The following is a 115,343-nucleotide window of genomic DNA, read 5'->3' on the forward strand; positions in this document are numbered from 1 at the left end:
GAGAAGAGAGGCAAACCAGCCCCAGGCCCGGCGGCACCGAAGCAGCCGGGCAGAGGGCGGCGCGGCAGCGGGCTGCTCCTCCTTGATTCGCTGCTCTCCGCCTGTAGCTAGCAGTGTCGGCGAGCCAGCAAATGCGCGGGAGGAGTGGGCCCGTGCCGCGCCGTCGCAGCCTCTTATCCTTTAACTGCGGAAGATCTTCACGCGCCGATTCGGCTCCTTGCCCCGACTACGCGAGAACAAGTTATAGCGGCTGGCGAGCTGATGCTGCAGCCGACGCACATAGGCATTGGCCGGGGCCAGCTCGGCGGCAGTTAGCCCATGATTCAGGAGGCGATGAATAGCGTCCTCTGCTTCCAGCAGAGCGCGCCGGGTCTCATCATCCTGAGCCAGGCCAGCTAACGAGCCAGCGGAGCCAGAGCCTCCCTCGTCGTCGTCCTCCTCCTCGGGGAGAGCGAAGATGCGCGCCAGAGCATGCTGCATCTGCGCTACTGTATTATTCTTCAGAATAATAATTGTCTTCTGATCATCAGCGACCTGCTGCAAGCGCTCGGGCTGGCGGCGATAGTAATTCTTAAGCGTGATAACGGCATTAGCTTCATTTTCATTCTTGGTGATGATCACCGGCACCCCGAGCTGGCGGGCGGCCTGTTCCAGGCGATCGCGATTGACCCCGAAGGGATAGATACGGATCGGCCTGGGGGGAGAGAGAGTCAGGGCCTGCTGAGTCTCTTCATCGGCAGTGAGAGCCTCCTCTGAGGCCAGAGCTGGAGCGGTATTGCTCAGGGTGACCAGGCTAGAGGGCGAGCGGCGCAGATTGGCAGCGAGGCCGCTGGGCGCGAGTGCAGGCAGTGGTGACTGTCCATTGCGGCGCAAAGGATCAGCCGTGGCGACGTCGCGCCAGGTCACCTGGCCGAGTCGGCGCAGATTGTTCCAACCGCCCGCCGGGCGTTCGAAAGGGAGATAGCCCCCCTGGCGTCCGGAGAGCGAGCCAGAGCCGCTGCCCCAGGCTGGCAGCTCCATGCCCCCGATCGTCACGCGGCGCGCCGAGACCTGTCCTGTCTCCTCATCGCGTGTCCGCACCTCAGCAATTACCGGCTGGCCGCGCAAGAGATTGTCCACCGTCTCCGCCACATCGCGGTGGACGATCAGCTCCTGCCAGCTCTGCTGCTCCACCACCACATCGAAGGTAGGGGGGGCCTTACGCTCCAGGATGCTCTTCTGCGTATGGCGTCGGCGAGCCTCCTCATCGCCGAGCGTCACTGTCTGGATACCGCCTACCAGGTCGGAGAGCGTGGGGTTAACCAGCAAGTTACTCAACGAGTTGCCGTGCGCCGTTGCAATCAGCTGGACGCCACGTTCTGCGATCGTTCGCGCCGCCTGCGCCTCCAGCTCTGTCCCGATCTCGTCGATCACGATCACCTGGGGCATATGGTTCTCCACAGCCTCGATCATGACTGCATGCTGCATCGAGGTATGAGCCACCTGCATCCGTCGCGCGCGCCCGATGCCGGGATGAGGGATATCGCCATCGCCGGCGATCTCGTTCGAGGTATCGACCACCACCACCCGCTTATTGGCCTCATCGGCCAGCACGCGCGCGATCTCGCGCAGCAGCGTCGTCTTGCCTACGCCCGGGCGACCAAGGATGAGAATCGACTGGCCCTGCTCGACGATGTCACGGATCAGGGCAATGCTGCCCAGCACCGCGCGGCCAATGCGGCAGGTCAGGCCGACCACGCGCCCCTTCCGATTGCGCAAGGCGCTAATGCGGTGGAGCGTGCGCTCGATGCCGGCGCGGTTGTCATCGCCGAACTCGCCGATATGTTCAACGACGTATTCAAGATCGGCATAGGTGATGGGCTGGTCGCTCAGGATCACCTCTCCATCCGGGAAGCGGGCCTCGGGCAGACGCCCCAGGTCCATTACGATCTCTAGCAGCTCACCGCGGTTCTCCAGGCGGTCGACCGCTTCGTGGATGCTGGGAGGAAGAGCCTCCAGCAGAGCCTCCAGATCGTCAGTGATCGCATTGTGCATAGACAGTTTAATCACCTCATAGTCTGGCGTGAGTTGGCCGTACCCAGGCCCTTCACGCCATAGATTACTCGTTGTTCTAATGCAGGAACGACGCGCTGTCTCACAGCCAGATAGGCCATGTGGCGCACAAGCAAGACCCTGGTGGTTTTGGGCGCGAAGCCGCTGGCGCGCAGAGCATTGATGACGGCGCCCTCATACTCGCGCACCTGACAATAGATTGGGCGCCTGTCGCTCTCCAGCAGGCGCTGACAGGCGAAGCGAACGAGCGGCTCAGCCAGATCAGCATACTCTGGATGAACAATCAGCGAGAGCTGATGCGGCCTGGTCCCGCGCCCCCGGCGCAACTGAAGCCAGGCGCCCAGGCGCACCCCCATATCACAGACGTAGGTCTCGCACTTGCGTCCAAGGGGCAGGAGTCCTGAACGCTGCGAGCCGACGAGCAGGCGGGCATACTCCTCGCTATTCTCCAGCAACTCGGCCATCTGCACGCGCTGGGGAGTGACGGCGCGATAGAGCTGGTGCAGGCCCCAGACATGATGACGGCTCCAGCGCTGCAATGAAGCTAGCTCCTGCAGGTGCTCAGCTGAAGTCGAGCTGAGTACCTGCCCAGGGGAGGGCGGCCTGGTTTTGGGCGCGGCGCTGACCTCCGCTTCGCCGGGTCCAGCGGCTTCGTTCTCATCTTCCCACCCCAAGACATAGGTGAATTCGCGCGTATAGCGCTGGAAGCCGCTGCGAGCGAACAGCTCCAATTCCGGCTGTGCCTCTTCGACTCTGGCGAAGAGGCGCAGCACGCCGTGGGAGGCGGCCATCTCCAGGACATAGTCAAGCAAGGCCGTGAGGACATCCTCGCCGGAGAAGGCGCTTTGGAGCATTGAGGCCAGATAGGTCAGCTCCCACATCGTTCCCGATGGGCGCTCGCGTACCTGGGCGAATCCTAAGATGCGCCAGCGATCTTCACACAGCCAGGTACGTGCAACCGGATCGAGAGGAAAGATATTGCGCAGGAGAGGAGGCCATGAAGCACGGTGCTCCACCGGTTCCAGCCAGCACACGAAGTTCGCCAGTGCGCGCTGTCGCAAGCGAGCGCGCTGATCTAATGCGTAGATGATTCCCGGTAGGTCAACGTAGGGTACCGGTCGTATCATCAGTGCTCCTGCGCCAAGCAGAGGCAGATCTCTCTACTTCGTCCACGCTCAGTGGCGCGTGCCAGGCTCGGCGCGCCCGCCTCTTCGCTTCCTGTGCTCCCGCCCCGCCGTTGAGCAACCCTGCGTCTCTCTCGTTGTTGTTATTGTCGTCGTTGTCGTCGTCTGGCAAGGAACGGGTAACGGGGCCTACCGCCTGGTCGCGTCGCCACGCCTCTACTTTCGAACGCTCTGTACTAGGCGGAGAAAGTAATGATGGAATCGCGGATCTCTGGAAACCTCCGGGTGAAAAGCGGTACCCAGCCGGTTGCCTTCGCGGACAGCGACGATGGTTCCATCATCGAGCGTTGCCAGCACCTCTACACCCGGGTCTACCTCCATAATGGCTGGCCCGCGGATGAAGAAGGCGTGAAATGGTGCTTCACCCAGCACGGGTATCGACAGATCAGTTTCAAAACTTTCCCGCTGACTACCGAACGCATTGCGACGGACAGCGATGTTCATCACAGCCAGCAGCGGCTGGCCTTCCAGAGCATTGTCCGTCTTTTTGGCCAGCAGAATCAAGCCGGCACAGGTTCCCCAGACGGGGAGTCCCTGCTCAATCAAGGTTTTCAGCGGCCTATCGAGGCCATACTCAACCATCAGCTTGCCGATAGTGGTGCTCTCCCCACCGGGTATTATTATACCATCTAAATCGGCCAGATGCTCAGGGAGTTTTACGGCGCGTGCAGCCACACCCAGCTTGGAAAGGGCCTTCAGATGCGCCTCGAAATCCCCCTGGAGAGCCAACACACCGATCAGCGGTCGTTCCTGTCCATTGTGGATCATCGTCTACTCGCGCGGTGCCCGGTTCCCACCTTCTTCCGTTGCACCGCCCCCTCCTTCCTTGGTTGTGCTGCCCAGACTCTCTGTTGAGAGAAAACGCCCACGACCGTCGCTTTTCATCCCGCATGGAAAAAGGCGCTCCGCCGACTCGCCTCGCCTCGCTCTGGGAACGAGGCACTGAGCCGGCGGAGCGGATGGGGGACTGCGCTCCCGCAGCCTGGCGGCTCCTCTTTTCTCTGGCCATTCCTTTGCCTTGCGCTCAGCTGGCGAGCCAGTCCAGGCACAGGTCGCTCTCCCCTCAATAGCTACCAGCCACGGCGGGCCATCAGCTCCTGTTCAGGCAGCGTATCGAGGTTCAGGCCCACCATTGGCTCGCCCAGATCGCGCGAGACCTCGGCCAGGATCTGGGGATTATCGAAATGGGTGGTCGCGCGCACAATGGCCCGGGCCCGCTTGAGGGGATCGCCGGACTTGAAGATACCGGAGCCGACAAAGATGCCCTCGGCCCCCAGACGCATCATGAGCGCCGCATCCGCCGGCGTGGCAATGCCGCCCGCCGAGAAGTTGACCACAGGCAGCTTGCCCGTGCGGGCTACCTGACAAACCAGCTCATAAGGGGCTCCCAGGCGCTTGGCCTCGGTCATTAGCTCTTCCTCGGGAAGCATCTGCAGGCGCCGGATGCCATCCTGAATGGCACGCATATGACGCACCGCCTCCACGACATTGCCAGTGCCAGCCTCGCCTTTGGTACGGATCATGGCCGCCCCCTCGCCGATGCGCCGCAGAGCCTCACCCAGGTCGCGCGCCCCACAGACAAAGGGCACCGAGAACAAATGTTTATTGACATGGAACTGCTCGTCGGCAGGCGTGAGCACTTCCGATTCATCAATGCAGTCAACGCCAATGGCCTGCAGGATCTCTGCCTCGACGAAGTGGCCGATGCGGCACTTGGCCATGACGGGAATGGTTACTGCTTCTTTGATGCGAATGATGAGTTCGGGATCGGTCATGCGCGCGACGCCGCCTTGAGCGCGAATATCAGCGGGTACCCGCTCCAGAGCCATGACCGCCACAGCCCCGGCTTCCTCAGCGATCTTGGCTTGCTCTGGATTGACAACGTCGCAGATGACACCGCCCTTGAGCATCTCGGGGAAGCTGCGCTTCACATCAACCGTTCCGACCGTTCTCTGCTGCATAGCTGATCATCTCCTGCGGTCTTGCCTGAACATCTGGCCATTATTGTAGCACATTGGCGGTTGGCCCACACCAGCCAATCTAGAGAAAGGAGATCAGCCAGAGGAAAGGAAGGGGGCTGGCAGAGCGCACGAGGGCCACCAACGTCTACACGAGCAGAGAGTAAAGGAGCCCCTACCTTGGGCTGCTCTTGGGGAAGCTTCCTCTCTGGCCAGAGGCCAAGGGGTCAGTCGAGGAGCTGAGGGCCAGAGACCAAGGCCGCTCTCCTTCCCGGCTGCTCAGGAGAGCAGATCAAGGCTAATTTTGAGCGCCATGTCGACGCGGGCGAGTTCCTCCCTGGTAATGCTCCCACGCTTGCGGATCAAGCGTGACTTCTCGATGGTCATGATCTGCTCACACTTCACATCGGTGAAGTCGGTCAATCCGTTTTCAGGCGTGGGCGCAATGCGCACATGCAGGGGCAGCTCACGCTCCGTACGGCTCATCGAGGCAACAATCGTCAAAGGATAAGTGGGGGAGGCGTTACCTCGATCATTTTGAATGACTAAGGCAGGGCGGATACCCTGTTGCTCCGCGCCGCGCCCGGGAGACCAATTGACATCCCAGATCTCGCCGCGCCTGGGACTGGGCATTTCACGTATTCGGTTGGTAGAATCCTCGCTATGGCTGGGGCTGGGCGATGCTTGCCTGGCCTCATTACTCATGCAACGATACCTTCACGCCCGGCCTCAAAATAAAATCGGGCTTCTTCGAGAGTTTCAGGGAGAGATCCTAGATAAGCATACGCTTCGTCGAGGGAGTGAGTCAAGGAGGAAAGAGCCTGTTCGCGTTTCTGGAGGATCGCCTGACGCAGTTGCTGGTAGTTATCCCGGCGCATGAGTTCCATAATTGTCTCCACAACATCCCCGAGGGAAGAGTCCAGTTCCATCGCCAGCGCCTTCAACTCCTGGTGCTGGTTCAACGGAATTTGAATTGATTTGCGGACGAGGTGATCATGACGATAGAAGTCGGGATGCACAACTGCCATGAATCTGCCTCCTGCTGATTACGTGAGCCGTCTCTATCAATACCATTGTAATGAGTCCTCTCTCACTTGTCAATCAATGTGCAGCGCTCTTAAGAGTTTTTTAAGATCGCTACCATTAAACAGGATAAGACAATGAGAAACACTTTGCCAAAACGCAAGACGCTTCCGTTCTTTTACTGAAACTCTTCTATCGCCTTTCTCGTGGGAGGGATAGGTGAAAAACCTACGGTGGCGGCCAAAGCTGCTGAGCTTGAGCGGACTATCGGCGCCGGGTCCACTCAAGCCACCCTTGCTGGCACCTGCCTTGCACTCCTGCTGTGTGGTAACTATAATGAAAATTGAATCCCACCCAGAAGGATGCAAGCCATGCCGCAAGTGGTTCACGAACGCACCGATCAGGAGAAACGGCCCCTCAAGGCGCTAGTGATCGACGATGAGCAGTCGATTATCGAGTTCATTAAGCTGGGTCTCCACTACGAGGGCTTCGAGGTGGTATCGGCCCCCGACGGCGAGCAGGGAGTGACGGCGGCACAGCGTTGTGATCCCGATATTGTTATTCTGGACCTGATGCTGCCGGATATGGATGGTCTGGAGGTTTGCCGTCGCTTGCGCGAGAATCCAGTGACAAGCGATGTGCCCATCTTGATGCTGACGGCCAGAGACGATGTGCGCGATCGGGTGCAGGGTCTCGATAGTGGCGCCGACGACTATTTGACGAAGCCCTTCAGCTTCGAGGAGCTGGTCGCACGCATACGCGCGATCCTCCGCCGCCTGCGCCGTAGCGGACACGGCCAGCACGCTGGCTCTCCCGACTCTGCGCATATTCTGCAGTTCGAGGACCTCTGGATGAATACGGCTACGCGCGAGGTTCGCCGCGGCAATCGCTCTATCGAGCTGACAGCCACCGAGTATAATCTGTTACATCTGTTTATGACTCATCCACGCCAGGTGCTGGATCGGCAGACGATCCTCAATCGTGTCTGGGGATACGATTTCCTGGGGGAGACCAATATCATCGAGGTGTATGTGCGCTATCTGCGCGAGAAGATTGAAGATACCCCTAGCTCCCCCCGCCTGATTCAGACAGTGCGCGGGGTCGGCTATATTCTGAAAGGCCAGGGATAGCTGCTATGCCAGCCGAGCGAGGGACAGTAAGGATACGCACGGAAGGAGCTCCCGATGGGCCCACAGATCACAAGAAGATGACGAAGGAGCCATTAGCGGAAGGAAAGACGGCTCGGGAGGGGCAGACCAGCGAGCAGACCGCTGGTCAGGCTGAGGTGCGCGCTCTGGCCGCCCTCCAGCGGCCTTCCCTGACCAGCGGCCCGCTGTTGGCTGCTTCTGTGCGCCTGCCGCTAGATCGTTTGGGTCTACGCCTGGCTCTCTTGCAGCTCGCGATTCTGGCCCTGGGCCTGGCGTTGATGGCTCTGCTGCTGTTCTTGCTTGCTCACGTGAGGTCGCTGAATACGCCGCTCGCCTTCGTGTGCGGCTATGGGCTGCTGGTGTTGCTGCTTGGAGGTTTGAGCACGCTGGCAACGGCCCTGCTGTTGCGCCCTTTGCAGGAGCTGGCTCAGGTCGCTCAGGCTCTGGCCCGGGGGGACTTCAGCCAGCGCGCGGTGCTGCCCTCTTCCTCTGCGCCTCCTGCCTCCGATGAGCTGACTCGTCTGGGCCAGAGCCTCAATGCGCTCGCTGGCCAGGTGGAGCTGGCCACGGCCCATCAACGCGAGAGCGAGGCCCGCGTCCAGCGTCTCCTCAGTAGCGCCTCTCACGAGCTGCGCACCCCTTTGACATCGATCCGTGGCCTCTCAGAGGTGCTGCTGCGCGGCCCGCTGGAGAATCCTGAGCTGCTTCAGCGCGTTCTGCGCTTGATTAAGAATGAGTCCGAGCGCATGACTCGCCTGATCAACGATATGCTGACGCTGGTTCGCCTTGAGGAGGGTCGTCCTCTCCAGCTGCGTACGGTGGATCTGGTGGAGCTGGCCGTTGAGAGCGTTGAGCAGGCTCGCCTCTTCGCCGGTGAGCAGGGACCCCGTATTCAGTTAGAGCTGGCTACTCAGGAGCGGCTGGTTGTCCACGGCGATATGGATCGTCTGAAGCAGGCGCTGGCGGCCTTGCTGGACAATGCTGTGAAGTATGGACGGTCTTCCCCCCAGGGCCAGGTGATCGTTCGTCTGGATCGCCACGCCGACGTTGGTGAGGTCCAGGTGATTGACAATGGGCCAGGCATTGCTCCCGAAGATCTGCCTTATATTTTTGAGCGTTTTTATCGCGGTCGCCATATTCCGCCAAGCCGCGCGGACGGGAGCGCGATCCCGGGGGCTGGCCTGGGGCTGGCCATTGCGCGGGCGATCGCCCGCGCCCATCAGGGCGAGCTGAACGTGCACAGCGAGCAGGATAAAGGGTCGGTCTTCACGCTGACTTTGCCTTGCCTGTCCGGCTCCCCAACCCGACCACTGCCGTCGGCGAATGGAACGGAGCTGTAGCAAGCCTCCTTTCAGCCTCAGTGTGATGCTGGCCCCTGTTCCTCGGGCTTCGCTTCGCTTTGCTCTGCTCTGCTCCCTGCCCTGCTTCTGTCTCCTCGCTTACCTCCAACTCCTCTCTCGCTGCCCACGAGCCGCCGGTCGATTTCCGGTCCCCTGCTCTCCTGGCGAAGCTGTCGGTCGCAAGAGCATTGACCGCGCCTTACGTACATGGTACACTGCCTTCGATCGCTGCAATGCTGCTTATGAAGACGGGCTGCTGCTCAGGGAGTGCAGAGAAGCATGCGGACAGGCAATCGATGAGCGAAAAGAGGCGTTCTTTCTCCTGTAGAGCTGATCGATCTGAGCGGCCATGTGAGCTGAGCATGCGCGGTGGAGGGCTACCGCTATGTGGATGTCCACCCTGGATCTTGATCCCAAACGGGCGATTGTGACTTCGCTGCTAGGGCGCTTCTGGCGGGGAGCGTATTTTTCGTCGTTTGCTCCTCTGCAGGTCCGGAATCTGCCTCGCCGTCCCTTGCCTGCTCCCAACTGGGTACGCGTGCGCAACCGACTGGCGGGGATCTGCGGCAGCGATCTGGCCCTGATTGCCGCCGATGTTGATCCGCGGGTGGCGGCGGCTTTGGCCGGCCAGCAGCTGTATCCGGGCCATGAGGTGGTGGGTGAGGTGATCGAGGTGGGCGATGCGGTTCAAACCTTGCAAGTAGGCGATACGGTAGTGCTGCAGTATGCCCCTCATTGCCTGACTTCGGGCGCACAGCCTCCCTGCCGGGCCTGCGCCGCCGGGGACTATAACCTGTGTGAGCGCGCCTATCAGCCCGGACCCGCTCAGATTGGCTCGGGCTGGAGCGAGGAGATGCTGGTCCATGAACGCCAACTTTTCCCTCTCCCTGAGTCGCCCGAGAAACCAGGAGAACCCTGGCTGAGCGACGAGCAGGCTGTGATGCTGGAGCCAACGGCGGTGGCCTTGCATGCGGTGTTGCGCTGCCCGCCGCAGCCCGAGGAGCGGGTGCTCATTATTGGAGCAGGCACGATCGGTCTGTTGACGCTGCAGGTGGTGCGGGCCCTGGCCCCCCAGGCAGTAGTAGGCGTGATGGCCCGCCACGCCTTCCAGGTGGAGCGAGCCACTCGTTTGGGCGCGAGCCATATTCTCTATCCCCAGGATCGCTATCGGGAGGTGGCACGCATCACGGGCGCCGAGCTGGTCAGCGGCCCCCTCGGTCAGCCGATCTTGCTGGGCGGCTACGATGTGATCTACGATACGGTGGGCCGCAGTGAGACCATTCAAGATGCCCTGCGCTGGACACGCGCCGGCGGCACCGTGGTCCTGGTTGGTCGTAGCCTTCACCGCTTGCACCTGGACTTGACCCCGGTGTGGTCACGCGAGGTGAATCTGCTCGGCTCGCTGACACATGGCCAGGAGTATTGGCCACCAGAGCAGCCAGGTCGCCGCTCAACTTTTGCTGTCGCCTGCGAGTTCATCGCTCAGGGCTTGCTGGCTCCCGAGCAGTTGATCACCCATCGTTTCGCTTTGACCGACTACCGCCACGCTCTGAGTACAGCCATGCGGCGCTCCCAGACACGCGCCATTAAGGTGATCTTTGACTATGCGCTACAACCGGCTCTGGTGGTGCCCAATGTGCGCGCTTCCCGCATGCGCCGACGCCAGGCCGCTCCTGCACCGCTGCACCTGCCTCGCGCTACCGCGACGACAGGCTCGCTGCCCCAGCAAGAGAGCGACCACGAGACCGAGGCCTTCGGGCCATCCCCAGCCTCACACCGTCCCCCTTCCTCATCCCATGATGTAACAAATTCTCCTTCCCGCGCGTTAGAACTAGAGAGAGAGGAGCAGGAACCAGCTCCAGGCCCTTTTTCAGAACGCGCTGATGATGCTCGATTTTAAACATTTGTTGATAACGCTTTTATAATAGATACGCAGCATGGTTTCTATTGGGAGTCTTTATGTCTTTGTTCTCGAAAAAGTCCGTCAAAAGTTCTGCCTTTTTAGCAGACGCGCCAGCCGCGCTGCCCAGGAAGAGCGAGGTGCCAGGGAAGGCACGCCCTCAACGCCAACGACGTCGCAGTCGTCTACGGCTCTTTCTCGGCATCATCATGCTTGTGCTGGCCATTATCACAGCTGGCGGCGCGCTTTTTGCCTACTTTAACGCGGCCTATCTCTTCCCTGGATCGCTCTCTTCCTCTGCGGTGGCCGACCCTCTCGCCAGCGATCCCTCTGGTCCATTCATTGCTTCTCCCTATAGCCCGGCTCAGATCAACGCCTTACGCCACCTGAGTGACCGGATGTCCTACAAGCAGCTCGCGAGCCTCTATGTGGCGCGGATGTCGCTGGATGAGAAGCTAGGTCAACTGATCATGGTGGAGTACGCCGACGATTACTACTCCGCTGACCTGGACAATATGATCACTAACTTGCATGCTGGGGGCGTCATTCTCTACGAGTTTCAAATGCAGAGCTTTGCGCAGACCAAGCATGATATTGCCCTGATGCAACAGCATGCCAAAATTCCTCTGCTGATCTCCACCGACGAAGAGGGTGGCCCCTACGTCCATCGCCTCTCGCACATCTATGGTTCGCGTCCCTCGGCCTGGGATATCTACCAGTCGGGGAGCGTGGCCTATGCTGCCCAGCAGGGCCATAAGATGGCTCACGATCTGCTGGCGCTTGGTATCAATGTCGACCTGGCCCCGGACGTGGATGTGATGCTGGTCCCAGGCTATGACACGGTGACACGTACCTTCGGTACTACCGCCCAGGATGTGATTAAGTACGCCGGTCCTTTTATGGCCGCTATGCAGCAAGACGGCCTGATTGCCTGCATCAAACACTATCCCGGCGGCCTGGGCAATACTACGGAGGATGCCCATAAGACCTTGCCCTCCGATAACCGCAGCGTCAGCCAGATCTACTCGACCGAGCTGGCCCCTTATAAGTATTTTGCTAACGCCTCTAATCCCTACATGCGTCCGGGGATGATCATGTCCACCGACGTGCTGATGCCCGCGATCGACCCGAAGTGGCCCGGCGAGCTGTCGTATCGCTTTATGACTCAGATTCTGCGCCAGGAGTTCGGCTACGACGGCGTGGTGATTACCGATGCTCTCTATATGGAGGGCATCGCCCAGCAATGGGACATGCCTCAAGCCGCAGTGCTGGCCCTCAATGCCGGTAATGATATGCTCCTTGGCCCCACCGGTAGCGCCCAAACGCTGGCCATGATTAACGGCCTCAAGGCGGCGCTTCAGGATGGACGGCTCTCGATCCTGCGGGTCAATGAGGCAGTCACCCGCATCCTGGCCTTGAAGATGCAGTATCATCTGATGCCCGCGGTTCCTCCTTCGGTCTAGGAGCTGCCCGGCTGAGGTGTTCCATGCTTCGCTCTGGCTTACTCGCTCGCACAGCACTACGACGAGTTGCTGTTAACTCTTATCGCTGATTGTATACACTAAAATAAGAAAAAAAATGCCAAACTAATGCGGGAGTCTCCTGACAATGTTTACAGACAGTCCACCCCCGATTGTGGCCTCTGACCCACAAGAGCGCCAAGAAGCCGGAGCCAGAGCTGCCTCTCCTCTTCGACCGCAGCCTCGTCGCCGTCGGCGCCCGTTCTCTACCCTGCGCCTTCTGCTGGCGAGCGGCGGAGCGCTGCTTCTGCTGGTCACGGCTCTCTTGGGCAGGGGAGACGCGCCGTGGCAGCCGCGGCAGGTTAGCCAGCTTCAGGAGACGCTGCTGGCTGGCCCTTTCATTAGCAATCCGTTGACTCCCGCGCAGATCGAGGCCCTGCGCCACCGTGAGGCCTCCATGAACGAGCAGGCCCTGGCCCGCCTCTACCTGAGCCATATGACGCTCGACCAGAAACTGGGCCAGCTCTTCATGGTCCAGTATTACGGGACAACCTACTCGGCGGACCTGGAGACGATGATTCACGATCTCTATGCCGGTGGCGTGATTATGTATGCCGCGCAGATGCGTACCTTCCAGCAGACGCGCGCCGATATCCAGCGTATGCAGGCCCTGGCCTGGATGCCGCTCTTCATTTCAGCGGACGAGGAGGGCGGCTTTGTCGAGCGGATCAACAATATCTACGGCCATCGGCCCGGCGCCCTGGAAGTCTACCAGACGGGCAAGGTCAGCAACGCGGCGGCACTCGGTCACGGCATTGCCCATGATTTAAAGGCTCTGGGGCTGAATACCGACCTGGCCCCCGATGTCGATGTGCCCGTTGTCAGCGGTCCTGATCAGTATCTGCGCACGTGGGGCTACACGCCACAGTCGGTAATCGACTACGGTGGGGCTTACCTGCGCGCCGTCCAGGGAGATGGAGTCATTGCCTGCCTCAAGCATTTCCCGGGCCTGGGCGCTGCTCAAACCGATGCCCACACCGATCTACCGGTGATCAAGCGTAGCCGCGAGCAGATCTACAGCACTGAGCTGGTTCCCTTCAAACACTTCATCCAGTCATCTCAGCCGCTGGACCATCCAGGTATGATCATGACAACCGACCTGCTGATGCCGGCTCTTGATCCTGTCTGGCCAGCGGAGCTGTCGCCGACGATTGTGACAGGTATTCTGCGCCATGAGTTGGGTTACGATGGCGTGGTGATCACCGACGCACTCTACATGGAAGGCATCGCCAAGAAATGGAGCCTGCCGCAAGCTGTCGTCCTGGCCCTGGCAGCAGGCAACGATATGATCCTGGGTGTGCGCAGCTCCTATGATCTGCGCAGCGCGGTGGCAGCCATTAAGGGGGCTTTGGCCAGCGGACAGCTTTCCCAGAGTACCATCGACGCCTCCGTCACACGCATCATTGCCTTGAAGATTCACTACCATCTCTGGCCCGTTCCTCGCTTCGTTTAGAGCCAGGAGAGGGGAGCAGACCAGCAGGTTCAAGGAGATCTTGTAGCGAGCGGATCGGTAGATGAGGGCGGCAGCCAGAACTTCCGCGTTCCAGGCCCGTGCCTGGCGCCCCCCTCTGGTCCTAGGAACCGGCCCCGCGCGTTGTCGGCCTTGGGGGACTATGCTATACTGGACTGGCACTAGCCGATTGTGTCAGGATACTCAGCTCAGCAAAGAACAGGTCTAGCACGTTTCTCCTGCCCGCCACGCCCTATCTCCCCAGAGCGTGAGCGCGCTCAGCAGCAGGTGTGGCGCGCACCAGTTTATCCCAGGAGTGAGAAGACGATGGCTGAAGAGACTGCCCAGCTCCAGAACCCTTTTCTCGTCGGCGAGCGCGTCTATTTGCGTCCGCTGGAACCCAGCCAGGACAATCACTTCTATGCAACCTGGCTCAACGATGAGGAGATTCGCCGCTATTTTTCGATCTATCCGACCAGCGACGCTCGGGCTAAGGAGCGCCTGGAGCAGCTGTATCGGGACGGCAAACATATTATCTTCGGAGTAGCACTTAAAAGCAACAATCGCCTGATTGGTCTCGTTGGTCTAAAGGATATTAATTATATTAACCAGACAGCAGAATTCTATATTATCATTGGCGATCGCGCAGTCTGGGGCCAGGGCTATGGTACCGAGGCGACTAAACTGATGATCCGCTATGGCTTTATGGAATTGAATCTGAACCGTATTCAGACGCAGGACATGGAGGAGAATATCGGCGGCTGGCGGGCAGATGAGAAGGCCGGCTTTAAATATGAGGGGACTCTGCGTCAGGCGATCCTACGCTTCGGCAAATATCATGATATTCGTGTCTATAGCCTGCTCAGAAGCGAATACTTTGAACGTCAGCAGCAGGAGAACCAGTGAAGCTGAAGTTCGTTAGAGGACAGGCTTTTTGCTATGACAGTTGTTGTGCAAGAAATCACAGATTGTGAGCAGTGGAATGCCTTTCTGACCGCCCAGCCAGGGGGGCATCTGCTCCAGTCGTATGAGTGGGGCGAGCTCAACAAGTATCTTGGTGGGCGCATCTACCGCTTGGGTGCACTGGAAGGAGGCCGTTTGAGCGGGGCCATGATGGTCTCGGTCGCTCCGGTGCCGCTTCCTGTGCGTCTGCCCGGCCTACAGCTCAACTGGCTCTACAGCTGCCGCGGTCCCACAGTCGAGGCGCCAGACTCGCCAGCCCTTCCCGCGCTGATCGCCGAGGCTCACGCGATTGCTCGTCGCGAAGGGAGTGTCGTGCTGCGCCTCGAACCCAACATCGCCGATGACGATCCGCGTCTAGAGCAATGGCAGAGCGCCTATCGTGAGCTCGGCTTTCGTGTTTACCCCTACGCTGTCCACCCGCGGCGCAGCTGGGTGCTGGACATTCGGCCCCCTCTAGAGACGCTCTTTGCCAATTTTAAGATGACCTGGCGGCAGAACGTGCGTGTGGCCGGGCGCAAGGGTGTTACTGTACGGGAAGTCAGCAGCGATGCCGATTTCGATGCCTACTATGCCTTACTGAAAATCACCAGTGAGCGCGACGCTTTTTTTATCCACAGCAAAGACTACCATCGCGAGATCCTGCGCCAGTTCGCTGGGCGCGGCGACGCCGTCCTTTTCCTGGCTGAACACGAAGGTGAGGCCCTGGCAGCCAAGATGCTGATTCGCTTCGGAAACTGGTGCTGGGATATGTTTGGGGCCACCGCCAACCACAAGCGCAATCTGAAGGCTGCTTACCTGCTACAGTATCGCTGCATCCAGTGGGCCAAGGAGCAAGGCTGTACACACTTCGACTTCCGTTCCATTCCAGAGGTGCTGGAGCCTGGAGAAGAAATGTGGGGCGTCTACGAATACAAGCAAGGCTTTGGTGGCTACTCACGCCTCAATATGCCCACGCAGGACTATGTCTATCGTCCCCTGATGTATCGCCTCTGGAGCAAGCTGGTGGAGATTCGGCGCGAGCGGCGGCGAGCCGAGCGGCGGCGGGTTGAGCTAGAGCGAGCGGCGCGCGGCAGGCAGGGAAGCAAACCCACCTCAGCCGGCCAATCTGATCAATCCGAGTCCTCTGCACAGGGTAATGGCTCCAAGGAGAAAAGCGCACGACCAGCTGAGCCAGCCTCGTCCTCCGGTGCGAGCCAGTGACTGCCCTCCTGCGAGCAAGTTTTCGTAGCCTGCCCTGCGCTAGCAGCGATAGCGGGTGGGCGAGCGCTTCGGCCTTGCCCACCAGGCGCCAGGGCAGGCGCTGGCCAGCGCCTTGAGCCAGGGCCGTGAACGAGAAATAGCCTCATTTAGTGAGTACTGACCTGCCATCTCTACTGTATTGATCAAGCAAGAGATAATGAACGACGTTTCACCTGTCCATCTCTGAGGGAAATGTTATGGAAGCGCGCTTTATTAGTGACCGGCAGCAATGGAATGACTTTGTCGCTGCCTCGGTTTGCTGCAACATTACCCAGTCCTATGAATGGGGGCAGCTGGCTCCACACCTTGGCGCCGAAGCCCTGTACACTGGCGTTGTCGATGACCAGGGGCAGCTCTGCGCCGCCATGCTTCTACTCGTCTCGCGCCTGCCGATGCTAGGGACCTACTTTTACGCGCCGCGCGGGCCAGTCATTGATGATCCCAGTTCACCCGCTCTGGCCCAGCTGCTGGACTTCGTGCGCCAGGAGGCCCGGCGGCGCGGCGCCTTTATGCTCAAAGTGGAGCCGAGCGTGCCCGATGGTGATGAGTCCTGGCTGGCTGCCCTGCGCAGCCACGGCTTCCGCCGCACGCCCTACGCCATGCACATCCGACACGAGTGGGTGCTGGACATCCGGCCCGACGAACAGACCCTTCTGGCCAACATGAAAGAGAAGTGGCGCTACAACATTCGCCTGGCAGCGCGCAAAGGTGTCAACGTACGACGGGGCGAAGGGCCAGCAGACCTTGATACGTTTTACCGTCTCTACCGCATCACCAGCGAGCGCGATCACTTCTTCATCCATGAGCAGGCCCACTACGAGGACATCATGCGCCTCTACAGCGAGGGCGACCGCGCCGCACTCTTTCTAGCCGAATATGAAGGGCAGGCCATTGCTGGTCTCGTCGCCCTGCGCTTCGGTCGCTGGAGCTGGTATATGTACGGCGCTTCCTCGAACGAGCACCGCAATCGGATGCCCAACCACCTGCTCCAATGGACAGCCATCCGCTGGGCCAAAGAGCACGGCTGCTGGTATTACAACTTTCGCGGCATTCCCGATATCCTGGAGGAAGGGCAAGAGCTGTGGGGAGTCTACGTCTTCAAGCAAGGCTTCGGTGGCTATCCCCTGCGCTTCCTGGAGACCCACGACCTTGCCTACAAGCCACTCGTCTATCAGACCTACCGTCGCCTGCTGGACCTGAAGCGTTGGCGTGATCAGCAGCAGCGGAGTCGCTTAGAGCGCCAGCACCAGGCTCAGCCGGCAGCCAGCCCACGCGAGCAATCAGCCCAGGAGCAGCGCCCGACCGGAGCTGGTGGCAAACAGGCGGAGGCGGCAGTGCCTGGCCTCTCCCAGCAGGGCTAGAGCGCATCTCGCCCGCCCAGTGAGCATCTTGAGCCTGGCACACAGACAAGAGAGGGGATCGGCTCCACAGTTCTGCCATTCTGCCGATCCCCGTTTGTTTGAGTGCTACCTTCAGGCGACAGATCAGGCCGGCCAGTCTCCAATTTCAGAGGAGAGGTCAGCCTGAGCATCTTGATCTCCCCCTCGACGATCCGCAATCGTCGAAACGAGTCTCCCCTGATTTCCCAGACGAGTTGAGTCATAGCCGCGCGAGCCTGGCTGGCTCGCTCGCTCAGGCTACTGACCAGAGCGCAGCGCCTGCAGAGCGGCCAGGCGCTCGCGAGCAATGGTGCTATCGGGCTTCACGCGAGCCAGGTTCTTATACACGCGGCTCGCCTGCTCATACTCGCCGACCGACTGATAGGTCTGCCCGAGCATATCGTAGGCCTCGTAGTTATGGCGATCGATGGCGATTAACTGCTGCAGGGCTGCCACGGCCTCCTTGACCTGATGGGTCTCGAAGTAGTAGCGAGCCACCACCGTCTGATATTCGGTGGCCTCGCGAGTGCGACCGATGCGCCAACAGAAAGCCACGACCTCGCGCAAGAGGCTCATATCGTTAGGAGCGAGATCGACAGCGCGGCGATAACAAGAGAGAGCTTCCTCATTATTGCCCATCTCGGCATAGATATCGGCGATGCGGCGCATAGCCTCAGAGGCCTCACCACGCTGATTACGGCGCTCATAGATATCGGCCAACAGGCGCAGCTCAGCAATGCCCTCTTCAAGCTGGCCGCGATTAATATAGATCTCAGCCAGCTCGGCATGAGCGCGCGGGTCCTGGGGAGCCAGGCGCACCATCTCATTGAGGACATTGAGAGCGTTATCGCCCTGACGCTTACTGAGATAATAGCGAGCCAGCTCAGCATACTCCTGGAGAGCGCTATCGATATCGCCCTGTCGAGCCGAGATCTCGGCCAGAGCCGAGGCCACCTCATCCTGATAGGTGGTCACCTGCTTAATACGGCGCAGCACCGCCTGCATCTGCTCCTCTTTACCAGCGCGGCGGTAGGCCTTGGCTAGCAAGAGGGAGATCTCCACTTCGGGGGCCTGATGCTCCTCATCGTCCTCGCGCGGGCGAGCCGCCCAGATAGTCGGGTCCATCGCAGCCGGTGAGCGGCGCACCAGTTGCAGGGCCTGCTCCAGCTGCTGAATAGCCTCCTCGGGCTTCCCCTGAGAGAGCAAGCAATGGGCCATACTCACGCGGGCCAGCACCTCCACCGCGCTATCGCGTGTGGCCTGCTGGTAGGAAGCCACGGCGCGATCAAAGTAGCCGGCCTGCTGATGGATCTGACCCAGGGAGAAATGGAGATCGGCGTTATTTGGCTGCAGTTCGAGGGACTGCGTATATTCGCGGGCAACGACCTCATAATGGCGCTGACCCTGACCCCGCAACTGCCAGCGGATGCGAGTCAATAGCTCCAGAGCCGAAGCGCGGCCAGCAGGGGCAGCGCCGGTAATCATCAGGAGATGCCAGCGTACCAGGGCGACGATATTGCGCGGGTCGACCTGCAGCACGCGCTGGTACTCAGCGGCGGCCTGCGGAGAGCGACCGAGCTTTTGCAGAGCCAAAGCATAATTCAAGCGAGTGGGCACGCTTGTTGGGCTTTCCTGCAGGGCCTGCTCCAACTCCCTGAGAGCGCGATCCATGTAACCCAGGCGGAGGTAAGCCTCAGCGGCCTGAGTGCGCTCGCGTAACAAATCCTCTTTGTTGCCGTGGGAGGAGAGCAGGTTAATCAGGCGCATGCGGTACGTCAGATTATTAGGCTCCAGCTGCAGGATGCGCCGATAGGTAGCGATGGCGTCGTCGATGCGTCCATTCGCGATATAGGTATCGACCAGGATGGCGTATTTTGTGATTGCCTGCTCGATGCGGCCCTGGCGCACATAGATCTCGCAGAGCACCTGATGGACATCCAGATACTGGGGAGCGATCTCGATGACCTTCAAGCACTCATCGATGGCCGAATTCAGCAAGCCATGCTCAATGTAGCGCTGGATGTCTTGCATCGAGCGCACCACCTGCATACGGATGCCTTCAGGCAGAGAAGCCGTGCTGGCGAGCACGGCGCCAGCCACCTGCTGCAAGGACTCATCGCGGGCCGTAGTGCCGGCGATTTTACTCAGCAGCTCCTCGACATTATCCTTAGTAGGAGAAAGAGGCGTCGGCGAAGCTGGGCTGAGCTGCTCCAGCGTCAAGGGAGCGGGAGCCGCGGGAGCCGCGGCGGCGGCGGGAGCGGGTGGCGCTGCAGGCGGTGCAGGCATCTGGCCCTGGGCAGGGAACGGGTTTGGAGCTGGGGCCGGGGCGGGAGCCGGCTGAGCCACTGAGGCTGCTGGGGCCGCCGGGGCCGGGGGTTGCAGCTCCACCTGCCGGGTCGGGCTATCGGTCAACCAGGAAGCCGATGAAGCCGGAGCCGGGGCCGGTGGATTGGGAACCGTGGGCGATTGAGGCGGCGCTGCTGGAGCCGCTGGTTGCGGCGCCTGCGCAGGAGCTGCCGGAGGAGACGGAGCGGGAGCAGGCGCAGCAGCAGACGGCGCTGGCTGCGCAGACGCAGGCTCATTGAGAATACCCGTCAGCCAGTCGGGCAATTCACCGGCGGCAGACGCGGCAGACGGCGCCGGGGCAGGAGCCGGGGCCGGCGCAACAGGAGCGGCGGGAGGCTGAGGGGCCGCTGCTGGGCCGGGGCCGGGGACCGAGAACATCATGGTGGCCGCATCCTGGATGGACGGGGTCGCCGGCTGCTCAGGTGACAGTCCAGGAGAAACCTGCAGCTGTTGCTGTTGCAAGGAAGGTGGCGGCGTACTGGGCTGAGAAGGAGGAAGCGCACTCTGCATCTGCTTCAAGAGCAGCTCCACCTGGGCGACTTTTTCACCCCAGCCACGACTGCGCAGGAAGCCAAGCAGCGCGTTATAAATGGTCAGGGCCTGCTCCTGCTCGCCGAGCAAGCGATGGGCCTCTGCCGCTTCCTGGCAGAGCTGGACCAGCTGGTCTGCCTCCTCAATCGTCAGGGCATCGAGATTGACGCGGTCGACAGCCTCATCGAAATGGACGGTGGCCGTGCGCAGATCGCCACGCGCGCGATAGCACTGCCCCAGGGCGTAGTAGCAAGAAAGCGCGTATTCAGGGTCATTGAGCAGCATCTGGAACTGGCGGATCGCGTCATCCCAGCGCTTCTGCTCCTGATAAAGCCAGCCCAGAAAGTAGCGAGCATCGGGACGATCGAAGCCGCTTTCGAGGATCTGCTCACAGAGATCGATGGCATCGTTATAGCGACCCTGGGCCTGGAAAGCCTGCGCCTGACGCAAAATGCCCGTAACCTGGCTTGCCGTGATCCGTCTCTGCGGAGCTGCTCCTCCGCCAGCGGGGCCAGCAGGGGCGAGAGCCTGCCCCGGGTTCCCCATGCCGCCGAAATTGCCCGCGCTACCCATATTACCCATGATGCCAGTATTACCTCCGCTTATGTTGCCCGGTGCGGCAGGGCCGGCGACCGGGCTACCAGTGAAAGAAGCCTCCTGACCTGCGTATCCATCCTCACCGGAGCGCGCGCCCGCCTGGGCCTCACCGGCCAGCGAGCCTGGCGAGCCCGCAGGCCGCTGCGACAGGTCAGCCGCGGCCTGTGCCAGAAGTGAGCGCGCCTCAGCGTTGGAGACATCGACACGCAGGACCTCTTCACACTGAGCGCGGGCTGCCGCCAGGTCATTTCGGAGCAGATAGCCCCTGGCGGCAGCCAGACGCTCCTGTATCATCAACGTCAGATCTTTCTTCTCTGCGTAGTAGTTTGCGAGCCGCTCGTGAGGTTCAGGGCTAACAGGTGAGAACTGAAGCGCCTTCTGCCAGGCGGCCTCTGCCCGTGCTCCCTGGCCAGCCTGGGCGTAAAGATCAGCAAGCTGCACATAGGCATTGTAGGCCTCCTCCCGCCTGCCCAACCAGCCATATAGCTCGGCAACCTTGCTTAGCACAATGATATCATGAGGCTTGCGCTTCAGCAGATACTCATATTCATCTAGCGCCTGCTGCCACTGCTTGGTCTGCATATAGCAGAAGCCCAGGCCCTCATGCGCCGCTGTGTCGTCTGGGAACTCTACCAGCGCCCGCTGATACTCGCGGGCTGCCTCCGTCCACTTGCTATCCCAACGGTAGCGGTCGGCGGCATCCATTGCTGTCTCGAAAACCTGTCTGTTCCCAGGCATGTGGGCTTCGCTTTCTTCCTTCTCTCTTCTCTACTCAGAATGGGCACCTGCCAACAAGTTCACCTTCATTTTGTCACTAGGTTACTACAATCCTGCATTGAAGCTCTCTTTTTGGTACTAAAGTACTTAGCCCTCCTCTCCCAGCCCCCAGGTTCAGCTCACCGCAGCTCCCTCCCCCTCCCCCCAGGAAAACAGGCCGCCTGCTATAAAAGGAGCGAATAATACCGCTTGCTTGTTATAGATAAAGACAAATATTTGGATTTTAGAGTATACTAAATAGTAGTGAGAAAATTCTAGCCATAACCAGGAGATAGTAAAGGCAACAGCGTTGGCTGGCAGCAAGGCCACACGGGACTACCTGCCCGCAGCCAGACACCTAAAGAAGGAGGTATCATGCTCTTCACGCGGGCCTTCTCGGGCCGTCTCTCTCTCTCTCCTCTGCGCCTGACGCTTTTCAGTATTACACTGTTAGAGGAGATGCTTTCGGGCATTCCCACTATTGGCTTACCCCTGCTGCGTCACCAGGTGCCGATGTCCTACACGCAGATCGGTCTGCTTTTTACCCTGGGGGCGGCGATGTCGATGGTGCTGGAGCCTCTGAGTAACGTGTTGAGCGACCTGGGAAAGACGAAGAAGCTTTGGGTGATCGGTGGTCTACTGGTGCTCTCCGGCGCGTTCGTGCTAGCCGGCCTCGCCCACTCGTTCGCGGTGATCCTGGTAGCGTTCGCTTTGCTCTATCCCTCTAACGACATCGCCTTAGGAGCGGCGCAGTCTTCGCTGATCGATGAGAATCCCCACCGCAGTACACGGACGATGCTGCGCCTGGCCTTCATTGGCAACCTGGGTGATTTTCTGACTCCGCTGACGGTGACCATTATCGCCCTTCTGGCTCTGGGTTGGGCGAGTCTCTGCTGGCTGGCCGCGGCGATTTGGCTGGTAGTGGCTTTGTTTTCTTGCGCCTTGCGCTTCCCCCAAGTGGAGCGCAGTGAGGGGCGGCGCTCGCGTCTGGGCCTCCTGGCGGAGGGCTTTGTGGCGGCGCTGCGCAATCCGCTCATGCTTGGCTGGGTAGTGATCGCCACCCTGCCGGTGATGCTCGATGAAGTCTATCGCTCATTTGTCTCGCTCTATCTACAAGACATCCTCCATTTATCTGACGATGTGGTGGAGAGTCTGATTACATTTGAGAGCGCTTCAGGATTCGCTGGTCTGGTGATCTGTGAGCTGCTGCTGGCCCTGGGACTGACAGTGCGCCAGGTCCTGGCCGGCTCAGCGCTGGTGGCACTGATTGGAATGACAGCCTTGCTGTTGACCCGCTCATTCTGGCTGGCAGGTCTGCTGCTCTGTGTAGTGGGGGCCAGCTCGATCTCCTGGTTCCCGCTGGCGCGGGCCCAGGTCTATGAACGCCTGCCGGGCCGCTCGGGCACGGGGCGAGCCTTGTTGAGTCTGGGCACACCTTTCTCCGTGATCTTGCCCAGTATTGTAGGACTCATCGCCGGTCGCCTGGGCATTACGGCAGGAGTGGCCTTCCTGGAGCTGGCGCCGCTTGGCATTCTCTTCCTGCTCCTGGTGCAGCGGGCTGAGCCGCGGGCGACGCTGGCCTGACGCTTCCTTCTTCTCTTCCTTCCTCCCAACCACTTTGTTGGTGGTCGTTCTCCCTTGCGACCTGGCCTGGCCACAGGGGAGAACGACGCAGCGCCGCATTTCTGGCTATGGTATGATGGACGCCAGGAGATTTCGCCTGTGGAGGAAGGAGGCTTCTTGATGATGTCTGCAACGATCTTCGATAGCCGTCCCCTGGCGGCGCGCATGATGGCTGAGCTGCAGCAGGAGGCAGCCGAGTTTCGCAAACAGCACCGTCGCTCGGCGCGCCTGGCGCAGATTCTCATTGGCCGCGATCCCGCGGCGGAGGTCTACAGTCGCCAGCTTGTCCGCTCCTGCCGTCGCCTTGGTCTGAGCTGCGTGACGTTGGCCTATCCATTCGAGGTAGATGAGGAGGAAATCCGCTCAGAGGTCGCGATGCTGAGCGAGGCCCCCACAACCGACGGGATTGTGCTGCTGTTGCCATTGCCGGAGCACATCCGTCAGCGCGTGGTGACCGAGGTGCTGCGCCCCGAAAAGGATGTCGATGGCCTCGGGCCACGCAATGCCGGCAATCTCCTGCTGGGCTTCCCTAGCTTTGTCCCCTCGACTGCCGATGTGGCCCTGACGGTGCTACGCGAGGCTGGCATCCGCGTGGCCGGGCAGCATGCGGTCATTGTGGGACGGAGCAATATCGGAGGCAAGCCGATCGCGCTGGCGCTGATGCGGGAGGATGCCACGGTGACGATCTGCCACTCGCATACCCGCGATCTGGCGGAGATCACCCGCAGGGCAGATATTTTGGTAGTGAGCACGGGCAGGCCGGGCCTGATTACTGGCGAGATGGTGAAACCTGGGGCGGTAGTGCTGGACGCTGGTATTACCACGGTCGATGGGAAGGTAGTTGGTGACGTTGACAGAGAGAGCGTGGCCCGCGTGGCCTCATTCCTGACACCGGTCCCCGGTGGCCTTGGTCCTCTGACGCACCTGATGCTGATTCGCCATACCCTGCTTGGACCCCAGTGAAGCATGCCAGAGGAGAAGGTAGAAAGGAAGACAGAAAGCAAAGGATCAGAGACTGCGCTTCCTGGGCTTCCTGGGCCTGGAATTTCTGGCGTGCGGTCTCTGTGCTTGGTCCTGGCCTGAGCCTCGCCATCAAGGCCCGGGCCAGGTCCTGCACCAGGCAGGCTTTCAGTTCAGATCGGTGCGGAGAACTGGGCAGCTCGCCACGACAGCCTGGCGACTGACTGCCCTTCGACGAGCGCGAGCGGCACAGGGTGGGGTCGGCGCCTGCTTCATCTGTGTGGTCTCACGCGGGCCTCGCCCCCGGTCAGGGCTGCTCTGCTGCCGCTAGGCTTCTGGCTCGTATTGCTCAAGAAAGCGGATCACTTCGCGCGTGATCTGGCTGGGAGTCGAGGCCCCCGCCGTCACCGCAACGCGCTTCTTGCCCTTGAGCCAGTCCAGCTTTAAATCGGAGAGATCTTCGATGCGGACCGCGGGAACGCCGGCCAGCTCTTCCGAGACCTGCACCAGACGGTTGGTGTTGTTGCTGCGAGGATCGCCTACCACGATCGTAAGGTCGGCCCCTTTGGCCTGCCGCACCACGGCCTCTTGTCTGAGCTGCGTAGCGGCGCAGATATCGATGTAGACCTTAACGTGAGGATAGCGGGCCTTGATGTAATTGATGAGACGCTGCGTGTCCCACTGCGAAAGCGTGGTCTGGGTTGAGATGGCCAGTTTCTTCTCTTGCTCCGGCGTGAGCTGCAGGGCCTCGACGTCAGCCTCGCTCTCGATGAGGCTGATATGGCCTGGGACCTCGCCCATGACTCCTTCAGGCTCGGGATGGCCTTTCTTGCCAATGTAGAGAATATAGTAGCCCTCCGCCACCAGCTCGCGCACCAGCTCATGGGTCTTGGTCACGTCAGGACAGGTAGCATCGATACAGTAGAGGCCGCGCTCACGCGCACGCTCCTTGACCAGAGGTGAGACGCCATGCGCGGTAAAGATGACTGTGCCTTCTTTGACTTGCTCAAGGATCGCCGCGCGATTCGGCCCATCGAGGGTAATAATGCCGAGCGCGGTCAGCTCTTCAATAGCATGACGATTGTGAACGATCTGGCCAATGATATGGATTGGACGGGGCAGCGTTGGATCTTTGGCAGCCCGACGAGCAATCTGTAAGGCGTCCACAACACCATAGCAGTAGCCGCGGGGAGAGATCTTGATCACTTCCATAACGTCCTCGTTCGTTCCCTGCGCCTGGGAGCAGGCAGAAGAATAGATAAAGCCTTCTCGACAGAAGGGAAGGGCCGCCAGGACCAGAAGACCGCGCTTGCTGTGGTCATTCTACGGCCATTCTTATGGTACCATAAAATCAGCTCGCTTTAGCACGGCTGTTGCAGAGAATACGCTGGAGGTCGGCAGGCGTGTAGAGGCAGACGAAGGGCAACAGGCCGACCATGTCTTCAACGGAAGGGCTACGCGCTAGATCGAGAATGATCAACGGGACCTGGCGATTGCCACACCCCTGGGCAATGGCTGCCGCAGAAATGAGCGGGGCCGCAGGCGTCACAGCCGGAATACTGATCAGTAACTGCACTTGCGGCAGCAGCCTGTCAAGTTGATTGACGCTCTCTTCCTCATAGATAGACTGCATACCAGCTTGCTTTAGCAACTGCACAAAGGGCCGCCGTAGCTCCTCTGGCCCGATGAGCAGGGCGGAACGACCGTGCAAGCCGCCCAGGCACGCATCAGCAATTGATACAACCTGTGGCGCGATATTCTGCATGCGCTTCTCTCTCCTCCAGAAACATCTCTTAATCACGAGTGCCAAATGCCATGCTCTGACAGCATGGCTCAAGATGTTCCTGTTTATCGTAGCGTATGGCAAAGAACCAGGCATCAGGTAATCACCTGATTTTGCCTGGGGCCTCGCCGCGTATTTTTTTCTAGGGTTCTGATCCGGCCTGACTTGCTAGCCTGCAGGCCGGCTCGTCAAAACTCAGCCGCAGCAGGGGCGCTCGCGTCCGCGCTCGGCCCGCCTATCATCACTGCCGCCTTGTTGACATTCATTTCAGCGATAGACTATACTAAAGAAAGCTCTTGAACAGAGATAGAACAAGCCAGCGTTGACCCTTCTTTTTTTTGCGTGTCTTCCTGTTCACAGAGGAAAGGATGCAGCGGTTGCTTGTTGATAGCCACGCCCACGTCGATGCTCCCCGTTTTCAGAAAGATCGCGATGCGGTGCTGCGCGCTGCATTTGCAGGGGGGATCGGCTACATCGTTGATCCCGGCTGTGATCTGGAGTCGAGCCGTGCAGCGCTAGCTTTGGCCCAGAGCTACCGTGGCCAGGTTTTCGCCGCTGTTGGCGTGCATCCTCACGAGGCCACCTCTTACAACGAGGAGGTAGAGGCTCAACTGCGCAGTCTGGCGCCCGCGCCCGAGGTGGTGGCCATTGGCGAATTTGGGCTTGATTACTTTCGCATGCTTTCTCCGCGCGATGTGCAGCGGGCGGTCTTCTGTGCTCATCTGGAGCTTGCTCGCAGCTGCGATCTCCCCTGCATCATCCATGTGCGCGACGCTCACGAAGACGTGATTGAGCTGCTACGTGCTCATGGTCGCGGGCTGCGTGGGGTCTTCCACTGCTTCTCGGGCGATGTGGCCCAGGCTGAGGAATGTCTTTCCTTCGAGGGCTTCATGCTCTCCTTCGCTGGCCCATTGACCCGCCCGGGCAACGCCCTGCCCGCAGTTGCCAGCATGGTTCCCCTCGATCGCGTGCTGGTCGAGACCGACAGCCCTTATCTTGTTCCTTTGCCCCTACGCGCCAGACGCAACGAGCCGCTCTTCGTGAAGCATGTGGCCCAGAAGCTAGCCGAGATCCGGGGCCTGACGCTGGACGAAATCGCTCAGATCACGACAGCGAACGCCACGCGCCTGTTCGGTCTTGGAGAACGCCATGAAGCTATTTAATACGCTCACCCAGAGAGTGGAGACGTTCGTACCCCTCGAAGGGAACAATGTGCGTATCTACGTGTGTGGGGTGACTCCCTACGATACTACACACCTGGGTCATGCCTTCACCTACGCTTCTTTCGATACGCTCATTCGCTATCTGGAATTCCGTGGTTACTCTGTGCGCTATGTGCAGAACGTCACGGACATCGATGACGATATTTTGCGCAAGGCGCGCGAACTGGGTGTGCCCTGGGACGAGCTGGGCAGGCGCGAGACCGAGAGGTTTCTGCGCGATATGGATGCGCTCAATGTCCGCCGCCCGACTTTCTACGTGCGCGCAACCGATGAGATTCCCCACATCATCGAGATGGTACAGAAACTGGTCGAGCGCGGCTATGCCTATGTGAGCGATGGCTGCGTCTACTACGACGTGCGCCATGATCCCGACTTCGGGGCCTTGGGGCGTGCCATCGGCCTCCAGGACTACGCCGCCATGCTGGCGGTGGCCAACGAGCGCGGCAACTATCCCGATGACCGGCGCAAACGCGATCCGCTGGATTTTGTTCTCTGGCAGGCTCAGGCTCCCGGTGAGCCAGCCTGGCCCAGCCCCTGGGGACCGGGACGCCCGGGGTGGCATATCGAATGTAGCGCCATGTCCCTCCACTACCTGGGGGACCAGCTCGATATCCACGGCGGTGGGGCCGACCTGGCTTTCCCTCACCACACCTGTGAGATCGCCCAATCCGAGCACTACACGGGCAAGACGCCTTTTGTCCGCTACTGGCTGCATACCGCTATGGTCTATCAGCAGGGGGAAAAGATGAGCAAGTCGCTGGGCAACCTGACCCTGGTGAGCGACCTGCTGAAGCAGTATAGCGCCAATGCGATCCGTCTCCTGCTGCTGAACCACCATTATCGCCAGCCCTGGGAGTGCTTCCCTGCCGACCTGCAGCTGGCTAGCCAGCAGGCCACTCTTTTCGAGGAGGTGGCGGCCCTGGCCGCCCGCTGCCCAACAACGGCAACAACGGAGAGCAGCGAGCTGCGCGCTCGCTTCGAGTCTCTCTTAGATGACGATCTGAAGACGCCCGAGGCGCTCCAGCTCCTACAGGAGACCGGCCAGGCCGCACTGGCCAGCCACGACGCCTGCCGCGCCAGCGACGTCGTTCGCCTCTTGCGTGTGCTGGGCCTGCGTTGCTAGTGCCTGCCTCTCCTCCGTCCCTTTGGACTGTAGACGAGGCCGAGAACTGCGGCACTGCTCGCGGTCCCGCGGCCCACCTCTGTTTATACTCACGAGTCGCCCGTCGCCTGCGCCTGCTCTTCCCGCGAGGCCTCCGACGGGCGTCCGCCTGTCATGAGCAACCCCAGCTCCTCCTCGCTGGCCTCCGGCGTGACGATATCGACAATCCGCCCTTCATACATGACTGCAATGCGATCGGAGAGCGAGCGGATCTCGTCTAGCTCGGCAGAAACAAGCAAGATTGCCTTGCCAGCGTCGCGCTGCTCAACCAGGCGCCGATGAATGAACTCAATGGCCCCAATATCGACGCCGCGCGTGGGCTGGGCCGCGATCAGCAGCTGTGGATCAGCAGCGAATTCGCGCGCCACAATCACTTTCTGCTGGTTACCGCCAGAGAGGGCACGCACTGGCAGCCTGGTGCTCGGCGTGCGAACGTCGAATTCACCCACCAGGCGGCGCGCCCATTGAGCTATCTCGCGCAAACGCAGGATGAAGCGAGCCCAGGCAAAGCGTGGCCAGCGCTCGCGCCCCAAAATGGCGTTATTTTCAATGGTATCGCTGAGCACCAAACCACTGCCGCGCCGATCTTCGGGAATGTGCGCTACGCCAACGAGACGCACCTCACGTGGACTCATGCCGGTAATATCGTAGGTTTTGCCAGCCTGCTCACCGCTGGTATGAGTGATAGTCATGCGGCCAGCCGTGGCGCGGCGCATCCCAGTCAGGACCTCGACCAGCTCGCTTTGACCGTTGCCCTCCACGCCCGCAATGCCAAGAATCTCGCCAGCATGCACCTCAAAGCCGATCCCTTGCAGCGCTTCCAGCCCACGATCGGACCTGGCATGCAGATTCTCCACTCGCAGCACCACCGGCCCAGGCCGAGCCGAACGCTTCTCGACCCGCAGGAGCACCTCGCGCCCGACCATCAGCCGCGCGATCTCAGTCTGATTGGTCTCGCGAGTCACCAGCTCGCCAACGTTGCGCCCACGACGCAGGACCGTCACACGGTCGGTAAGATCGAGCACCTCGCGTAGCTTGTGCGTGATGAATATGATAGTCTTCCCCTGACGAGACAGGACACGTAGCACATCGAATAGCTCGTAGGTCTCTTGGGGTGTCAAGACGCCGGTCGGCTCATCCAGAATCAGGATGTCGGCGGCCCGATAGAGGGCCTTGAGGATCTCAACGCGCTGCTGCAAGCCGACAGAGAGCTTCTCGATGCGGGCGTCGGGATCAATAGGCAGACCATAACGAGCACTGAGCTGGAGCACCAGCTCACGGGCCCGCCGTCGATCATAGGCTGCCATAGGCCCCCCTGGCTCCTGGCCCAGCACAATATTTTCGGCCACCGTCAGCGGGGGAATGAGCATGAAATGCTGATGCACCATGCCAATATGGAGGCGAATAGCATCGCGGGGACCACCAATATGGACACGCTCGCCATTGACAAAGATCTCGCCGCTGTCGGGGCGCACCAATCCATAGAGAATATTCATCAGGGTCGTCTTGCCGGCCCCATTTTCTCCAACCAGGGCATGAATCTCGCCCTGCCGAACGCGCAAATTCACGTGATCGTTCGCTACCACGCCGGGCCAGGCTTTGCAGATATCGCGCATCTCCACGGCATAGGGCGAGGCTGCCAGGTCTGGATCTGCCGCCTGAGCGAGAGGCGTTTTCTCCTGTTCGTGCATGCTTCCTTGACCTCCTTGGGCGCTTACGCTGCCTGCTATTCGGCGCTACCCGGCTCGTAGGGCACGCCATCGGCAGCCGGGGCCACAGTGCGCCCGACCAGTCCGATCAGGGCGATAATGGTAAGAATATATGGCAAGGTGGCCAGCAAATTGGAATCGATGCCCGTATCCTGCAGGCGCACGCTCAAGGCCAGGCCCAGGCCAAAGATCAGACAGGCCCCGGCAGCCCCCAGCGGCGTATATTTGCCAAAGACCACCGCTGCCAGCGCGATGAAGCCGCGTCCGGCGGTCATGTTCGGATTAAACGTGCCGGCCACACCCAAAGCAAGAAAAGCCCCCGCCAGTCCCGAGAGCAGACCACTGGCGACAACACAGGCATAGCGAATCAGACGCACGGGGATGCCGGCAGTGTCCGCGGCCTGCGGATGCTCTCCCACAGCCCGAATACGCAGGCCCAGATTCGTTCTGAAGAGCAGGAACTGCAGACCTAACAGGATGACGATCGCCAGGTAGAAGACGACATTCTGCTGAAAAAGTACCTGACCAAGGAAAGGAAGCTGCGCCAGTGGCCCCCAGCTCAGCACGGGAAGCCGCAGATTAAAGGCCAGACTGGGGATACCCTGGCCGCCGGTCTGCACAATATTGAGGTAGTTGGTCAGTCCCAGAGCGGCCACGTTGATCGCGATACCACTGATAATCTGATCGGCCTTGAGATGAATCGAGACCACGCCATGCACCAGAGCCAGCAAGCCGCCGGCGATGATCGCCGCCAGCACCCCGACGAGGACACTATGGCTGGCCAGGGTGACCGCCACCCCAACATAGCAGCCGATCAACATCATGCCCTCCATCGCGATGTTCACGACGCCGCTGCGCTCCGAGATGACGCCACCCAGAGCTGGCAGGAGCAGGAGAGCGGCAAACTGCAGAGAAGCCTGCCAGAGATCGCCAGAAGTAATTACCCGCAAAAAGATAGGCCAGAACACGCTTCACGCCTCCCCGTTCTGCTGATGTTGACGCTCCTGGGCAGGGGTCTGAGCCTGCCCTGATCCATCATCGGCCAGGGCGGCCCTCCCAGACTCAGACAGCGGCTGATCATTCATCGTTGGAGCCTCCGCTCCGTTGGCGGGCGCCTGGTCCAGATCGACCACCCCACCGGCGAGCGCGGCCACCACCGTTGGCTGGCGCGCCGCCGAGAAGCGCTTCACGAGAGCCTGTCGGATTACCGGGAGGAACCGGACAGCGATACTGAAGAGAACCAGCGCCTCGATAATATAGACCAGATCGCCAGGCACATTGGCCTTCAGCTGCATCAGAGAGCCACCCTGGCGCATTCCCCCAAAGAGTAAGGCCCCCAGGAAGATACCGATGGCCGTCATGCGACCCAGCAAGGCCACACCAATTGCATCGAAGCCAGTGGTATCATTGCGGAATACCTGGCCGACAACCTCGTAAGGATACTGTCCCATCAGCTGCAGTGTCCCTCCCAGGCCAGCAAAGAGACCAGCCAGCGCCATTACCAGCACCACATTGCGCTTCACCGAGATCCCAGCGTACTGGGCGGCGCGAGGATTCTCCCCCACCACGCGCGTCTCGTAGCCGAAGGTTGTGCGAGACATCAAGAACCAGTAGGCTACCAGAGCCACGAGCGCAAAGAGGAAGCCGACGTCCACAACATACTGCTCAGGCTGACTGATGGTGGGAAGGAAATGGCCCAGCGTCTGATTATAGAGGACCGAGAGCTTTGGAAGATTCGTCTGAGGGGGCATAGAGGGCGTCTGATCAGCCTGACCGGGAGCCTGCAGCGGTCCTGACACGAGCCAATCGCTGACATAGAAAATAATCCAGTTGAGCATGATCGTTGTCACCACCTCATGAGCGCCCCGCCAGGCCTTGAGCAGGCCGACAATTCCTCCCCAGAGCGCTCCGGCCAGGGACCCGGCCACTATCATCAGTGGCGTCAGCAGCCAACCGGGCCACGTCGAGCACTTCATGCCGACGAAGGCCGCCAGGATCGCCCCGGCAGCAAACTGACCCTCGGCCCCAATATTAAAGAGGCGCGCCCGATAGGCGATCGCCACTGAGAGGCCCGTAAAAATAAGAGGGGTGACATTGACCAGCGAAAAGGAGAGATTGGCAGCGTTGCCGAAGGCCCCTGAGAAGAGGTAACCGTAGGCCAGTAAAGCAGCGTTGAAACGATCGAAGAGAGAGCCGGAAGCGGTGATCATGATCACAATCAGGCCGGCGATCAAGGCCAAGGCCAGGGCCAGCAGCGGACGCCCTAGTCCGGAGCCAACTCTGCGCAGCCAGAGCAGCAAGGTGGTTGACCTTGTCTCCAAGGCTGGGGGAGTAGGTGAGCGCGGTTGAGCAGTCTGCAAGGCCATAGAGCGAATCCTCCCAGATCAGCAGTCACCAGGCAGGAAGGAGAAGCGGCCAGCCTTCTGCCAGGCTCTATGCTCGGTTATGACACACAAAAAACTGATTTGTAATAATAGCATTGCCACAGGGCAGAGACAAGCAGCGTCTGAGGAAGACAAAGGCAAGGCCAGGCTGCGTGCCAGCAAGTCCCTGGCAGACCCAACTCAGCCGCCAGCGGCGAGAGAAGAAAGGACCAGATCGAGCCATCAGAGGACAGGACAGCTCGATCTGGTCGTGCCCGGGCCATTCACTCACTACGCAGGTCAGGAAGGAATATTCTCAGGGACCACGAGCGTACCGGCCCTGATCTGATCGGCGAGCTGATCGGCCTTGCTCTTGGCATCAGCGGGCACCACGCTGCTCAGCGTACCGTAACCGACACCATCATGGGCCAGATCAAAGCGCGGGGGATTATTCGTGAACTTGCCATGAGCGTAGTCGTTGATCGTATCGTAGACGGCTACATCCACCTTCTTCAGGGCGCTGGTGATAACGCTCTTCGGGTGGAGATAGTTCTGATCAGCATCAACGCCGATGCCAAAAACCCCAGCCTGGTCGGCGGCATCGAGAGCGCCGACACCGCAGCCACCGGCCACCTGGAAGATGATATCGGCATTGTGCTGATTGATCTGGCTAAGAGCGGCATCCTTACACTTATCGGTGGCCGCGAAATCCTGAGAGTAATTAATCACCACCGTGATGCTCGGATCAACCTTCTTGGCACAGAACTTGTAGCCGGCGATGTAGCGAGTGACGGGAGGAATAGGCAGTCCGCCAACAGCGCCAATCGTATTATGGCCGCGCAGCTGCGAGATCTTGGTCTTGCCGTCAACCTCCATCTGGGCAGCAATGGCGCCAACCAGACAGCCAGCCTCCTGCTCTTTGAAGAAGAGCGGGGCCACATTGGGCAGCGATTCGCAGTCCTGCTTGCCTGCAGGAACAGCGCAGCCATCAATGATGGCGAATTTCTTGGTGGGGAACTGGTGCGCCACCTGATCGACAGCGTTCTGCATCAGGAAGCCGACCGCGAAGACCAGGTCAGCGCTGCGAGCTGCCAGCGTCAGGTTTTTCACATAATCGGCCTGGTTTTTCGACTCGATCACCTGGCGGGTAAAATGGAACTCGTTCATGGCCTTGGTGTAGCCGACGTAGGCCAGGTGGTTGAAACTACGATCGTTCAAGCCGCCGATATCAGTGACCAGGGCTACCGAAATCGGCGTCTGAGCTGTCGGCGTGGTTGAGCTTCCTCCTCCCGAGCTGCCTGTGTTGCTTCCTCCACAAGCAGCCAGCAGGACACAAAATAAGGCGAGCAATGCCACGATACGGGCTGGTATGCCACCGTTTCGCATACGCGCGTTCCTTTCTTCTCTCCCCGGAGAACCTGGTGTATCGTTAGAAATGCTCTCTCGCTGTTATTATGGTGCTATCCCTACAAACAAATAAGATACTCTGCTATTGCCTTTGGTGTAGCAGAAAGCAGGTCAGCGATCCAGAGACCAGCAGAGCCTCAAGCAATCAGGACAGCACCACCTGACTGTTCTAGTGGGATAGCACCCGGGCAGGGAACGGACCTCGCAGCGGTTCCATGACAATTATACGCTGCAGGCTTGTGACATCTCACAGAAGCCAGGTCCAGGCAGGCACTGAGCCAGGTGGGCCAGTGGTTGTCGAGCGTCTGGTGAGAGGAGGGGAGAGGGAGAAGAAGAGCGGCGAGGAGAGAGGGCGAACGATCGTGTTCGTGCTCTGGCCCCTCGCCGCATTGCTGGTGTGCAGTGTTGTGCTGTGCTCGCCAGGTTAGCCTGGCCCGCTAGCTATTACGAGGTAGCTATTGATTGTAGGAACGTTCCTCCAGAGGAAGCAGGCGGTCACGACAGTGGCCGTGTAGAGCTTCACTCAAAGGTCTGCTTAAGCGCGGATCTCCTCCAGCACCGAGAGATTGATGAACAGGTCGCAGCTTTGGCGCAGCGTAGCCGACATCGCCTCGTCGAAGGCGGCCACCTCGACGCGCACGCCGTGATCCGAGCAGTAATCGAGCATCGGCATAAAATCGCTATCGCCGCTGACCAGAACAATACAGTCGACGGCCCGGCTTTCCACAAGCCGCACCACGTCCATACACAGATCCAGATCGAGATCGGCCTTCTTTGCACCACTGGAGAACGTCTTATAGTTCTTCGTCGTAATGCGGTACCCCAGGCCCTTGACGGCCTGCAGGAACATTTGCTCATCGCCGGGCTGCGGGCTGGTTGGGCAATAGGCATGGGCCCGCACCAGGCGGCGGTTGCCGCGCAGGAAGTCGAGCAACTTGCCAAAGTCAATAGTCAGCCGTAACGTGCGTGCGGAGTAGAGCAAATTAGCCACATCGACGAAGACGCCCACCCGCTCCGTCGAAGGCGGAGGGGGGATTGAGACCGACACATTCGTCGGCGACTGATGAGAGCGGCGCAGTTCGGCCACAATGCGGTCGGTCTGCGACTGGATCGCCTGCACGACCGTATTGGCGAACTGAACCATCGGGTCATTCCCGCGGTTATTAGGATAGACGACATTGTTCCGCTGCACATCGGAGCGTGAAGGGCGCACACCAGCTTCGCGCACAGCCACGCTGCCGCGTGCGGGCGAAGGTTCTGGCGCCATGAAAGGACCTCCGAACTCGTTACCCAGATTCATCTGGTTCATAGTCGTGCCGGAGATAATATGGTAGGTTCCGGCAGGAGCGATTGGCTGCGAGAGCGGTACCGACGCCGGCTGAGTCACAGGCGGCACAGTGACCGGAGAGACCGGCGTGGGCGGCGGAGCGATCGGGGGAGGCGTCGGCTCAGTGGCCGGAGCTGGCGCGGAGGAGGCAGCCGTCGATTTGGAGCGACGGCGGCGGCGCCGGCGCGAGGTAGCCGCCTGAATCTCAGAGTACTCCAGGGGAGGCAGATCTTCAGGGGCAGGAACCTGGGTCTCCTGAGCCGCCGGCCTGGCGCCGTTGGCCGTCGGCTGCGCTGGCAATGCCACAGAGGCAGCCGCTTGCTCCTGTTCTTTTGCTTTCTCTTGTTGTCGATTATCCTTACTGCTTTGCTGCTGCTTAATCCGCTGCTCTTCCACCGTTGGCTCGCTCAGCATCTCGCGAGGAGAGAGAGCGTGAATCTCGTGGGAATGCTCACCAGGGCCGGGGGTGGCAGCCGCCGGAGTCTGGGGCTGCTCGCTCTCTGGCCGACGCTCCTCCTGGACAGCAGAGGCGCCAGAAGCAGCGAGCTTCTCCCCCGTCTCGCGCTGCTCAGGCGGCGTTGACTGCTGAGAAGAACTGACCAGGAACATAGCGCTATTGACCGCTGTTGCCGGGCGATCGAAGCGATAGCGGCGTGCGGGGCGAGTGGTCTGTCCCTCCTCGCTGGTGGACGGAGTGGTCTCGGTCGTGCTGCCACTCTCGCCTGTGCCAGAGCCAGAAGGGGCAGAAGCTGGCTCGCCACCAGCCTGAGCGCCAGCAGGAGCGGCAGGCTGGCCCTCTTCTTCAGGGCTTTTTTCTCCCTCGGAGGGGAGGCGCTCCTCGACAAACGGCTCGCGCAGGCGCCCATAGCGGGGCAGACGAATGCGCGTGGCCGGGCGCAGCAGCGGCGAAGGAGGGCGCTCCGCGGGCTTCTCAGGTGCCGCAGGAGCCTGAGCGGCCTGTGGGATCTGGGGAGCAGACTGCTGCTCCTCCTGAGCCTTCACCGAGTGCTCTTCCGCGGAAGGGGAGGCCGGTTCAGACTGTTCCTGCCCGGCGTCACCTTCTGCTTCAGGGGCCGTCTCGGTGGACGCTGCCGGCGTCAGGGCCTCGGCCTGCCCCTCGCCCTCCGCCAGCGAGCTGGTAGTGACAGTGCTCCAGCTGCCGCTCTCCACGAACGAGAGACGTCCGGGGATGGGCACCGTAGGGAGCGGCGAAAGTGGTCCAGCGGCTGACAGAGTAGCAGACGGGCCGTTGTCATTTTCAGCAGACGAAACCAGGCTGCCCAGGGTATTCAAGGTACTCAGGGCATCCAGAGCCTCATGCACAGCCTCGAAAGTAGCGGCCTGGCGGGCCTCTTCAGCCTGACGGAACTCCTCAATAAACTCACTGAAGGGACGAACATTCCCCTCGCTGAACGGCAGGAAGCCTTCCATGAGCGGGGAAGGCTCCTCGTCCCGCGTCGTCAAGGCCTCCTGTGCAGATGGTGTAGAGGGAGTGGAAAAGGCGGAAAGGAGTTCAGTGGGAGAATAGGCAGCGACGCTTTCCTGGATGTATTGGGAAGAAGCCTCCGTCTGAGACGGAAGCACATAGCCAGGGGCGGCGTCAGCACTCTCTCCTACAGGTGGTTGCTTCTGCCCTTCCACGGTACCCTCCGATAGCTGCGTCCCGGGGGGCGCAGCAGGCTCTAGAGAAGCAGGAGTTGTTGCGTCTTCGGAGGCAAATGCTTCCTTTGCGACGGACACATCAACGTCGCTCTTCTCTGGCTGCGAATGTTCTCTTGTCACAAAAAGATCTCCAGTCTCACTAATTCGGGACCGGAGCGCAGGCGATCGTGTGGAGAGGTACTTGACGCACAGAACCGTCAGGGCGAATGGACGCCGTCATTGCTCGCCTATCGTCTGCTTTACCTCAACGGGTGCTCGGGAAAAGGCAAGACAACAAAGAGTAAGCATCTAGGAAGCACGCCGTACTTTCACCGATCCGCGTTGCAAAGATGGGCGGATGCGCGCCGCCATCTATCCGCCCTGCCTGTCCTTTCCTTCTTGCGACAGGCACCTCACGCTACATGCACGTCCGATCCCGATCTCCTCTACACCGTTCGCAAAGCTTCGATTCACTCTTTTTGCTGTATACCGCCACTGAGAGGCGGAACATGGCTGGGAACGGGGCGAGCGGATGCTTCTTGAGCTTCGCCGGCCCGGCCCCGACCCCGGCCCAGGAACCGCGCGCGGCGCTCGCGATCGCGGTCGCGGCGGGCACTGTGCTCCTGATCACTGGCGAGCGCTGTGGGGGCAGGAGCCAGCTGAGGCGCGGGGCGCCCGCGCTCCTGTTGGCGTGTGATGCGCCAGACGTAGAACATGCGCTCGAGGGCGGTCACTTGTGAGAAAACCGCCAGCAGAACCAGTGCCCAGATCTCAATACCCGCAATCAGGCCAATGGCCAGGATGACGACACGTTCTGGGCGGGCAAGCAATCCTGTTTTACATTCCAGCCCCAGACCTTCGGCGCGCGCCTTAGTATAGCTAACCATCAGTGAACCGACGACAGCGACAAACACCAGGACAATCATCCAGAGCTGCTCATGGCCAAAGGGCCAGAGCTGCTCATGGAGATCTGGACGCTGCAAGACGTACCAGAGCAGCCCAAAGAGAATGATGCTTTCCGAATAGCGGTCGAGAGTCGAGTCGAAGAAAGCGCCAAAGGTCGTAGCAGCCTGGCGAACGCGAGCCACAGCCCCATCGAACATGTCGAAAATGCCAGCAAACAACACCAGCAAACCGCCTGCCACCAGGTACCCCTGCGCAATCACCAGGGCTGTTAAGCCGCTAAGCAACAGCCCGACGAGCGTCAACATATTTGGAGTCACGCCAAGGTTGGCGAGCGGTCTGATAATGAAGGCCACCAGGAGTCGAACTTGTTGCTGGATGCGTCTGCTTAACATATCTTTATTGTACCATACCTGGCCCTCTTCGGACTAGCTCTTTTTTGCGGTGAGCCTGCCACCGAGGGCTGTTCGCACTACGGGAGATACGCACTACCAGACGAAACCAAACGAAACGAACAGTGCCCTGGCCCTGACCTCCTCTCTCTATCGGCCAGAGGAGAGCGAAAGCAAGAAGCGAGGGCGACGCAGGGCAGGCCGCCATTGCGGTGCAACCATTGCACAGCGCAGAGCGTGGGTCAGCCAGCGGTGAGGAGCATCGCCAAGCAGCGCCCCAAGTCGGCATTGAGCGAGCGCCGGGTCCAGTCAGGGCCAGCCGTACTGCTCCCTGTGCCCCAAGATAGCCCTGGCCACTTCTCTGGCAAGAGCCTATGGATCGACATGCGAGGCTGCATCGCTGATCAGAGGTCTGACTGGCCCCAGTCAGGGCCGACCCGCCTACCTGCCAGGGCAACCAGGTAGCACTCTACAGGAGGAGAAGAGGCCCGCCCTGACTAGACTGGCTCTCGCTGGCGCAGGGTATGGAGCAGCTGGCGCTCCTCCAGCAGCTCCTGATAGTAGTCCACCACACGGCGAGCGATCCGCGGCCAGGCATATTGCTGGCTCGTTTGGAGACCAGCCTCAACCAGGCGGCGCCGCAACGGCTCATCTTCCAACAGGCGGCAGATGGCCATGCTCAGCGCGAGGCTATCGCGTGGGGGCGCTAAGAGGCCATTGAGGCCATGAGTGATCACTGTGGCATAGCCCTCGATGTTGCTGGCCACCACGGGCACGCCGGAGGCCATCGCTTCCAGCAAGACCACCCCCAGGCTCTCGCCGCCGATCGAAGGCGCACAGAAGAGATGAGCACTGGCAAAGTAGCGTGGCAGCTCTTCCGCCGAGACACGGCCCACAAACACCACGTCCTGCCAGCCCTGCTTCTCAACAAAGCGTTCGAAACCGCGCTTCAACCCGCCCTCGCCCACGAGAATAAACCGCGTGTCGGGATGGCGCTCACGGATCGTGGGGATAGCGCGCAACAGGTACTTGGCGCCCTTGCGCTTCTCAAACCGCCCGACAAAGAGGATATTCCGCTTCCCATCCATGAACCAGGGCAAAGGCTGGTTCCAGATGTTGAAGCGCTCGAGATCGACCCCATTTGGGATCAGGCGATAGTCCGCCGGAAAGTAGCGTGAGACAAACTGGTAGGCCGCCGGTGAAACGGCGATGCGCCCGGCCAGCCGGCGAAAGTAAGGGCGCAGGAAAGGATGTAGCGATGCATAGGCCAGATAGGGCGTCGAGGTAATCCTGGCGGCAGCAAAGGCATGAAATGTCCCTACATTGATCGCACGAGAGAAACGCAGCACGGCCAGTGGCAAACCGGGAATCAACGGCTCGTGGAGGTGAATGATATCAAAGCGCTCGTGCTGCAGTACCGAGCGCACGCGCCGTCCGAGGTAGGGGTTTAGCGCCACGCGCGCAATTGAACCATTGAAAGGAACGGGCGAAGCCCCGGCCATCTTATAGACTTGCTCCTCTGCCAGCTGCTCATCATCGCGCGAGACCGGGGCAAGGATGCGCACCTCCAGACCCATTTTGCGAAATTCATGCGCCAAATGGCGGACATGTTCACGCACTCCACCAGGATAGCTCCAGTCATATGGAGTCACGAGACCTATTTTCACGAGTCGCTCCCTGCCTTACAATGTTGTAGAGACGCGACTATCCCCTGGACCTTACGCAAGCCCGGCCACGGTCCCCTCCTACTCAGCCAAAGGCGCCATACAACATTTTACCAGACTTTCGCAAGAGCTTGCCTCTTCCAAAAGGAAGGCTCTGCGCGCTTCACGCCGCAAAGACGCGACGATTCCGCTGATTTCGCTTGCTAAAGTGATACTGAGCCAGTTGCAGATAATCGTACATCTGCCAGAGCTTGCCGCCGGGGGCTGTGGTTCCGGCCTGCAGGGACCTGCGCAGGTCCTGAGCTGTCTTCCCCTCAAACCAGGTACAGCCGCGTCCAATGGCATTGAGCGTATGGGCATCGCTGTTGCCCACCTCGGGCAGGCGATACACGCGGCGATTGGTGCGCATGGCCACCTGATTGGCATAGATGCCGCAGAAGCTGGCGTTCCAGGTCTCGATGCCATCGAGTCGGACAGTCTTTGAGCTGACCAGGCGGTCAAGTACCTCGCGCTGGCAACTGTGGCGGAAGAGCCGGTGCAGCGGATGAGCGACGATGGCCAGGCCCCCTTGCTCATGGACCAGGGCAATGCTCTCTTCCATGCTCAGCCCGGGTGGAATGCGCTGCTCGATAAAGAGGGCCAACAGGTGCCCTTCGCGTGTGCTGATTTCCTCGCCAACAATGTAGTCAAAGCGGTAATGGCCTCTGGCCCACAGGTCGCGTGCGCGTAGCGAGCCTTCAATGGCGTCGTGATCGGTAATGGCGATGACGTCCAGGTCGCTAAAGCGCTCGGCGTAGGTGAGAATCTCTTCAACGGTTGCTGTACCATCGCTATAGGTACTGTGAATATGGAGATCGGCCCGGCCCAGCTTTCCAGCCAGAGAAGCCTCGGCGGCTGTCATTTGCCGCTGACGGCCCAGCAAGCGCCTGGCCAGGCTGGTGGGTCGTAATTCCTCTGTCATCCTGTTGCTCATACGTCTAGCCATACTACTCCTTTGGAAGTGAGAAGGTCTGCTCCTCTCTACTTTCCTCGGCCTTGATCTGCTGCCCTTGATTCTCTGTGCCTGCAGCAGCGTGATCCAGCCAGACAGGAGCGAAGACAAGCCACTGCTCGGGATGGGCCCGGATGTAGCGTTCCATGACTTGCACGATTGAGCGCATGAGGGCCTCGGGCTTCTGCTGCTCTTCTTCAGGAAGCGCCAGAGAGATCGGCGCAAATTCGCCTTGCATACGCTTGCCTTCCAGGCGCCAGCCGAAGGCGCCCACGAGAGCTGCGCCTGTGCGCTGCGCCAGCATAGCCGGCCCTCCAGGCAGACGAGCGGTGGCCCCAAAGAAAGGCATCTCGACGCTCTGGCCCACCACGGCCCGATCAGCGGTAATGAGCACCAGCTGATTCTGACGCAACGTGCGCAGAATGGTGCGCATGGCCGTGCCATTTCCCACGGGAAGATATTTGATGCCGTGGCTGCAGCGCAGGCTCAGCATCAGTTCGAGCATGCGTCGATCTTTGAGCTGCTCGACCGGGATCACCAGCTCGTAGCCTCTGGCAACCAGCCACTGGCTCAGGTAGTCGAACGGGCCAAAGTGGGCGGACACTATCAGGACGCCCTTGCCCCGGGCCAGAGCGGCGGCCAGATGCTCCTCGCCTCCGGGAATGATATTGCTGACGATCTCTTCGACCGGTACGTAGGGTAAACAGAAGCCTTCGAGATAGTTGCGTGCGTTGTTGATAAACATCTGGCGCACTGTGCGTCTGAGACGCTGGCGTCCGAGATGTGTGGCTTGTACCTCTGGTCCCAGCACATGCAGCATGTTAATGGTGGCCTGCCGACGTGCCCTGAAGGCAATCAGCCAGGCAAGCCAGCCTAGTAGTACGCTGAGCGGTGGTAGCCAGCGACGCGGCAGGCGCGGAACAATGACGGCGGCAAGGCGAAATAGCAGATACATCGTCGTTGTTTTCTGCCTCAAGAAGCGCTTCTCATGATGTCGCGGCCCGTTGCCTTGCGGTACCTTCTTGCCCAGGTGCCTGGCTGCCTGGAATGGCCGAACAGCGCCCGTCTCCTGAGAGTCGGGCTGGCCTTTCGCCAGCCAGCTCCCTGGGCTGGTATGGCGTTCTCTCTGCATTCCGTCGTCCCCGGCGCTGGTGATGCGTCTGGCCTGCCACTGGAGCAGGCCCAGGCAGGCGCCTGCGCCACAGTTATGACGTCGCCTGCGTCGCCTCGCTATCTATGGCCGCTCTCCCGCGAATGCAGAGAGCAGTCAGGTTGCTTTCTCCATAGCTAGGGATCAGCGGCAGGCCAGAACGGGCGAAACATGTACCACTGATCGGGATAGCTACGGACCATCTCCTCTAGCGCATCAAAGATAGATTGGGTCAGGCGCACGACTTCGGCCTCGCGGTCCCCTTCGGGCTGGGGGAAGACAGGGGGGAAGGCGCGCATATAGCACTGCCCCCGTCTGCCATACCAGACGAAACCGGACATAATGGCGGCGCCTGTCCTTACTGCCAGCCTTGCCGCACCAGCGGGCACATAGGTTGTGCGCCCAAAGAATTTCACTGGCACGCCCTCGCTCTCCGTCAAGGGGCGATCGATGACGATGGCCAGCATCTGATTTTGCTGCAGAACACGCAAAATTGGGCGAGTCGAGCGCTCCATTGGGATGATACCGATTCCTTTGTCCTGGCGCTGCTTTTGCACCAGGGCGTTCAGCCGGGGATCGGCAAAGGTTTCGGCGATGGCCGAGAAGGGTACCTCGCGGGCAATGATGGCGCCAGCCAGGTCCCAGTTGCCAAAATGAGCGGTGGTGAGAATCACGCCGCGACCAGGCTGGAGCGCCTGCCGAAGATACTCGCGCCAGGAGGAGGCTCCCCGCGTCAGGTCCCGCCCCTGTCGTTCGATAGCCTCGATATCGAGCTGGGCAAAACTCAAGAAATCGGAGGCGTAGCGCCCGTAATTGCTCCAGGAGGCGCGCGCCAGCCGGCGCACAGTGCGATCGTTGGGCGAACGACCCAGGACCTGAGCCATGTTGCGCTGCGTTACCCGGCGCTTGGAGCGCCAGGCCAGATAACTTGCCGTTCCGACCACCGCCCCGATAGCGTGGCGCCAGGACTGGGGTGTACGCCCCGCGAGGGTACTTGTACCTCGTGCCAGCCAGTAGATGACAGACACCGGTTACTCCTCCAGGTTGACTTCAGCCGCCGCCTCCGTCTTGGGCAGACTCCCGACGGGCAGCGTTGCCAGCACGAACCCGGGATCGACCAGTTGCTGTAGCCGCTGCAGGCAATACTGAAAGCGCTCTTTATCCAGTGAACAGTAGACCTGGCGTCCGGCGCGACGCATGCGCGTCAATCCAGCGCGCTGCAGCTTCCGTAGATGCCAGGAAACCAGCGGCTGGCTGATCTCTAGAGCGTCTGTCAGCGCTGTGACCGTCATCTCCGGCTTCCGCGCCAGATGGTAAATGATGGTCAGACGCACAACGTCCGCCAGCGCTTTCATCATCGTTTTCAGTTCACGCCAGTCATTCGATCTGTCCAAGTCGATCCTTCTTTGCGTGCGCAGACGATTTTGTATAAATCTTTGTTTATATACTAACGCGCGTCGGCAAGGCTGTCAAGATGGGAATGGAGCGCGCAGAGCTGTCAGAACGCTCAAGAAGGGCTTTGCCGCGGCAGAGATCGAACAGCTCTTCTGTAAGCCGCTCCACTGGCAAGGGCTGCCACGGGAAAGATTGCCGAGGCAAGAAGGAAGATTGAGGACTGCAGAGGCACAGGTGGACCCAAGCGGCAGCAGGCAGGATGAGAAAAAGAGCCGGAAGTGGAGCGTTATCATGGCCACTTCCGGCTCTCTTTATCCATGAGCGTTTTTCCTGACGATCTCGCTGAGCAGACCGTGAGCCAACAACTTCAGCCAGGCTCACGAACTGACAGCCCGGGTAACAAAGAGTGGGTGACCAGGGACTCGAACCCTGAACCTAGCGAGTGAAGCAGACAGCCAGCACAGCCTTACGACGAGAGCCGCCAGCCGAGGCCGAACCTGGCCGGTCTGGGCTATGCTGGTCATCCCCTCCCGAACCGGACGTGCACCTTTCAATGCATCCGGCTCTCCAGAGAAGCGCCTTACGCACTTCTCCTGCGCCCCTTCCCCGTGTATCAGCCATTGCGCTGATCGTTTGAGTACTATGAGCGCTCCGTCACCATGAGCCCCAGGGGACGAGAGAGAAACCCTGTAGCTTTTAGGTGATCCCGCAGTTCCCACGGCGCCCCGCTCCGTACGTAGGTCTCCCTTCATGCACAAGTGCCTCCTGGTGGGAGCATTCGTCAGCCCTCCTAATCACAGCTGACGACACCAAGGGAGGCCAGCGAGGGATTCAACCCCTGGCGGGCTTGACCATATACGGCCTAGCTGCCGCTGTTAAGAGCTTACAGCATTGAGTCTCGACTCGCCATTCCATCTTGCTGGCCGACGAGCGCGACCATCAGATGCTGAGACTCTCAACACCGACTTTTCCATCATGCTGTTGTCCCCCGCCACCTTTCGGCGCGAGGTAAGATGGTGCTTTAGCCACGTCTGCTCCAGTGGCGTCGGGTCTTTCCCGACAGGGACGCTGTGAGCACAACGGCGCACTTAAGAGTCGCTTGCTCTACCGATTGAGCTAGTCACCCAGCTTGACAGTGAAGCCGTAGCCCCGAGCTTGCTCCGGGTGCTGCGGTGGCACTGCACAGTGAAGGATAGCATATCTGGCGTTTCCCGTCAAGTAGGGAAGAGGCTGTTGGCAAAAGTTCGCCAGCGATTGCCTCTTCCTGTCCCTGTTCCCGGGAGTGGGCGAGAGCGAGAAGTGGGGGCAGAGCTGCCCCATCAACCCGGCTCGGAGGGAGCTGCCAGTGGGTTAGAAGGCAGCTGATGGCCTGAGCCATAACGGCTCAAGAGGCCACTGCCCGGGCCTGTGCTTCGTCCGGCGAGCAAAGGAGCAGCTACTGGAGCTGGCCGGACAGGAGCAAATGAGGGTAGCGCGCCTGCGGGAACGGGCTGCTGATCTGGCAGGTGGGAGAAGGAGTCAGACCAACGTCCGGTCTGGCTGCCCGTGGTCAAGGCCGTCTCCAGGGTTCCGGATCTGGCTGACAGGTTCCAGAGAGAGAAAGCATCTGTATCGCGGCCAGAGAGTGAACCAACCAGGCCGGCGAGGGATGTATTTGAGGACGTCTGGACTGGCCCGGCGGTGGCGAGCACCAGGGTATCGGTGACCGGTTCTGGCGCTGATCCCGCCCCTGTCGGTGCAGTCTCAAGCGAGGCAACCAGGAGGCGCTGGCGGCGGTGCAACCAGACGGCTCCCAGGGCCAATGCAAGCGCGGAGATCAGGCCGAAGGCGATCAGGGCCAGGTCCTGTCTACCCGGTCTGTCCGCTGCGCCCGTGGAAGAGGTCGCTGCGGTCGCGGGAGTAGCGGAAGAAGAGGGCGCCGACTGAGGCTGGCCATCTTCTTGCTCGGTACGGGTCTGCTGCTGGCTCTTGTTCTGCAGGGCGGTGGCAATCTTATATTTCAGCGTTGCCGGGGTTGGTGTTGGCGTTGGCGTTGGCGGCGGGGCCTGATTGCGATAGATGGTCATCAAATTCATGACCTTGGCAGCCCACGAGCCGGAGCTAGAGGTCCCAACATAAGGGCCCGCGATCAGATAAACGGTCGTCAGCCCGCGAGCAATATAGCGCTGCTGGACGATGGAAAACCAGTCCTGGATGGCCGCGGCATACGAGGGATAGATAGTATAGCCGCCGGCATCGCTGGGATAGCTCGCGCTGGCGCGGACACCGCCCGGATTACGGTCGCCCAGGCCAACCCCTGCCGCTCCCTGGTTGGTCTCGACGTACCAGACGGCCAGCGCAAAGGCGTCATCGATATTGGTCTGGCGGGCCGCCTGCTCAACCACCTCACCGGTGCCAGCCATAGGGGTCGATGCCAGAATACGGTTGACGGTCTCTGCTGGCAGCGTTGGCGGTCCCAGCACACTGGCGCCGCTGGCCTGGCTGCCGGTGCTGCCATTCATGATTTGCCACGTCAGAACCAGGGTCCCGACGAGGAGCAGCACCAGGCTGATCAGCATGGCCTGCAGCGAACGCCGGAGGTGTGGCAGTGGCAACGCCGGCTGAACAGTCTGAGTGATCAGCTTGCTCTTCATCATACTCCTGTTATCGCTGAAGCCAGCGAGGCGAGCCACCTCTCTGCCACCTCTCCGCCAGGCCTCACTGCAGATTCCAGCTCGATCAGATCGCTGAGATCATATCTGCTTCTTTTTTCTTGTTTAGACTGTACCTATGACAGTGGACTGCCCCGTCTTTTGTGGGCGTTTCTCAGGATGATCTTGCTGATCTTCTTTACCAGAGTTCGCAGCTCTCAAGTGTTGCAAAGTAGGACAGGCGCCCGGCGCCTTTCTCCTTTCCTACGCCAGAAGGAATGGCCGGAAGACCGAGAGCGTCTATGCTGATTGTACCATCCAGCGCGAATTTACTTGTATCAATAGCATCCAGCATAGGTAGTATCTCCCATAAATGGTATGCTATACTGGAATGCACGAGAGCGACGAAGGCGCTGCAGGCCCTCTGCCTGGCCGGGTCTTGCTGGTCATGAGAGGCAGCGAGTTTGGACCGGCCCGGCGGCGCCGGCGGCGGGCCGAGGAGCTTTGATGTCCGTGAGGAGAGACAGGGGGTTCACCATCAGTCCCATCAGTCCACAGAACGATCAGGGGAATGCCCAGACGGGACGCCTGGGACGCCATACCCTGCTCCACAAGCGCTATATCATCTTGCGGGTGATCGGCCAGGGGGGCATGGGAGCAGTCTATCAGGCGCGCGATACGAAGCGGGGCGAGATCTGCGCGGTGAAGGAGATGAGTCTCTCTTCCGTGCCGCCTGGAGAACAGGGCAAGGCTCTGGAGAATTTTCTGGCCGAGGCGACCATTTTGTCGCGCCTCAGCCACCCTAACCTTCCCGCCTTTACCGACTTCTTCAGCGAAGGTGAGCGCCATTTCCTGGTGATGGAGTATATCGATGGGAAGACGCTGGAAGAGCTGCTGGAGGAGAACGGCGCTCCCTTCTCCGAGCGGCGCGTGCTGGGTTGGGCTCGCCAGATCTGCGACGTCCTGGAGTATTTACATAGCCAGCAGCCGCCGGTGATTTTCCGCGATCTCAAGCCGGGCAATATTATGCTGCGGCGAGATGGGCGCATCAAGTTGATCGATTTCGGTATTGCCCGACTGGTGCGTCGTTCTTCTTCACAGGACACTCAGCTGTTGGGCACTCCTGGTTTTGCTCCTCCAGAGCAGTATGGCAGCGCTCAAACGGATCAGCGCTCCGACATCTACTCGTTGGCGGTGACGCTCTTTCAGCTTTTGACGGGGACATTGCCAGAAAAGGGCTTTGGTCTGCCAGATGCACGCACGCTGAATCCAGCGATTTCGCCAACGGTGGCGCGGGCTTTGGAGAAAGCGGCCTCTCTCGATCCCAATGACCGCTATCCAAGCGTGGCCGTTTTCCGCCGGGCTCTCTTCCGCGTGGGCACACTCCCCTTCGAGAACGGGCAGGAGGCCACAACGCCAGAAGAGCTGGCCGAGTTGTGTGCCCGCTTCCCCGAGGAGGGGGCCGACTATCTGTTCAGCGGGGAGATCGAGTCGTGGCTGGAGGAGATCGGCGAGAGCGACCTGGCGCGCAAGGTGCGCCGCTTACGAACGACGACCGGCGATCCCGAGCTGGGCGTTGAACGGCTCATCCAGCTAATTATGGGACCCGATGCCCATCTGCGCACGAAAGCACAGCGGTCCGTCAATGCCACAGCCTCCACGGCCTCTGAGGCGGCCCGAGGACATTCTCCCGCCCGCCCCCGTAAGGCGCCGCTGATGATTGTCCGCCCGGCTACGATTCATTTTGGCCAGGTCTACCCGGGCCTGTCCGCCCCTATGTTGCTCACAATCACGGGGAATCAGGGTTCGGTCGTTCAGGGCACCATTCAGCCTGTGGAACCCTGGATTATCGTGGATCAGACCCGCTTTGATGGGATGAGTACACTGGTGCGCGTGCGCGTCGATAGCAGCCAGCTTGCAGGCTCGCAGCGCTATAGCGGCACTATTGTGATTACGCCTCTCGGCGAGACAGCCGGGAAGCCAGTGGAGGTGAAAGTGGAGGTGGAGGTGATGAATTATACGGCCACGGGGCCGATGGCGGCTAGCGGGACCAGAGCGGGCAGCGGCCAGGTCTCTTCTGGCAGCGTTGGCGCCGGCACCAGTCAACGCCTGTTGCCTCCCAGCCAACGCTCCGGCTCGATGGCCCCAGCGCTGCCCGCCTATATCAATCCCCAGGATGAGGCCTATAAGGCGAAGTATGGACAACCAGGGGGTTGGGACCCGCTACGGGCCAGTCCTGCTGAGCGCCGCCGGCTCTATTGGCTCCAGGTCTTCGCTGCGGCTTTACTGTCTCCCTCTCTGTTTTATGAGCTATATTCGCAATTGCCTTTCTTTTCACACTTACCTCTACCACCTGATCCAGCTTTTCTACCGGCGCTGCTGGCGATGCTCCCACTGGCTCCTCTGGGAGCCTTGTTGCTGAATGCCGATCACGGTTGGCAGCTCCCTGCCTTGCTGAACCGTTTCTGTACGGGGCTGGCCACTACCCTGGCGGCCCTCGGCCTGCTGGAACCTGCCTGGCACAGCGGATTTCAGGATGGGGCGTCTCCACTCCATGCCTTGACCTTGCTCGTTCTGGCAGCCCTGGCCGGCACTCTGGGCAGCAGTCAGTTTCTCAGCAGTCGCTTGCTCGCGGGAGCGACCTGGGCGATGAAGCGTTTCCGCCTGCCGACCCTGGCCCTGTTGATGGTTACCGGGGTGAGTCTTGGCTTGAGTCTGGCCCTGGGGACCAGCCTGAGTCTGCTGACGCCGCTGGCCGTGGCCGCGGGGGCTGCTGTGGCGTTAGCGTTAATCTTCCGTATCGATCGACTGATTGGGCACCCATAGCTGTGGATGGGAAAGAGTCGATGAGATCAGCTGAGAGCGAGCAGTCAGGGCGGAAAGGGAAAGTGGTTGTAGTGCTGGGGCCGACCGCTTCGGGCAAGAGTGCCCTTGGCATCCAACTCGCTCAGCGCTTTAACGGTGAAATCGTCTCTGCCGATTCGCGCCAGGTTTACCGTGGTTTGGACCTCGGCACGGCCAAGGTCACGCCAGAGGAGCGGGCGCTAGTCCCCCACCACTTGCTCGATGTGGCCGATCCGGACGAGGTTTACAGTGCTGCCCGCTTTCGCGAGAAGGCCCTGGCAGCGATTGAGGCCATCGCGAGTCGTGGGAAACTGCCTTTGCTGGTCGGTGGTTCTCCCCACTATATTCAGCTGGTTGTAGACAACGTGCAGGTGCCCCAGGTGCCTCCCGACATGGAGCTGCGTCGTCGGCTTGAGCAGCGCCCACTTGCAGACCTGGTTGCCGAGCTGGAGAGACGCGATCCGCGGGCCGCGGCCCGCATCGACCGTCGCAACGCGCGGCGAGTGATTCGTGCCCTGGAGGTCTGTCTTCTGACTGGCAGGCCCTTCTCCGAGCAGCAGGGGGCACCTGCTCCCCTTTACGAGAGCCTTCTCCTGGGTATTCACTGGCCACGAGCGGAGCTGTATCGTCGCATCGACCAGCGTGTCGATGAGCGCCTACGCCAGGGCATGGTCGATGAGGTTCGTCGCTTGCTGGCTCAGGGCCTCAGTCACGAGCGTCTGGAAGCCCTGGGGCTAGAGTACCGTTTTATCGGTCGCCTGCTGCGTGGCGAATACGAGAACGAGGCGGAGATGGCAGCACAGCTGAAGCATGCGATCCACGATTTTGCCCGTCGGCAGCTCAGCTGGTTTCGCCGTGATCAGCGCATTCTCTGGCTGGAGGGTCCCGACCTGGAGCGAGCCGCAGCAGAAGTGGAGCGCTTTCTTGAGGAGTCGCACTGACAGAAGGAGCCTTTGTTAACAGTTAACAGCAGGGCAGTCGGTGGCAGCGACTGCTCTGGCATCCAGGAGGAGCCTGCTCGCTGGGAGCAGGTTCCTCCTGGCGTAGGTCTGCGCAGAGCGGTGCCTGGCCCACCTAGGCCACGACCGAGGTTGCTTCCGAGCTGGTTTCGGGACCTTCCTCTGACGAGGGGCGGCTGCCATTGCCATTGAGCGAGCTGCGCGGCATCACCACAGGTAGATTGCTCTCGACCACCTGTCCCCCATCGATCAAGAGATAGTAGGGGAACTGAGCGGGATCAAAAGCACCGCTGTGCGAGATAAAGAAGACCTGCTCGAAGTGCTGGCCCAGCATCTCACCGGTCACAACTTCGACCACAGCCTGCGCTCGCCGCTGATCGAAGGAGCTAAGCGGCTCGTCGAGGAGCAAAAAGCCTGGAGCGGCATTGAGCTCGCGAGGCAGGGCCGCGATCGCAAAAGCCAGACGCAAGGCAAAGGAAATCTGGTCTGCAGCTCCGCTGGAGAGTGCTTCGCGCGGGATATACTCGCCAGCTGCCGAATCCCAGACCCGCCAGCGCAGGGGTCCGCCGCTGGCGCTGCCCTCTTCTGGCTCGGTCACCAACTGCACATCGTGGTAACGGCCACTGGTCAGGAGGGGCAGAATTTGCTGCATGTAGTATTCGGTGCGCGGGACCATCTTGCGCATCAGGCGTTCGATGACCGCAGCGATCAACATACTGCCACGCTTCTTGGTTTGATAGCTGCGTTCCTGTTGCTCCATGCGCTTGCGAGTCTGCTCCAGATCGAGGCGCTCGCCGCCAGTTCCCAGTTGCTGGCTCAGCTCCAGCTCCTCCTTCTCACGCAGCTGGAGCTCGTGCTCAAGCTGCTCGCGCTCTTGCTCTAAACGCTGGCGATCGGCGACGCCATACTCGCCAACGAGAGGCCAGACGGCCACAATTTCTTCGCGCTGGTAGCCCTGGGGAGTGGGGCGCCCACGCAGCTCAAGCAGAGAGCGAATCCGCTCGTGGATCTCCTCGATTTCCTGCCGACACAGCTCGATCTTGGCCCGCGAAGCTCCCTCTTGCATCTGCAACTGCTCCAGCTCTTGCAGAATGCTTTCTTCGCTGGCAGCCTGCAGTTCCTGCTGACAGCGAGCACGGAGGCCGTTGAGCGTCTCGGCAAAGGGATTGGGCGGGATAATCCAGCTCCCGAGCACCGTGCTGAACTTGGCCAGCTGCTGATAGTAGCCAGAGAGGGACAGTTGACGCTCTTTGAGGAGGGCAGCGTAGTGCTCGCGGCGTCCCTGCAGCTCGATGCGGCGCCCGAGAGTAATATGGAGCGCCTCCAGTTCGCGGCGCGCCGCGCTCTCTGCGCTGCTGACCTGAGCCTGACCGAACTGCAGGCCGAGGGGCTTGACGCGCTGGCGCAAGGAATCTGTCAGTTTCTGCAGGGCCTCCCTGAGAGCGGCCTGCTGCTCGCGGGCGCGCGCCAGCTGTTGGAGGGGATCGCTCGTCTGGAAGCGTTCGAGGCGCCCGAGGAGCACCTGCTTGCGGGTCTGGAGACCTTCCAGCTCCTGCTCACAGCTCTTGATCTGCTCCTGCAGCTCGGCGATCGCATCGATCTTGCCGTCGAGGGCGGCGATCTCCAGCTCGGCAGTTTTGAGCGCCTCCTCAATGATGGCCTTTAGCTCGGCATGTTTTGCGGGGGAATTGAAGACGTTAGCCTCGAAAGTAGGAATCGGCAGACCCTCTTGACCCATCAAAGTCGCCAGCTCATGGCGAGCCTGATCCACGGCCACCAGGTCGCTGCGGAGCTTGCTGTGGATATCATCCAGATCTTTAGCGCGGGCCTCCTCCTCCAGCTCGCTCACCTGCCTGCGCAGAGTGGCGACCGTCTCGGCACCCTGTGTCACCTGAGTGCGCAGAGTGGCCAGGCGCTCACGAGCTTCAGCCAGGGCCTGCTGCTCATTGAGAGAAGAGCGCTCGGCCTGGGCCTGCTCAATCAGGCGCCGGGCCTCATCAGGCGAAGCCGGGATTTCGGCCCCGAGGGCACGAATCTCCTCTTCGACGCGGGCCAGGGCCTCTTGACCCCCATTGGCGCGGGCCGCCGCCTCACGAGCTGCCACCATTGCCCGGACATGATTGAGCGCGTCCTGCTCGCGCTGTAGGGCCTGTTGGACAGAGATCCGCGCGCGACTATAGCGGATAAAGATGACGACAAAAGCGGCAACGCAGGCAGCCGCCAGCACAATGCCGATCACCGCCGGAACCAGGAGCTGCGAGAGCGCCCAGATGAAGCTCAGGAGAGCGGCGATCCCGAAACCGATGCCGGCCACGATTAGAAAGGCGAGCAGGTGGCGCACCACGCTGAGAGCGGCGGCAACCTCTTGATGACAGCGCTCATGTTGTTGATAGGCAGCGCGAACCTGTCGTTCAGCCTCCGTCAAGCCGCGCAACTTATCGCGCAGGTGCAGCCACTCCTCTAGCTGGCGCGCCAGATTTTGACGACGCCAGCGCTCCTCGTAGGTCGCGACTTGCTGCTCGGTCTGGCGCGTCTCCTGCTCAGAGCGAGCCTGTTGCTGCTCAGCCTCGCGCAGGCGGCGGCGTGCATCCTCAATGCGGTTCTCCAGCTGCTCAGCCTGCTCACGTGCCGCCAGGTGCTGGGCATAGCGCTCCTCAGCCTGACACAGCGTCTCTAAGCGGGAGGCCAAATGACGCAGGCGCCGCAGCCGCTCCTCCAGGGAGGGCCGTCCGGCCCGGCGGCGCTCTTCCAGCTCGCTGCGAGTCAAACGGGCCTGATCGAGGCGGGCCTGAGCGCGGCTGATTTGCGTCTCCAGCTGCTCGAGGTTCTCCTCAAAGGTCGTGCGCTCCTGAGCCTCCTGCTCCAGCTCCTTAATGGTACTGACCGTAGCCAGGAGGTCAGTAGCCATGCGCTCCAGAGTACCGAAAGAGCGCGAGAGATCTTCAAGCTCGCGCACCCGCTTCTCCAAAGCCGGCAGCTCTTGGCGTTCGCGCAGTTCCAGATCGGCGATCTGGCGGTCCAACTCTGGCAACTCGCGGCGGGCCTCAGCCATCTCATCGTAGGCAGTAATCAGCTCAGCGAGGATCGCCTCAGCCTTCTTCAGCTGCTGCACGCGAGCCTGGCGGCTCTTCAGCTCGGAACGCTTCTGCTGGATAGTCGAGAGATTGCTCTCCTGCTCAGCAATCTCTGCCTCTTGCTGCTCGATCTCGGCCAGATACTCATTGACGGCCACAGCGTCCAGGGCTTCCTCGACCTGGCCTAGCCTGGCGCTCAGCTCGGGAATGCGAGCCTGCAGCTCGGCCAGCCGCAAGCGCGCAGCGCACTCGCGCAGCTGCTCCTCATCCTCGGGGGTCAGACGAAACTGCTCAGCCAGGCGTGTCAGCTTCTCCAGGCCCAAGAGGCGGCGCAGAGCAAGCTCGCGTTGACCGCCACTGATCTGCTCAAGACGTTGGAGGCCCTTCTGCTCGATCAGGCAGGAATTGCGCAGCGTCTCACCATCGAGGCGCCCCAACTCGGCAATGATGCGCTCATTAGCGGCGCGCAGCTGAGTGATTGGCTCGCTCTCAGGCATGCCGAGGCGACGGACCACAAGCGAGACGCGCTGGCCGCTGCCGCGCTCAATCGTGCGCGTGATAGCCAGTTCAGTGGCGCCCACGGAGAGCGTCAGCTTGACGGAAGCCTCCGCCTCTCCGTACATAATCAGGTCGTCCAGCGCCCGTTTCTCCCGATGCGTAGTGAGTGGCTCGCCAAAGAGAGCAAAGTAGATACATTCAAAGAGGGTTGATTTACCAGCCTCGTTCGGCCCCTGGATCAGGATACTTCCGCGCTGGGGAAAGTGCAGATCTATTTCTCGCAAGAGCCTGAAACGCTCGACTGTCAGATGTTTCAGAATAATCATTTCTGCTTCACTCCGTTCACACTCCTCTCGGGAGATGCGAGCGCTCTCCGCCGTTTTTTTCAGAGAGTCGAGCAGAGAGGCCAGCATGCTCGCCGCGACCCGCCCTTTCGCTACCACATCTCCTTCACATAGCTCAGCGGTGCAGAGCCTCCGACCAGCGAGCGCACCGATCAGGCGTCACAGGAGCGGGCGCTCAGAGCGCTTCGCGCTAATGGATTTCATCCAGAGCATTCAGCAACACTTCTTTTGTCACCAACAGAGCTTTTTTTTCTTGTTCATCAGAGGCGGCAGCGATCCACTCATCGGCCAGAGCAGCCAGCTCCTCGCGAGGAGAGAAACGCTCGCTGGCCTCAGTCGGGCCGACACTGCTGGAAGCCTCATGGTCAGGCACCAGGGTCAGGGCCGTATCGTCAATGGCCAACGAGAAAGCGTGCTGCTCGCCATATCGGCGGATCTGGTTCAGATCGAGCTGATGATATTGCTGGCGCGTCAGCTCGCCCTCCAGCTTCAGCTGAACCATCGTCTGTTGATCGCAGAGAGGGCGCAGACGCTCCAGAATAACGGTCGTGGGAGAGCCAGCAGTAGAAGCAGCAGACGCCGCAGCGCCAGTCTCGCCGCTGGGCGTCCCTGTCGGTGGGGCTGGCCAGAGCGCGCTGGTTGGTACCACCAGACGACGCAGGCGTACAGCCTCGACAGCGATATGCTTGCACCAGCGAACGCCATCGCTCGCCAAACCGAGAAAGACAAAGCCAGGCTCGGCATCGGGGTCATTGAAATCAATATGCTGAGTCGGGCCCGCCACGATCAGCTCGCACTGGCCAACGCGCAGCTGCTGAAAGGCATGATGATAACCGGCCAGGACATACTGGAAAGCGGTCTGCCGGGCCAATGTCGAGCGGCTCACCAGAGCCTGGGCCTGAGCTTCGGCAGGGGCAGGCTCGGCGCTCAGGCCCTCAATAGGGGCATGGAGAATCAAAATACGGATCTGGGCACGCTCAAGCTCAGCAGCGGGACGAACGGAGGCCAGAGGATCACCTTCCTGGCCAGCGCGCACACTCAGACCACAGAGACCGACCCGTATCTGCCCAATCTCACAGAAGGCCGGCGCTAATTCGATCAGAGGTTGCCTGCTTCCCAGACTGGCCCCCGCCGTTGTCGTGGCCGACGGCTGGGAAGCGGGCGAGAGCGGTTCAAAATAATGGAGGGCGCCGAGGCGGGCGAAGCTCAAGTGAGGCGCGGGCAGCGCCCCCTCAGCGAGGGCCCGGCCCAGCGGCGGCGTATCGTGTAGCCCACCGACCATAAACGTGCGCACACCCGCCTGACGGAGCTGAACCAGACGCTCGGCCACAAAGCTACGCTCATGCTCAGCCGGATTCAACGAATCGAAAAGATCCCCGGCCTGAATGAAAAGATCAACGCCCTGACCAATCGCGAAATCAACCGCCTGTTGAAAGGCATGCCGTAGCTGGCGTGCTCGCTCCTCGCGCCGGCGCATCGGCTGGCCAGCGGCAGCGCCCAGATGGTTATCTGCCGTCAGAACCACCGTGATCACATCGCGCGGGCGCGAAGCCGCATCCTGCTCCTCACTCGCCTGCTGCTCAGGGTCCAGCTTCTTTTCTGAACCCTCCTCCACAAGTTCTTCTGTCATCGCAAGCTACTTCCAACTGAACTGAGAGACGATCTTACTGCCGTGCAACAAGTCGCAGTGATCTTTCCTGCACACAGAATTGATGGTAAGAGGAGTCTATCATAAATTATGACGATTAAAAAACAGGCGGCCCGGAAAGAGGGACCATTTGGGGGATGAGCAGGCAGGCCGCGTTTTCCTGGGGAGGCCGTCCCTGCTCGAAGCAACCGGGCAGGCAGGTGAGCGGGGGTGTCAGGAAGAGACAAATAGAGGACGAGTGACACAAAAGTACTGCCTGAAAACAAGAGCTTGGGCAGACAGCAAGTGAAAACATTACTATATTATATGATTCATCGTCTTGCACTCATTCTCTTTACCGTCATCCATTGTGGGCTTAGAGGGAGTAGAGCAGAGTGGTGGCAGTCAAAACCTTGAAGGATGGCAGGGAGAGCAGAGAGATTCTGCTCGCCTTTGCCAGGAGCATAAAGGAGCGCGATCTCGTGACCTACGAGCATTCGCGCCGGGTTGCTGTCTACGCCTATCGTTTGGCGAGCAAGTTGGGGTGGGAGCACGGTCAGGCCCGTGATCTGGCCCTGGCGGCTCTGGTCCATGATCTAGGGAAAACCTGGATTGCCAATGAGATTTTGCACAAATCCGCCGCCCTCTCTGCAGAGGAGCGGCGCAAGATGCAGCGTCATCCAGTGATCGGCGCACGCATTTTGATTGGGTGCGATGTGGACCCGTTTTATGTTGAAACGGTCCTCTACCATCATGAGCGCTGGGATGGTCAGGGTTATCCTTCCGGATTGCGCGGCGAGGCTATTCCTTTGAGTGCGCGCATTTTGACGGTGGCCGACGTCTACGATGTCTTGACCTCGCAGCGCCCTTACAAAGAGCCATATTCGTCGGAGATGGCTCGCGAGTGTATCGGGCGCGACGCCGGCACCAGCTTCGACCCCACGGTGGTGGCCGCTTTCGTGGAACTGCTGGATACGACGCCGAATTTCCTCCTCCCCTGTCAGCCAGCCGACCTTGATCGGTTAGCAGAGATCGCCTTGTTGCAGCTGCCCTGATTCCTGCAGCAGTATCTGTGGTAGCAGGCGGTTAGAAGCCGGGAGAGGGGAGCCTGGGCTATGGGGAGAGGAATGGGGAAGGTCGCCCCGACAGGTTCTAGAAGCAGTCGACCAGTGGGCCATTACCCTGCTGGCCCACTGGTCGGGACTGGCAGGTCCTGTCTTGTCAGCCTCGGGCCAGGGTCGGCAGATCGAAGGTGGGTCCGTCCTGGCAGATGAGGCGCGGGTTACGGCTGGTCTCCAGGGTACAGGCCAGACAGGTACCCGTGCCACAAACGAGGGGCTGGAGTACAGCGACCTGGGCAAAGCCTGGACGGCGCAGGCGCTCGAAGCGTTGATAGAGTTGCAGCGCCGTTTCACGTGAAACGCCCAAACAGACAGCATCGGCCCAGCTAAGATAGTCCCCCAGTGTAGTCAAGAGTCCTCCTTGCTGGCCCGTATCCTGAGCGGCTCCGCCAGCGCTCGTCACCAGATGATACTCAACTTCCTCCGGCAACAGCGCAGCCGGGTAGCTTTCTTGCGGCTGCGTCACCTCTTGCACAAGGGTCACCGCCAGTCCCTGCTCGCTAGCACGCTGAGCCAGCAACGCCAGCGCCACCACCCCAAAGCCCTCGGCGACCAGCAGTAGCGTGCTCAGGCGGGACGGCAGTTGCCACCCCTGGCCCAATGGACCCAGCAGGTCCAGCTCTTCCCCTGCGGGGCGCCGTGCTAACCAGGCCGTCCCGCGCCCACGTACCTGGAACAGAATACGGCAGTGCTGGCCCTCAACGCTATGCACAAAGAAAGGCCGGCGCAGCAGAGGATCAAATGCCCCCTCCTCAGCACAGCGTACCATACAGTACTGGCCTGGACGCACCGCCTGCGCCAGAGCCGGTGCGCGCAGCTCCAGCAAGTGTAGCTCTGGCCGTACAGCCAGGTTTTCCTCAATTATCGCCCGATAAAGACGCATACTCGCTGTGCTCCTCTCCTTCTTCCGCTGCTCACCTACACGGCACTGATCTTAATCTGTGGCGATGAGGCCGAGGAAATTACGAGTACGCTCGCTCTGTGGATCATCGAAAATCTGCTCAGGGGGACCTTCCTCTACAATTACCCCGTGATCCATAAAGATCACGTGATCGGCGACATCGCGAGCAAAACCCATCTCATGGGTTACTACTACCATCGTCATGCCTTCCTCAGCCAGCTGGCGCATGACCTTCAGCACTTCGCCCACCAGCTCGGGATCGAGGGCCGAGGTTGCCTCATCGAAGAGCATCAGCTTGGGACGCATGGCCAACGCTCGCGCAATGGCCACTCGCTGCTGTTGACCGCCCGAGAGCTTATGAGGATAGACGTGGGCCTTCTCCTCCAGGCCGACCTTGCGCAGCAGCTCCATTGCTTGAGCGACTGCCTCGCCTCGCGGCATGCCCAGGACATGGATGGGGGCTTCGATAACGTTCTCCAGGGCCGTCATATGGGCAAAGAGGTTGAAGCGCTGGAAGACAAACCCAATCTGGGCCCGCATTTTGGCGATTTCGGCCTCCTGAGCCTCGACCAGTCGTCCCTTCACCAGACGGTAGCCAACAAGCTGCCCATCAACATAGATGCGGCCACTATCGATCTTCTCAAGGTGATTAATGCAGCGCAGCAAGGTTGTTTTGCCGGAGCCGCTGGGGCCAATGATCACGACGACCTGCCCACGCTTCACCGTCATACTGACATTGTTGAGGACGAGCAGGTCGCCAAAGCGCTTTACCGCCTGCTCGACGAGAACCATCTCCGCGCTCTCAGCGGCTTGAGAGGGAGCAGCCGAGAGAGGAGGCTCTTGCTCCTGATAACCGTTATAGCTTTGCTGCTGTGTCACTGGTAGCGCCTCCTTTCAAGCAGACACGCATTAGCGCGCTCCTCCATGTCCACCAGCGATCAACTCCCCGGACTCCAGGGGTGGATTGCCGAATCCCAGAACTCGCTGGGCCCAGCTCTTCTGTCCTGGGCGCCGACCTGGTCGTCCGCCTTTGGCTGCGTACTCGGGGTCCAGCCGACGCTCAATCCAGCGCTGGAAGTAGTCCCACAAGGTAGTCAGCAGCAGATAGTAGACGGTGGCCACGATCAGCAGTTCGAAAATCGAGAAGGTTGGCGCCCCCAGAATCTCGGCGGTCCCAGTCAGCTCCTCCAGCCCGATGACAGAGGCGATCGAGGTGGTCTTGAGCATATTGTTAAACTCATTGCCGAGGGGAGGGATAATGACCCGCGCCGCCTGTGGCAATATAATGCGGCGCATAGCCAGCCAGTAGCGCATGCCCAAAGCGCGCGCAGCCTCCATCTGCCCTGGATCAACCGAGCTGATGCCCGCCCGGATGATCTCCGACATGTAGGCTGCCTCGTTTAAAGAGAAGGCAATCAATATGCAGGTAATCTGACTGAAGAGCAGGCCGGGGACCAGCTTGGGCAACCCATCCCAGAGCAAGAGCACCTGGACGAGCAGGGGGCTGCCGCGGAAGAACCAGACATAGACTTGTACGGGGAAGGAGAGCCACTTGAAGCGCGACATGCGCATGAGCGCCAGAAACAAGCCGAGAATCACGCCGGCAAGCTGGGCAACGACAGAGAGCCAGAGCGTGGTCCAGGCGGCCTGGAGAAAAAAGGGTGAAAGGATGAATTTCCAAACGGCATCCCAATCGAACATGGCGGGGATCTCCTTGGGTCGTTAGATCCGGCAAGAGACTGGCTAGCGCTGGGCACAGAGTGAGCTGAGCTAACTGAGCGCGCTCCCCTACCTCGGCCACCTGCCTTTCTTCTGGCCTGCCTGGGCCAGGCCTCTTCCTCACTTATGATAGTGTACGGCAGAAAGGGGGAGTCCACACCACCCTCTTTCCTCTTCTAAAGAAGGAGAGGAGGAGGTGGCCAGCAGTGGTCGCCAGATCGTCTCAGCTCGCAGCATGCTCACCCTGCCCGGGCCATCAGCCTCCACTACGAACCATAGGAGCGAGCCAACGAAAGCGAGATGAAGGAGGCTGAGGTAACCTGCGCGAAGAGCCTGCCAGTGAGGCTAGAGGAGAACACGCCGCTCCATGAGAGCAATGGCGCCACTGGTCAGCCCCCACTTGTCGATGAGCTGCTTGTAGGCCCCATCACTGCGCATGGCGTCAAAGGCCCCCTTGACAGCATTGTAGAGAGCCGTATCTCCTTTGCGGAACATAATCCCCTCGGGCGCGGCGTTGACCACGGAGCCACCAACCTCGAACTTCCCAGGATTCTGCTTCAAATAATAGTCAGTCACCGGCGAATCCTGATAGGTGGCAACCACACGATGGTTGGCCAGCAGCTGGACGACTTCCGTCTGGTCCTTGAGTACCGTCAGATGGATGGGAGGCTTGCCAGCCTTGGTGCAGTTCTGCGAGGCCGTCTGCAGATCAGTCTGCTCCACTGTACCAGTCTGAACGCCAACATTCTGGCCACAGAGCTGATCAACGCTCGTAATGTGCAGCGGATTGCCTTTCTCGACCAGGAGCGACTCACCGGCATTGAAGTAGGGGATGAAATCAAACTTCTTCTGACGATCAGGATTGATCGTGACTGCCGAGATCACGAGGTCGAAGCGTCGGGCCGAGAGGTCATCAAAGATAGTGTCGAAGCCGTCAGTCACAACGTGGACCTGCAGCCCCAGGCGCTTGGCGATCTCCGTGATGAGATCGATATCGAAGCCCTTTGGCTGGTTGGTAGCTGGATCAATGAACTCCTGAGGTGGATAGGTTGTATCGCTACCGACCGTGAGGACGCCCGGTGTAATGAGGCCATATTTATTGCTCGCATTGCCCCCGCCGCTCGCGGGCGCTGACGAACCACCGCAGGCGGCCAGAGCCAGGGCGAAGATGAGCACAATGCCCAGCAAGATCCCACTTCGTAGCACGCGCCGGCTTCCTGCCCTGCGGACTGGAGAGGATACCATGCAGACACCTCCTCTAGTTAACAGAACGACATGGGGTGCAAAGGATATGCGCAGTGTAGCATAGCTCGACTGTTATTGACAAGTTCCCGGCTTCGGTTTGATCGCAGACCTGGACGCCCGTCGACATAATACAAGGTAGGAGGCAGGGAGCGCTGCACAGGATGCAACCCAAGGTCTGCTTCGAGAAGATGAGTCAACCGCCTTCGCCCGGGGCTTTACACTGGCACTCTCTGCATTGTTATATACGCCCCGCCAGGGAGGATTGTCACCCGCGGCTCATTTGTGCAACGCCAGAAGCACAATCCTTTGACATTGTAAGAAGGACCGTGTGAAAAATGCTGCTTCCTGGCACTTGTTATGCTACACTAAATAAGGGGTGCTGTGAGGCACAACGTACAGGCAGAGCATGACGTCCAGCGGGGAGAGCCGCCTATCATTGAAGAGGGCCTGGAGGGTCCACGATGCCCATCACATTCGATCGCCGTATCTGCTGTGACCTGAACGAGACCATTTCGCGCGAGTGGCTGATTACCAACGGGCTGGGAGGTTATGCCGCGGGCACTGTTGCCGGCGTGCTGACGCGCATGCAGCATGGTCTGCTCGTTGTTCCAATCGAGCGGAAGGCCCCTCCCCAGCTATTGCTGGCGAAGATCGATGAGGAGGCGGTCTTTGATCAGCGCACCTACTATCTCGGGACGAACGAGTACCGCGATGGTACGCTCAGCCCCTCCGGCTTCGTTCACCTGGAGGCCTTTCATTTAGAGGAGGGTTTTCCTGTCTTTCTCTATCGCATCGGCGGCCTCGATGGGGTGATGTTAGAGAAACGGATCTGGATGATTCCAGGCCAACACACGACCTGCATCCAGTATCGCCTTTCACGCCATCATGAGCACGAGCATGAGCAGGGCAGCCTCAGGCCGGAGAGCGAGCAGCGTGCACGAGCGACAACCCCAGCCTCGGGTCTAACCAGCCCGCTCGCCTATCAGCGTACTTATCTTCGCTATCGCGCGTTGGATCAGCATGTTTTGGAGCTGACCCTGCTGCCATTCTCTGCCTATCGTCCTTTCGACAGCCCCCAGAGCGGCCATAACGACTGGCACTTTCAGGTAGAGGTACATCACAGCAGCGAGCAACGGCCAGGAGTCGCTTCGGCCCCCTGGCCAGCCGGCCAACCGCAGCTTCCTCGGGGCGTGACCGGCTGCACCATTCGCGCCACCAGGGATGCTCAGCCCTACCATCTCTTCATCGTCGGCCATCCCGATAGCCAGCCTCTTTTTATCCCTACAGGGGTATGGTACTGGCACTTTCTGCGGCGGGTTGACCGCGATGCCGGGCGACCCGCTGTAGACGATCTCTATCTGCCGGGCGTCTTTCGCGCACGCCTCTGGCCAGGAGAGGAGGCAACGCTAACCATTGTGGCCACGACCGAGGACCCGGCTTTGTTGACGCTGACACCCAGCTATCTGGCCCTGGCCTACCGGCGGAGCGTCGAGCAGCAGCGCGCTCTCCTTCAGCCCCAGCGCTACTTCGGCGAAGGAGGCGAGACCTCCTATCGCCTGCAGGTCTTACCCCTGACAGGCACCACGAATCCTCAGCGCGAGGGCGAGGAGTTTCTGCACTTGCTTGTACAGGCAGGGGACCGCTTCCTGATTCGTCAGCGACCCGCTCGCCTGGCCAGCTTAGGCCAGGAACCTTACGCCAGGCCACTGGCGGGGCAGGAGGCAGAGCGCTTCTCGATCCTGTCCACGTTCTATGGACTGGAAGAGTATACACGCGATGCCCTGATTGCTCTGCCCGGGCTGATGCTGGCCACCGGACGCTTCGAGGAGTGCCGTCGCTTGCTCCGCGGGCTGGCGCGCACCTTTAAACAGGGCCTGCTGCCCGACCGTCTACCCTACGCCGGCCACAGCCTCAGCGAGGCGGACTATCGCAATGCGGATGGCACACTCTGGTATCTCTACGCCCTCGACCACTATTTCCGCTATAGCGGCGACGAAGAGCTGATCGCCGGGCTTTACCCACGCCTGGCCGAAAGCCTGCTCTGGTACCTGGAGGGAACCCTGCACGGGATTCAGGTTGATCCACACGACGGCCTGTTGCAAAGCACCAGCCCCCATCAGGCCCTGACCTGGATGAACGCTTACGCCAATGGCGGCCCGGTCACGCCTCGCAGCGGCAAGCCGGTCGAGATCAATGCCCTGTGGTATCATGCCCTGGCACTGATGGAAGAGTGGTCGACCCTGGTCCGTGGACGCGGCGGGAATACCTATCTGAGTGGGCGCATCCAGGAGCTGCGCCAGCGCTGCGAAGAGGGGTTCCAGCGCTTCTGGTACGCCGCGGGCCACTATCTTTACGATGTGCTCGATGGACCCGCCGGCCATGATCCCAGCCTGCGCCCTAATCAACTGCTGGCCATTTCTTTGCGCCATACAGCACTCGCTCCAGCCTACCGCCTTGAGGTGCTAGAGCAGGTCACGCGCCACCTTTTGACCCCCTATGGCTTGCGCACCCTGGCCCCCCACGATCCTGCTTATCGCGGACGGCTGGGCCATAACAGCGAAGAACAAGGCCAGGCCCTCCACCAGGGCAGCGTCTGGACATGGCTGATCGGCCCTTACATTGAGGCGCTCTTAAAGCTCGATGGCCGCAACAGCAGAGAAGAACGCGACCACGGCCATGCTACTCCCCTGGGACAGGAGTATATCTGGCGCCAGGGCTTACGCGCCCTGGAGCCGTTTCTTCGAGAGCTGGCCCAGCATACACTCGGCATGATCGGCGGCGTCTTCGATGGCGACCCTCCCCACCATGCCGGCTATCAGGCAGCCAGCGCCAGCGGCGTCGCCGAGCTGCTGCGAATCTATAGCTATTTGGCCCAGGCTGGAACCGGTCACCTGGTTCCCGCTCTCTCGGTGTAAGAGTAGCGTTTCACCAGCGTTCTACCATTTTCACAGTTCCCTGCAGATAGTTTTATACACACTCCAGGCAGGTTATCCACAGGCAATGTGGATAACCTGTCGATACAGTTTTCTCACTCCGCTCACTTTTCCACACAAGCTGGCGGCATTTCCGAGTTATCCACAGGTTTTGTGGATAAGTTTTCCACAACGGTCATCCTGACCTGTTGTGTCAGGACATCCTTCTCTCCAGTTTTCCACCGATTCTGTGGAGAAGTTTTCCACAGTATCCACACAAGCTGGCTGTGTTCCAGAGTTTTCCACAGAATCGGTGGATAAGTTTTCCACAAGTTATCCACAGCCTCTCATAAAATGTCTAGTTGGACGTCATACGTCTGACATATTCGGACAAGAGGACAGGCACTTATCCACAAAAACTGTGGATAACTATGCAACTAACGGTCATCCTGACCTGTTGTGTCAGGACATCCTTCTCTCCAGTTTTCCACCGATTCTGTGGAGAAGTTTTCCACAGTATCCACACAAGCTGGCTGTGTTCGTTAAAGCCATTTATCGCCTGCTTGCTAGCCAAAGGAGGGTCGAAGAACCCTCTCCCGACCTCGCTGGCGCGCCAGGCGGACTCATGCTTCACTTTTCCACTTTTAAAGCAGAGATATCCACAGCAATGGTGGATACGCTCAAGGGAACTGTGGATAAATAGCAGCAGCTCTTACTTTATCCACAACTTTTGTGGATAACTTATCCACAACGGTCATCCTGACCTGTTGTGTCAGGACATCCTTCTCTCTAGTTTTCCACCGATTCTGTGGAGAAGTTTTCCACAGTATCCACAGAGCTGTCGCCGACCATTGGACTTCTCCACGGGGCCTGTGGAAAAGTTATCCACAGGCCCTGGGCGATCTCCCTCTCCATCCACAGCCTGCTTGCCACTTATCCCCAAGTTTTCCACCGCTTTTGCACAGAGCGAGCGGCGTTTCTCAGCGAAATAACACTCCTGTCAAGTTGTTCGTCGAGCCGCTTCCAGAGCCATTTCAGCTAGCGAGATCGTTTGGCGGATCGGCCCCAGCTGGCCGGGGTTATCCACATTTCCACAGGCCCTATTACTACTGCTATCCATATCCATCTCTTAATGATAGATGGATATAACAGTAGTAGGGGCTGTGGAAATGTGGATAACTGCCACCGGGCCTGGGACTTTTTCCGGCCAGGGCGCAGCGAAGCGTTGCATTTCTGCAACGCGGCTGATGCTGACCGCAGGGACTGGCCAGAGGAGGTGACAAAGCTCTGAGAAGGGCGAGCTGCGGCGCTCTTTCTGGTCGAGGGAGGGCCTGGTCAGCGTTGTGGTCTAGCTCGTGGTTGGCGACACTGGGACCTGGGCGAATCTTGTCCCCGTCAGTGCGACTTTCCTGGCAGTAGCTCGTTATATCTCTAGGGATGGCGGAGAGAGGACAGACCTGACCAGCTGATGGCTCTGGCTGGCGCTTGCCCGGCCAGGGTCGTGGCCGCGAGGACAGAGGTGGCCACGTGCTTCCCTTCCTCAGTGCGGTCTCTTCCGGCGAGACTCGCTCGTTTCCCTCGAGCAAAAAGCACAGTGACAGGCCAGGTGGGGGATGGCATCGTCTGTCTGACCGGCGTCCTCTACTGAAGAAACGCTGAACACAACGGCAGCAATGTCGTCGCTGGCTGAGGGCGGCCAATGTCTTCAATCGTTGAAACTATCAAAGCGCGCCTCGACCTGGTAGATGAAGTTGGCCAGGTTGTGAAGCTCCAGAAAACGGGCCGGGCCTTCAAGGCCATTTGTCCTTTTCACAATGAGCGCACACCTTCCTTCTATGTCTTTCCAGAGTCGCAGCACTGGCACTGTTTTGGCTGCCACGAGAGCGGCGATATTTTCACCTTTGTGCAAAAGACCCAGGGGCTCGATTTTCCAGAGGCCCTGCGCTACCTGGCGGAGAAAGCAGGCGTCTCTCTTGATGAGCAGCCTGGCTACGATGCGGCCCAGCAGCGGGAGCTGGCGGTCCAGCGCGAGCGGCTGCGTCAGCTTAACGAGGATGCTCAGCTCTGGTTTCATCAGGCCCTTCTACGTTTGCGCGAAGCAGCCCCGGCGCGGGCCTATCTTCAGAGTCGTGGTCTTACGGCAGAAACCGTTATTGCCTTTGGCCTGGGGTACGCTCCCGACAGCCGCGATGGTCTCTGTCGTTACCTGCTCGCGCAGGGCTATAGCGAGCAGGAGCTGGTCAGTGCCGGCCTGGCTCGTGAGCCGGAAGATGGGCAGGGTCTTTATGATTACTTCAGGAATCGCATTATCTTTCCCATTCGGGATCTGCGGGGCCAGGTGCTCGGCTTCGGTGGGCGGGCGTTGGGTGAAGGCCAGCCCAAGTACCTGAACACACCCCAGACACCGCTCTTTGAGAAGAACAGCGTGCTCTATGCGCTTGACCGTGCCAAAGAGGCGATCAAGCAGGCCAATCAGGTGATCATTGTCGAGGGCTATATCGACGCTATCATGGCGCACCAGTACGGCACGCGGCAGACCGTTGCCTGCATTGGTAGCGCGATCACCGAAAAACATATCCAGCAGATCAAAAAGCTGGCGCGGCGTATTACCCTGGCCTTAGATCCCGATGCCGCCGGCATGGCCGCGACGGAGCACGGCATTCAAGAGGCGCTCCGCTCGCTAGAGCGAACGATCGTTCCGGTCCCGCTGCCGGCGCCGCCCCAGGAACGCCGTGGTCAGGGGAGCGGCGCCAGGGCCATTATCCGCCTGGAAGAAGAGGTAGATGCTCAGATCGATGTGCTCGTGCTGCCCACAGGCCAGGACCCCGATGAGGTGATCCGCCAGAACCCGGCTCGGTGGGAGGAGGCTCTTGCTCATCCGTTACCTTTGGTCGATTATTACTTTGTAGCCAAGACAATGGACCTGGATCTGCGTCAACCGAGAGATCAGGCGTTGGCGGCGCGGCGCCTGCTTCCCATCATCGCGATGATCAGCGATCGCGTCAAACGCGATGCCTATGTACGGAAGCTAGCAAGGATGATCCATGTCGATGAGCAGAGCCTGTATAATGAATTGCAGCGTAGCCTGCGCGGCAGACACCAGAGTGTGGCCGAGATCGTTGTGCCCACCGAGTCTGGTGGTAGGAGGGAGGTGGAAGGCGGCAGAAGAGGAAGAGGACGGCAGCGCCAGTCACCGCAGGCTCCGCCGGCTTCGCTCCGCTCTCTGCCCACGCTGGCCCAGACTGGTCTAAGCCCCAGCGGGAAACCCGGAACCGGAACAGAGACGCTGTCCCAGGCCTCGCCCGCTGAGGTGGAGGAAGCCAGAGTGGGTGGCACGGGAACCCAGGTGAACCTTGGCCCCGGCGGCCAAGGTTTGGCGCTTGACAGAGGGAGCCTGGATAGAGTAGAATGGGAAGACTACCTGATAGGGCTACTCCTCCAACATCCTGGTTTAAGTCAACATGTTTGTGGTATAATAAACGATGGTGACTTTATCGGGACGGACACGCGGGAGTTGTACCACTTTCTCAACTCTCTTTATCAACGTGGCTCTTCCTCTTTCCATCAACCCTTAGAGCAGCTGTTACCTTCCGCGTTGCTGGAAACGGCAGCCCGAGCGCAAAGGCGCGTCGAGGCGGCGTCTCCGCTCGATGGAGCAGGACTGATCAAAGCGGCCACCCAATGTGCAACCCGCTTAAAGCGCATGCGGCTGATGCAGCTCAACACGGAGCTGCGCTATTTGATCCAGGAGGCCCGGGAAGCCGGAGACCTGGCTGCAGTGCACGAGCTGGAGCGTCAGCTGCAGGAAATCCACCGGCAGATCCGCGAGATTCACTTGAAGACGAATCTGCAGGGATGAAAATCCTCAAGCCCAGATGTCCTATGGGTGATGCGGAATAGCCTGGGTGGGGGAGGTGGGTGGGGGCGATGATCAGCATTGCATAGCGCTATTATCTTACTCTTTATTTTCAGAGAGCAGGGTCAGTCTCCTTATTCGTTATTCATTGCGGACCCGTTTTCTGAAGGGGGAGCCAGAATGGTGAATCAGAAGCAGGATGTCATGACGAGATCGCGGAATGAAGAGGTGCATACTGAACAATTGAGCGATGTATATGAGCCTTTCGAGGCAGAGATGCTGCTCGAAGACTCGCACCGTGTTTTTGACGATATCGATTCACTAGGTCTGCGTGCTACCACCGCTGGCAGCCTTGTCACGGCTGCCGATGACGGTGAGTCATATGACCTGTTCTCCAAGTTACAGGACGAAGAAACCATGGATGCCCTGGATACCAAGGAGCCACCGGCAGACTGGGAACCTGGACCGGAGGACGAGGTCGACGTCGAGGCGATGACCGGAGCCAAGTGGGATGATCTTCAGGACGGCCTCGGAATCGTTGTCGCCGACCTCGAAAATAGCCTTGACGATCCGGTGCGCATGTACTTGCGCGAGATCGGTCGGGTTCCTCTGCTGACCGCTGAGGAGGAGGTCCGCCTGGCGCGGCTGATGGAGCGGGGCAAGGCTGAGGCTGCCAAGCCTAACCCGAATCGGCGCATTATCGAGGAGGGGGAGGAGGCTCAGCGGCGCCTGACTGAGGCTAATCTGCGCCTGGTGGTGAGCGTTGCCAAAAAGTACATTGGCCGGGGCATGAGCCTGCTGGACCTGATCCAGGAGGGCAATATTGGCCTGATTCGTGCCGTCGAAAAGTTCGACTACACCAAGGGCTACAAGTTCAGTACTTACGCCACCTGGTGGATTCGCCAGGCCATTACCCGCGCTATCGCCGATCAGGCACGCACGATCCGTATTCCGGTTCACATGGTCGAGACCATTAACCGGCTGATCCGCATTAGTCGCCGCCTCTTGCAGGATCTCGGGCGTGAGCCAACCTCGGAGGAAATCGCCGAGCAGATGGATATCAGCCCTGAGAAGGTGCGCGAGATCATCAAGGTCAGTCAGGAGCCAGTGAGCCTGGAGACGCCGATCGGCGAGGAGGAAGATAGTCACCTGGGTGACTTTATCGAGGATCATACGGCCCTTGCTCCCGCTGATGCGGCCAGCCATCAGCTCCTGAAGGAGCAGGTTGAGGATGTGCTTGCCAGCCTGACCGAGCGCGAGCGAAAGGTGCTCCAGCTGCGCTTTGGTCTCGATGACGGTCGGAGCCGTACGCTCGAAGAGGTTGGCAAGGAGTTTCATGTGACGCGCGAGCGCATCCGTCAGATCGAGGCGAAGGCTCTGCGCAAGCTGCGCCATCCCAGCCGCAGCCGTAAGCTCAAGGATTACCTCGATTAACCTGTTCCCAAGGTAGCTATGGGGCGCGTTAAACGCGCCCCTACTTTTTTGTTTGGTGTGGCTGGGCCGGGCTGGTCGGGCTCTGTTCCTGTCCTGGGGCCAGCCTCCGAGCCTCCGAGCCTCCGAGCCTCCGGCCCAGCCCGGTCCGCTCCGGCCTGTTTCCTCTGCAGCGCTCTTTCTCTCGTGATGCGGTCTTAGCTGACGTAGATGCTGCCTTCGATCAAACCTTCCATCTCCCCTTTGGGGTCGCGCATCATCAGTTCCAGGACGGCTTTATAGGGGTCGTAACCCTCGAACAGGACCAGGGCGAGCTGCTGGGTGATGGGCATTTCAACGCTGTAGCGCTGGGCTAGCTGGAGGGCGGCGCGGGTGGTATAGACTCCTTCGGCCACGCTGTGCATCGAGGCAAGGATCTCGTCAAGCTTTTCTCCTGCGGCCAGACGACGGCCAAGTTGGTGGTTGCGGCTCAAGGAACTGGAACAGGTGGCCACAAGATCGCCTAAGCCCGCCAGGCCGGCAAAGGTCAATGGATGCGCCCCGGCAGCTGTACCGAGTCGCGTGATCTCTGCCAGGCCACGCGTGATGAAGGCGGCACGGGCGTTCTCACCATAGCCCATGCCGTCATTGATGCCTGCTCCAATGGCAATGATGTTCTTCAAGGCTCCACCCAGCTCAATCCCGATGATGTCTTGGGTAGTGTAGACCCGGTAACGCGCTGTGCTCAACAGGGTGCGCAGGTAAATGGCAATGGCTCCATCTTGGGCCGCCACCACGGCGGCTGTGGGTTTCCCCTCGGCGACTTCGCGCGCAAGGTTGGGACCGCTGAGGGCGGCAAGACGTGCGCGAGCCTCCGGTAGCTCTTCGGCCAGCACCTCCGACATGCGCTGGAGCGTGCTTAGCTCGATCCCTTTGCTGGCGCTCACGAGGATGGCGCCGCGCTCCAGGTAGGGAGCCAGTTGCCGCGCGTTTTCACGCATGCGCTGTGAGGGAGTGACCAGGATGATGACTTCGCGATGGCGAACGGCTTCTTCCAGGTCAGCGGTGACTCCTAGATGCTCGGGAAAGCGAAAGCCGGGCAGGAAGAGTCTATTTTCACGCAGACGTGCCATGTCAGCGGCCCGCTCGGGTCGATGCTCCCAGAGGACCGTGTCGATCCCTTTGTTGGCCAGCAAAAGCGCCAGCGTGGTTCCCCAGGCACCACTGCCAATCACTGCAACGGATGCCATTGTCCTCCTCTCCTATGCTCGGTTGCCCGCAGGCTCGCTCGCTGAAGGGCTATGGGCTGCCTCTCATTGTAGCACAGGGGAGGTGACGGTCAACCTCGTGCCTCTACTGAGGGGCCTGGCTCCCCTCTCTTTCCCATCGCTTCCTCTGCCGCGTCGACCAGAGACCCTCTCTGGCTAACGCTCGCGCTTCCTGGCCCGACGACCCTCTGAAAAACGCTGCTCGCTTTCTCCGCGCAGAAATGGCCCAAGGTCAGCAGATTGACGATCACATGAATAATAGTGCTTGAAATGGTGACGCAGCTCTCTAAGTACTTTACTCGTCTCGTCTGGTGAGGCTCCGTGGCGGTAGAGGCAGGCTTTCCACTGCAGTCGCTGGATATATTTTTTCCCTGGCTCTCCGCATTCTTTACATAGGAGATCTTCGATACATTGGCGAGTGCGAATGAGCTGGTCGGCGGCCTCCTCGACGCGGCTATGCTTCAGCTCAACCAGGCAGATGGTGCGTTCTGGGGAGCCATCCCGGCTGTAGAAGATGAGGCCATCGCAGCGACGATCGTGCTCTTTGAGGCCCAGGCTGCGGAGCAGCTCACGGGCCTGCTCGCTACCGTCATCGAGTTGGAAACAGAGAATGACCTCGCCGGCGTAAGGGTCGTCCAGATGGCCAAGGTGCGCCTTCGCCTTCTGATTTTTAGGAGCAATAATGACCTTATCTCCCTTTTCGCCATTGATACATTTTGCAGAGGTCGCGCCGATCAGCAGCAGACGTGTGAACGGCATAGCTGTTCAGCTTCCTTCCTAAAGGGCGATCGCCCTCACCTTAATCGGCCAGTTCGAAGTGGATGCGCTCGACGAGGCGCGTCACTTCGCTAAAGGTGCGCCAGTGGATAATGCCCTCTTCATCGAGGATATTGACAGCCTCGCCATCGTCGCGGATGTGGTAGACGGCGACCTGATTCTGTGCGAGAAAGGCCTCTTTGCGCTGAAGGAAAAAGAGCGAGGCCAGCTCATCGTGCCGCTCCTGCGGATGTCTGGCGGCGGCCAGCAGATTGATCAAGTGGTCAATCATATAAGTGCTGTGGGTTGTCATCATGATATGCAGGCCGGCATTCACCAGCATAGCCAGCAGCTCGATCATTTTGACCTGAGCTTCCGGGTGGAGGTTCATTTCTGGCTCATCGATGACGAGCAGCTCACCCGGGCGAGCCAGATAGCGCAGATAGAGGGCCAGCGAGGAAAGCTCTTTCACCATCGAGGAAGAGACGGATAATTCCAGCTCTGTTCGGGTCGTCGGCTCAGGAGAGGTGGCCATTGGTCTAGGGCAAAACAGAATCTCGCGCGCCGTTCCTGCTTCGGTGGGGGTAAAGTCGAGCGTTCCCTCCAGGATCTCCTCTTGCAGAAGAGCGCCCAACTCCACATAAGGGCTGCGACTGGTTGCAGTCTGGTTCTGTAGCTGGCTCGGACTCAGGCTACTCTGGCGATGGAAGCGCCAGACGATCTCGACAAAGTCGGCGATGGGCACAGGCACGAGACGCGGTGATTGCTCTGAGAGGGCTGTCAGCAAGCGCTCCAACAAACCTCTGGTATCGGTTGTCCGGTGGCCTCGTTTGTTCCTCACTGAAGGAGGTAAAGAGATAAAGCGCTCGTAGATAATGCTGCTGCGCTCGGTCGGGAAATAGCTGATATTGCGCCAGAACGCCTGGAGGATCTCGCGGAAGACGATGCCATTGACGAAGCCCGCGATTTCTCGACGGGGAAGGCGTTCGCTCACATTCTGGCCGGGGTAGAAATAGAGGCGGGCCTCCCCACTCTCCTTCAAGGCTTTCAAAGGAGCATCCTCCTTGTCTCCCCCGATATAGTCGCTGACGCTGGCCTGGAGCAGCCGTCGAAGGAGCTCCGGCTTAAACGCGGCGATATCGATGCTCAGCGTCAGCTCCTCGAAGCGCGCGTGGTCGCTGCCCAAGAACAGTGGCAGCCATTCCCCTACGCCCAGGAGCAGGTCATTCAGGAAATGCTCGGCGTGCTCTTCGGCGAAATCCAGGAGGTCAAGGAACCCACTGCTCTGTTCGGCAACGCGCCGTACCAGCTGATCAAGGGGACGATACTTCTGGCGTGTCTGCCCACTCAAGTAGGCGCTGAGGTAGCGGCTCCAGCTATAGTGCCCGAGGGAGCCTGCGATCGTATAGGCCAGCCAGGTCTTGCCCGTATTGTTCTTCCCAACAAAGACCGTCAGGGGCTTCATGACGATCTCTGCCCGTCGCAGTGGGCCGAGGTTACAAACAGTGATCTGCATCGCCTTTCTCCTCGAACGCCCTTCTGATCCTATGAGGAATTATAACACAAAGCAAGCTCCCTCTGCACCAAGCGTGCGCTATTTTAGCGGTCGATCATGATCTGGGAGAGAAAGGAAGCGCTAGCTGCTTTCTGCTGGACTTTGATGCTGGCGCTCTGGTTTCTGATTGTTCTGGTACACCTTGGGCTTCAGCACGCCGATGTAGGGCAAATTGCGATAGCGTTGGGCATAGTCGAGGCCGTAGCCAACCACAAACAGATTGGGGATGCGGAAGCCGATGTAGGCCAGCTCCAGGGGTTTAGCGCGTTCGCGCTCCTTATACAGCAAGGTACAGACGCGCAGGCTCAGTGGATGCCGCTGGCGCAGGAGGTCCAGCATATAATGCAGCGTCAGGCCGCTGTCCACAATATCCTCGACAATCAGCACATGCTTCTGATCGATTGGCCCCTCCAGATCCTTGAGGATACGCACCACGCCGCTCGACTGCGTGGCATTGCCGTAACTAGAGACGGCCATATAATCGATTTCGTGCAGCATATCGATTGCGCGCGAAAGATCGGCGATGAAGGGAATGGCGCCCTTCAGAATGCCCAGGAGCAGCAGATTCTTCCCCTGGTAGTCCTGGGTGATCTGGCGTCCCAGTTCCTTGACCTTCGCCTCAATCTGCTCCTGAGTAACGAGAATCTCTTCAATGTCCTCGTGCATAGTTTCCCCTTCCCGAAGAATAGCAATGAAAAAGCGCCGCTCGCTCTAGCGGCTGACGCTGAGCTGGACAATGCGGCGAGTAGTACGGCTGAGGCGAACGGACTCAGCCAGGCAGAGGCCAGCGATCCAGATGCAGTGCGAGTCGGCGAAGAAGAGCGGGAGCGTATCCCGTTCTGAGCGTGGGACGTGGGCATCGACAAGCACATCCTGGACCTTACGGCTCTGCTGCATGCCCAGGGGCTGAATGCGATCACCTGCCCGGCGCGTGCGCACCTGCAACAGCGGGCCAGCGGCCTCGCCGTCGATATATACAACATAGCGTGTTCGTGGCAGAAGGTGCCAGACCGCTTCCCAGTCTTCGCGCGCCAGCGCCTCCAGTGCTGCCTGCTCGACCTCGGGAGCCAGAGGCACTGCCCGAGCACGCCAGGGGGTGCCGGGAACCTGACCCTCCCCAGGGACGGGCAGCAAAAGCGTCTCGCCGCCTGAAGTCGTCTCAACAGTCTGCCGACTCAGAGCATAGTGGCAGAGGCGCAGCTTTGACCCACTGATCTGCAGCTGTAGCCGACCGGGCAGATCCAGCGAGCGCTCCGCGCGCGAGCGCTGGGCCTCCTGCAAGAAGGCTGTCAGCAGAGCATAGTGACGCGGCTCTAACGGAGACTGCCCTCCACAGAGCAGAGCCGTAGCGCGGCGGAGCAGGTGACGCTGCAAACTGAGCGGCTGTGCAAGCAGCGTCGGCACGGTCATGGTCACCACCTCCTCGCTGGCGCTGGTTACTACTGCCGACCAACTCTGCGAGACACAGCTTTCTATCCATTCCAGGTCGACGCGAAGGACCTCAGCGCTACGGCGCAGCGTTTCGCGGATACCCGGGTTGAGCTGTTCAAGGAGTGGCAGGAGTTCATGACGGACACGATTACGCAAAAAACGCAAATCGCGATTGCTCTCGTCTTCGATGGGCTGGAGGCCCTGCTGCTGGCAGTAGGCCAGGATCTCGGCCCGGCTCACTTCCAGTAAGGGACGGATGATATCCTGCTGGAGCGGAGCCATACCGACCAGTCCCGCCAGACCACTGCCGCGCAGCAGGTGAAGCAGAATCGTTTCCACTTGATCATCAGCCTGATGCGCAACGGCGATGAGGCGGCCCCGGGCCACCTCGCGTAGAAAGGCATAGCGTGCCAGACGAGCGGCCTCCTCCAGCGAGCGTTTCTCTCGTCGTGCCAGGGCTGGGACATCCACGCTACCGATGATCAGAGGAATGCCCCAGGCAGAAACCAGGCGGGCGACAGCGAGGGCATCTCGCTCGCTTGCCTCGCCGCGGAGACGATGGTTGAGATGGGCGGCAAACAGACGCACCGTGGGGAAGGGCCTCCCCTCGCCACAGAGCGAGTGCAGCAGGTGGAGCAGACAGAGCGAATCAGCCCCACCTGAGACAGCGACCAGAATCTCGCTTTGGGGAGGAAGCAGGCCATGACGGACGATGTAGGCGGCCACTCTGTCGGTGAGCATCTCACTGGTTGCTGACGCAGATCCCACGTCCCTCCTCCGCCGTCTATGGATAATCGCATGCCCATGTGATAGGATATATACGCAAATTATATAACATTGACTGCCAGACTGTGGCTGTGTGGCAATTCACTCGGGATACATTTCGGGAAAAGAGCTATGGCGATTCGCAAGATCATTACGGCTGAAAACCCCGTCTTGAGGCAAAAAGCCAAGAAGGTGCACCGCTTTGATGCCTCCATGAAGCGGCTGGTGGAGGACATGTTTGACACCATGCATGCCGCGCACGGGGTGGGCCTGGCTGCTCCCCAGATTGGCTTGTCGATTCGCGTCTTCGTTGCTGAGTACGAGGACCACAAAGTAGCGATCTTCAATCCAGAGATCATCAAAGCCGAGGGGGAGACGCTGGGAACAGAGGGATGCTTGAGCATCCCGGGCTACGTAGGAGATAACATCAGACGCGCCGAAAAGGTGGTAGTCAAAGGCCAGAACATCGAAGGCAAACCGATCAGGGTGAGTGCCGAGGGCTGGTTTGCCCGGATTCTGCAGCATGAGATTGACCACCTGGATGGCATCCTCTTTCTGGATCGCCTCGATCGCCCTGAAGACCTGCGTCCGGCGCGCGAGGGAGAGATCGAAGAGCCGGAACCAGAGGTCGTCTAAGGCCAAATGGGAGGACCTGCGCCAGCGAGGAATATGGCGTCGGCGCTGGTGCGGGGCCCTCCTTTTCCTCCTCTTCGCGCTCGCCTCGGCAGGGCTGCCGGCTTCCATGGTGCGACCCGGGCTGGCTAAAAGGACCTCTGTCGGCTAGCTCTGTCGTTGCTGCTTGCGTAACATCGGCATCGCTTGCTGGCCGAGAAGGCGCTCGCACTCGTGACAAATGTAGAAGCCTTCCTCTCGCCAGCGCAGCTCGCTGAAGCGATAGTGCAGATAGCAGATGCCGCAGCGCGTACTATCGGGCTGGCTGGCGATCTGCCGGTCTCGCTCAAACAGGGCGCGTAGTTCCGCAATGAGGCCGTTCAGGTCAAAAGAACCAGCAGAGCCGCGTCCACTGGCGCTCTGTGACACTGACGCTGGTGTTGCGCCGTTCGTCGTGCGCCCTTCACGCCGATGTGAAAAAGAGCTGCCGCTGGCCGAAGCACCATTGCCTGAGCCTGGTATTGGATGGCTGCTCACTGCCAGTATTCTCCCCCTTTATGCCGGCGATGCAAGAATAACTATTATCCGTAAATTATATACCCCTTCGAAGCTCTTCGTCTAGGGCCGCTGCCGCGCAAGAGCCGCACTCTGACGCTCTGACGCTCTACTTTCTCCCTACCAGATCTTGGCTGCCCTCGCGGGAAATAGTGATCTCCTTCGGCAAGAAGTAGCTCTATCCCTTCCTGTATTCTGGCCTATCTGTCTTGTATAATGCTCCTAGTAGAGATCCTGACTGCCGAGAAGCAAGTACCTAGAGCGTTCTATCTATAGGGGGAAGATAAGGGAGACTGCTCTTCTGAAGAGCGTGGAAGGAGGAAGGGGCCTGTTTGGCCTAGACCGCAAAGGAAGAGAAAAAATCGAAAGTCATGCGTATCCCTGTGCTATGATAGGTCTGGTTATGACAGTGCAGTGATACTCGACTCGGGGACAGGATGCCTGCTATGAATCGCTATATAACAACCTCTGCCGGAGCCCGTGGCAGTTATGGGCGAGCGAGGAAGGCCAGCTCAAGAGGGTTGTTCCCTCTCCTCGTAGTGATGTTCTGCCTCATCTGGGGGCCATCTCTCATGCTGATGGCTCCGGGAGGGCTAGAGGCGCGTGCCGAGGGTGTGCCAGGGGGCAATATTCAGGACCCGGCGGTGAGAGCGGTTGATATTGCCCGGCCAGCTGTTGTGCGCATCGTTACCCAAATTAGCGGGAGGCTCATGGTGCAATTCCCGGGTGGGCGCAGCATGACCTTCCCGCTCGATGGAGGCAGCTATGGCCTGGCCGCCCTTGGGACGGGGACCTTTATCAGCGCCCACGGCGATATCCTCACAGCTGATCACGTTATTAATCCTCCTCATGACGATGAGATGAATGCTGTACTCATCAGAGCGGCGGCCCCCGACGTAGCTGCCTACTACAATAGCACGCTAGCGCGTGGCAACCAGCTCAGCGCCGACCAGATGGCGCAGGACTTACTCAGTGGTCGGTTCCCCTCTACGCCCATCTATGGGCCTCCTGTGAGTGTCGTTTACCTCAGCACCGACTATAGTGGTCCTTTGAATGCGAACCGCTTGCGTGATGTACCGCCTCTCTATTTTGCCCGTGTTGACCGCGTTGAGCAAGAAAGTCCCCCTGATCAGAAGGACGTTGCCATTATCCATGTGGCGATGGAGGATACGCCAAGCGTTCAACTCGGTGATTCCTCTGCTGTCCAGGTCCAGGACAATCTCACCATTATCGGTTTCCCGGGCAATGCTGACGTCAGCATACGCCCGACAGACTTTCTGACTTCATCGGTGAATCGTATCTTTGTCAGCTCTATCAAGACGACCGACAGTGGAGCGCAGGTAATCCAGGTAGGCGGCAATGTAGAGCAAGGCGACAGTGGTGGGCCAGCCCTCGATAGTCAAGGTCAAGTGGTGGGGATTGTCAGTTTTGGGACCCCTGGAGGCACCAGCTTTCTGCAGGCCAGCAATAGCGCGCGGGCTTTGATTCAGAATCTGCGGCTGAATACCGAGCCGGGGCCATTCCAGCGTGCCTGGAGCCAGGCTTTCAACGATTATGCCTCGACTGCTCCTGGCCATTGGCATCGTGCGGCTGAGGAGTTTGCCACGTTGGCGGCTCGCTATCCTGCTTTCAAAGCGGTGATGCCCTATCTGACTTATGCCAGACAGCAGGCTGCTCATGAGCAGTCATCGGGGACGACGAGCCAGAGCCAGGGTATGCCATTGCTCCTCATAGTGATTGGAGGCTTGGGGACTCTGGTCATCGTGGGGCTGCTTGTAGGAGCCATCTTCCAGGTCAGACGCCGGCGATGGCAGGCACAGATGCCTTCCGTCGTAAACGCTGCGAGTGCGAGCGGTACCCAGCTCCATCCCCCTGGCCCGGCTCTCTATGGACCAGGCCAGAATACGCCGCCGGGATTGCCGTCGGCTTCCCCCCTCTATTCCTCGATGCCCACTGGAATGCAGCCGCCGCAAGCCCCGGGTAGAAGCGTGATGCCCACAGGGCCATCGGCTCCCCCCAGTGCGCAGAGACCGTGGTCTCCGCATCCTGGCAGTCAGCCCGCTGGGCTTCCCCAGCAGCCTGGAGCACTGTCTCCGGCCTCTCGTCCTGCACCGCAAGCTTCTCCAGCCGCTCGATCGGAAGCTTTCTCTTATCCCTTCCCCAGTCTAGAGGATGAGAACACGCTGGTGCCGTTCGGGGGTCCGCCACGAAGCGCCGGCAGCAGAGGTCAGCCCTGGCTGTCCGAGGGGGAGAAGGCTGCTCCTGCCTCAACAGCCACAGGGAAGCAGCCTGAGCTTCCACCAAAAAGGAGTGAGACCTCCTCATCCTCGGCGACTTCCCGGGCTGCCAACACGCCATCGTCGGGACCTGATACGCCGGCAGCTACAGAGCAGCTACGTCCCTGGCCCTGTGGTCACATGAATCGTCCCTTCGCACGCTACTGCAGTACCTGTGGAGAGCCAGCGCCGCCGCCACCGACAGTGCGACGCATCGAGCGGTGAAGCGAGCACCAGGGCCAGTAGCCAGGAGATGAAGAATAAGGACCAATCTCACCAAAGCACAAAGGCACTCCCCCACCGGGGGGAGTGCCTGCCTTTCTCTTGTAGCCTCTCGCGCGCTATCGAATAGCGCCAGGCCGAGTAGCTCCTCAATGGAGGAGCTCAGGTCTCCTGACGTGCCGCAAGCGAGGCTCAATCTGGCCAGAGCGCCGTTGGCGTTTAAGCGCCCATAATATGGTAGCCGGCGTCCACAAAGAGCACCTCCCCCGTGATCCCGCGGGACAGCGGGCTGCACAGGAAGAGTGCAGCATCACCGATCTCGCTCTGCTCAATGTTACGGCGCAGTGGCGCTACCTCTGTCATATGATCGCGCATGGTCGTAAAGCCGGGAACGCCGCGCGCGGCCAGCGTATTCACAGGTCCTGGCGAGACGGCGTTGACCCGGATATTGTAAGCGCCAAGCTCATAGGCCAGGTAGCGCACGCTACACTCCAGGGCTGCTTTGGCCACAGCCATCACATTGTACTTGGGCATCACCCGCTCGCTGGCGATGTAAGTAGCGGTCAAGATGCTGCCACCACCGCGCGCCTGCATCAGGGGCACAGCGCGCCGGGCCATAGCCACCAACGAATAGGCGCTGATGTCCAGAGCGGTCGAAAAGCCCTGACGGCTGGTCTGCCAGAAAGGATTTTCCATGTCCTCTTTCGGCGCAAAAGCGATCGAATGGATCAAAATATCGAGGCCGCCGTCGAAGAGTTCCGCCACCTTAGCGAAAGCGGTATCGAGCTGCTCATCGCTTTGGACATCGCAGGGGATCAGCGGCGTGCCTGGTACCTTATCGGCCAGCTCCCGCACAAACTTTTCCATGCGCTCCTGATAGGTCAAGGCCAGTCGGGCGCCCTCAGCAGCCAGAGCCTGGGCGATGGCCCAGGCAATCGAACGATGATTGGCCACACCGAAAATAAGCGCGTTCTTTCCTTCCAAGAGAGGCATAGGGTCTTACTCCTTCCTTATGGGTAGGGACTGACTCACCCACAGTCTGAGCTATAAACCAAGTAGACAAACAAGCAAGGATAATAGCGGCAGAGAGAAAGCATCTCTTCGATCACGAAGAAGAGGCCTGCTCGACAGGATAGCCGGAAAGCAGCCAGCCATGCATTCCGGAGGCCAGATTGTAGACCTGCTGGAAACCGAGCAGAGAGGCGATCTCGGCAGCGATGGCGCTACGCTGGCCAACGGCGCAGACAAAGATCACCTCCTGTGAGGGGGAAAGAGGCAATTCCCGCAGGGCCTGGCCGAAAGCATAGATACCACTGAGAGGGAGAAGCGTGGCACCGGGAATATGGCCCTGCTGCCACTCAGTGGGCCAACGCACATCGATCACGTGGGCGCCGCGCGCCATCAGCTCTTTGGCCTCGGCGGGGCCAATTGTTTGATAGGGCTGGGAGGCCGCCATTTCATACTCATCAGCGGACATTGTACTGCTCCTTTTGACGCTGATCAGCTTCGTACTGCTCCAGCCAGATCTGGCCCAGCATCGTCTGACTAATCATATACTCGTCTCCCACAAAGGTCATTGTCAGCAGCCCCTGATCCTCCATCTCGCGGAAATCGTCCGTCACCAAGAAATATCTGCGCAGCATGCGAGAGAGGTCGCTTTCTGGCAGATGCTTCCAGATGCGTAGCTCGCGCAGGACGGCGGCGTACTTCTCGCTGCTATCATCGATAGCTCGCATACTGCTTACTCCTTCCTGCTGGCTGGGGCGCTCCACACTGTCCGTCCGAGCTTGTGGCAGCGGGAGCCGAGGCGATTGAACCACTCACCACTACGAATGAAGGGCATTCGGCGTTGCGGAACAGCAGAGCGACCGGCTTCCCTTCCGAGGAGAGTGTAGCAAATGCAGGGACGAGCCGCAAGCCTCGACGTTGAGAGGTAACTATGCTATAAAAAGACAGCAGAGCGAGCCTCACTCACAGCCCTTACAAGGAGAAGCAACTCATGCAGGCTGAACCAGCGCAGCCTCCGATTCGAGCGAGTGCAGTCATTCGCAATATCAGGCAGCTTGTGACAGTGGCCCAGCGGCCAATTGAAGGAGCCAGAGGAGCGCTGCAAGTCTTAGACAACGCGGCCTTAGCGGTCTACCACGGCAGAATTGTCTGGATTGGGACCGATGATGAAGCGGAACCCTTATTCCTCTCAACGCGCCAAGACGGCGTCACCATTGTCGACGCCCAGAGAGCGGTCATTACCCCTGGCTTTGTCGACTCGCACACCCATCTTGTGTTTGCGGGTCAGCGCGCTGAAGAGTTTCACCTGCGTCGGGCGGGGGTCAGCTATGCTGAGCTGCTGGCGCAGGGCAAAGGGATCTTAACGACCGTAGAAGCGACCCGTAAGGCCGACGCCGAGACCTTACTAGCCCTGGCGCAGAGGCGGCTTCATCTCATGCGTGATCATGGCACGACCACGGTTGAAATCAAGAGTGGCTACGGTCTGGACCGCATCAACGAAGAAACCTGCTTACGCCTCATCAACAATCTCAAGGCCCTGGAGGAGGGGGCGCCGTCTGCTGTTCCTCAGCGGGTACGTGTGGTTCCCACCTTTCTGGCGGCCCATGTCCTGCCGTGGGAGTACCGCGAGCGACGCGCAGACTACCTCGACCTGGTCGTTGAGGAACTGCTGCCCTCCTTTGTTGGGCTGGCGCGCTTTTGCGACGTCTTCTGCGAAACGGAGGCCTTCACTGTTGAAGAGTGTCGCAGGATTCTGAGCCGGGCCAAAGAGCTGGGCTATCGTCTGAAGATCCATGCGGATCAGCTCAGTCCCTCGGGTGGGACGCGCCTGGCAGCGGAGTTAGGGGCGACCTCTGCCGATCACCTGGACCATGCCAGCGACGAAGATCTCAAGGCACTGCGCGACGCCGGAGTGGTGGCGACGCTCTTGCCGGGCTGCTCTTATACGCTGCGAAGCTCGTATCCCTCAGCGCGGCGCTTGTTGGACCTGGGCCTGACCGTGGCCCTGGCCACCGATTGTAATCCTGGAACCTCTTATTGTGAAAGCATGCAGATGATGATCGGGCTGGCAATGGCGGCGATGGGAATGTCCCTGGAAGAGGCACTCACGGCGGCGACTATTAACGGGGCGAAAGCCCTGGCTCTGGACGAGGAGATTGGGAGTATCGAGATTGGCAAGCGCTGCGAGCTGGCACTCTGGCAGCTTGAGGACTATCGCGAGATCGGCTATCATTTTGGGGTCAACCTTGTGCAGTCAACGCTCACGCTGCTCTAGCGCTTTAACGCCTGGTGGTTTCTCGCCGCGGCAGAATCCACTCAGAGGCCCAGTCAGTTCAGTTGCCGTTGGGCCTGATGCGGCTCCTCGCGTGACCAGGGTACTGGCGGCAAGCAGCAGCTGAAGATCAGACTGGGCAGCGCCCTCTCCTCTGGCTGGAGAGCCGCGCTCAGAGAGAAGGGCTTCCAACTCTCAGTCAGACGTTGGCTGGACAGGGGCAAGGGGTGCCTACCATTGCACCTCACGTGCTATCCTTAGCAGCAGGCAGTGTTTCACGTGAAACACTGCCTGCTTTATCAGCATTGGAGTCAGACCGGCGCTACAGGGTGTCGTCTCTGGCACCACTGGGCCGCTGATCTGGCCAGCCGCCGCTGGCGATGCAGAGAAAGGCATTGCGCGGCCCTTCCAGAAACAGGCCGGTCGTTTGCCTTTCCCTGCCCCTTCTGCTAGAATCCTGGCAGGAGGCGAAGCAGCCAGAAAGGACTTCAGCGATGAAGAATCACCTGACCCATCATCACCCCACGGATCTCCGTAGCGCCCCCCTGGTTCTCAACGGCCAGGCCCTCACACCCGTCGAAGTCAGCGGTGTAGCCCGGCGCCTGGTTCCGGTACAACTAGGACCGGAGGCTGAGGTCCGCATCCAGCGAGCGCGAGCGCTGATCGAGCGCATCGTGGCCGAAGATCGCAAAGTCTATGGAGTCACCACCGGCTTCGGCCATCTCAGCCGTGTGCGTATCAAGCACGAGCAAGTACTCGACCTGCAGTACAATCTCCTGCGCAGTCACGCTGCTGGCCTGGGGGAGCCACTTGACGAAGAGACCATCCGTGCCATGATGCTGCTCCTCGCAGCCAGCCTGGCCCGCGGTCACTCTGGCGTGCGTGTAGAAGTCGTACGCCTTCTCATAGACTTGCTCAATGCCCGGCTCCATCCCATCGTACCCTCGCGTGGCTCAGTAGGAGCCAGTGGGGATCTTGCTCCCCTGGCCCACCTGGCGCTGGTCCTGGTAGGAGAAGGAGAGGCCTGGTATCGTGGGAGACGTCTACCGGGAGCCCAGGCCCTGGCCGAGGCCGGCCTGCGACCACTCCGTCTCGAAGCGAAAGAAGGGCTGGCCCTGATCAATGGCACCCATCTGATGGAAGCCAGCGCTATTCTGGCCCTGGAAGATGCCTGGATCTTGCTCCAGACGGCGGAAGTAGCCTGTGCCATGAGCATTGAGGCTCTGATGGGGAGCCATGTGCCTTTTGATGAGCGCATTCAGCGCCTGCGCAATCAGCGTGGGCAGCAAGAGAGCGCCGGGCATCTGCGCCATCTGCTGGCCAACAGCGAAATTAAACGCAGTCATGAGGACTGTCCCCGGGTGCAGGACCCCTATACCCTGCGCTGTGCCCCCCAGGTCTTCGGGGCCGTCCGCGACGCCCTGGAGTACTGCGGGGCGGTCTTTGAGCGCGAACTGGGAGCGGTAACAGACAATCCGCTCATCTTCCCGGAAGAGGGGGAGGTGCTCACGGGCGGGAATTTCCACGGCCAGCCGCTGGCCCTGGCCCTCGATGTCCTGGCCCTGGCCCTGACTCAGCTCGCGAGCTTTGCGGAGCGACGGATCTATCTCCTGATGGGACCGCACGACTGGGATGACCAGGGGGCACCGCTCTTCTTGACGCCCGAGCCTGGTCTCAATTCCGGCCTGATGCTCACCCAGTATGTGGCGGCGGCCCTGGTCAATGAGATGAAGGTGCTGGCGCATCCGGCCAGCATTGACTCGCTTCCAACCTCGGCGGGGACGGAAGATTTTGTCAGTATGGGGGTGACAGCGGCCCACAAGGCACGCCGTATCCTGGCGCTGGCGCAACAGGTGGTGGCTATCGAACTGCTCTGTGGGTCCCAGCTTTTGGAGTTTCGCCGTCCTCTGCGCGCTGGCGAGGGTGTGGAGCGGGCTTTTGCCCTCGTGCGGACCTATGTGCCAAAACTAGAGCGCGATCGCCCGCCTGCTCCTGATATTGAGCAGCTGGCTCGTGCGGTGCGAGAAGGCGTGTTTGCCCAACTCTAAAACGGAGCGAAGAGGGTAGGCCCTCCACCTCTGGCCAGAACTGGCCGCGCGTCCGGCCCAACCAGATGGAGGCCCTGTCTCCTGTTTCACGTGAAACCAGCGCGCCTTCTCTCACGAGAGCGTGCAGCGTTTCACGTGAAACAGTGCCGACAGGAGCAGTTGCTCCTTCCTGCAAGGGCCGGAGACCGCCGTCTACTCCGGCGCTAAAACGTGCCGAGCACCTCGCCGCCATCGACAATCAAGACCTGTCCTGTGATAAAAGAGGCGGCGGGAGAAGTCAGAAACAACGCTGCCGCTACCACATCGTCCGCCTGCCCCCAGCGTCCCAGCGGAATGCGCCCGGTCACGCGCTCGCGAAAGCGCGCCGGGCGCGATCGGGCCCACTCGTTCTCAATCCACCCAGGAGCAATACAGTTCACGCGCAGCTGGGGTGCCAGCTCGCGCGCCAGGCAGCGACTCAAAGCGATGACGGCCCCTTTGGCCGTGGCATAGACCTGGCTGACGAAGCCGGGCGCTCCATCCAGCGCGTGATTCCAGGCAACATTGAGGATGCAGCCACCGCTCCTCATAAAAGGGGCGGCAGCTCGACAGCAGCGCCAGGTTCCCAATACGTCAACTTGCAGCAGTCTTTCGAAGCGCTCTTCCTCGCTCAGGCCACGTGTCTCCGTGGTATTGGCGCTGGCCCCCGCATTGTTCACCCAGACGTCAAAGCGACCAAGAGCCGTATGCGCCTGAGAGACCAGACGCTCAACCTGAGCCGACGAGCGCAAGTCGGCTTGCAAGGCCAATGCCTGGCCGCCCTGACGCTCGATTTCGCTGACCAGCTCCTGAGCAGCGGCCTCCGAATGCCCATAGTGTACCAGCACTTTGGCCCCCTCGCTCGCAAAAGCCAGGGCCAAAGCCCTGCCCAGTCCCCGCGCCGCTCCAGTGACCACAACACTGCGCCCGTGGAATAGCTGCCCTTCGCGCATACGCTTCTTCTCCCTTCCCTTGCTTATGTCCTGCTTGTCCGTATCTATCTGTCTGTCTGTCTGTCTGCCTGCCTGCCTGCCTGTTCGCTGGTGGCTTGTCAGAGCCATCGCAGGCGAGATCGACGAAATGGGGCCTGCGCACACTCTACGCGGCGATTCGCTGACCTGGACATGGAAGCTATCTAGCTTTTACTGCCTGCCTGCTATTGTACTTGGGCCTGGCGACTGTTGTCAGCCTTGAGCATGAGGCAGCCTGGCCGGACCTCAAGCGTGCTGGCTGACAGGTACCAGCGCCTTGGTTGCCGGCCTCATTCGCATATGTTATCCTGTCTGAAGTGCCGTTTTCTCTCAGGAAGCGGCAGGCGACGATCAAGGTCGATCGTTCGCTCTAGCCAGGTTGCGCCATGCTGGCGCATGGAAGGGAGTAAAGAGCGGTGATTACTCACGGGACACCTGCAGATTCATCTTGGGCAGACAATCAGCCGCCTCTGCCCGTCCAGGAGCAGCGGGCCATGATCCGGCGCCTGCGCCATGAACTCCTGCTTCACTATCGGCCTGTGTTACAACAGGGGGCGGGACCCATCCGCGTGATGGCGCGGATGGTCGCCGAGCTGAGCAGACGCTGCCGCGATCTCAGGCTGGACGAAGAGATCATCGCCAGCGAAATTGTCGACCGTACCATCGGCGACGTCGATCTCCGTCGGATTGTGGAATGCGAGGGAGATCCTGGGGGACCAGGCGACTACCGTACGCTCGCCGATGAACTAGGGGTTGCTCTCCCTGGCGAGAAGCTCAATGGCTATACGGCGAGCGGCCAGGTTTACCTGTGGCTGCGCGATCAAATGCTCACCTACGAACGCCTGCTTCTGGACCAGAAGATCGATCTGCGTATCTATGATATTGTTGGCACTGGCAATCCTGTGCTGCGTGACTGGCTCGCCGCCAACTGGCAAGAGCAATGGGGCCTGACAGTCAGTGGCGGACAGCTCTATCTCTGCCTGGGGGCTATGGATGGGATCGATAAGGTCTTGCGCGGCTTCCGCCAGATGTGTGATGAACAGGGGATCAAGGAAAGAGCGGTGCTCTTTCCGGCCCCCGGCTTCGGGGTACCCGAGGCGCAGGCCAGAGCCTACGGCTACCGCCTGTACCACGTCAGCACGCGGCCCGAGCATCGCTTCAAACTGACCGCCGAGGAGCTAGAGCAGGCTCTGCAAGAAGCACCCGATATCCGCCTGATCTATCTGACGGTGACCAATAATCCAACGACCTTTGCCTTTACTCCTCAAGAACTGCTCGCTCTGCATGCTGTCGTCCGGCGCCAGCGCGAGGCCGGGCGGCAACTCTTCTTCCTGGCCGATCTGGCCTACGTGGGCACTGGGCGCCCGGAGGACGATCAGGCGCGCATGGCTACTTTTGCTGACCCCGCTCACCTGGAACAGACCATCTTTGTAAGCAGCCTCTCGAAAACACTCTCACTGACGGGCGACCGCTTCGGCTGGGTGACTATTGGAGATGCCCATCTTGCTCCAGCACTGGCCCCCGGCTGGTCTAATAGCATGGCTTCGCTGCCGGCAGAGTGGCAGCTGCGTTTCATGGCCTATCTCCAGTTGTTACGTGAACGGCCCTACCTCATCGAGAAGCTGCGCGATCTCTATCGTCTGCGGCGCCGTCGCTTTATCGCCCAGCTACAGAAGCTTGATCAGGAGCTGCAGCTCTTCGCAGAGATCTACCTGGATGACGATGCTACTGTCTATAACTGGAGCCGGCTGCGCCCTGGCGAAGATGCCTTCTCGCTCTTTGAGAAAACCGGCATTGCCGGGGTACCAGGCTCGGGCTTCGGGTATACCGATGAGTATGTGCGCTTCTCTATCGGGGTGATTCCTGTTCCTGATGCTGCAACTTCGTGACGCTCGCGAGGACGAGATAGAGGGAAAGCCCCGGCTTCGACAATGTGAGCGCTTTCCTGTTGCTGGGCCTGGCTGCGTAGGCCGACGACAGTTCTTGAGACCGCCGGGGGCTGCTGCATAACTGAGCCTGTGCCAGGGGATAGGGCAAGTGAGCGCGCGCCGGCCTGGCTGCTGCTTGACCCTCACTGGAACTGGTGATACTCTTTTAGCTGAGTGCAGGCGCCCGCGGGACGCTTCCGCGGCGTCAAAGTAGTGGCCGCGTGGATGCTGGCACTGGCATACGCACTGCGCAAGCAAGGTGCGACAAGGTGAGCCGATAAGGAAGAGAGCAGCGCCAGTCGGGTGAGTCAGCAGGAGGGCCTCTGGCGCGTCTAAGGCAACGCTGTGGCCAGCAGGTAAGGTGCGGCGGTCGTTCCTCGACGAAGAGGTGTGAGGGGGCAGACAAGATTCTGTCCAGCGCCTCCTGGTGTTTCACGTGGAATACCGCAGGAGGGCGCGTCTTGTCTCAGGATTGTGGAGGCGCTTTATCCTCCCGCTCCAGCGCTTCTCAGTCATACGATTGATGACTAGTAGCAGCAAGTAGCAAGAAGGAGAAACATCCGCATGGTAACACGAGTAGGCATCAACGGTTTTGGCCGTATCGGGCGGCAGTCCTTCAAGGCGATGCTCGAACGTTATCCCCACGAGCTAGAGGTCGTCGCCATTAACGATCTCACCGACACCTACACCAATGCCCACTTGCTCAAGTACGACTCCACCTATGGCCGTTTCCCGGGCCAGGTCGAAGCCACTCCCGAATCCCTCATCGTCAATGGCCACAGCATCAAGGTCCTCGCTCAGCGTGATCCCGCGCAAATTCCCTGGGGCGACCTGGGTGTCGATATCGTGATTGAGTCCACCGGCCTCTTCACCGATGCCGATAAAGCCAAGGCCCACTTGCAGGGTGGAGCGAAAAAGGTGATCATCTCCGCGCCCGCTAAGGGCGAGGATCTCACCATTGTGCTCGGCGTCAATGAGCACATGTATGATCCGGCCAAGCACCACATTATCTCGAATGCCTCCTGTACGACAAACTGTCTGGCTCCCGCCGCCAAGGTCCTCAACGATCGCTTCGGCATTGAGCACGGCCTGATGAATACGATCCACTCCTATACGAATGATCAGCGTATTCAGGACCTGGTGCACAAGGATCTGCGCCGTGCCCGCGCTGCGGCCCTCAATATTATTCCAACCACCACTGGCGCCGCTCGCGCTGTGGCGCTGGTCATCCCCGAGCTGAAGGGGCGCTTCGATGGTATGTCCCTCCGGGTACCTACTCCAACGGTCTCGGTCGTCGACTTCGTAGCAACCCTGCGCAAGCCGGCTACGCGCGAGGAGGTGAACGAGGCCTATAAGGAGGCTGCTGCCGGCCCTCTCAAGGGGATCTTGGATTATACCGAAGAGCCGCTGGTCTCCTCCGATTTCCGTGGCGACTCCCATTCGGCTATTATCGATGGCCTCTCGACGATGGTCACCGGGGGCGGTTACATGGTCAAGGTGATCGCCTGGTACGATAATGAGTGGGGCTACTCGACACGTGTGGCCGATCTCACCCACTTCGTAGCCGAGAAGGGCTGGTAGGTCGCGCTGCGGCCTGATCGCTCGCTCATAGCAAGGGCGGGGCCTGCCCCGCCCTCTGGATGGAGGGTGCACTGGCATGATGAATAAAAAGACGGTTCGCGATATCGAGGTGGGAGATAAACGGGTGCTGGTGCGCGTGGATTTCAATGTGCCTCTCGATGAAGAGGGGCACATTACTGATGATACGCGCATCCGGGCCGCGCTGCCAACGATTCAGTATTTGCTTGACCACGGGGCGGCGGTCATTCTGATGTCCCATCTGGGCCGGCCTAAAGGCAAAGTGGTGGAGAAGCTGCGCATGGCTCCTGTGGCTGTGCGCCTGAGCGAGTTATTGCAGCGCCCGGTCCAGTTAGCTCCCGATTGTATTGGTCCCCAGGTTGAGGAGTTGGCCCGGAACCTGCAACCGGGTCAGATTCTCCTGCTGGAAAATCTGCGCTTCCATCCCGAGGAAGAGCAGAATGATGCTGAATTCGCCCGCCGCCTGGCGTCGCTCGGCGACCTCTATGTGAACGATGCCTTTGGCACGGCCCACCGCGCTCATGCCTCCACAGAAGGCGTGACCCACTATCTGCCCGGCGTTGCCGGCTTCTTGATGGAGAAGGAGCTGAATTTCCTCGGCGCTGCCCTGGAGAACCCTCGTCGTCCTTTTGTGGCCGTGATCGGCGGGGCCAAAGTCTCCGATAAGATCGCTGTTCTGGAGCGCTTGCTGACGCTGGCCGACGCGTTGTTGATCGGCGGCGGTATGGCCAATACCTTTCTGAAGGCGGAGGGCTATGAGGTTGGCGCTTCGCTGGTGGAGGAGGGCAAGCTCGATGTTGCTCGCGATCTGCTAAAGCGCGCGCGTGAACGCAGGCTAGAGTTGGTGCTGCCAGTGGACGTGGTGATCGCCGATCGTTTTGCCCCCGATGCTCAGTGGCGCCTGGTGCCGCGCGATCAGGTGGAAGCAGGCTGGCGTATTCTGGATATCGGACTCGAGACGGTGGCCGCTTTCCATCAGGTGCTGGAGAAGGCCCAGACAATCGTCTGGAACGGCACCCTTGGGGTGGCTGAGATGCCGGCTTTCGCTCGCGGCACCAATGCGGTGATTGAAATGCTGGCTGCCTGTACCGCCCGTGGGGCCACGACTATCATCGGCGGCGGCGATTCCGCTGCCGCAGTGGAGCAGGCTGGCGCTGCTGACAGGATGACGCATGTGTCAACCGGTGGCGGCGCTTCGCTGGAGTTCCTCGAGGGGCGCGTCCTGCCGGGTGTCGCAGCTCTGCAGGATCGTTGAGGGTGAGGTGATTGCTGATGACAACTACCCCGGCACGCACTGCCATTATCGCCGGTAATTGGAAGATGCACTATGGCCCGCGCATGGCTTCTAGCTTTGCGCTGGAGATCACGCCGGCTTTGGGCAAATTGCTGAACGAGTATCCGTACTTACTCTGCATCCTCTGCCCACCGGCTATCTCGCTCTCGGCGGTCCGCGAGGTGCTCGAGGCTCTGCTCTTCGAACGCATTGAGCTGGGCGCACAGAATATGCATTTCGAGGAGAAGGGCGCCTTCACAGGCGAAATTTCCCCATTGATGGTGCGCGAGCTCTGTACGACAGTCATCCTGGGTCATTCGGAGCGACGCATCTATTTTGGCGAGAGCGATGAGCTGGTAAATCGCAAGGCCCTGGCGGCCCTCAGTCATGGCTTGCGCCCAATTGTGTGCGTGGGCGAGCGCCTGGAGGAGCACGAAGCTGGGAAAACGGAGGCGGTAATTCGCGCTCAGGTGCAGGGCAGCCTGGCGAATTTCCGTGGCGAGCGAGCCTGCGATGTGGTGATCGCCTACGAACCGGTCTGGGCCATTGGCACAGGTAAGGCTTGCCCCGGCGAAGATGCTCAGCGGACCGTTCGCCTGATCCGCGAGCTGTATGCCGACATGTATGGCAGCGAGACGGCCAGCGCTGTGCGCATTCTCTATGGGGGAAGCGTGACTTCGGCCAATATCGCGGAGTATATGGCCCAGGCCGATATCGATGGGGCCCTCGTCGGTGGGGCCAGTCTGAAGCCCGACTTTGTGGAGATTGTGCGCAAGAGTATTGAGGTGCTGAAGCAGGCTTGATGCTCCTTGGAGCGGCCCCCTGCGAGCTGACTCCTCTCTGTCCCACAGACGAACTGCTCAGAAAGTGAGGACAGAGAGGAGTCCTTTTGCTTTTGCTCTCTCTCTGGGCCTCTTGCCTCAACACGGGCCGCTCTCCAGTTCACCGCTGAAAATCAGTGGCTCGCTGTTGCAACTGTCAGAGTACTGTTACAGTTCTACTGTTGCAGTTAGCACTGTTGTGTTGCCGGTTCCTACCCTGGGCAGGAGGAGATATGCTTTGTTGATGGAACAGTTTGAGCAAGAGGATTTCCTGGCTTTTCTCCTGGAAGCAAAACGCCATACCTATGCTGCCCTAGGAGATGCGGCCTCGGTCAGACCGTTGCTGGCCGGGTCCCGACAGTTGGAGTGGCGCAGGGGAGCCTGGTACTATCGCGATATCTACTTTGGTATGGCCTTCTTTGTTGGTCAAGAGGTAGTTTCCTGGCGCGGGCAGCCGGTTTGGTCAATGGCCTATGCTGGCGGGGTGACGGAGGAGCTGGCTGACCAGGAGGATCAGGTCGCCCGGATCTACGCCTTTTTACGTCGTGCGCTGCTGCAGGTATCAGCGGAGCTGCCGTTTCGCGGCCCTGCTTGTTGGGAAGAGGAGGGGTGGCGCTACGTGAATCATGGCATAGGTAATCTGAAGATGTTTCAGGGGGCGGAGGAGATCGCTGCTGCTGGAACGGTTCTCTATCGTCTGCGTTACTGGGGGAGCTTTTTGCGCTAGATGAGATGCTGATCTGGGACTGCTGGTACACGAAGCCTGGCTCTCGGGCGGCGACTGAGCCTGCAGGTGGGCGAGACGAGCGGGGCCAACCAGGCTGGGATACTGGGAGCTGGTGGCTTTTGCTGCGCTCCCTGTGCTGGTTCTGCCGCGCTCGTCTCCGAGCGGGTGGTGAGCTGCTGCCGGCTTAGCCTGCGGCAGGCCCGCCCTCCAGGCCAGGCTGTGTCATGCGCTCCGGGTCCAGAATGCGGGTCAGTTCATCTTCGCTCAGCTGCGTGCGCTCGCGGGCTACCTCACGCACGGTGCGTCCGGTGCGATGGGCCTCCTTGGCGATCTCCGCTGCTGCATCATACCCAATGATCGGCGCCAGGGCCGTACAGATCGCTAGACCACGCTCAACCATTTCCGGCCCTTTCTCTGTGGCTTTGATGCCACGCAGACACTGCTCGGTAAAGTTGCGTACGGCAGCGCTGAGGAGTGAGATCGACTGCAAGAGGTTATAGGCCGTCACGGGCATCATCACGTTGATCTCGAAGTTGCCCGACTGGCCGGCCACGGTGATCGTGGTGTGGTTGCCCATAACCTGGGCACAGACCATGCACAGGGATTCGGCAATGACCGGGTTGACTTTGCCTGGCATGATGGAACTGCCGGGCTGGACAGCGGGCAGCTCGATTTCGCCGAAACCGGCGCGTGGCCCCGAACCCATCCAGCGGATATCGTTGGCAATCTTCATCAGACTGACTGCCAGGGTGTTGAGCGCGCCGCTAGCCTCAACAGCGTTATCGAGCGTGCTCTGGGCCTGGAAATGGTTGCTGGTCTCGCGTACGTTTACCCCGTTCATTGCGGAGAGCCGGCGGCAGACGCGAGCGGCAAACTCGGGATGGGTGTTGATGCCGGTACCGACCGCGGTACCGCCGAGCGCAACCTCGGAGAGTTCGTCTTCAGCGTGGCGCAGGCGGGCAATGCCGCGCTCGATCTGGCCGACGTAGCCAAGAAACTCCTGTCCCAGGCGGATGGGGGTGGCGTCCTGCAGGTGGGTGCGCCCGGTCTTGATGATGGACCAGAAGGCTTCGGCTTTTTCTTGCAGTACGCGCTGCATCTCCTCCAAAGCAGGGATCAGCTCTTTGTCGATGCTGACCAGAGCGGAGAGATGGATGGCCGTGGGGATGACGTCGTTGGAGGACTGACCGAAGTTGACGTGATCGTTGGGATGGACGAGTCGCGAACCGCGCGCTCCTCCCAGAAGCTCGCTGGCCCGGTTGGCAATAACCTCGTTGGCGTTCATGTTCGTCGAGGTTCCCGAGCCGGTCTGGAAGAGATCGACGACGAAATGCTCGTCGAGTTTGCCGTCGATGACCTCCTGGGCCGCCTGACCAATGGCGGCAGCGATGCGCTCGTCAAGCAGGCCCAGCTCGGCGTTGGTCTGCGCTGCTGCCTGCTTGATCTGGCCCAAGGCACGGATAAAAGCACGCGGGAAGCGGAGATCGCTGATGGGAAAGTTGAGAACGGCGCGCTGAGTACTGGCTCCGTAGTAGGCGTTCGCTGGGACGCGCATCTCACCCATAGAGTCGCGTTCGATGCGCGTTTCTTCTGCCAGGCTGCTCACTGCATCCTCCTCGATGGTATCCTGGTCATTCTCCTTAATAGACTGAGCCAGGGCTGCGGTACAAGTGCGGTGCAGGGCCCGAGCGTGTTCCCGCTGGCCCTCGTTCGCTTTCGAACTCAGGCCGGCATGGCCGCTGGCTGCTGTCTGCCCCATTATATCACTGCTCTGGAATGCGGCAGCCGTCTTGAGGCCGGAGACCAGTCAGCAAGCCGAGAATGCCTCTGCCATCTGGCGGGCCAGGCTGCTCTTCGCTATAATGTAGTCTGAAGGCTGCAAAGCATGGATCGATTCTTTCTGTAGGATGCTCGTCAGACATGTTACTTGAAGTTGAAATACAGAAGATGCTCGTGGATGGCAGCGAGTGGGGCGCGTGGAAGGGCTATCAGCTCCCGCTGAGTGACGAGTATGTCTCGATCTGGACGCCAGTCGGCACGCCAATGCGTTGGCGGCCTGGCACCTGGATTCTGGAGCGACATTCGCTTACCTACTTCTGGCCCCACGCCTGGTATACCATTCATATCGGCTATGACCAGCAGGATGGGCACTTTGTCAGCGGCTATTGCGACGTGGTGCTGCCAACCGACCCCTATACGAGTACCTCCCAACGGCTGATCTATGTGGACCTCTACGTTGATGTGGTGATTCGTGAGGATTTCAGCGTCTATACCAAAGACCAGGAAGTCTTCGAGCGAGCGGCTCTGCGCTATCCGCTGGTTGAGCAGGTGCGCCAGCGCTCGTTTGAGGTCCTGGCCTGGCTGGAGGAACAGGCCAAAGAGTGGAGCGGCCCCTTTGCGGTGATCCCGCGCCGACTACCGCTGATGGACTGGGAGCGGTTGAGCGTAGAGGAGATGCGCGCGGCCTGGCACGCCGCTCTTCACTAGGCTTGCATTGGCTGGTCGCTCAGCAGGCGGACCGAGCAGGGTAATGGTTATAAGGTAATCACGAGAAGGAAGGTGGCTGCAGGTGCTTCCCGATGAGTTGCGCCAGGCACTGCTGATACATGGAGTCAGTGCCTGCGATGAGGTCGCTTTGCGCCAGGCGCTGGAAACCTATGTACCTACCTACACGCTGATCCGCCTGGCTCCCTGGCCTGCACGACGCTGGAAATGTCACTATCGTCTCTTGATGCGTGACCAGATCTACGATGCTCAGAGCGTCGCCGAGGCTTATGCCCGCGGCTTGCTGGCTGTGCTTGAAGGCCGCTATCAGCCAGAACCGGAGACCCAACAACCGCTGACGGCCCAGGATGAGTGAGGCTCGACCGCCTGCCTCTCTCTCCTTTCTCTCCTTGCTCCAAAAGGCGAGTGAAAGGTGGGGGCGCTGTTCCCTGGCCGGGTTTCGCTCGTTTAAAAACAGTGAAGGCGCTCCGCCTCTCTGGCGCTTTGACCGTCTGATCTGGCTATTAGCTACTCGATTGATGGGTCCTTATGTATACTGACGATAAGAGGAGGTGGCAAGGGCTTGTGTCTGGCTGTTGGCAGTTGGCGGACTGGCTCAGCTATTGGCGAAAGCGAGAGGCCGCCAGCTGATAACAGTGCGGCTAAACGGGGTCAGGAGTCTGCAGCGTGCCGCTGCTCTTTGTGTGATAAACTGCTTGCTTACTTAAGGCCAGAGGTGTTCGCGCCAGAACGACTTTATCTGGTAAAGAGAGAAAGAGGTGTTCTCTATGCTGCGCACGATGTGCAAATCCAAGATTCATCGCGCCACCGTCACGATGGCCGATCTCAACTATGTTGGGAGCATCACCATCGATCAGAATCTCTTGGAGGCTGCAAACATCTATCCCTATGAAAAGGTCCAGGTCGTCAATGTCACCAATGGCTCGCGCCTGGAGACCTATACGATCCCTGGTGAGCGTGGCTCGGGGGTCATCTGCTTGAACGGCGCGGCTGCTCGCCTGAATGCCGTCGGCGACATTGTCATTGTGATGAGTTACGCGCTCTTTACCGAGGAAGAAATCCGCTCATTGAAGCCGCGTGTTGTCCTCGTCGATGAGCAGAACCAGATCACCGAGCTGCGCGAAGTTCCTCTGATCGAACTGCTGCCCGAGGCTATGGCTGAAGAAACGTACGCTGAGGCCGCTCGCTAAGCGCAGTGCAGTAATTCATATCATGTAACCGCCCGGTTACATGAATTACTGCTTACGTAGAGTCTATCGAACGTTCGTAAGATTTCCCCTGGCGATAGCAATCCTCTCGGAAGTTCCTGCAGTTCCCATCGCTGATTCCGGCTCACAAGGTATATGCTCCCTGTCGCTTTTCCGCTTTTCCCTGGTCGCTGTTCGCTTCCTGGCTGGCGCAGGTCGCCTGGCGGTTCAGGGTGCCTGGACTGACGACTGACCGATGTTGGTGATGCCAGGTAGCTCAGCTGCTTCAGAGGAGAGCCTTGGCTGCCGCCAGCTGCATTGCGTCGTTGGCTGCGACGTGCTATAGTAGATCCATGCAGATTACCGCAATAGAGCCACAGACGAACAAAAGCGAGCAGGTGAACCTCTTTGTCGACGGTCAGCGTCTGCTCACGGTCAATGTGCTGGTAGTGGAGCGCCTGGGCCTGGCCGTTGGTCAGGAGCTAAGCCCGGAGCTGCTGGCCCGGCTCCGACGAGAGGCTGCTCTCCAGCAGGCCCTCGATCGCGCCTTAAACTATCTCTCTTTTCGCCCACGCAGTCGCCAGGAAGTGCATCATTACCTGCGGCGGAGGGGAGTCGGTCCTGATCTGATCGAGCCGGTGCTGGAGCGGCTTACTGAGTTAGGTCTGGTTGACGATCGGGCCTTTGCTACCTTCTGGGTGGAGTCGCGTGAGCGTTTTCATCCCGAGGGAGCCAGAGCCTTACAGAGTGAGCTGCGAGCGCGGGGGGTAGCGCCCGACATCGCTGCCGAGGTGGTGAGCCAGGGGGACGATGAGGAACGAGCCTTGCGGGCTGGCCGCAAGAAGGTGCAGGCGCTCTTGCGCAGCGGAGCCTCTAAGAGCTATGAGACCTTTCGCAATCAGTTGGGAGCTTTTCTTCTGCGCCGTGGTTTCAGCTACGAGACGGCCAAGCGGGTCGTCCGCCAGCTCTGGCATGAGAGCCGTGCCAGCGCCGCGGACGTTGACCCCGCTCGTCCCGCTGATGAGCCTATGGAGTAGAGGAAGCTTTGACAGTGGGCGAGGCTGTGGCTGTAGCCTTCGCTGAGCCAGAGCCAGTGGCCGAGGGCAGCTGGACGCTCGGCAGGCTCGAGGGATTCACCGGAATAATCTGAATGCGCTGCGGATCATCAGGCAGCAGATCGTTGCTGCCACCGGAGAGATGGATGCTGACCGACGCAGGATCAACCCCCGGCAGCTTCTGTAGATAGGTGCGGGCCTGATTCACCTTCAAGCCTTTGATGTGGCTTTTCATGCTCTCCAGCTCATCTTGCGAGAAAAGGTATTGCGCTAAGGCCGCGGCAGGCACCTTGAGGATGGCTGTTCCCTGATTATCGACGCTTTGCACGCTCACCTTACCAATCTGGGTCGTCTTCAGCTGGGCGCGGGCACCCAGCTGTTGCTTGGCCTGTTGCCCCAACAGTTGCAACACCAGCGAGCGCACATCTCCCAGGAGAAAGTACTCGACGCTGCCCTGTTCGGTCAGGGTAACGGTCACGGTACTGCTTTCGACCCCAATTGGAGGATCGGTTTTCTCGTCCACATCAGAGAAGACGATATCTCCCACCTGCTGGGCGTTTTGCTGCTGGAGCTGACGCTGCAGATCTTGCGTGATCTGGTTGACCAGGGTCTGCTTGGCCTGGTTGGCCAGCCTGATCTGATCGACAATATCGACCGATTGTTTGCAATCGAGGACCAGTAAGGTGCACTTGCGGCCTGTGGTGGTCCCATGCTGAGAAAGGGTCTTGCTTTCAGTGAGCACTCTGGCCGGCACAATTTTGCCCGCCGTATCCACCTGCTTGGCCTTGAGGCTGGCGGTGATCGTGAAGACCTGCGAGAGGGCGCTGGTGCGAGGTGTAATGTTGATGGCGGCTGTCGACAGGCTGGGCCCCTCCAGGAAAAGCAGGCCACCGATGAGCAAGAGCACCAGGGCGATGGTCACGAAGATCAGGGCGAGCAAGGGATTCTTGCGCCGGCGAGGGGGACGATTGCCAAACTTCCCGCCCGGGCCGCTGGCACCGCTGAGGGCTTCACGCCCCAGATCCATCGTCGGCGCGTCATAGTCCTCCTGCGCGAAGCCCCCCTGTCCTGAGAGAGAAAAGGGCGGTCGCCCTGCGGAACGGGAGGAGGGGCGGGCAGGAGGGATATAGGGAGACTGGTCGGAGGCATCTTCGGAACGCTGCAAGGTCATCACCTCGGGAGGAGTCTGGCCCGGCGAGGCCGGTGGCCGAGAGGCAGCACGCGGAGCGGCTGCGGCTTGTGGACGTGGGACAGGTTGGGCAGTCGCACGCTGAGCTGACTGGCGACGCTCGCTCTCCAGTTCCGCTGCAGCGCTCGCCCGATAGGCCTGCTCGAAGGCCGCCAGCAGCTCCTCGGCGCTGCTGAAGCGCTCTTCGGGGCGCTCGGCGGTCGCTCGTTCTACAACGTAGGCCAGCGGCTCGGGAAGGTTGGCACGTGGCTGCTCCCGCGAGGGGGGCTGACCGGTGAGCATCTGGTAGAGAATGACACCGAGAGAATAGATGTCGTTGCTGACGGCTGCGACACCCTGCAGACGCTCGGGGGCCATATAGGCCAGCGTCCCTACCTCGTTGCCGGGCAAGGTCAATGGCGCGTCGGCATGCTGCCCCTGGATCGTGGCGATGCCGAAATCGATGAGGCGCACATAGACCTTGCCATCGTTATTGCGATCCAATAGCACATTGCTTGGCTTCAGATCACGGTGAATGACGCCCCGACGGTGGATATAGGCCACTGCTTGTGCCAGAGCGGTGAAGAGCGTGTAGACCTCGGATAGCGAAAGTGGACCACGCTGGAGACGCTGGGCGAGCGTGCCCCCTTCGATATAAGGGGTGACAAAGAAGAGTCGCCCCTGTTCCTCACCAAACTCGATCAGCGGGAGAATATGCTCATGCTTCAGGTGGGCGTTCACCTCGGCCTCGCGCAGAAAGCGCTGACGTGCGATCGGATCATGGACCAGATCGGAGCGCATGATCTTGATAGCTACCTCGCGGCCAAAGGCGGTGCGCTGGCGGGCCAGGTAGACCTCTCCCATACCGCCCACATCTATGCGACGCACCAGCTCATAGTTGCCGAAGCGCCGTCGGCTGCTGCTGCTTTGCTGGCTCCTCTGAGCGTTATTCTCTGACTCTGGCATAGGAAGACCGAGTTGCTCCCTCATCTCCCACTCCCCTGGCCGCCGCTCCCTGTCTCTAACAGAGAGGCGGGCATCCAAGATAAAAAGCAAACAGAACGTGGCAGGCATCGCCAGGCATCGCGCGCCCTGCGGTGAGGATGACGGCAATGCCTGCCTCTGCCGGTATTATACCCCGACAGCTGCCGGTCGCCCACTGGGAGAAACTGCCGCTTCAGCCGGCGCTGGCGTCGCCTCCTGATGATGTACACGTAGCCAGCGTACGATCAGGATGAAGAGCACCAGGAAGACGATGGTTAACAAGAGGATCAACAACTCATCAAAGCCAAAGCTGATGAACCCCAGATTCAGCTGCCAGCTCTCAATGGCCGGCCCTACTGGCGCGGGGAAGAGCGAGAGCGAGCCACAGGCGTTCCAGAGAGCATGCTGTAGCACCGCGTACAACCAGCAAGCAAAGCCGAGACGAAAACGCCGTTCTTTGGTGCGGATCAGGTAGTACCAGCCCAGGGCTACCATGCCTGCTCCCAGACCGTGCAATAATCCCGCTCCTGAACGTACCAGTGCCACATGGGCCCAGTCGCTGTAGCCCATGCTGATATAGCCAATAGTCTCGACCAGGTCGAAGCCAAGCCCGGCGCTCATCCCCAGGATGAAAGCCTCGATGCCGCTGCTAAAGCGCCCACTGAGCGCAGCTACTCCCAGCGGCTTGACCGTCTCTTCTACCAGTGGGGCCACTACCACAGCCAGCACAATGAGCAGCGTCTTGGTCCCTGTCTGGCAGAAAGGATTCGATGGATCGTTCAAGCAGGCCGCGTTAAAGGTGGGACCTGTGGCCGCAAGGAGCAATGTCGCGGAGAGTTCTAGCAGCGAAGCCAGAAGAATGCCCAGGGTTGCCCCACTGGTCAGGGCAAGCGTGAAGCGTCGCCACGTGGTCGACCAGCGAGCCTGGCGCAGAAGATGCAAGCCCAGCGTGAAAAGCGTCATGGCTGGGAAGATGGCCGTGAGAAAGATCAGGACGGTGGTCCCTGGTAGAAAGGCAACGGCCTGATGGGTGGCCTGCAAGATCAGCCCGATGGCGAGAGTAAGGACGTAACCAATCAGAAAGATCCAGAACGGCGGCATCTTCAGGATATGGCTCGGCTTGCCCAACAGCGAGCGGATGCTGTGGTAGAGACAGAAGCCGCCCCCGACCAGGCCAGCACTGGTATAGACCAGAGATTGCACGGTCAGAGGATAGAATTCCCCTGTCGACCTGGTAACGCTGGAGACCAAGGCCGCAAAGCTGGCTATGATCAAAAACCCTAGCCCGACTAGCAGCGTTAGCCCTGAGCAGATGAGGCCAATAATCCCCAGGGCCACCTGGTAATTGTCTCGTGGGGGCCGAGGGGCAGCGGCAGGGCCTGGCTGCCAGTAAGCAGAAGGAGCCGGCCAGGATGGCCAACCCGGGTAGCCCGAATAGGGCGGATAGCCGGGATACCAATAGCCTGGCCAATTGGGTAGCCCACCGACATAGTGCGGATAAGCTGGATAGCCGGGATAAAAAGGATAAGGGGGCGGCCCGCCGTAAGCTGGCTGGGGAGCGTACCCCGAAGGTACTGGAGCCATCGGCGCTGGCATGGGAGTGGCAGGTGATGCCGGCGGTGAGGGCCAGGCGCCCCAGCCCCAGCCTGGTGTGCTTCCGCCAGGGATCGCCGGACTTGAACCAGCATGCTCCCTGTAGGTAAATTGCGCCGGTCCAGGCGCCATGTCGTTGGCCACCTGGTTCATAGAGGCCGCTCCTTGCTCCCCTGGGGCTCCCGGCTGTCCTGCCTCGGCTATCGGCGTGGCCATCGTTGCAGGAGACCTCTCCCCGCCCGGCGGCTGCTCAGGAAGCGGCTGATCCACTCTCTGCTCCACCTGCAGGGGCGGCTGCTTCGGCTGAGTCGGCGTCTCTTCTGAAGCATGTGTAACTTTCTCGTATTCTGAACTCACTGTCAATATGCCTTTTCCAGGAGCTTCTACTGTTGAACGATTGATTGCTAGACTCGTTCAAAGCATATGACAAATGACGAAAAATGTGAAGAGCCAAAATCTGGTACTTGTGCCAGACCTGCCAGAAAGAAGCGCATTCTGCGTCTGGCTAGATTTGGCCCTGTTCCTGAGCGAGTGCACTCAGGCGATTGCGCACCTCCCAGAGCTCGGGATAAAACATGTCATGAATAGTACGTTCGAGAAGAGGCATAGGTGTGCCGCCAGTGCCCGTTGTCGTCGCGCCAATCATGCGCTCGGCGAGCTTATAGTGCCGGAAGCGGAAGATCTGCATCACCTCGTCGTAATCGATGAGGGCCTCGGCAAAAGCATGCAGTAAGGGATAGCGTCCAGCCTGGAGGTAGACGTCGCTGAGCGAAGCGCCTGCCGCAGCCAGCAAGGAGCGGAAGTCATCCCAGAGTGGTGGCGAGAGGCGCTGCAGCTCGCGATAGCCGGGCGAATCGCTGCCTGCTCCGCCGGCCAGCAGCTTGCGAAAAGCGTGAAAGTCCCAGGGGGACATTGTTTCGAGCATACGCATATTCTCCAGCAGCAGGTACTGGATACGGATCACGCGCTGCAACAAACGCAGAGCCTCGTTGAGGTTCGCCTGCTTAAGCAGGTGGCTGATGCTGCGCAGCTCGAAGGCTGTTTCCTTCCACCATAGCTCGAACACCTGATGAACAATCTGAAATTGCAGCTCATCGTGATGGGTCAGCTCCTCCTCTGACTTCTGCAGGGATAACAGTTCAGAGAGCCGCAGATAGCGTGCATAGACGCTCTCGCGGCGCGCAGGGCGCTGCACCTCAACGTGTTCGGATCGCTTGCTCATCGTTGCAACCTCCTTCACTGGAATGGGGGGAAGCCGGCGCCTATGCCGCCCCTCTTCTTCTTCCTCTTCGGGGAGCCTCCTTCATCAGGAGGATAGTATATGCCATAAGAAGGATACCATTTCTAACGAAAGAACGCTCCCCTGTCATTCAATGGACGCAACCCAAAGGGAAGGCTAAAACTAAAAGGGAGAGGAGCAGGGGCGGTCTGAGCCAGAGGGACGGGAAAGTTGAGGAGGGCCTGCTTTGCCGGGGAGCTATGGTATAATCTTAGCGACATTTGCACGCCGACCAGAAAGGCTCGGAAACCACATGGAGCAGGCGGAACGCATTGCCATCGATGGGCCAGCCGGCGCGGGTAAGAGCACCGTGGGAGAGCGCTTAGCGCGCTGTCTGGGCTATCTCTATATTGACACTGGGGCCATGTATCGGGCTTTGACCTGGCTGGCCCTAGAGCGGGGTCTCGATCCGCACGATGGGGGGACCCTTGGGCGCCTGGCGCGCGAGGCCAGAATCGTCATCAGCCATCCTCATCTTAAGGACGGGCGCCAGTACACAGTGACCGTCAACGGCGAAGACGTCACCTGGGCCATTCGCAGCCCTGACGTAACCCGCACCGTCTCGCTGGTCTCTGCTCATCCCGAAGTTCGCAGCGTCCTGATTGAGGCCCAGCGCGCGCTGGCTCGCCCTGGCCGCGTCGTCATGGTTGGACGCGACATCGGCGCCGTGGTCCTGCCCGACGCCGAGCTGAAGATCTATCTGACGGCCAGCCTGGAGGAGCGCGGACGTCGACGCTATGCCGAACTGCTGGAGCGCCTCGGCCATGATCACCCGGCCCTCCCCTCCTTTGAGGAAGTGGTGGCCGATATTCGGCGCCGCGATGAGATCGATCACGACAACATGCAGCCGGCGCCCGACGCCATTGTAATCAACACCGACCATCTCAGCGTAGCGCAAGTCCTGGAACGCATCTGTCACTTTCGGGGAAAGCGATGAAACAAGAAGTCAGCCTCTCCTCCGCCGGACAGGAGCAGCCGGAGAGCCGGCAGCCACTGAAGCGCACGGCTTCCAGCCGGAGCGAAAAGGACCTCTATCAACCCTACGAGACACCAACACTGATCTATGAGATTCTGCGCATCCTGGCCGTGCTCCTGCTGGCCGTGATCGCGCGCATGCGTCCGCGCGGTCGCCACCATATTCCGCGTCAGGGCCCCTACATTGTCGCCTCTAATCACCTCGCCTGGACCGATATCCCTCTCATTCCCATCTATTTGCCCCAGAAAGTCGTCTACATGGCCAAGGAGGAGGTCTTTCAGGGGCGTTTGCGCTGGCTGGCGCGTTTCCTTGGCGCCTTCCCTGTCCGCCGCGGCGAGGGGGATCGCCAGGCCCTGCGTGCGGCGGAGACCGTGCTGAAGGCCGGTCGGGTGCTGGTTATTTTCCCCGAAGGCACGCGCAGCCGCACACGCACGCTGGCCCGCGCTCACGCCGGCCTGGGAATGATCGCCCTGCGCACTGGCGTGCCAGTTCTGCCTGTGGCCATCTGGGGCAGCGAGGACCTCTTTAAGAAGTTCCGTCCCGAGATCCATATCGTCTACGGCGAGCCGCTGCTCTTGAAGCCCCAAGGCCCCAAGATCACTCGCGAGGAGATCGAAGAGGCCACGGAGCGCGTCATGCGCAGCATCGCCGCCCTCTTGCCTGCCTCCTATCGCGGCGTCTACGCCGACGGCCTCCCTCCCGCGGCTGAGGAAAAGGCAGAGACGGGCCAGCGGGTCAGCGATGAGTAGTAGCGTACCAGGGGGCAGGAAAGCGAGGAAAAGAAGGGGAACGAGGCCACCGGCCCGCTCTGGCTGACCAGGCGGCCCAGGTCCGACTTTCTCTTTTCGTCCCTGATTGGCGGCCCGGCCCCCAAGACCGCCAATCAGGAACAGAGGGATCGGAACGATGGAGTGCTGGACTCAGGCACTACCGACCAGCTGCTGGACGCGCAGCAGGGCTGCCAGGTAGTCGCGCAGCATCATGGGCAACAGAAAACGCTCCTGAACGCTGCGATGAGCAGCTTCACCCATCTGGCGCCACAGCGCACGCTCCTCCAGTAAGCGCAGTGCGTAAGCTGCCGCGCTCTCCGCATCATCGGCAAGGAAGCCGTCGTAGCCATGAGTGATCTGGTAGCGCACCCCGGTCGCCGAGGTCCCCACTACTGGCTGATACTTCCACATCGCCTCTGTCACCGTCAGACCGAACCCTTCGCGACTGGAACGCTGCAGGATTACCTGCGAAAAGCGCTGGAAGGCATTGACCACCGGCGCAGTCAGCTGGGCCGGGTCCCAGAGCAGATGGATGTCGGGATCATCGCCCGCACGCTGTTGCAGATCAGCAAGAATAGCCTGGGCACGGATGTCATCGCTGGCCTCCAGTGCGCCAACGAGCGCCACCTGGACCTCCGGATGGCGTTGCTTCACCAGGCGATAGATCTCGATCACCTGCCACGGGTTCTTCCAGCGCCCGAAGCGCGAGACCTGCGTAATCAGGGGACGGCCTGGATCAATCCCACAGCCAGCCAGGAGGGCAGCCCCTTCAGCCTCGCTCAAGGGCGCATGGCGCTCGCTAAAGGGGTCGATCCCCAAGGTAATCACCGCGGCACGCCCAGCAGGCAACTGCGGGAACACCGAGAAAGGCGTGTTGAAGGTGCACAGCGCATAGGCATCCAGGAATTGATTGATGTAGGCAAGCGCCGCTGGATCAGGCCGGGCAGTATCGATATGGTTGAACCAGAGGGCCGGGCGCATGTATGGAAACAGCTGCCCCAGAGGGACAAGCTGAATATCATGGATATAGTAGAGATCGGCACGCTCAGCAACAAGCGGCTGCATGGCCGACCGCAGCGAATCCAAAAACTGGCGCTGGTCCTGGAGAGTAATCAGGCCCGGCTCGCCACCCTGGAGCATATCGGTCAGCCGCGCCATGAAAGTGGCAGCAAACTCGTCGAGCTGAACCACTCGCCAGGTATGAGGAATGCCCAGCTCCCTGGCCAAGGGCAAGAGCACGCGCAGTAAAGCAGCCACACCACCACCCTGCGCCGTCGTATTAATGTGCAGAACATGCACGCCCTGGAGCGGACGCGCCAGATCGTAAATCTCAGAGAGCAAAGCCTCGCTCACCAGACCACGAAAGCGCTCCAGCCCAGGCGTTGTCACAAGCGTCATGACCCGCTCCTTCGCCTGAAAGCAGGCGAAAACATCTGACTCCTCTCACTGAGGAGCCAATAAAAGCTGGCAGGTAGCGTAGCGTATCACAACCACGTGCTAGCTAGCTTCTATAGGTGATTACAACTGGCTGAACGATTCCATTCCCACCGCAGCACCCTTTTTGGTGGGCCTTCTGCAGCGAGAGAACATTACTGTCTGGCTACGAGCGAAAGGAGCAGAAGAGCCGCCCGACAAAGGATCGTCATGAGACGAGTAGGATGGCTATCCCTCGGCTCCCTTCATGCCGAATCTCCTGGCGGACTTCTCTCAAAATGGTGGAGGAAATACTTGACAAACAGCCAGCGGTATGTTATATAGAGCCTGTCAGGAACTTTTTGGATGCGGTGGTCTCTACACGGGACCTGTTGCCTACGAGCACGAGTCTGGAAAGACATTCTGCATTCAAATGACCCCTCCTGCGCCAGCCAAATCATCTGTGAAAAAGGGTGATTACGCGCTCTATCGCGATGGATTCTGGGACAGCCCAGCCTGGCGGCGCTGTTTCCCCTATGTAGTCTATTCATTGCCTGTCCGGCTCCGTCCCTCCTGATGGGACAAGGCAGTTTGCTGTTTTTTGTTGTTTACCATCTTCTACAGGGCGGGAAGCGTATATGTTGACTATACTCAAAGGTTTACCGGGTCCAGGATATTGCCTAGAAACGAGGCCTTCGGCGGAATATCCGTTTAAGAAGGATACCTGGGGCTACCTGGTGGGCTACGCTTCCGCCACCTTCCTCTGCAGAAGTCTCCCCAATATCCATCAACGCTTTCTGCGAGGGCGGCAGGCGTAGCTCCCGGAGCTATCGGCGCCGGTCGACCCGTGTTCTCTGGTTCCTGTATCCGTCTTTGCCTGCGCGCGCGCGCGTGATCCACTACGACATGCTGTCGTCGTGACTTGTCTCATTTTTGCGCGCTTTCCACGCTTTTTACTCTTATCGTCATGTAGTACTGTGACGGAGAAGCTGCCTATGGATAAGAAGTTGCTCGTTGAGTACCTGAATAGCCGCCAGATTCCGCTGACCGGACAGGAACAAATGCTGACATTGCATCAGAGATTGTGCGAGGCGGCTCCCGAGTTCTACCTGTATCTGCTGGCTGATCCATTTGCAGATCTCTCGCACAAGCGAGAGATGCTTGCCAATCTGATTCGCTTGCCAGCAGCTCACACTATCACCAGGCAGCGCATAGTGGAACAGCTGCGTACGCTGCCAGCTGAGGAGGCTTTGCTGGTTGCCGATGTGATCCGGCAGCGGCGCATCAATAACCGGCGTGCTCGCGAGATTGGTTTGCAGCTGCTGATCGGTCATGAGCAGTTCCCGCAGCTGGCGGCAACACGGCGACAGCGGGTGACGCTCTTGTTGAAGCATTTGCTGGGAGAGCGTACCTGGTCTTCGGTCCGGCGCTTCCTGGCGCAGCCGAGCGAGGTCGGAGAGAAGTTCCTGCGGCGTGAGTTGCTGCACTATGCTCCCGACCCAGAGGTTGCCCGAGAAACGCTTTGCTTCCTGGCGGGGGTACCTTTCAATCCAACTGATCCGACGTTGGCAAAGCGCATGGCTGCTCGTGAGCAACTAGAGCAGGGGGAGGGTCTCCCGCGCGAGACCCTCTTTGGCCTGCGCGGTATCTATCACCGCGATGTCCCTGCCAGCCGTGTGCGCTCGCTCTCCACTTCGACGGCGCGGGTCGCACGCCAGGATGGGCCGTTGACCAGGCTCTATCGAGAAGCGTTGCTTCAGGAGCTGGAGGGGGAAGAGTACTGTGAAGAGCTGTGGCGGCGCACTGAGCAGGCCGTGGCCTCGCTCCCGCTGATTGAAGCACGGCTGGCGGTGGTCCTGGATCTGTCGGCCTCGATGGCCTCGTCCGGCGAGCGGGCCTTTCATCCAGTAGCTCTGGCGCTGGCCCTGGTCCGCCTGCTGCAGCAGCGTGTGACTTCGCTGACGCTCTATCAGGTCGGTGGCAGCGCTCCGGCCAGTGAGGAGCTGCTGCCACAACCGCGGGGGATGACCGATCTGGCCAGCGCTTTGCTGGAGGCGGCTCGCAGGCAGCCGCAGGCCATTCTACTGATTACCGATGGCTACGAGAATATGCGCCAGGGCGATGCGGCCCTGGTCTTGCAGGGCTTGCGCCTGCTCGGTCTGACTATGCCCGTCTATCAGATAGTGCCTGTCTATACCAGTGCTGAGCAGCTGGCCCAGCGTCGTCTGGGCGACGATTTCGTGCTCTTGCCCGTGCAGCATGAGCAGGGAGTGCGTGAGGTGCTGACACGACTCTTTCTCGATTACGCGGCTGAGTTTATCTCTCCGGTTGAGGCGGAACAGGTGCAACAACTCTTGCTTACGAGGTGATAGCTATGATGGAGATTCAGGCCAAGCAGGAGGCGGCGGAGACCTCTCTTCTTACCGGGCTGCTGGCCCACCTGGTCCCTGGTCCGCTGGTCTCCTGGGGTCTGCTGGGGGTCATCGGCCTTTTTCCGGTCAGTACCGGGCAGGAGCAGAGCCGTGCGCGCTTTGTGCCTCCCATGCGCTCCCTGGAGGTGGTCGGTTCTCCTAACTATGGAACGCTCGTCTTGCGCAATCGGGCCACGAAGGGGGTACTGGTGCTGCCCATGCATGTGGCGTTCTTCCAGCCAGGGGGGCAGAATCACGCGACCAGCCGCGTGCTGATCCTTGATGCTGACGAAACGCTGACAGCAGACGACTGCTTCTGCATCCAGCAGACCCAGAGTGGCACGCTGAACCAGGCCCAGCAGCGCTTCTCGATGTTGCCTCTCGGACTGCGCCGCGCTGCCTTCGAGTTGCGGGGAATCAAGGATTTCAGGCGCCTCTGGACGGCCATCGCCGCCTATTCGCGCCGCTATGGGATCAATTACGGCGGCCATCTGGAGCGCTGGCTGCGTCCTAACTTCGCCAGTTTGCTGCCTTACCGCCGCGCGCTGGAGTGGCAGCCTGGTCAGGTCGGTGCTGCTTTCTTCCTGGCTGGGCGGTTGGTCGGCGTGGAGGTGGCTCCGAACAGCGCTTACTGGACCGAGATGCTGCCTGTGCTGCTGATCTACTGCTATGCCTCCGCTGCCTTACTGGCCGAGCGCCAGCATCGCGCACCAGCACACCCGGTCCTCGATCTGGAGGGCCTGCGCGATCTGGATGATCTGCAGCAGCGCCTCGCCGAGGCCCGCCGCCAGGAGCAGGAGCAGCATCTGACGCAGCTCTCCGCGCTGGCCTCGCTCTATAAGCGGGCTCGCCCCGCTGAGGAACATGCCGGCCTGCGCCTGCTCTCTATCAGCCAGGGCGAGTGGCTCGGCCAGGTCGTCTACGCCGGTTCTGAGGTGGTCTATCTGTCTCTGTTCCGCAGCGAGCTGTAAACTGTTTCCTCGCTGCTGTGTTCAAGCGTCGGTCTCTCTTTCTTCTCGTGGCCCGGGAGCGGGTGCCTTTCTCCCCCCGGCTCGCACCCCGCCCGGGCCACTCTCCTCGCTCTCCCTTCTTCTTCTCTCTCTGTCGAGAATATATAAAATATCCCTTCTATTTATAAAAAATCCCATAGAGTTGATAAAAAATAAAATTCCGGCTACACTTTCAACAGGCGATCTGTAAGAGAAAGGAGATATCACCTGTGAAGACATCAAGACCTGGCTGCCTCCAGATATCTGGCGGCGAGACCAGGGGGGACCCTGGCCTGCCCTCTGCTCCTTTGCCTCCCCTTGTAAGGTATTGGGGAAGCAGCGATTACTGCTATACGCAGAGCCTGGGAATGGCCTTGGAGGCGGCGGGTGCAGAGCGCAACTGGCTCCCTGAGCCAGGCTTCCTGGAATGCCTGACGACCATGCCTTTCGGCAAGCTCTACCTGGAGCTGCCAGGCCGGCCACAGATCTTCTTCTCTCACGCTGCTATCGATCCCAATCAGGGGCTGTCACTGGCACTGAAGACTCTTGGCTGGTGTTGCCAGGAATGGCCTACCTCTGCGATTGATCCTGTCGATGAGCGTCAAGCTCTGGCCGTTTTGCAGGCTGCTGTGAAGGTGCAGCCTGCCCTGGTGGGACCGCTCGATTTGGGATGGCTAACGTATCATCCCGAGTACAGGCGCTTGCATGGGGCCGATCACTTCGCCCTGGTGCTGGCGGTTTACGACGAGTATGTCTTGCTGCATGATCCCCAGAAGTATCCCTATGCCTGGCTATCGGTACGCGACTTCCTGCGAGCCTGGCGAGCGGAAAAGGTTGGCTATCCTCATGCGCCTTTCACCCTCCGTATGCATTTCTGCGCTCAGGAGCAGCCAGCTCCAGCGCGCGCGACACTGATTGCTCGCACCCTGTCTCTCGTTCACACTCACTTGAGTCAGCCTTGCGAAGGCCCTGTTCTCTATAGTGGGGTGGCGGCGCTCCAGCGTCTGCAGGCGGCTCTTTTGGATGAGCGCTCGTCGCAGTCGCTGGAGCGCCAGTTGGTGAGCTTTGTCCTGCCTCTCGCTTCGCGACGCCTGCTCGATGCCGCGCTCTTCGTGGACGAGGCCGGCCTGGCTGCGGCTGCGACTTGTCTGCAGGAGCAGGCGCTGCTTTGTGGTCAGGCACAGCTCTATCTTGTGCAACGAAAGCGCCAGCTCCTGCAGGACTGCCTCCAGCGCCTGGCTACTCTGGAGGCAGAGCTACCTGCCTTGCTTGCCGACTGACTGCTCGTCGTCAGCCGTGATACCGGTCTAGTTGGGAAGAATCTTCCTGGGCGGCTTCCAGGCTTTGGGACCTGTTGCTGGCTGGCTGATCCCTGAAGCTATGTGCTAGAATGAAGGCTGAGCTGTGAGCTGGTTACTGCCAAACTCCTCCTGTAACTTCTCTACTCTGGCATACGCTTATGGACAATTTCCACGCAGATCAACAGAAGCCACCGACTCAGCCTGTATCTATCACAGTGAAAGGGACGCCTTCCCTTCGAGAGACCAGGGAGCCGCCGCCATCGGTCTGGGAGCTGCTGCGTATCTGGGTCTTGATCGGCCTGCAATCCTTCGGCGGCGGCTCTTCGACGCTCTTGCTGATCCAACGAGAGTTTACCGAAAGACATCGCTGGCTGACCATCGAGGAATTTGCTCGTGATTGGAATCTCTGCATTATGACCCCCGGCATCAATCTGGTGGCCATCACCGTCCTCATTGGGCGTAAGCTTGCTGGCGCCTGGGGAATAGTGGTCTCGCTTCTGGGGTTGCTGCTCCCGAGCGCGGCGATTACGACCCTCATCGCCGCCGGTTTTCAGGAAATCCAGCACCTGGCCTTTGTCGAAGCGATGTTCCGCGGGGTAGTGCCTGCCACAGCAGGGATCATGCTGGTAGTGGCCATCAACTTTGCTCGTCCGCTACTCAAGCAAGGCTATCAGGAAGGCTTCGGCATGCTGGCACTCAGTCTGGCGTTTATTGCTCTGGTGACCCTGGCGCTCATCGTTGGCAAGGTTGCTGTGGTGCTCGTTGTAGTGGCCTCCGCCCTCGCCGGTAGACTGCTCTTCGTCCGAGCGCCGTCGCTGGCCACGGCAGAGCAGTCGTCTGAGAGGGAGGAGCAATCATGAAGAATCCACTCCTCTATTTCTGGCTGTTTCTCAAAGCCTCGCTCTTCTCAACAGGCGGCTTCAGCAACTTTCTCAGTCTGCATCAGGATTTGCTGGCCAGCCACTGGGCTGAGGAGAGCGACTTTAGCCAGGCCCTGGTCATTGGCCAGCTGAGTCCTGGGCCAAACGGTCTCTGGGTCATTGCCTTGGGCTATCTGACCTATGGCTATCTGGGTGCGGCGCTGGCGCTGCTGGCGATTATGATCCCGCCGTTTGTGGCGCTGATCTGGGAGGGGCTGTATCAACGCCTTGGGGGACTGCGCTGGGTCGAGGCGCTGATGCGTGGGGTCTCGCTGGCGGTGGTCGGGATCACTGTGGGCAATACCTGGACCATCATCGGCCATAGCGCCAGCGATTGGCGAGCCTGGATCATCGGAGCTGCTGCCTGCCTGCTGGCGTTGAGTCGGCGCGTGCACGTCTTTGTCATTCTGCTACTGGCCGCTGGAGCCGGCCTGCTGCTTTACGGGGGTTTGACCTTCCCCTGGTGGCACTAAGCATACTACTCGCTGACGTGACGCTGGCAAGGCGGCCCTCGCGACTACCATAAAGCTGCTTTCCTGGCAAGGCACTGTCCTTTCGTTCAGAGGCAGCCAGCGCGCTTTACGCTATACTAATAAACGAGGAAGGCTTACCCTGGCTTACGAAGAGAGACTGAGGCACGGGATCGTTAGAGGAGGGTCGGCGGGCAGCCAGAGGCGGGGCGGGTCAGCGCTCCTGTGTAGCCTGACGGAAAGGTATGCATCTGCTTGACAGTCGCATATCTTATCGAATACAACTAAACAGGAGAGTGCTCTAGTGCTGGCTGATGCGACGCTCTGGCCGGTCCCTCGACTGCCCCGAGTGCTCGAGCGCGCGCGTGCTCGTGTACATGCGCATCTGTGTCTGTCCGCTTGCCGGACCTGCTGCCTTGCCGCCGGGTCCGGTTCGCTTTTCTCTCCTTGGCCAGCCGGCTAGCGCTAGCGCAGGCGAGTGGAACAACAAGGTAGGCCAGGGCGAGCACGCTCTTTGAAGCGCCATTCTGGTAATCTCTTGGGTATAAAAAGGAGAAGGTCTATGGCATTTGAACTTCCACCTCTGCCCTATAGCTACGATGCTCTGGAGCCGAACATCGACGCGCAGACGATGCAGATCCACCACGATAAGCATCACGGCACTTACGTCGATAACCTTAACAAGGCGCTGGAAGGCCATCCCTTTGCCAGTCTGCCGGTTGAGGAGGTGCTGCGGCGCATCAACGAGGTACCGGAGAATGTGCGCACGGCGGTGCGCAACAATGGTGGCGGCCATGCCAATCACAGCATGTTTTGGCGCATCATGAAGCCGAATGGCGGCGGCCAGCCCGGTGGCGATCTCGCGAAGGCCATCGAGCAGACCTTTGGCTCGTTCGAGAACTTCAAGGATCAGTTCAAAGATGCTGGCCTGAAGCGCTTCGGCTCGGGTTGGGTCTGGCTGGTTCTGGACAAGCAGGGAAAGCTGCAGATCATCTCGACTGCCAATCAGGATAGCCCCTATATGGATGGCCTCTATCCCGTGATGGGCAACGATGTCTGGGAGCATGCATACTACCTGAAGTATCAGAACCGCCGCGCCGATTACTTGAGTGCCTGGTGGAACGTGGTTAACTGGGAAGAGATCGAGCGCCGCTATGCTGAGGGATTGAGCCAGCAGAAGTAGGAGCCTGACACGGCGTTTTCTCCCCGTTCCCACTACGGAACAGGACAGGAGGCAGTCAGCCAGCGATCTCGGCTGACTGCCTCTTTTTTTATGCACTCCATTGCCCTCTGACCTGCCCGTGAGCTCCCGGCGCTACAGGGAGAGAGCTGTCGGAACCCTCACCAGCGGCACGGAGATCAGCCCGGCGGGCAGCGTTGAGCAAATCTTTGGTTGACCTTGAGCTATTCTTGAGGTTTTTTTGCTACACTACCCTGCGGAGTGAAAAACGCAGGCGCTTTCAGTGCGTGATCTGTCGTTGCGCTGCGATAACACCACAGACCTCGCCTTGGGCCAGGTCCTTCTGGTCGATGCGTGAGGCTATCACTGATCAGCTATCAGGCTACGACTGCTATAGAGCTATAGAGAAAAGGCGATGAAGAACATGAACAAAAAGTCGACGACTCTGGGCGCTGCCGCCCTTCGCTCTCTACTCAGCCTCGCCTTGTTGCTGACGCTGCTGATTGCGACGCTGACCCTGACAGCTTGTGCCGGGCGTGCTCAGCACTCGCAGGATCAGACTGCTCCGGCCAGCTCGCAGAGCCAATCGCTACCGGCAAGCACGAGCAATCAGAGCAGCGCCACGCCATCACTATCACCATCAACATCAGCAGGAAGTGGCAGTCCAGCGCAGCAGGTGCAGTCGATCGACCAACAGGTTCAGGGAACACTGCCCTCTCTGGACCAGACCCAGAACGACGCTAACTCTAGCGATCAGGGCCAGGATAACGCTCCTCTCCCTTAAGCTGCAGAGGGACGGGGACGCGGCTGCCAGATTCGCAGCGTCTCGCCAACAATCAGACAATGCCCTAACCATGCATCTGTAGTATACATTCACACAAGCAGGAATAAGCGTAGAAGGCTAAGGAGATGATGATGAAACTCTTCAAGGGGCTAAAGCGACCTGCTCAGCTCACCCTTTTGGCTCTGGTTAACCTCATGCTGGCGGGCCTGGTGGCCTACCTGGCGCTGCCGGCCATTGCTCAGGCGGCGCCGGCCTCCGGCGGCCAGTGTGCCCGCAACGATGTTCAATGCGTCATCAACGTTGGGAACCAGCTCATCGCGGCGCGCCTGAATGCCTTGAATACCCTCAGCAGTCGAGTGACGCAGCAGCAGCAGGCTGGCCACATCACTGCCGATGCTGCCAGCGCTCTCCAGGCTGACATTGCCACCAACCAAAACGGTCTGAGGTCGCTGCAGAGCAAGCTCGATGCTGAGACCTCGGCCCAGGCTGCCCGCCAGGATGTCAAGAACATCTTCTGGCAGTTCCGCATCTATGCGGTTGTCCTGCCACGTGACTATCAGCAGCTCCACTTTGATATCGAGCAGCGGCTGGCCAATAAGATGGAGTCAGCCAAGGCTTCCATTGAGAAGGCCATCGCAGCCGCTCCTGCCAGCAAACAGGCTCAGCTGCAGAGCCTCTACAACGACTTCAAGGCCCAGCTTGCAACGGCGGAAGCTCAGTTTGACACCGTGCAGAGCGCTCTCCCTACGCTGACCCCAGAGAACTATAATCAGAACCGCACCACCTACGCCAGCAACCTCGCGAAGGTGCACAGCGCCGAGAAAACAGCCCATACAGCCTTGCATCAGGCCGCTAGCGATCTCCATCAGATTGCCCAACTGCTGAAGAACTAGCCTCCTTGAAACAACGTGTGGGAACAGGGTCCATAGCAGCAGAAGGCGAAGAGGTTCACCCTCTTCGCCTTTCTTGCACTTCTGGGAGCTTCGGACCTGGCGGTTGCGGTCGGTGGAAGGGGGAACGCTGGCTATCCTGCCCGTAGATCCGGTCCACTAGCGTTCCCGCTGGCGATAGCCATTGCGCAGGCGATCATAGGCGATGCGCAGACCTTCCAGTGGGAGAAACTGGTTAACGTATTGGATCTCGGGGATGAGCGGAGCCATAAAATTAGCCAGGCCACCGTGGGCGATGATCTTAACCTGGCCCTGATCGGGCACTTCGGGGATCTCGGCGCGCAAGCGATGGAGCAGTCCCTGGACGAGGCCGACATGGCCGTAGATGATACCAGATTGCATGTTCTCCGTCGTGTTCTTGCCCAGAGCCGAACGCGGCGGAGTCAGCTCGACTCGGAAGAGGCGCGCAGCGGCGCTGCTAAGAGCCTCGGCGGAGATCATTAGCCCTGGGGCAATGGCGCCGCCGAGAAAGTCACCCTGGGCCGAAATCACGTCGAAGGTGGCCGCTGTACTGAAAGAGATCACTATGGCTGGGCCGCCGTATAGCTCGTGAGCGGCAATGGCCGTTACAATGCGGTCAGAGCCAACTTCCCACGGGTTATCGACGAGCAGACGCAGGCCTAGATTCAGGGTGTGATCGACAATAATAGCTTCCTGATGAAAATAGTGCTGGACCAGTTCCTGGAAGACCGGCGTCAACGGTGGCACGACGCACGAGAAAATAACAGCATGGACATCGCCGAACGTGTGTCCGCTATGGTTCATGAGCGTGCCCAACAGCATCGCGTACTCGTCAGCAGTACGCTGGCGCACGGTGGAGACGGTCCAGTGATGTTTGAGGGCCTCACTGTTGTAGAGGCCAAACTTGATATTGGTGTTGCTGATGTCAATAGCCAGCAGCATAGGGCACTCCTATCGGCGGCCAAAGGATGGCGCGGAAAGGACAATAAGGAGGTGTATGCGCACGGCCCACGGGCAAGGCAAGAGAGAAGACAACTCGCTCGTCAGTCCGGCGGCTTAGGCGATCTGCTGCGCTCTGGTGGCGTATTGTTTCAACAAGGCAGCGATGAGAAAAGGATCGCCGTAGGCTGTATCCGTCGTGACAACGACCTCGGTGTTGGTGCGCGTGTCGATGAATGCGAGCGAGGTAGGGGCCCGGGAACTCATCACTTTGCGCCGTTCCTCTGGGGACTGGGTCATGCCACGCCCAAAGAGAAAGCCCACCATGTTTTCTCCGGCGCTGCCAAGCTGCCCAAGCTGGTTGGTGGGAGGCGTGCGATCCGGCCTGGCACGGCCTCTGGCTGTTACATAACGGACGTTGATCAGGGGAACGTGGACGACCTTGCTCCCCGCTTGCTGCACAAAGTCCTCGGGTGTGATGACGATCAGATAGTCCTGCGCTCTCATGAGGCGGCGTGTGTCGCTGATCAGGCACCAGATGCTACCCAGACCGATAAAGAGGAGGACACCAAGTAAAAGCGTGCTGATAATTGCCCCGAAGGCACTGTGGTAGTTTTCGGGTACCATGACCGGAAAGAATGCTGCGAATAGGATGAGACCCAGAGCCGCCCCAAAGAGCCAGCCGATGATCGAGATGATCACTCTGCCGCGCTGCAACGGCAGCACAATCCAGCCATCGGGCTTGTCTTCCCCCGCTCTGGCGCGAGTCAATATTTCGGATGCTTCCATGACCAGGAACCTCCCATAGGTGTGAGGACGTGTCCGCTCCCTTGCCGCCGCGCTACGCCTGGCCGTCTCGCCCGCCGCGCGCACCAGGTAGGACTAGCCGCCTGCCTGTCTCCCTCAATTATAGCAAAATCAGGGCCACTGCGCAGAAGGTTTCTGCTCGCTCTCCGCTCAGAGCTGGCCTGGCCAGCATTTGGCCCTCGTAGGCAGGCATGATATAATGCTGCTGAACCTGTGATCTCCTCTTCTCTCCTCTCTCCGATCCAGCCTGCGCTTCCAAATAAGGCAGCAGAGGACCAGGAGGCGCGAGAGGCAAGGAATGAGTTGCGGGAAAAGAGACGCTACCGATGGAGCAAGAGACCCGCGCACTGGCCACGCTGGCCGCTCGCTATGTGCGCCAGCGCTATCGCTACGACAGGTCGTTGTGGGAGGCCGAGGCCCTGCCGCTCGATGAGCTGCTCACCTGGCTGGGACTGGAGGTCGCCACCTTTCACCCTGCTGATCACCCTCCAGGTACCTATGGCTATCTGGAGCCGGGCGACAATTTGATCTGGATCTGCCGCAACCTGCCTGAGCCGCAGCGGCGTTTTACGCTCGCGCATGAACTTGGCCATGTCATCCTCCATCGCCCTTTGACAGAGACGATGCGTCTCCTGCTGCCCGAGCTGGAAGAGACCCTGGGGCCTCTAACGAGCACGCTGGCGGAGTTTGCTGAGGAGGAGCAAGGCCAGGCTGAACTCTGCGGCGAAGGCGAGATTCGTGAAGAGATCGGGGCCCTGGCTGAGGAGGGGCGCGTCGAGGAGCTACTCGGCCCTGGTCAGTCCTATAGTCCCCGCAGCCAGCGCGAGCTGGCGGCCAATCTCTTCGCTGCCGAGCTGTTGATGCCCCTGGAGACAGTGCGCTCGCTCTATGTAGAGCAGGGTCTCCCGCCGGCCTCCCTGGCGAACCGCTTTGGGGTCTCGCAGGCGGCCATGCTTAACCGCCTGACCGGGCTTCTCAAAGAATATCCTTCTGTCATGGAGTCACGAGGAGAGCCAGAGCAACAACCGGCAGGGCAGTCGCTGCGGCGTCTTGAGCCTGCTTTTGCATCTGCGTCAGCCGCGAAGGGCGCGGGCCGATCTTACGATGCGTTTCAGCAGGCGGCCATTGCTGCGGCGACACCAGCCCTGGTGATCGCCGGGCCAGGCAGCGGCAAAACCAGCACTCTTATCGGGCGCGCCGAGTATCTGATCCGCTCCTGCGGCGTCGCGCCGCGCTCAATTCTGGCCCTCACCTTTTCGCGCAAGGCCGCTGAGGAAATGCAGGAGCGTCTAGGGCAGGCTCTGAGGACCTCGGCGGGACCGAAGTCCGCCGCCTGGGAGCTGCCGACGGTCAGCACCTTTCACGCCTTCTGCGCCG

General features: G+C 60.1%; 85 protein-coding genes and 1 pseudogene (1 of these 86 running past the window's edge). 42 read left to right on the plus strand and 44 right to left on the minus strand.

Going from position 1 to position 115,343, the window contains the following annotated elements; translation table 11 throughout:
• Nucleotides 1-180: 180 nt before the first annotated feature.
• From N688_RS21380 to N688_RS21405, 6 genes are all read right to left on the minus strand, one after another.
• Nucleotides 181-2,034 (minus strand): R3H domain-containing nucleic acid-binding protein, encoded by a 1,854-nt coding sequence (locus tag N688_RS21380; RefSeq protein ID WP_052891175.1) that lies wholly within the window; start codon nt 2,032-2,034, stop codon nt 181-183.
• A gap of 11 nt (nt 2,035-2,045) precedes the next feature.
• Complete coding sequence (locus N688_RS21385; protein WP_052891176.1) at nt 2,046-3,179, minus strand: hypothetical protein; 1,134 nt, start codon at nt 3,177-3,179, stop codon at nt 2,046-2,048.
• A gap of 213 nt (nt 3,180-3,392) precedes the next feature.
• The gene (gene pdxT, locus N688_RS21390) at nt 3,393-4,004 is read right to left on the minus strand and encodes a pyridoxal 5'-phosphate synthase glutaminase subunit PdxT (RefSeq protein ID WP_052891177.1); all 612 of its coding nucleotides are present in this window, start codon (nt 4,002-4,004) and stop codon (nt 3,393-3,395) included.
• Nucleotides 4,005-4,306: 302 nt separating this feature from the next.
• Nucleotides 4,307-5,197, minus strand: a complete 891-nt coding sequence (gene pdxS, locus N688_RS21395; RefSeq protein WP_052891178.1) for a pyridoxal 5'-phosphate synthase lyase subunit PdxS — start codon at nt 5,195-5,197, stop codon at nt 4,307-4,309.
• A 276-nt stretch (nt 5,198-5,473) separates the two neighbouring features.
• Nucleotides 5,474-5,899 (minus strand): type II toxin-antitoxin system PemK/MazF family toxin, encoded by a 426-nt coding sequence (locus N688_RS21400; RefSeq protein WP_081839112.1) that lies wholly within the window; start codon nt 5,897-5,899, stop codon nt 5,474-5,476.
• A complete protein-coding gene (locus N688_RS21405) occupies nt 5,896-6,222 on the minus strand; it encodes a hypothetical protein (protein ID WP_052891180.1) in 327 nt (108 codons plus the stop codon). Before N688_RS21405 ends, N688_RS21400 begins: the two co-directional genes overlap by 4 nt.
• Before the next feature lie 366 nt (nt 6,223-6,588).
• On the opposite strand from N688_RS21405, the gene N688_RS21410 reads away from it, so the two are divergent.
• From N688_RS21410 to N688_RS21450, 8 genes are all read left to right on the plus strand, one after another.
• Complete coding sequence (locus N688_RS21410) at nt 6,589-7,347, plus strand: response regulator transcription factor (protein ID WP_052891181.1); 759 nt, start codon at nt 6,589-6,591, stop codon at nt 7,345-7,347.
• Between the two features lie 77 nt (nt 7,348-7,424).
• Entirely contained in the window at nt 7,425-8,705 is a 1,281-nt protein-coding gene (locus N688_RS21415) for a HAMP domain-containing sensor histidine kinase (protein ID WP_052891182.1), read from the plus strand.
• Nucleotides 8,706-9,090: 385 nt separating this feature from the next.
• The gene (locus N688_RS21425) at nt 9,091-10,605 is read left to right on the plus strand and encodes a zinc-dependent alcohol dehydrogenase (RefSeq protein WP_052891184.1); all 1,515 of its coding nucleotides are present in this window, start codon (nt 9,091-9,093) and stop codon (nt 10,603-10,605) included.
• A 140-nt stretch (nt 10,606-10,745) separates the two neighbouring features.
• Nucleotides 10,746-12,068 (plus strand): glycoside hydrolase family 3 N-terminal domain-containing protein, encoded by a 1,323-nt coding sequence (locus tag N688_RS21430; protein WP_052891185.1) that lies wholly within the window; start codon nt 10,746-10,748, stop codon nt 12,066-12,068.
• A gap of 145 nt (nt 12,069-12,213) precedes the next feature.
• The gene (locus tag N688_RS21435; RefSeq protein ID WP_052891186.1) at nt 12,214-13,578 is read left to right on the plus strand and encodes a glycoside hydrolase family 3 N-terminal domain-containing protein; all 1,365 of its coding nucleotides are present in this window, start codon (nt 12,214-12,216) and stop codon (nt 13,576-13,578) included.
• 324 nt (nt 13,579-13,902) lie between these two features.
• Nucleotides 13,903-14,481 (plus strand): GNAT family N-acetyltransferase, encoded by a 579-nt coding sequence (locus N688_RS21440; protein ID WP_052891187.1) that lies wholly within the window; start codon nt 13,903-13,905, stop codon nt 14,479-14,481.
• Nucleotides 14,482-14,514: 33 nt separating this feature from the next.
• Complete coding sequence (locus tag N688_RS21445; protein ID WP_052891188.1) at nt 14,515-15,738, plus strand: lipid II:glycine glycyltransferase FemX; 1,224 nt, start codon at nt 14,515-14,517, stop codon at nt 15,736-15,738.
• A 236-nt stretch (nt 15,739-15,974) separates the two neighbouring features.
• Nucleotides 15,975-17,138, plus strand: coding sequence for a lipid II:glycine glycyltransferase FemX (locus N688_RS21450; protein ID WP_052891189.1), 1,164 nt, complete (start codon nt 15,975-15,977; stop codon nt 17,136-17,138).
• A gap of 276 nt (nt 17,139-17,414) precedes the next feature.
• On the opposite strand, the gene N688_RS21455 is transcribed toward N688_RS21450, so the two are convergent.
• Nucleotides 17,415-21,368 (minus strand): tetratricopeptide repeat protein, encoded by a 3,954-nt coding sequence (locus tag N688_RS21455; RefSeq protein ID WP_052891190.1) that lies wholly within the window; start codon nt 21,366-21,368, stop codon nt 17,415-17,417.
• Between the two features lie 393 nt (nt 21,369-21,761).
• Here N688_RS21455 and N688_RS21460 point away from each other — a divergent pair, with 393 nt between their 5' ends.
• Together N688_RS21460 and N688_RS21465 are read left to right on the plus strand one after the other, a co-directional pair.
• Nucleotides 21,762-22,970, plus strand: coding sequence for an MFS transporter (locus tag N688_RS21460; RefSeq protein WP_052891191.1), 1,209 nt, complete (start codon nt 21,762-21,764; stop codon nt 22,968-22,970).
• A 159-nt stretch (nt 22,971-23,129) separates the two neighbouring features.
• A complete protein-coding gene (locus N688_RS21465) occupies nt 23,130-23,972 on the plus strand; it encodes a bifunctional 5,10-methylenetetrahydrofolate dehydrogenase/5,10-methenyltetrahydrofolate cyclohydrolase (RefSeq protein WP_081839115.1) in 843 nt (280 codons plus the stop codon).
• Between the two features lie 324 nt (nt 23,973-24,296).
• On the opposite strand, the gene N688_RS21470 is transcribed toward N688_RS21465, so the two are convergent.
• The gene (locus tag N688_RS21470) at nt 24,297-25,181 is read right to left on the minus strand and encodes a 4-hydroxy-3-methylbut-2-enyl diphosphate reductase (RefSeq protein WP_052891193.1); all 885 of its coding nucleotides are present in this window, start codon (nt 25,179-25,181) and stop codon (nt 24,297-24,299) included.
• A gap of 139 nt (nt 25,182-25,320) precedes the next feature.
• Entirely contained in the window at nt 25,321-25,734 is a 414-nt protein-coding gene (locus N688_RS21475) for a glutamyl-tRNA reductase (protein ID WP_052891194.1), read from the minus strand.
• Nucleotides 25,735-26,120: 386 nt separating this feature from the next.
• Here N688_RS21475 and N688_RS21480 point away from each other — a divergent pair, with 386 nt between their 5' ends.
• A complete protein-coding gene (locus N688_RS21480; protein ID WP_052891195.1) occupies nt 26,121-26,915 on the plus strand; it encodes a TatD family hydrolase in 795 nt (264 codons plus the stop codon).
• Complete coding sequence (gene cysS / locus N688_RS21485) at nt 26,902-28,098, plus strand: cysteine--tRNA ligase (protein WP_052891196.1); 1,197 nt, start codon at nt 26,902-26,904, stop codon at nt 28,096-28,098. The genes N688_RS21480 and cysS overlap by 14 nt, the downstream gene beginning before the upstream one ends.
• Before the next feature lie 89 nt (nt 28,099-28,187).
• On the opposite strand, the gene N688_RS21490 is transcribed toward cysS, so the two are convergent.
• The 12 genes and pseudogenes from N688_RS21490 to N688_RS21550 form a co-directional block, all read right to left on the minus strand.
• The gene (locus N688_RS21490; protein ID WP_052891582.1) at nt 28,188-29,753 is read right to left on the minus strand and encodes an ABC transporter ATP-binding protein; all 1,566 of its coding nucleotides are present in this window, start codon (nt 29,751-29,753) and stop codon (nt 28,188-28,190) included.
• Between the two features lie 110 nt (nt 29,754-29,863).
• Nucleotides 29,864-30,814: an ABC transporter permease gene (locus N688_RS21495; protein WP_202901987.1), complete on the minus strand. Its 951-nt coding sequence runs from the start codon at nt 30,812-30,814 to the stop codon at nt 29,864-29,866.
• A gap of 3 nt (nt 30,815-30,817) precedes the next feature.
• Complete coding sequence (locus N688_RS21500) at nt 30,818-32,212, minus strand: ABC transporter permease (protein ID WP_052891197.1); 1,395 nt, start codon at nt 32,210-32,212, stop codon at nt 30,818-30,820.
• A gap of 297 nt (nt 32,213-32,509) precedes the next feature.
• A complete protein-coding gene (locus tag N688_RS21505) occupies nt 32,510-33,595 on the minus strand; it encodes a BMP family lipoprotein (RefSeq protein ID WP_052891198.1) in 1,086 nt (361 codons plus the stop codon).
• A gap of 556 nt (nt 33,596-34,151) precedes the next feature.
• Entirely contained in the window at nt 34,152-36,374 is a 2,223-nt protein-coding gene (locus N688_RS21510) for a LabA-like NYN domain-containing protein (protein ID WP_052891199.1), read from the minus strand.
• 1,009 nt (nt 36,375-37,383) lie between these two features.
• Nucleotides 37,384-37,882 (minus strand): annotated as a pseudogene (locus N688_RS24090) (CDP-alcohol phosphatidyltransferase family protein); the annotation flags it as partial.
• Nucleotides 37,883-38,376: 494 nt separating this feature from the next.
• Entirely contained in the window at nt 38,377-39,546 is a 1,170-nt protein-coding gene (locus N688_RS21520; protein ID WP_052891201.1) for a glycosyltransferase family 4 protein, read from the minus strand.
• A gap of 160 nt (nt 39,547-39,706) precedes the next feature.
• Entirely contained in the window at nt 39,707-40,528 is an 822-nt protein-coding gene (locus N688_RS21525; protein ID WP_081839116.1) for a PHP domain-containing protein, read from the minus strand.
• A gap of 1 nt (nt 40,529) precedes the next feature.
• The gene (locus N688_RS21530) at nt 40,530-41,666 is read right to left on the minus strand and encodes a lysophospholipid acyltransferase family protein (protein ID WP_081839117.1); all 1,137 of its coding nucleotides are present in this window, start codon (nt 41,664-41,666) and stop codon (nt 40,530-40,532) included.
• Between the two features lie 155 nt (nt 41,667-41,821).
• The gene (locus N688_RS21540) at nt 41,822-42,712 is read right to left on the minus strand and encodes a lysophospholipid acyltransferase family protein (protein ID WP_052891205.1); all 891 of its coding nucleotides are present in this window, start codon (nt 42,710-42,712) and stop codon (nt 41,822-41,824) included.
• Between the two features lie 3 nt (nt 42,713-42,715).
• Entirely contained in the window at nt 42,716-43,078 is a 363-nt protein-coding gene (locus tag N688_RS21545; RefSeq protein WP_052891206.1) for an ArsR/SmtB family transcription factor, read from the minus strand.
• Nucleotides 43,079-44,398: 1,320 nt separating this feature from the next.
• The gene (locus N688_RS21550; RefSeq protein WP_081839118.1) at nt 44,399-45,715 is read right to left on the minus strand and encodes a glucosaminidase domain-containing protein; all 1,317 of its coding nucleotides are present in this window, start codon (nt 45,713-45,715) and stop codon (nt 44,399-44,401) included.
• Nucleotides 45,716-46,216: 501 nt separating this feature from the next.
• Here N688_RS21550 and N688_RS21555 point away from each other — a divergent pair.
• Both N688_RS21555 and miaA read left to right on the plus strand, forming a co-directional pair.
• The gene (locus tag N688_RS21555; RefSeq protein ID WP_052891208.1) at nt 46,217-48,535 is read left to right on the plus strand and encodes a serine/threonine-protein kinase; all 2,319 of its coding nucleotides are present in this window, start codon (nt 46,217-46,219) and stop codon (nt 48,533-48,535) included.
• A 20-nt stretch (nt 48,536-48,555) separates the two neighbouring features.
• A complete protein-coding gene (gene miaA / locus N688_RS21560) occupies nt 48,556-49,494 on the plus strand; it encodes a tRNA (adenosine(37)-N6)-dimethylallyltransferase MiaA (RefSeq protein ID WP_081839120.1) in 939 nt (312 codons plus the stop codon).
• Nucleotides 49,495-49,627: 133 nt separating this feature from the next.
• Here the strand turns inward: miaA and N688_RS21565 are convergent, their stop codons facing one another.
• Together N688_RS21565 and N688_RS21570 are read right to left on the minus strand one after the other, a co-directional pair.
• Nucleotides 49,628-53,410, minus strand: coding sequence for an AAA family ATPase (locus N688_RS21565; RefSeq protein ID WP_162179608.1), 3,783 nt, complete (start codon nt 53,408-53,410; stop codon nt 49,628-49,630).
• A gap of 208 nt (nt 53,411-53,618) precedes the next feature.
• Nucleotides 53,619-55,058 (minus strand): metallophosphoesterase family protein, encoded by a 1,440-nt coding sequence (locus tag N688_RS21570; protein ID WP_052891211.1) that lies wholly within the window; start codon nt 55,056-55,058, stop codon nt 53,619-53,621.
• Between the two features lie 479 nt (nt 55,059-55,537).
• Here N688_RS21570 and N688_RS21575 point away from each other — a divergent pair, with 479 nt between their 5' ends.
• Complete coding sequence (locus N688_RS21575; RefSeq protein ID WP_162179609.1) at nt 55,538-56,110, plus strand: HD-GYP domain-containing protein; 573 nt, start codon at nt 55,538-55,540, stop codon at nt 56,108-56,110.
• A 166-nt stretch (nt 56,111-56,276) separates the two neighbouring features.
• On the opposite strand, the gene N688_RS21580 is transcribed toward N688_RS21575, so the two are convergent.
• The 4 genes from N688_RS21580 to N688_RS21595 form a co-directional block, all read right to left on the minus strand.
• Entirely contained in the window at nt 56,277-57,059 is a 783-nt protein-coding gene (locus N688_RS21580) for an iron-sulfur cluster-binding protein (RefSeq protein ID WP_052891213.1), read from the minus strand.
• 51 nt (nt 57,060-57,110) lie between these two features.
• Nucleotides 57,111-57,869, minus strand: coding sequence for an amino acid ABC transporter ATP-binding protein (locus N688_RS21585; protein WP_052891584.1), 759 nt, complete (start codon nt 57,867-57,869; stop codon nt 57,111-57,113).
• A gap of 117 nt (nt 57,870-57,986) precedes the next feature.
• Entirely contained in the window at nt 57,987-58,778 is a 792-nt protein-coding gene (locus N688_RS21590; RefSeq protein ID WP_081839121.1) for an amino acid ABC transporter permease, read from the minus strand.
• Between the two features lie 363 nt (nt 58,779-59,141).
• Complete coding sequence (locus N688_RS21595; RefSeq protein WP_052891214.1) at nt 59,142-60,002, minus strand: ABC transporter substrate-binding protein; 861 nt, start codon at nt 60,000-60,002, stop codon at nt 59,142-59,144.
• Nucleotides 60,003-60,502: 500 nt separating this feature from the next.
• Between N688_RS21595 and N688_RS21600 the strand changes: the two genes are divergently transcribed.
• The 3 genes from N688_RS21600 to rpoD all read left to right on the plus strand — a co-directional run bounded on the left by N688_RS21600 (nt 60,503) and on the right by rpoD (nt 68,243).
• Nucleotides 60,503-62,956, plus strand: a complete 2,454-nt coding sequence (locus tag N688_RS21600) for an amylo-alpha-1,6-glucosidase (protein ID WP_052891215.1) — start codon at nt 60,503-60,505, stop codon at nt 62,954-62,956.
• Between the two features lie 1,696 nt (nt 62,957-64,652).
• Complete coding sequence (dnaG, locus tag N688_RS21605; RefSeq protein WP_052891216.1) at nt 64,653-66,812, plus strand: DNA primase; 2,160 nt, start codon at nt 64,653-64,655, stop codon at nt 66,810-66,812.
• A gap of 201 nt (nt 66,813-67,013) precedes the next feature.
• The gene (gene rpoD, locus N688_RS21610; protein ID WP_337588096.1) at nt 67,014-68,243 is read left to right on the plus strand and encodes an RNA polymerase sigma factor RpoD; all 1,230 of its coding nucleotides are present in this window, start codon (nt 67,014-67,016) and stop codon (nt 68,241-68,243) included.
• A 194-nt stretch (nt 68,244-68,437) separates the two neighbouring features.
• Here rpoD and N688_RS21615 read toward each other — a convergent pair whose 3' ends face one another.
• From N688_RS21615 to tilS, 5 genes are all read right to left on the minus strand, one after another.
• Nucleotides 68,438-69,469: an NAD(P)H-dependent glycerol-3-phosphate dehydrogenase gene (locus N688_RS21615; RefSeq protein WP_052891218.1), complete on the minus strand. Its 1,032-nt coding sequence runs from the start codon at nt 69,467-69,469 to the stop codon at nt 68,438-68,440.
• 174 nt (nt 69,470-69,643) lie between these two features.
• Nucleotides 69,644-70,246: a hypothetical protein gene (locus tag N688_RS21620; RefSeq protein WP_052891219.1), complete on the minus strand. Its 603-nt coding sequence runs from the start codon at nt 70,244-70,246 to the stop codon at nt 69,644-69,646.
• Nucleotides 70,247-70,286: 40 nt separating this feature from the next.
• Nucleotides 70,287-71,759, minus strand: coding sequence for an AAA family ATPase (locus N688_RS21625; RefSeq protein ID WP_052891220.1), 1,473 nt, complete (start codon nt 71,757-71,759; stop codon nt 70,287-70,289).
• A 120-nt stretch (nt 71,760-71,879) separates the two neighbouring features.
• A complete protein-coding gene (gene hpt, locus N688_RS21630) occupies nt 71,880-72,464 on the minus strand; it encodes a hypoxanthine phosphoribosyltransferase (RefSeq protein WP_052891221.1) in 585 nt (194 codons plus the stop codon).
• A 45-nt stretch (nt 72,465-72,509) separates the two neighbouring features.
• Nucleotides 72,510-73,970: a tRNA lysidine(34) synthetase TilS gene (gene tilS / locus N688_RS21635; protein WP_052891222.1), complete on the minus strand. Its 1,461-nt coding sequence runs from the start codon at nt 73,968-73,970 to the stop codon at nt 72,510-72,512.
• Between the two features lie 156 nt (nt 73,971-74,126).
• On the opposite strand from tilS, the gene def reads away from it, so the two are divergent.
• Nucleotides 74,127-74,630: a peptide deformylase gene (gene def, locus N688_RS21640; protein WP_052891223.1), complete on the plus strand. Its 504-nt coding sequence runs from the start codon at nt 74,127-74,129 to the stop codon at nt 74,628-74,630.
• 144 nt (nt 74,631-74,774) lie between these two features.
• Here the strand turns inward: def and N688_RS21645 are convergent, their stop codons facing one another.
• Complete coding sequence (locus N688_RS21645) at nt 74,775-75,143, minus strand: hypothetical protein (protein WP_052891224.1); 369 nt, start codon at nt 75,141-75,143, stop codon at nt 74,775-74,777.
• A gap of 464 nt (nt 75,144-75,607) precedes the next feature.
• On the opposite strand from N688_RS21645, the gene N688_RS21650 reads away from it, so the two are divergent.
• A complete protein-coding gene (locus tag N688_RS21650) occupies nt 75,608-77,662 on the plus strand; it encodes a S1 family peptidase (RefSeq protein ID WP_162179610.1) in 2,055 nt (684 codons plus the stop codon).
• 216 nt (nt 77,663-77,878) lie between these two features.
• Here N688_RS21650 and N688_RS21655 read toward each other — a convergent pair whose 3' ends face one another.
• From N688_RS21655 to N688_RS21665, 3 genes are all read right to left on the minus strand, one after another.
• Nucleotides 77,879-78,652, minus strand: a complete 774-nt coding sequence (locus N688_RS21655) for an enoyl-ACP reductase FabI (RefSeq protein WP_052891226.1) — start codon at nt 78,650-78,652, stop codon at nt 77,879-77,881.
• Nucleotides 78,653-78,764: 112 nt separating this feature from the next.
• On the minus strand, nt 78,765-79,136 hold the full coding sequence (locus N688_RS21660) for a rhodanese-like domain-containing protein (RefSeq protein ID WP_052891227.1): 372 nt from the start codon (nt 79,134-79,136) through the stop codon (nt 78,765-78,767).
• Nucleotides 79,126-79,395, minus strand: a complete 270-nt coding sequence (locus tag N688_RS21665; protein ID WP_052891228.1) for a hypothetical protein — start codon at nt 79,393-79,395, stop codon at nt 79,126-79,128. The genes N688_RS21660 and N688_RS21665 overlap by 11 nt, the downstream gene beginning before the upstream one ends.
• Before the next feature lie 263 nt (nt 79,396-79,658).
• Here N688_RS21665 and hutI point away from each other — a divergent pair, with 263 nt between their 5' ends.
• Complete coding sequence (gene hutI, locus N688_RS21670) at nt 79,659-80,942, plus strand: imidazolonepropionase (protein ID WP_052891229.1); 1,284 nt, start codon at nt 79,659-79,661, stop codon at nt 80,940-80,942.
• Nucleotides 80,943-81,433: 491 nt separating this feature from the next.
• Entirely contained in the window at nt 81,434-82,987 is a 1,554-nt protein-coding gene (gene hutH / locus N688_RS21675) for a histidine ammonia-lyase (RefSeq protein WP_052891230.1), read from the plus strand.
• A gap of 203 nt (nt 82,988-83,190) precedes the next feature.
• On the opposite strand, the gene N688_RS21680 is transcribed toward hutH, so the two are convergent.
• Complete coding sequence (locus tag N688_RS21680; protein WP_052891231.1) at nt 83,191-83,958, minus strand: SDR family NAD(P)-dependent oxidoreductase; 768 nt, start codon at nt 83,956-83,958, stop codon at nt 83,191-83,193.
• 512 nt (nt 83,959-84,470) lie between these two features.
• Between N688_RS21680 and N688_RS21685 the strand changes: the two genes are divergently transcribed.
• The 5 genes from N688_RS21685 to N688_RS21705 all read left to right on the plus strand — a co-directional run bounded on the left by N688_RS21685 (nt 84,471) and on the right by N688_RS21705 (nt 90,324).
• Entirely contained in the window at nt 84,471-85,865 is a 1,395-nt protein-coding gene (locus N688_RS21685) for a pyridoxal phosphate-dependent aminotransferase (protein WP_052891232.1), read from the plus strand.
• A gap of 603 nt (nt 85,866-86,468) precedes the next feature.
• Nucleotides 86,469-87,485 carry a type I glyceraldehyde-3-phosphate dehydrogenase gene (gene gap / locus N688_RS21690; RefSeq protein ID WP_052891233.1) on the plus strand — a complete coding sequence of 339 codons (1,017 nt, stop codon included), beginning with the start codon at nt 86,469-86,471 and terminating at the stop codon, nt 87,483-87,485.
• A gap of 79 nt (nt 87,486-87,564) precedes the next feature.
• Nucleotides 87,565-88,758, plus strand: a complete 1,194-nt coding sequence (locus N688_RS21695) for a phosphoglycerate kinase (protein WP_052891585.1) — start codon at nt 87,565-87,567, stop codon at nt 88,756-88,758.
• Between the two features lie 17 nt (nt 88,759-88,775).
• Nucleotides 88,776-89,579, plus strand: coding sequence for a triose-phosphate isomerase (tpiA, locus tag N688_RS21700; RefSeq protein ID WP_052891234.1), 804 nt, complete (start codon nt 88,776-88,778; stop codon nt 89,577-89,579).
• A gap of 262 nt (nt 89,580-89,841) precedes the next feature.
• Entirely contained in the window at nt 89,842-90,324 is a 483-nt protein-coding gene (locus N688_RS21705; protein ID WP_052891235.1) for a DUF5680 domain-containing protein, read from the plus strand.
• A gap of 184 nt (nt 90,325-90,508) precedes the next feature.
• Here the strand turns inward: N688_RS21705 and N688_RS21710 are convergent, their stop codons facing one another.
• Nucleotides 90,509-91,921 carry a class II fumarate hydratase gene (locus N688_RS21710; RefSeq protein WP_052891586.1) on the minus strand — a complete coding sequence of 471 codons (1,413 nt, stop codon included), beginning with the start codon at nt 91,919-91,921 and terminating at the stop codon, nt 90,509-90,511.
• Nucleotides 91,922-92,244: 323 nt separating this feature from the next.
• Between N688_RS21710 and N688_RS21715 the strand changes: the two genes are divergently transcribed.
• The 4 genes from N688_RS21715 (at nt 92,245) to N688_RS21730 (ending at nt 95,053) form a co-directional block, all read left to right on the plus strand.
• Entirely contained in the window at nt 92,245-92,811 is a 567-nt protein-coding gene (locus tag N688_RS21715) for a ribonuclease FAU-1 family protein (RefSeq protein WP_081839125.1), read from the plus strand.
• 82 nt (nt 92,812-92,893) lie between these two features.
• A complete protein-coding gene (locus N688_RS21720; RefSeq protein ID WP_052891237.1) occupies nt 92,894-93,184 on the plus strand; it encodes a hypothetical protein in 291 nt (96 codons plus the stop codon).
• Nucleotides 93,185-93,596: 412 nt separating this feature from the next.
• Nucleotides 93,597-94,019 (plus strand): aspartate 1-decarboxylase, encoded by a 423-nt coding sequence (gene panD, locus N688_RS21725; RefSeq protein ID WP_052891238.1) that lies wholly within the window; start codon nt 93,597-93,599, stop codon nt 94,017-94,019.
• Nucleotides 94,020-94,369: 350 nt separating this feature from the next.
• On the plus strand, nt 94,370-95,053 hold the full coding sequence (locus N688_RS21730; RefSeq protein ID WP_156025614.1) for a regulatory protein RecX: 684 nt from the start codon (nt 94,370-94,372) through the stop codon (nt 95,051-95,053).
• Here N688_RS21730 and N688_RS21735 read toward each other — a convergent pair.
• The 3 genes from N688_RS21735 to N688_RS21745 form a co-directional block, all read right to left on the minus strand.
• Nucleotides 95,043-97,205 (minus strand): serine/threonine-protein kinase, encoded by a 2,163-nt coding sequence (locus tag N688_RS21735; RefSeq protein WP_052891240.1) that lies wholly within the window; start codon nt 97,203-97,205, stop codon nt 95,043-95,045. The genes N688_RS21730 and N688_RS21735 overlap by 11 nt on opposite strands.
• A 165-nt stretch (nt 97,206-97,370) precedes the next feature.
• Nucleotides 97,371-98,969, minus strand: a complete 1,599-nt coding sequence (locus tag N688_RS21740; RefSeq protein WP_052891241.1) for a PrsW family glutamic-type intramembrane protease — start codon at nt 98,967-98,969, stop codon at nt 97,371-97,373.
• Nucleotides 98,970-99,321: 352 nt separating this feature from the next.
• Nucleotides 99,322-100,038, minus strand: coding sequence for a tryptophan 2,3-dioxygenase family protein (locus N688_RS21745; protein ID WP_052891242.1), 717 nt, complete (start codon nt 100,036-100,038; stop codon nt 99,322-99,324).
• Between the two features lie 310 nt (nt 100,039-100,348).
• Here N688_RS21745 and cmk point away from each other — a divergent pair, with 310 nt between their 5' ends.
• Together cmk and N688_RS21755 are read left to right on the plus strand one after the other, a co-directional pair.
• Entirely contained in the window at nt 100,349-101,032 is a 684-nt protein-coding gene (cmk, locus tag N688_RS21750) for a (d)CMP kinase (protein ID WP_052891243.1), read from the plus strand.
• Entirely contained in the window at nt 101,029-101,820 is a 792-nt protein-coding gene (locus N688_RS21755) for a lysophospholipid acyltransferase family protein (RefSeq protein ID WP_052891244.1), read from the plus strand. Before cmk ends, N688_RS21755 begins: the two co-directional genes overlap by 4 nt.
• A 171-nt stretch (nt 101,821-101,991) precedes the next feature.
• Here the strand turns inward: N688_RS21755 and N688_RS21760 are convergent, their stop codons facing one another.
• Nucleotides 101,992-103,239: a glycosyltransferase gene (locus tag N688_RS21760; protein WP_052891245.1), complete on the minus strand. Its 1,248-nt coding sequence runs from the start codon at nt 103,237-103,239 to the stop codon at nt 101,992-101,994.
• A 1,010-nt stretch (nt 103,240-104,249) separates the two neighbouring features.
• Between N688_RS21760 and N688_RS21765 the strand changes: the two genes are divergently transcribed.
• From N688_RS21765 to N688_RS21800, 8 genes are all read left to right on the plus strand, one after another.
• A complete protein-coding gene (locus N688_RS21765) occupies nt 104,250-105,623 on the plus strand; it encodes a vWA domain-containing protein (RefSeq protein WP_052891246.1) in 1,374 nt (457 codons plus the stop codon).
• 5 nt (nt 105,624-105,628) lie between these two features.
• A complete protein-coding gene (locus N688_RS21770) occupies nt 105,629-106,636 on the plus strand; it encodes an ARPP-1 family domain-containing protein (protein WP_052891247.1) in 1,008 nt (335 codons plus the stop codon).
• A 248-nt stretch (nt 106,637-106,884) separates the two neighbouring features.
• Nucleotides 106,885-107,934, plus strand: coding sequence for a cysteine peptidase family C39 domain-containing protein (locus N688_RS21775; protein ID WP_156025616.1), 1,050 nt, complete (start codon nt 106,885-106,887; stop codon nt 107,932-107,934).
• Between the two features lie 179 nt (nt 107,935-108,113).
• The gene (locus tag N688_RS21780) at nt 108,114-108,815 is read left to right on the plus strand and encodes a chromate transporter (RefSeq protein WP_081839128.1); all 702 of its coding nucleotides are present in this window, start codon (nt 108,114-108,116) and stop codon (nt 108,813-108,815) included.
• The gene (locus tag N688_RS21785) at nt 108,812-109,348 is read left to right on the plus strand and encodes a chromate transporter (protein WP_052891250.1); all 537 of its coding nucleotides are present in this window, start codon (nt 108,812-108,814) and stop codon (nt 109,346-109,348) included. Before N688_RS21780 ends, N688_RS21785 begins: the two co-directional genes overlap by 4 nt.
• A gap of 559 nt (nt 109,349-109,907) precedes the next feature.
• Nucleotides 109,908-110,528 carry a superoxide dismutase gene (locus tag N688_RS21790; RefSeq protein WP_052891251.1) on the plus strand — a complete coding sequence of 207 codons (621 nt, stop codon included), beginning with the start codon at nt 109,908-109,910 and terminating at the stop codon, nt 110,526-110,528.
• Nucleotides 110,529-110,940: 412 nt separating this feature from the next.
• Nucleotides 110,941-111,309: a hypothetical protein gene (locus N688_RS21795; RefSeq protein ID WP_052891252.1), complete on the plus strand. Its 369-nt coding sequence runs from the start codon at nt 110,941-110,943 to the stop codon at nt 111,307-111,309.
• Nucleotides 111,310-111,434: 125 nt separating this feature from the next.
• Nucleotides 111,435-112,202: a hypothetical protein gene (locus tag N688_RS21800; RefSeq protein WP_156025622.1), complete on the plus strand. Its 768-nt coding sequence runs from the start codon at nt 111,435-111,437 to the stop codon at nt 112,200-112,202.
• Between the two features lie 156 nt (nt 112,203-112,358).
• Here the strand turns inward: N688_RS21800 and N688_RS21805 are convergent, their stop codons facing one another.
• Nucleotides 112,359-113,162, minus strand: a complete 804-nt coding sequence (locus N688_RS21805) for a type III pantothenate kinase (RefSeq protein ID WP_052891254.1) — start codon at nt 113,160-113,162, stop codon at nt 112,359-112,361.
• Nucleotides 113,163-113,276: 114 nt separating this feature from the next.
• Nucleotides 113,277-113,948: a hypothetical protein gene (locus tag N688_RS21810; protein ID WP_156025624.1), complete on the minus strand. Its 672-nt coding sequence runs from the start codon at nt 113,946-113,948 to the stop codon at nt 113,277-113,279.
• A gap of 344 nt (nt 113,949-114,292) precedes the next feature.
• Here N688_RS21810 and N688_RS21815 point away from each other — a divergent pair, with 344 nt between their 5' ends.
• Nucleotides 114,293-115,343, plus strand: partial view of a UvrD-helicase domain-containing protein gene (locus N688_RS21815; protein WP_052891256.1) — the beginning only. The gene runs 2,732 nt beyond the window's last position; 1,051 of the gene's 3,783 nt are visible here — the first part of the coding sequence; it begins with the start codon at nt 114,293-114,295; the stop codon falls past the right edge of the window.

This window comes from Thermogemmatispora carboxidivorans (assembly GCF_000702505.1).
Lineage (GTDB): Bacteria > Chloroflexota > Ktedonobacteria > Ktedonobacterales > Ktedonobacteraceae > Thermogemmatispora > Thermogemmatispora carboxidivorans.

Coding starts and splice junctions, on each gene's coding strand:
- N688_RS21465 (WP_081839115.1), top strand. CDS start 23,130: ATGATGTCTGCAACGATCTTCGATAGCCGTCCCCTGGCGGCGCGCATG.
- N688_RS21435 (WP_052891186.1), top strand. CDS start 12,214: ATGTTTACAGACAGTCCACCCCCGATTGTGGCCTCTGACCCACAAGAG.
- N688_RS21475 (WP_052891194.1), bottom strand. CDS start 25,734: ATGCAGAATATCGCGCCACAGGTTGTATCAATTGCTGATGCGTGCCTG.
- N688_RS21735 (WP_052891240.1), bottom strand. CDS start 97,205: ATGCCAGAGTCAGAGAATAACGCTCAGAGGAGCCAGCAAAGCAGCAGC.
- N688_RS21555 (WP_052891208.1), top strand. CDS start 46,217: ATGTCCGTGAGGAGAGACAGGGGGTTCACCATCAGTCCCATCAGTCCA.
- N688_RS21800 (WP_156025622.1), top strand. CDS start 111,435: ATGATGATGAAACTCTTCAAGGGGCTAAAGCGACCTGCTCAGCTCACC.
- N688_RS21570 (WP_052891211.1), bottom strand. CDS start 55,058: ATGACAGAAGAACTTGTGGAGGAGGGTTCAGAAAAGAAGCTGGACCCT.
- N688_RS21455 (WP_052891190.1), bottom strand. CDS start 21,368: ATGCCTGGGAACAGACAGGTTTTCGAGACAGCAATGGATGCCGCCGAC.
- N688_RS21500 (WP_052891197.1), bottom strand. CDS start 32,212: ATGGCCTTGCAGACTGCTCAACCGCGCTCACCTACTCCCCCAGCCTTG.
- N688_RS21705 (WP_052891235.1), top strand. CDS start 89,842: ATGGAACAGTTTGAGCAAGAGGATTTCCTGGCTTTTCTCCTGGAAGCA.
- N688_RS21565 (WP_162179608.1), bottom strand. CDS start 53,410: ATGATTATTCTGAAACATCTGACAGTCGAGCGTTTCAGGCTCTTGCGA.
- N688_RS21790 (WP_052891251.1), top strand. CDS start 109,908: ATGGCATTTGAACTTCCACCTCTGCCCTATAGCTACGATGCTCTGGAG.
- tilS (WP_052891222.1), bottom strand. CDS start 73,970: ATGCTCACCGACAGAGTGGCCGCCTACATCGTCCGTCATGGCCTGCTT.
- N688_RS21550 (WP_081839118.1), bottom strand. CDS start 45,715: ATGATGAAGAGCAAGCTGATCACTCAGACTGTTCAGCCGGCGTTGCCA.
- N688_RS21760 (WP_052891245.1), bottom strand. CDS start 103,239: ATGACGCTTGTGACAACGCCTGGGCTGGAGCGCTTTCGTGGTCTGGTG.
- N688_RS21460 (WP_052891191.1), top strand. CDS start 21,762: ATGCTCTTCACGCGGGCCTTCTCGGGCCGTCTCTCTCTCTCTCCTCTG.
- N688_RS21490 (WP_052891582.1), bottom strand. CDS start 29,753: ATGCGCGATATCTGCAAAGCCTGGCCCGGCGTGGTAGCGAACGATCAC.
- N688_RS21685 (WP_052891232.1), top strand. CDS start 84,471: ATGATCCGGCGCCTGCGCCATGAACTCCTGCTTCACTATCGGCCTGTG.
- N688_RS21780 (WP_081839128.1), top strand. CDS start 108,114: ATGGACAATTTCCACGCAGATCAACAGAAGCCACCGACTCAGCCTGTA.
- N688_RS21770 (WP_052891247.1), top strand. CDS start 105,629: ATGATGGAGATTCAGGCCAAGCAGGAGGCGGCGGAGACCTCTCTTCTT.
- pdxS (WP_052891178.1), bottom strand. CDS start 5,197: ATGCAGCAGAGAACGGTCGGAACGGTTGATGTGAAGCGCAGCTTCCCC.
- N688_RS21580 (WP_052891213.1), bottom strand. CDS start 57,059: ATGCGTCTTTATCGGGCGATAATTGAGGAAAACCTGGCTGTACGGCCA.
- N688_RS21785 (WP_052891250.1), top strand. CDS start 108,812: ATGAAGAATCCACTCCTCTATTTCTGGCTGTTTCTCAAAGCCTCGCTC.
- N688_RS21590 (WP_081839121.1), bottom strand. CDS start 58,778: ATGTTCGATTGGGATGCCGTTTGGAAATTCATCCTTTCACCCTTTTTT.
- N688_RS21680 (WP_052891231.1), bottom strand. CDS start 83,958: ATGCGCGAAGGGCAGCTATTCCACGGGCGCAGTGTTGTGGTCACTGGA.
- N688_RS21600 (WP_052891215.1), top strand. CDS start 60,503: ATGCCCATCACATTCGATCGCCGTATCTGCTGTGACCTGAACGAGACC.
- N688_RS21445 (WP_052891188.1), top strand. CDS start 14,515: ATGACAGTTGTTGTGCAAGAAATCACAGATTGTGAGCAGTGGAATGCC.
- N688_RS21740 (WP_052891241.1), bottom strand. CDS start 98,969: ATGAACCAGGTGGCCAACGACATGGCGCCTGGACCGGCGCAATTTACC.
- N688_RS21745 (WP_052891242.1), bottom strand. CDS start 100,038: ATGAGCAAGCGATCCGAACACGTTGAGGTGCAGCGCCCTGCGCGCCGC.
- N688_RS21480 (WP_052891195.1), top strand. CDS start 26,121: ATGCAGCGGTTGCTTGTTGATAGCCACGCCCACGTCGATGCTCCCCGT.
- N688_RS21805 (WP_052891254.1), bottom strand. CDS start 113,162: ATGCTGCTGGCTATTGACATCAGCAACACCAATATCAAGTTTGGCCTC.
- cmk (WP_052891243.1), top strand. CDS start 100,349: ATGGAGCAGGCGGAACGCATTGCCATCGATGGGCCAGCCGGCGCGGGT.
- gap (WP_052891233.1), top strand. CDS start 86,469: ATGGTAACACGAGTAGGCATCAACGGTTTTGGCCGTATCGGGCGGCAG.
- N688_RS21530 (WP_081839117.1), bottom strand. CDS start 41,666: ATGCAGAGAGAACGCCATACCAGCCCAGGGAGCTGGCTGGCGAAAGGC.
- N688_RS21650 (WP_162179610.1), top strand. CDS start 75,608: ATGAATCGCTATATAACAACCTCTGCCGGAGCCCGTGGCAGTTATGGG.
- N688_RS21695 (WP_052891585.1), top strand. CDS start 87,565: ATGAATAAAAAGACGGTTCGCGATATCGAGGTGGGAGATAAACGGGTG.
- N688_RS21425 (WP_052891184.1), top strand. CDS start 9,091: ATGTGGATGTCCACCCTGGATCTTGATCCCAAACGGGCGATTGTGACT.
- hutH (WP_052891230.1), top strand. CDS start 81,434: ATGAAGAATCACCTGACCCATCATCACCCCACGGATCTCCGTAGCGCC.
- N688_RS21415 (WP_052891182.1), top strand. CDS start 7,425: ATGACGAAGGAGCCATTAGCGGAAGGAAAGACGGCTCGGGAGGGGCAG.
- N688_RS21510 (WP_052891199.1), bottom strand. CDS start 36,374: ATGGAAGGCTTCCTGCCGTTCAGCGAGGGGAATGTTCGTCCCTTCAGT.
- hpt (WP_052891221.1), bottom strand. CDS start 72,464: ATGCACGAGGACATTGAAGAGATTCTCGTTACTCAGGAGCAGATTGAG.
- N688_RS21400 (WP_081839112.1), bottom strand. CDS start 5,899: ATGAGTAATGAGGCCAGGCAAGCATCGCCCAGCCCCAGCCATAGCGAG.
- N688_RS21410 (WP_052891181.1), top strand. CDS start 6,589: ATGCCGCAAGTGGTTCACGAACGCACCGATCAGGAGAAACGGCCCCTC.
- N688_RS21505 (WP_052891198.1), bottom strand. CDS start 33,595: ATGCGAAACGGTGGCATACCAGCCCGTATCGTGGCATTGCTCGCCTTA.
- N688_RS21655 (WP_052891226.1), bottom strand. CDS start 78,652: ATGCCTCTCTTGGAAGGAAAGAACGCGCTTATTTTCGGTGTGGCCAAT.
- N688_RS21795 (WP_052891252.1), top strand. CDS start 110,941: ATGAAGAACATGAACAAAAAGTCGACGACTCTGGGCGCTGCCGCCCTT.
- N688_RS21450 (WP_052891189.1), top strand. CDS start 15,975: ATGGAAGCGCGCTTTATTAGTGACCGGCAGCAATGGAATGACTTTGTC.
- N688_RS21405 (WP_052891180.1), bottom strand. CDS start 6,222: ATGGCAGTTGTGCATCCCGACTTCTATCGTCATGATCACCTCGTCCGC.
- hutI (WP_052891229.1), top strand. CDS start 79,659: ATGCAGGCTGAACCAGCGCAGCCTCCGATTCGAGCGAGTGCAGTCATT.
- tpiA (WP_052891234.1), top strand. CDS start 88,776: ATGACAACTACCCCGGCACGCACTGCCATTATCGCCGGTAATTGGAAG.
- rpoD (WP_337588096.1), top strand. CDS start 67,014: ATGACGAGATCGCGGAATGAAGAGGTGCATACTGAACAATTGAGCGAT.
- N688_RS21765 (WP_052891246.1), top strand. CDS start 104,250: ATGGATAAGAAGTTGCTCGTTGAGTACCTGAATAGCCGCCAGATTCCG.
- N688_RS21660 (WP_052891227.1), bottom strand. CDS start 79,136: ATGTCCGCTGATGAGTATGAAATGGCGGCCTCCCAGCCCTATCAAACA.
- N688_RS21585 (WP_052891584.1), bottom strand. CDS start 57,869: ATGGTTCTCGTCGAGCAGGCGGTAAAGCGCTTTGGCGACCTGCTCGTC.
- N688_RS21615 (WP_052891218.1), bottom strand. CDS start 69,469: ATGGCATCCGTTGCAGTGATTGGCAGTGGTGCCTGGGGAACCACGCTG.
- miaA (WP_081839120.1), top strand. CDS start 48,556: ATGAGATCAGCTGAGAGCGAGCAGTCAGGGCGGAAAGGGAAAGTGGTT.
- N688_RS21730 (WP_156025614.1), top strand. CDS start 94,370: ATGCAGATTACCGCAATAGAGCCACAGACGAACAAAAGCGAGCAGGTG.
- pdxT (WP_052891177.1), bottom strand. CDS start 4,004: ATGATCCACAATGGACAGGAACGACCGCTGATCGGTGTGTTGGCTCTC.
- N688_RS21385 (WP_052891176.1), bottom strand. CDS start 3,179: ATGATACGACCGGTACCCTACGTTGACCTACCGGGAATCATCTACGCA.
- N688_RS21380 (WP_052891175.1), bottom strand. CDS start 2,034: ATGCACAATGCGATCACTGACGATCTGGAGGCTCTGCTGGAGGCTCTT.
- cysS (WP_052891196.1), top strand. CDS start 26,902: ATGAAGCTATTTAATACGCTCACCCAGAGAGTGGAGACGTTCGTACCC.
- panD (WP_052891238.1), top strand. CDS start 93,597: ATGCTGCGCACGATGTGCAAATCCAAGATTCATCGCGCCACCGTCACG.
- N688_RS21620 (WP_052891219.1), bottom strand. CDS start 70,246: ATGCCGTTCACACGTCTGCTGCTGATCGGCGCGACCTCTGCAAAATGT.
- N688_RS21470 (WP_052891193.1), bottom strand. CDS start 25,181: ATGGAAGTGATCAAGATCTCTCCCCGCGGCTACTGCTATGGTGTTGTG.
- N688_RS21755 (WP_052891244.1), top strand. CDS start 101,029: ATGAAACAAGAAGTCAGCCTCTCCTCCGCCGGACAGGAGCAGCCGGAG.
- def (WP_052891223.1), top strand. CDS start 74,127: ATGGCGATTCGCAAGATCATTACGGCTGAAAACCCCGTCTTGAGGCAA.
- N688_RS21665 (WP_052891228.1), bottom strand. CDS start 79,395: ATGCGAGCTATCGATGATAGCAGCGAGAAGTACGCCGCCGTCCTGCGC.
- N688_RS21715 (WP_081839125.1), top strand. CDS start 92,245: ATGTTACTTGAAGTTGAAATACAGAAGATGCTCGTGGATGGCAGCGAG.
- N688_RS21525 (WP_081839116.1), bottom strand. CDS start 40,528: ATGGCTAGACGTATGAGCAACAGGATGACAGAGGAATTACGACCCACC.
- dnaG (WP_052891216.1), top strand. CDS start 64,653: ATGTCTTCAATCGTTGAAACTATCAAAGCGCGCCTCGACCTGGTAGAT.
- N688_RS21440 (WP_052891187.1), top strand. CDS start 13,903: ATGGCTGAAGAGACTGCCCAGCTCCAGAACCCTTTTCTCGTCGGCGAG.
- N688_RS21625 (WP_052891220.1), bottom strand. CDS start 71,759: ATGCAGATCACTGTTTGTAACCTCGGCCCACTGCGACGGGCAGAGATC.
- N688_RS21810 (WP_156025624.1), bottom strand. CDS start 113,948: ATGGAAGCATCCGAAATATTGACTCGCGCCAGAGCGGGGGAAGACAAG.